Origin of the sequence: Vibrio hepatarius (assembly GCF_011806575.1) — a bacterium.
GTDB classification, from domain to species: domain Bacteria; phylum Pseudomonadota; class Gammaproteobacteria; order Enterobacterales; family Vibrionaceae; genus Vibrio; species Vibrio hepatarius_A.
Genome location: NZ_JAATOO010000012.1, coordinates 57,672 through 139,228 on the forward strand (window position 1 = coordinate 57,672; position 81,557 = coordinate 139,228).

The window sequence follows — 81,557 nt, forward strand, 5'->3', positions numbered from 1 at the left end:
TGGAATTCAGGTCAGCAGCCAAGAAGGTCAAGAAGTATTTAACCTTAACGGCATTCAGACTCAGTCTGGTTACTGCTACAACCTAATCAACGACTTACCAAGCATGAAAGGACTAGTCGATGTTGTTCGCTTAAGCCCATTAGGTGTAGAGACGCTCTCTGAATTGGATAAGTTCCGTGCTAACGAATCGGGCTCACACCCAGAACCGATGGCTAGCCGTCAATGTAACGGCTATTGGCACCAACTCGCGGGCTTAGAAGTCAAAACTCTCTAACCACTAACAGAAAGGGCTCCTAAGAGCCCTTTTTTCATATCACTTTCTTCATATCGTGGCTTGTATCGTTCGCATCTGATAACGCTTTACATCGTTATAAAGCATTACCGCTACTATCACACTCAACGCGATATTCGACAAAGGATAAGCGAGCCAAATACCAGTGACACCATACAGTTTTGGCATGATGTACAAGAACGGCAGCTGGATAAGCATATTACCCATAGTGACAAACATTGCCTTACTGCCACTATTGATCGCTTGGTAATACGCAGCTGTCACTACTAAGAAGCCATCCAGTGCCAACGCAAATAGATGCAACTGAATTCCCGTCACCGTGTAGTCGACTAATTCGTGGCTCTCGGAGTTAAACACCGAGACGAACTGGTAAGGAAACACGTTCAGCAACACGACAAAAATAACACCAAGTGAGATAGACGAAACCATTGCCACTTTGAGTAACTTCTTAATGTTCTCAACGTGTTTCGCGCCGTGGTTATAGCTTGCCAGTGGCTGCATGCCGTTAGCAATGCCTTCAGCAGCAAGGTAATAAACGGTTACGATATACCCCAAGATCGCATACGCACCGATCATCAATTGATCACCATATTCGGTAAACAACCCGTTATGCAATGCCACCATCACCGAACCATAGGCATACATAAAAAAGCTTGAAACACCGATGGTGAAGATCTGCGGAATCGCGGTAAAGCGAAACTCAAAGTCAGCGACTTTCAGACGTAAATTTGCGCGTGGTGAGAAGAAATACGAGATACCAAGCGCGGTCACCGTCATCTGCGCAATTGCCGTCGCAATCGCAGCACCGGTCAATTCCCAATCCAACCAAGCGATAAATACATAGTCTAAAACGATGTTGATTACCGCACCGACCATCATCAGCATAGTGGCCAATTTCGGGCTTTCATCGTTGCGCAGTAGGAATGGCATCGCAATCGATCCAAGGGTAAATACACACCCAGCAATCAGGATATCGAGGTACTGTAAACCAAGCTCAAAAACACGCCCCTGCGCACCCTGCCAGATTAGGAAGTTTTCGGCGAACAGCCATAATGTTATCGCAACAATCGGTGTGATTAGCAGCAGTAACAATAACCCTGTCATCAACACCTGTTTTGCGCCAAGTGCATCTTTTTCACCTTGGCGAATCGACGTCAAAGCCCCCGTACCGACGCCCACCAGCATACCGATCCCGAGGATCGCCCCGATCACTGGCCACGCAACGTTGATGCCTGCCAGACCATCCGCCCCGACGTAACGGCCAATAAAAATACCATCTACGATTTGGTACAACCCGTTGACCAGCATTGCTGCGACAGTCGGGATGGTATAACGCCAAAACTGCTTGTATATGGATATTTGCATACTCACACCAAAAGTTAGCCAGGCTAACTAAATAGATAAATTTTAGTTGTTTAACGACTTTTCCAATAAGTAGACAAGCTGCCTTGCTTCTTCGACATCCAAGTTTCGATTCATTGCTTGCGCAATCGTTCGGTAAACTTCTTGCTCTAAAGATAAATCCTTTATCACTTTTTCTGTCAGGACAACGCGCTTTGAGCGCCCATCCTCCGGACACGAAACCCGCTGAACTAAGCCTTTCTTCTGCAGTCTAGCAACCATGTTAGACGCTGATGGTTTAGTCACTTTCATCTCTTCTGCCAAATCGGTAATGCGAATGCCATCAGAGAAATCTTGGATCACCCGCAAGTAATCGAACTCGTTGAAGCTCAACGACGAAAGTGGATCTTCCTTGGCATAGACGCGCCACGCTATTGCGCAGAAACGCTCTAGCTCGATCAAACTGTTTTCTAGAGTCATAATGATCAACTTAGTTAGCAAGACTAACTATTCTAGCGACAAGATAATAAAAAAGCCACCGCTTGTTGCGGTGGCTTTGAGCATGTCAAATATAACTACTTGGCGGCTTGCTGTTGTTGGCTTTTCGCTCTCGCAAGCTGCTCTTCTTGTACTTGGTTATAGATGCGCGTGAGCTCTAGAAATGCGTATCGATGTTCAACGTATTCATAAACGTTGAAAGAAATCGCTAACTTGTAGAGCGAAATCGCACTGGCAAAATCACCTTCACGCTGGTAACGCTTACCCAAGTAGAAGTAGGCTTCAGTCAGCCTTTGAGCTAACAAGGTGTTATCTCGCGTACCTTGTAGGATCGCTTTGAACGCGTTGGCTTCTGACACTTCACCTAATGAGATCGCGACTAACACCCAACCCCATTGCTCATTGCGTTGTTGATAGCTTGCCATCAGACGCTCGCGCGCTTTGATCGGATCAACTTCTGATTCAATCAAATACAACCACAGAGCACGGAATGGGTCTTCTGGATCCTGCGCGTAGTTCTTTTGCATGTCTTCCATCGCTAAAGGCAGACGGTCACCATAGTACAGGGCAATCGCACGGTTGCGTTCAGCATAAGAATTCGACGGATCAAGCTCAAGCGTGGAACCAAATGCATCATACGCTGCATCGAAATCCCCTACCTGAGTAAAGTGCACACCCAGTAGGTTATAGAGATCAGGTTGAAGTGGGTTAATAGCCAAAGATTGCTTATAATCCAAACGAGCCAAATCACGTAGGCCAACACTATCATAGTAGCTGCCACGTTCGTAAAACATCTTGGCACGAACCTCATTCTTGAGGTCTGGACGTTGTAATAACTGCCCTAGTCGGGCGATTTGTACTTCTTGCTGAACACTCGCTTGCAACGGCACAGCCATCGGCGGGTATAGCCATTCAGCATTGTTACTAGAATTTGAGGCACAGCCAGCGGTCACTAATACAGCAAGACTAAGCGTCGCGGTTTGAAACCATTTCACAGTTCGATACTCCTGTTGCTAAGTCTAGCTTAGCATCATCCGCATATAAAAAAAGGGAGCCAATGGCTCCCTTTATACATGCTTTTAACCTAATAAGCTAATCCACAAAGTGGGCTTACGGTTAAACCATTATGCGTCAGATGCAGGCTTTTCTTCAGCCGCTGCTTCTTCTGTCTTCTCTACCGCTTCTTTCATACTTAGACGAACACGGCCCTGACGGTCAATCTCAAGAACTTTAACTTGAACTTCTTGACCTTCAGCTAGGTAGTCAGACACTTTCTCTACACGCTTGTCAGCGATTTGAGAGATGTGTACCAGACCATCTTTACCTGGAAGAATAGTAACGAATGCACCGAAGTCAGCTAGACGAGCAACTTTACCTGTGTAGATGCGGCCTACTTCAACTTCTGCTGTGATTTCTTCGATACGACGGATTGCTTCTTTCGCAGCTGTACCTTCAGTTGCAGCAATCTTGATTGTACCGTCGTCTTCGATTTCGATAGTGGTACCCGTCTCTTCAGTTAGCGCACGGATAACTGCACCGCCTTTACCGATAACGTCTTTGATCTTCTCTGAGCTGATCTTCATTGTGTGAATACGCGGAGCAAATTCAGAGATATCGTCACGAGCACCAGAGATTGCTTCATCCATTACAGATAGGATGTGCTTGCGTGCGCCTTGAGCTTGGTTAAGCGCAATTTGCATGATCTCTTTAGTGATACCTTCGATCTTGATGTCCATTTGAAGTGCAGTAATACCAGTGTTAGTACCTGCTACTTTAAAGTCCATATCACCTAGGTGGTCTTCGTCACCAAGAATGTCAGAAAGTACAACGAAGTCATCGCCTTCTTTCACAAGGCCCATCGCGATACCCGCAACAGAAGACTTGATTGGCACACCTGCATCCATAAGCGCAAGAGAAGTACCACATACAGAAGCCATTGAAGATGAACCGTTAGATTCAGTGATTTCCGACACAACACGTACTGTGTATGGGAACTCATCCACAGACGGCATCACTGCAGCAATACCGCGCTTCGCCAATTTACCGTGACCGATTTCACGACGCTTAGGAGAACCTACAAAACCAGTCTCGCCCACACAGTATGGAGGGAAGTTGTAGTGTAGTAGGAAGTGATCTTTACGCTCACCAGTCAACTCATCGATGATTTGCGCATCACGCTGAGTACCTAGAGTTGCCGTAACGATAGCCTGAGTTTCACCACGAGTGAATAGCGCGCTGCCGTGTGTACGAGGAAGAACACCAGTGCGAACATCTAGTGCACGAACCATGTCTTTCTCACGACCATCAATACGAGGGTTACCCGCGATAATACGGCTACGTACCACTGTCTTCTCTAGATCATGGAAGATAGTGTGGATTTCTTTTGTATCGGCTTCAGGGTCTTCAGCAAGAAGAACTTCATTTACTTCCGCTGCGATCTCATGGATACGGTCGTAACGAGACATTTTCTCAGTGATTTGGTAAGCCTCAACAAGCTTAGCTTCTGCTAACTCAGCGATCTTAGTTTTAAGCACTGTGTTTTCTGCAGGAGCAACCCAATCCCAAGCAGGAGTTGCAACTTCTGCTTTGAATTCGTTGATTGCTTTAATAGCAACTTGTTGTTGATCATGGCCGTAAACAACCGCTGCTAGCATTTCTTCTTCAGTTAGGTTGTCTGCTTCTGATTCAACCATCAGTACTGCTGACTCTGTACCTGCAACCACAAGATCAAGCTTAGAAGTTTCTAGTTCAGTTTGGCTAGGGTTAAGTACAAGTTGACCATCGATATGACCAACACGTGCCGCACCGATAGGACCGTTGAATGGGATACCAGAGATAGCAAGAGCAGCAGAAGTACCGATCATGGTAACGATATCTGGCTGAACATCTGGGTTTACAGACATTACTGTCGCGATAACCTGAACTTCGTTTTTAAACGCGTCTGGGAATAACGGACGGATTGGGCGGTCGATTAGACGAGCTGTCAGCGTTTCGCCTTCAGATGGACGACCTTCACGCTTAAAGAAACCACCAGGGATTTTACCTGCAGCGTATGTACGCTCTTGGTAGTTAACCGTTAGTGGGAAGAAGTCTTGACCTGCAACGGCTTCTTTTTTACCTACAACAGATACGAATACAGACGTATCATCCATTGTGACCATAACTGCTGCAGTAGCTTGACGTGCAATAACGCCAGTTTCTAGAGTAACCGTGTGATTACCGTACTGGAACGTTTTAACAACTGGTTTTTCGAACATTATTATTCCTTGCTTCTGAGTACACCAATATATCGGCACCCAGAGTGTGTTAATTAACACTCGAAGCATTACGAATCGCGACTAGTGAAAAGAAACTCAACGAAATTTCTTTTTAATAGCCGCGACCTTTTGGTCGACGAGGTGACTGTAATGCAATGAGCTTTTGATGAAAATCCCGACGTTTGGGATTTAGCCGTGCGTATTATAACGGCAAGAATGACATTTGGCTAAATTTAGCCAACAAAAAAGGGGCATAAAGCCCCTTTTTAGACAAACTGCTATGCAGTCGCTGATTAGCGACGTAGGCCTAGACGTTTGATTAGGTCTTGGTAGCGAGCTAGGTTTTTACCTTTTAGGTAATCTAGAAGCTTACGACGACGAGAAACCATACGTAGAAGACCACGACGGCTGTGGTGATCGCCTTTGTGTGCTTTGAAGTGACCTTGTAGGTGGTTGATAGAAGCTGTAAGTAGAGCTACTTGAACTTCTGGTGAACCAGTGTCGCCTTCGCCTTGTGCGTATTCTGCAACGATTGCTGCTTTAGTTTCTGCATTCAGAGACATAATTCTCTCCTAATAAGAGTAGGTTTAAAGTTGTAGCAGCCAATCTCTGATTCAGCCACTACGCGAAGCGCGGATTATATGGGATGAGCAGAGGTTAAGCAATAGGTATTTTCTAGGAACTTGCGTGTTTTCTGGTACACTTAGCGACCTAAAAGAAATACCTAATTGAACAAACAGGATTCACTATGAAAATCGGCATCATTGGTGCAATGGAACAAGAAGTTTCCATCCTTAAACAAGCTATTGAAAACTGCCAAACTGTGACTAAAGCAGGTTGTACTTTCTTCTCTGGTCAACTTAATGGCGTAGACGTAGTTCTGCTTCAATCAGGTATCGGTAAAGTAGCAGCGGCGATTGGTACAACTATCTTATTAGATGAATACCAACCTGATGTTGTGATCAACACGGGCTCTGCTGGCGGTTTCGACTCAAGCTTAAACCTTGGTGATGTCGTGATCTCGACGGAAGTTCGTCACCACGATGCTGATGTAACCGCATTTGGTTACGAAATGGGGCAAATGGCACAACAACCAGCGGCATTCCTAGCAGACGAAAAGCTAATGAACGTTGCCGAGCAAGCACTCGAGCAAATGGACGACAAACACGCAGTACGCGGCCTAATCTGTACTGGCGATGCATTTGTCTGCACTGCTGAGCGTCAAGCGTTTATCCGTACTCACTTCCCTTCGGTTATCGCGGTTGAGATGGAAGCATCAGCTATCGCGCAAACTTGCCACCAATTCAACGTACCGTTTGTTGTGGTTCGCGCAATCTCTGACGTAGCAGACAAAGAGTCTCCAATGAGCTTTGAAGAGTTCTTACCTCTAGCAGCACAAAGCTCGTCAGAAATGGTCTTCAAAATGGTTGAGTTACTTAAGTAAGACGAACGCACATCATGGAAGATTTGTTCAACCTACTCTACTCAAACGGAGCGCTCCTCGTCATGTGGGGCGCTTTATTGTGTCATGTAATTCTGCCCTTCCCTCGTGAAGCTCACCCCGCCATTTTATGGCATAAATTTGCTGAGCTGCTGGCACAAAAAGTCAACACGAACAACAGCTACTCACAAAGCCTTATTTCCGGTTCGTTAGCTTGGCTGTTAATGATGGTGCCGATGGTAATCGTTATCTTCGCGCTTAAACCTCTCGTTTGGCAGCCACAGTTGTTTGAACTGGCGTTTTTGCTCCTTGCCATCGACTGGCGTAACACCGACAAGTTCAGCGCTCAATTTGTTGCGGCGCTTGCACGCGAAGATAAAGAGCAGGCCAAAATGTTGCTGAAACCTGTGGTCAACCGTTCAACGGAATCGCTTTCCCTACTAGGGTTAGGAAAAGCTGGAACCGAGACGTTAATTATGTCCTACGGGCGAAACGTGTTCGGCGTATTATTTTGGTACGCGTTCGGTGGTGGCGTTGCAGCATTTGTCTATCGAATGTCGGTAGAGCTGGCCCGAGCTTGGTCTCCTTCTCGTGTACAGTTTTCACCGTTTGGTATTCCAGCTATTCGCATCGTCGCCTTGCTCGATTTTATCCCATTGCGCCTGTTGGCCTTGATGGTGGCCATTGGCAATAAGTCTCGTGCGGTGATGACATTAATCAAACAACAATCGGCATCGTGGCCATTACCTGGCCCTTCATGGTTGCTGGTATCGGTCGGCGCAAAACTGGAACTATCGTTGGGTGGTCCCGCGATTTACGACGGTAAGAAATCGGTTCGCGCCAAACTTGGTGGACGCATTGCCCCGTCTGCGCTGCATATGGCTCAAGTACAAAAACTGTTGGCTTGGCGCATGTTGGCGTGGATTCTGATCCAAAGCGCACTCATGGCAGCGGTTTATCAAGGGATCTAGATGAAAAAACTGTGTTACCTATTGGTACTGTTGCTGCCATGTATTGTCAGTGCAAAGCCTGTCGAACGCATCGTTAGCTTAGCGCCTCACGCAACGGAAATTGCCTTTGCCGCAGGTCTTGGCGATAAGCTTGTCGCCGTCAGTGAACGCAGCGACTATCCGCCAGAAGCACTTAAGATTGAGAAAGTCGCCAATTATCAAGGCATCAAGATCGAGCGTATTATCGCGCTACAACCCGATCTGATCATCGCTTGGCCGTCAGGCAACCCGATGCGAGAGTTAGATAAGCTCAAGCAGTTCGGTTTTAAGATCTACTACTCTCAAACGTCCTCTTTACAAGATATTGCCCACAATATCGAGCAACTAAGTCAATACGCTGACGATCCATCGATTGGGCAGAATGCGGCCAGAAAATACCGAAATTCCCTCAAAAATCTGAAAAAACGCTACCACACTGACCAACCCGTACGCTATTTTTACCAACTGAGCGAACAGCCAATTATCACGGTTGCGCAAGGTAAGTGGCCAAGCGAAGTGTTTGAATTTTGTGGCGGTGTGAATGTGTTTGAGAAAAGCCCGGCGCCTTATCCGCAAGTCAGTTCAGAACAGGTCATCGTCAACAATCCAGACGTTATCTTTACCTCTGAGCACGCGATTAAAAACGGCAACATGTGGCAAGCGTGGCGTTCGCAGTTGACTGCGGTCGAAAACAACCACGTTTGGCAACTAAACTCAGATTGGATTAACCGCCCGACGCCACGGACTCTAAAGGCGATAGAACAGGTGTGTGATTATCTGGAATCGGCGCGAACAAACGTGAATTAATAACCCTGCCTGCTGGATATCAGCCGGCATTTTACTACTACCTATTTTGTATGAGATTTTACCCACATGGATTCAATGCTGCTCTATAGCATCGACCTTTTTGGTACTGCAATTTTTGCTATTTCCGGCGTGTTACTGGCCGGGCGATTAAAGATGGATCCATTTGGTGTTGCCGTTTTAGGCAGTGTCACTGCGATTGGTGGCGGAACCATTCGCGATATGGCGTTGGGCGCAACGCCGGTATTTTGGATCACCGATACCAACTACTTATGGGTCATATTACTCACCTGCCTTGCGACAATGATCATCATTCGACGTCCGACAAGGCTGCGTTGGTGGATCTTACCGGTTTGCGATGCGATCGGACTGGCGGTGTTTGTCGGTATCGGCGTTGAAAAATCGATGATATTCCAAGATTCAGCGCTAGTGGCGGTCATCATGGGGGTAATCACTGGCTGTGGTGGTGGCATCATTCGTGACGTTTTAGCGCGCGAAGTGCCAATGGTGCTGCGAAGCGAAGTGTACGCGACGGCATGTATTATCGGTGGCGTTTTCCACACGACTGCGCTGGCGATGGGATACGATAATGATACCGCGTTCTTGGCTGGGGTATTTTCGACCTTGTTGATACGCTTAGGTGCAATTCGCTGGCACTTGTCGCTGCCGACATTTGCATTGAATCGCTAAACAAAATCAAACCAATAAAAAAGGTCGCCTAAGCGACCTTTTTTGCCATCATATCGATTACTTTTGTACGCGACGCAATACTTGTTTCAGCGCATCAAAGTCGTTATCTAGCTCTTCTGACAACAGTTCCATCGCTGCGTGTTTCGCTAGCGGTGCTGGCAGCTCAATGTCAGAACCTAAGATATCGTCAACCACTTCTTTGAATTTCGCCGGGTGAGCGGTACATAGGAACAGACCAGTCTCACCTTCTTGAAGCTGTTCTTCCAACACACGGTATGCGATCGCACCGTGCGGTTCACATAGGTAACCTTGGTCAAACAATGATTTCACTGACTCAGCGCTCTGCTGGTCTGAAACCGCACCTTTACCTAATGTTTCTAAGCCCCACTCTTTTACGCGGCATAGCTCTTCGATACGCGGCCAGTTGTTTGGCTGACTCACATCCATCGCGTTAGACGTTGTTGCGACGGTTGGCTTCGGCTCCCACTTACCTGTCTCTAGGTAGCGAGGCACTGTATCGTTCGCGTTAGTTGCGGCAATAAAGCGTTTAATTGGTAGACCAAGCACTTTAGCGAGTAGACCCGCAGTTAGGTTACCGAAGTTACCACTTGGTACTGATACAACGAGATTTTCACGCTCTTGCTTACTCATCTGCGCTGCTGCTTCGAAGTAGTAGCAGATTTGCGCCATCAAACGGCTGATGTTGATCGAGTTAGCCGAGTTCAAGCCGATCTCTTCACGGAGTGCTGCATCGTCGAATGCCTGTTTAACCAGAGCCTGACACGCGTCAAAGTCACCGTTGATCGCCACTGTGTGAATGTTCTTACCTAGCGTACAGAACAATTTTTCCTGTAGTGGGCTGATCTTGCCTTTCGGGTATAGGATCACCACATTGATGTCTTCCATACCGTAGAAAGCGTGTGCAACGGCTGCACCTGTGTCACCAGACGTCGCTGTTAAGATAGTGATTTTACCGCCATCGGAAACCGCGGCTAGCGATTGCGCCATAAAGCGGCCGCCAAAGTCTTTAAACGCAAGCGTTGGACCATGGAACAGCTCTAGCGCATACACGCCATCTTTCACTGATTTAATCGGAGCTGGGAATTGGAACGCCGCATCAACCAGTGAGTTCACTTGGTCTTGCGATAACTCATCACCAATCAACGCAGATAAAATCTTGGTGCTACGAGAAACAAAGTCTTCTGCTAGCAGTGCATCGATATCGTCAAACTTAGGTAGTTCCGATGGAAAAAATAGACCTTGATTACGGCCTAACCCTTGGCGAACGGCTTGGCCAAAGGAAACTTGTTCATCATTTTCTTTTATGTTGTAAAGCTTCATAGCTCACTTCCTGTCACGATCGAGCCTTGTTTGTCTAAACGGCAAACATGGACGAATCCTTGTTCATTTTGTACGTAATTTTGTTCTAGCCAGCGAGCAACTCGCTCAGCGACATCTTTTTCTTTGCAAATGCTAAATAGCGTAGGACCACTTCCTGAGATCCCTGTTGCCAATGCGCCTGCTGTTGCCGCATATTTACGTGCATCAGCGAAGCCAGGTAGCAGTTTCTCACGATATGGTTCTGCGATCACGTCTTTGATCATTTTTGCTGCAAGCTCAGGTTGACCTGAGTGACACGCGTGGATAAAGCCCGCCAAATGACGACCGTGAGCGATGATGTCTTGGCGACGGTATTGAGACGGTAAGATCTCGCGCGCTTCTGCAGTCGAGACTTTGATGCCCGGATACGCCATCACCCAGTACCAGTCGTCAAAACACGGTACTTCTTGGCTGATGATACCCAGCTCTTCCAACATCAACTGCACGCCACCTAAGTAACACGGCGCAACGTTATCGTAATGCACTCCCCCTGAGATTTTGCCTTCCATCTCGCCCATTAACGCGAGCAGTTCTGTCTCATTCAGTGGTTGACCGTGAAAACGGTTCAGAGCGTCAAGAGCCGCAACGATAGAACACGCACTTGAGCCTAAACCTGAACCGATCGGCATGTTTTTCTCTAGTGTCATTTCAAGCGGCCACAAGTCGACGCCTTTCTTATCCAACTCGCGGGCAAACACTAACCAGCAATCGTATACGATGTTTTCTTTTGGGTTGTCCGGCAATTTAGACACAAAGCGGCCTGCGGTTTTGAGACTAAACGGTTCACTGCCAGATTTCACCAGCACACGGTCACCCAACAAAGTACCATCGATTGGGGACACTGCCGCCCCCAACACATCAAAACCTACACTTACGTTACCAATTGACGCTGGGGCATAAACCACCACATCCATACCACTACTCATTTTGTTTATACCCCTAGTTTCCAACCTAATGTACGCATCACATCTGAGAATACCCCAGCAGCCGTTACTTCAGTACCCGCGCCGTAACCACGTAGTACTAGTGGAATTGGCTGGTAGTAGCGGCTGTAGAATGCCAACGCGTTCTCACCATCCTTGATCTTAAACATCGGATCGTTTTCATCCACAGCGGCAATACTCACTCGGCATTGACCATCTGCAATTTCACCCACGTAACGCAATACTTTGCCTTCTTCTGCAGCTAATGCAGACTGCTCTTTAAAGTACGCATCCGCTTGTGGCAAACGCTCCATAAATTCTTCGACGCTACCAGAGTCATCAAAGCCTGGTGGCAATGCTTGGTCAACGATCACGTCTTCAAGCTCTAAGTTCATTCCTGCTTCTCGAGCAAGAATCAGTAGCTTACGAGCCACATCCATACCTGATAGGTCATCACGCGGGTCTGGTTCTGTAAAGCCATTTTCTTTCGCGATGTTGGTTGCTTCACTCAACGTCATGCCTTCATCTAGTTTGCCGAAGATGTACGACAAAGAACCAGAAAGGATACCGCTGAAGCGTTCCAGCTCATCACCTGCAGAGATCAGGTTCTGCAGGTTTTCGATAACCGGGAGACCTGCGCCTACTGTTGTCTCATACATGAGTTTACGACGAGAGCTACGAGCAACATCGCGTAACTGGTGATAGTACGCCATGCTGGCGGTGTTGGCTTTCTTATTTGGCGTTACCACGTGGAAACCCGCGGCAAGAAAATCTGTGTACTGATTGGCGATCGCTTCGCTTGATGTACAGTCCACCAGTACCGGGTTGATAATGTGGTTACGCTGAACCAAAGAAATCAAACGCGCAAGGCTAAACTCTTCGGTGGCGTCTTGCATGCGATCACGCCAGTGCTCCAACGGCAAGCCTTTGCTATCGAGCAGTAGGCCCTTGCTGTTCGCAAGACCACACACGCGCAGCACGATGCCTTTCTCTGCCAGCTTCGCTTGTTGGCGTTCAATTTGGTCCACCAGCTCTCCGCCGACGCCACCGACACCAACAACGAATACGTCAAGGAAGTGTTTAGAGTTAAACAAGTTCTCGTGACACGCTTTGATCGCTTCAGAGATTTTATCTTCTGGGATAACCGCTGAAATTGCGCGCTCAGAAGAACCCTGTGCAATCGCAACGATGTTGACGTTCACTTCTGCTAGAGAAAGGAAGAACTGAGACGCCACACCACGAGAGGTGCGCATACCATCACCGACTAGCGTCACGATTGCGACGTCATCGATGAAGTCGACTGGCTCTAGCAGACCATCTTTCAGTTCAAGCTCAAACGTATCGCTCAGCGCTTTTTGCGCCAGCGCTTTATCTTCAGACTCGATACAGAAACTGATGCTGTACTCTGACGATGACTGAGTGATCAGTACAATCGACACGCCTGCCGACGACATCGCGCCAAATACGCGACTTGCCATGCCGACCATGCCTTTCATACCCGGACCAGAAACGTTCACCATGGTCAGGTTGCTAAGGGTGGTGATGCCTTTGATCGCCAGATTATCTTCACCGGTATCCTGACCGATCAGCGTACCCGCACCTTGTGGGTTAAAGCTGTTTTTGATCAGACATGGAATGTGGAACTGGGCAATCGGAGCGATGGTTTTCGGGTGCAGAACAGAAGCACCAAAGTAAGACAGCTCCATCGCCTCTTGGTAGCTGAGTGATTTCAGCAGACGAGCATCGTCAACTAAACGAGGGTCACAGTTGTATACACCGTCTACGTCTGTCCAGATTTCACAGCAATCAGCACGTAAACACGCTGCTAATACCGCGGCAGAATAGTCAGAACCGTTACGTCCAAGGGTAACCAACTCGCCTTTGTCATTACCCGCAGTGAAGCCCGGCATGATCTTGACGTGCTCTTGAGGAAGCGGATTTTGGCGGAAGTTCTCTGTCGAGATTTCTACATCGACCATCGCTTCTAAATGGTCACCACGTGCAAATAAGTACTCTACTGGGTCAATCAAGCTAGCGGGTTGCCCTTTCGCTTCTAGTACTGCTTTCATCAGTTGGATAGAAACGCGCTCACCCTTGCTGATAATACGTGCATTAACGTTGTTTGGGCACATACCAAGCAAGTTGATGCCGTGAACAAACTGACGCAGTTGGGTTAGAGACGATTTTACCTGATGGTCGTAACCCGCACCGTCGAGGTTTGGTAAGACTTGTTTGATGTCTTGGAATAGGTCGCGAAATGAATCTTCTAGCTCAGCGATTTTGAGTTCGGCGTCACCTGTTTTTAGCGCCGCTTCGATGACGGCAACCAATTTATTTGTTGTTTTTCCTGGAGCTGACAATACGACAGCTACTTCTTCCTGTTGAGCATTATTAGCAATGATATCCGCCGCTCTTAAAAAGCGATCAGCATCAGCTAATGATGATCCTCCAAACTTTAAAACTCGCATCCCTTCCTCCAAATGTCTTTTAAATTGGCATAAAAAAAGGCCTGTATCTTGTCGGATACAGGCCTTCCTTTGAATTTGTTTCGCTTAGCAGCCTGCCCCAACATGTGCGATGTCGGTAATAATAATGGTTGTGGTCATTACTACTAGGCTGTGGTTATTCATAATTTACTTTAAGTGCGTGTATGTGTTTGCTTACCCATACGTTTACCTTATTTCCTGACTACGAGTCAATGAAAAGTTTTTATTTTTCGTTCTTACCATATGTGATTCACATTTAGTTTCGTAACAACATCCATGTATACACTGATTAAAGTATTGGAATCGCACCCGCACAAATTCACCCATAAAATTCAATTAAGAAATTACTACTAGTACATTAGTTTTATGCTTTACTTAGTTCTGCAGTGGGAACACAAATAACAACAAGGAGCGGCACATGAAAAGGATGCTAAGCCTGTTTGCGCTAGTTTTTACTGGCTCGCTATGTGCTGCCGAATTGCCCGCATTACCTTCCCAGCAAGCTCACTCTTCGCACCGCCTATTTCTTTCCAGCGAAAATGACCAACGCGATTTTGATACTTGGAAAGTCGACGGCGGCTACTCTTATAATCTGTTTCGCAACGTAGACTTATACGTCGGGGCTCGACTCAACAACAACGATCAAGAAAACGAAACCGGTTTTCTTAGTGGTGTCAGTTTTCAAGCGTCACCGAGGATTTCGTTTAGCAGCTCCTTGCACTCGTATAGCAATGAAACCGACAACGACCGACGCGAGAAAGTCATTTCGGCAGAAGTCTCAAGCCGAGTGAGATTAACCGAGAATTTGGACTTACATGCCACTCTCGATTATCAAGAGTGGCAACAAGAAGTGGAATTTGGACTGGGTTTTCGCTTTTAATCCCAATCGAGCTTTTCTGTCGACATCAACACACCGTTCCAATCTGCGTAGATGTAATCACCCGGTTGAATCATTTGGTTATGGATAGTCAAAGTGATATTGACATCACCTGCCCCACGTTTTTGTGTTTTAAATGGATTGGTACCCAACGCTTTTACGCCTAATTCCATCTCTGCCATTGCCGCCGCATCACGGATAGCGCCATTTACAATTACCCCTTCCCAATTATTATCGATAGCTAATATTGCCAACTGGTCGCCAAGTAGTGCTTTTTGACAAGAGCCATGACCGTCAACCACAAGAACTTTACCGGTTCCGTCTTGCCCTAGCATTTCACGTACTTTCGAATTATCGTGATAGCAACGGATGGTCACTATCTCGCCATAAAACGCGCTTTTACGTCCATAATTCTGCAAAGGCAAAGCCAAGAGTGTCACTTTATCCTCGTGCTTATCGCAAATATCCGGCGTTATATCGTTCATTTTTCCTCCATGAGATAACAAGTTAATCCTTCACCTACAACGTAGCTGCCACTTTCCAAGCGCTAATTTAGTTTCATTTTCGTCGCAAGAAACCAAAAACAGTTCCTCACTTTCAGCATAATAGACCGCGTTTTGACCAAATTTTCGTCCGAGTTCGACAGCCTTTTGAAGGCTTACTTCAACGGCAAAACTCTCTTCTGCCCAGGAAAATATCTCGTCCCCCACTAGTACATCGACATAGTAATTATGGTCGATATCTTGTCTTAACTGTCGATTATTTCGATTATTTTCTTCATTCGACCGCCAAACACTCGCCGGGTTCCAAGCGGTAATAATGGCAAAACACCTACACTTTACCGGGCTTTGAAAGCGGAAATAAGGTTCAGCGTAAGCCGCCCACAACTGCGCATCAATCTTCATATGGCCTATACTTTTACATTTAACCGCTACTATTAATATTTGTTACATTCTAACTCTTGATATAAATCAACAAAGTGATTGGAATTAACACTTCTACGTTGTTAGCATGCTGTTAACATTATAAAATCCGCCTCAACGACTGATGGAGTAATTGAGGAACGGGTGCCTCAAAGGCAACAAAAAATCCAAGGATGGCGGGCAACCAAAGAAAGTGTAATTTTATGATCTTTGGTTTATTATCAACATCACATTACCTATGTGTTATGTTTTTGCCTAAAATTTATTCCATTAGCACATTTTTTTCACAAGTTTAGGTACCGCCAATGCAAACCCCGCACATTCTTATTGTCGAAGATGAGCAAGTAACTCGTAACACTCTTAAGAGTATTTTTGAAGCAGAGGGATACGCTGTTTTTGAGGCCAGTGACGGTGAAGAGATGCACCAGGTGCTGTCCGATAACCAAGTAAACTTGGTCATTATGGACATTAACCTCCCAGGTAAAAATGGCCTACTACTTGCTCGCGAGCTTCGTGAACAAGCAAACGTAGCGCTCATGTTCTTAACTGGCCGTGACAACGAAGTTGACAAGATCCTAGGTCTTGAAATTGGTGCTGATGATTACATCACAAAACCATTCAACCCTCGTGAGCTAACCATCCGTGCTCGTAACCTACTAAGCCGTTCGATGAACGCAAGTGCGGTAACGGAAGAGAAGCGTAGCGTTGAGAAGTACGAATTCAACGGTTGGGTGCTAGATATCAACAGTCGTTCTCTTGTAAGCCCAAGCGGTGATAGCTACAAGCTTCCACGTTCTGAGTTCCGTGCTCTACTTCACTTCTGTGAAAACCCGGGCAAGATTCAGACTCGTGCTGACCTATTGAAGAAAATGACTGGCCGTGAGCTTAAGCCACACGACCGTACTGTTGACGTAACGATTCGTCGTATCCGTAAACACTTCGAGTCAGTATCTGGTACGCCAGAGATCATCGCGACAATCCACGGTGAAGGTTACCGTTTCTGTGGCGACCTAGAAGACTAGTTTCTTCTATAGATGATTCTAAAAATGGAGCCGATGGGCTCCATTTTTTTATCGCGCTCAAATAAAAACGCCTGCTATCAAGCAGGCGTTTTAACTAAGAATTGGATAAAGACTTAACCTTTGCCGCCTTTAATCGCATCAATGATTTCAGTCGTTGAGCAGCCATCTTCAAAGTTCAGCACTTTAACCTCGCCGCCATTGGCAATCACTTCTTTACCACCAGCAATCTCTTCCGGCTTGTAATCACCACCTTTGACCAACAGATCCGGTAAAACCTCTGAGATCAAGCGCTGAGGCGTATCTTCGCCAAACGGTACCACCCAATCAACCGCACCAAGACCCGCTAGTACCGCCATACGGCGATCCGTTGGGTTGACTGGACGACCAGGTCCTTTAAGACGCTTCACCGACTCATCGGTGTTTACCGCGACGATTAGGCGGTCACCCAATTGCGCAGCATGGTTCAGATAAGACACGTGCCCTGCGTGGAGAATGTCGAAACAACCGTTGGTCATGACCACTTTCTCACCTTTCGCTTGCGCTTTCTTCACCGCTTCGATGAGCTCTTTCTCACCAATCACACCAAAGTCAGTGTCTTGGCTACCGTGTACGGCTTCAGCCAACTCGATGGTCGAAACTGTCGAGGTACCCAGTTTACCAACAACGACACCTGCTGCTGCATTCGCCAGCGCACACGCTTCATCCATTGGTTTGCCCGCCGCAACAGAAGCCGCAAGTACCGAGATAACGGTGTCACCCGCACCAGTCACATCGTAAACTTCTTTCGCTTGAGTCGGTAGGTGGAATGGCTTCTGACCACGGCGAAGCAGCGTCATACCATGCTCACTACGCGTAACAAGCAGCGCTTCAAAGTCAAAATCATCAATCAACTTCAAGCCTTTCTCAACCAGCTCTTGGTCTGATTTCACCTTGCCTACCACCAGCTCAAACTCAGCCATATTTGGCGTCAACAATGTTGCGCCACGGTAGCGTTCGAAATCCGCACCTTTCGGATCGATAAATACAGGTACGTTTGCCGCACGCGCTTTCTGAATAAACAGCTGTACATGTTCGAGTGCGCCTTTGTCGTAGTCTGACAATACCACTGCTTTCACTTTCGGCAGTGATTGTTCCATGCGCTCTAGGATCATGTTTGGGTCAACATTCTCAAACTTGTCTTCAAAGTCGAGACGAATCAGTTGCTGACCACGGCTCATCACACGTAGCTTGGTGATGGTTGGATAGTTGTGCAAGCCCACGAAATTACACTTTACGTTCAAAGAAGTCAGTGTTTCATTCAAGGCTTTAGCTGGTTCATCGATGCCCGTCAAACCTACGATATGCGCGTTACCACCAAGAGAAGCGATGTTCATCGCCACGTTTGCCGCTCCACCTGGACGCTCTTCGTTATTTTCTACTTTGACTACAGGCACTGGCGCTTCTGGTGAAATGCGACCTGTTGGTCCGTACCAGTAACGGTCCAGCATTACGTCACCAATGATCAATACACCTGAATCCTTGTAGTTCGGTAGGATTGGTTTCATCGTCGATCTCCACAATTTAAATCTGCGCTGAGTTTAGCACAGCACTTTTGCGCCCTAAACCCTTCACTATCAGCGCTATGTGATAAAACAGCGCTGATAGTCCATTTCTTGCTTATCCAAGCCATTGCTGCCAAATTTTACTCACCAATTCACGTTCAACAACAAACTTATCCAGCGCGACATCCGCATCAAGATTAAGCAAGTTTCTGTGATGTATTTGGTCTCGCATTTCGGTGTAGGCGTGCGTAATCGCCATCGCTTGTTCTTCGTCCATCACACCTTGTGCAATCATCGACTCGAAGATCCGCACATTGTCACTCCAACGGGTCAGCTTTGGCTTCTCGTGACTGTAACGTAACACCAGATACTGAGCTAAAAACTCAACATCCGTGATCCCACCAGGGTCTTGCTTTAGCATAAAGCGATCGGCTTTTTTGCCGCCTAAATGGTCACGCATCTTAATCCGCATATCGACCACCTCTTGCTTGAGCTTGTTCTCATCGCGCTCTAAGGTCATTACGTTGTGGCGAGTTTGGGCGAAGCTCTGCTGCAATGGTTCGTCGCCGTAAATCATTCTCGCTCGCACCAGCGCTTGATGCTCCCATGTCCAAGCTTCGGTGTGCTGATATTCATCGAACGCTTCCGCCGGGCTCACCAACAACCCTGATGCACCGGATGGGCGTAAACGCGTGTCGACTTCATACAAGATGCCCGATGCGGTACGAGTCGAGAAAATATGAATGATGCGCTGGGCCAAGCGCAGATAAAACTGTCGACCGTCGATCTCTTTTTTACCATCGGTATAAGCGCTAACCGGACAATCGTGCATAAAGACGATATCTAGATCCGAATTATATCCGAGCTCCCAACCGCCGACTTTACCGTAACCAATCACGGCAAAACCTTTACCTTCACGGTCTTTGAGATGGTTAGGTTCGCCGTATTTTTCTGCCATCTGTAGCCAAGCTTGATTGACCACTGACTCAACTATCGCCTCCGCAAGGTAGGTTAAGTGGTCGCTCACTTTCATCACAGGAAGTACGCCCGCAATATCGGCAGCGGCAATGCGCAAAATGCAGATTTGCTTAAACTGGCGCAGCGCTTCCATCTGTTGCTCCATATCGTCTTCAGGGATACGGGCAAGAAAATCGCGCAGCTCAGTTTGATAACTTTCCAGCGGGATAGGATTGTAGAGCTGCTGCGGGTCAATTAGCTCATCAAGCAGGATTGGGTAACGCCCGAGCTGCTCGGAAATCATCGGACTGGCGGTACATAGTCTGACTAGCTGAGTCAACGCCGCAGCGTGCTCATCAAGCAACTCTAAGTAAGTGGTGCGGGTAACAATCTTTTGCAGCAAATGCAGGACTCGAGGCAGGCCAAACTGCGCATCTGGATGAGAGTAAATCGCGGCAAACACTTTTGGCATCAGGCGATTCAATACTTCACGTCCGCGTGGGCCGAGGGTTTTCTTCGCTAAGTCGCGTTTGAACTGAATGATCGTGTTGGCCATCACTTGTGGCTCTTCGGCACCAATGTCTTCGCTTAGCACATGCTCCATGACATCTTGTTTTTCCGCCATGTCCCATAGCTCGTGGAAGTGCTTCGCGACGTCAGAACTTTCTTCTTCGTCATCACCGATCAGACCATTGAACACTTGGTGAACCGCGTCCATGTGCGTGTGTACATCTGCTAGCAAGCCTTGCCAATCGTGATAGCCCATCGCCGTCGCCAATTGTAACTGCTCAACGCTACTCTCGGGCAGAGTCTGGGTTTGCTTGTCAGCCATGGCTTGCAACAGGTTCTCTAAGCGGCGCAAGAATTTATAAGCGTCTCGCAAATGTTGAGTCCCGCCGTCTTCGAGCAAATCGAGTTCTTCAATCGCATCGAGGGTTAGCAATAGACTGCGGTGGCGAAGCCCTGGCTCTCGTCCACCACGGATAAGTTGGAACACTTGTGCGATAAACTCGATTTCACGGATGCCACCTGCGCCAAGCTTGATGTTATTGACCAAGCCACGACGGCGAACTTCACTGCTGATCATCGACTTCATTCGGCGTAGCGATTGAATCGCACTAAAGTCAATGTAGCGACGAAATACAAATGGTCGCAGCATCTGACGCAGCTCTTGATATTCCGGGTACATTTCGCTGCCCATCACGCGTGCTTTGACCATTGCGTAGCGTTCCCAATCACGCCCCTGCTCTTGATAGTAATCTTCCAGTGCAGCGTAACTCATCACCAACGGGCCACTGTCACCAAACGGGCGCAGGCGCATATCGACTCGGTAGCAGAAACCGTCATACGTCTGCTGATCGAGCGCTTTAATGATCCTTTGTCCTAAACGGGTAAAGAATTGCGCGTTGGCAATACTGCGTCTGGTCCCTTGGGTTTCACCGTTTTCTGGGTAAGTGAAAATCAAATCGATATCAGAGGAAAAGTTAAGTTCACCGCCACCTAGTTTTCCCATGCCGATAATCAGCATAGGTTGCGCGTCACCTTGGGCATTACACGGCGTGCCCCATAGTTCGCAACAAGCTTTGTATTGCCACTGATAGGTTTCAAAGATCATCGCTTCAGCCAGTTGAGAAAGATGTTCTAAGCTCTCTTCAAGCGACCAAGTACCGGTAAAGTCACGCCAAGCGATATAGACCATTTCTCGATTACGGAATTGCCTGAGCACGCGATGGCCCGACATTTCGTCGTGGCAATCACTCAACAAAATGGCGAGACGCTTTCGATAAGCACTATGGCGCGATGTCTCTTGCAACATCTCTGGCAACACCTGCAATAAATGTTCATCGGTGTTGAGTACATCGACGACAAACTGACTCAAACCAGCCACATAGTCGAGCTGAGTGAGCAGCGATTCAGGCCAATGTTTGAGTGCATCTGCTGATTGGCGAATGGATTCTAGAGCGGATTGAGAAATAGGGGCGAGGCTTTCTGGCAGTAGCATGAATCTTCCTTGTATAAAGAGACTGGCCGCAATATCAATAGGCGTTTAGGCTAGTTATATCAAAATTGCTGCAATAAAAAACGCCCACTGGATGATAGTGGGCGTTTATTCATGAATATCGCTGTGAATTAGACTTTAAACGAGGTGATTTTCTCATCCAATTCAGTCGCGTTCTGTTGCATGATTTCAGAAGTCTCGAGCAACTCTGTCACCACCGTCACCGAGGCTTCCACCAATTCACGCACGTTGGTGAGGTTCTGGCTCATCTCTTCCGAAACACTGCTCTGTTGACCGGCCGCGGTAGCAATCTGGAAGTTCATATCGTTGATTTGCTTCACTTGCTCAACGATGCCATCCAACTCACTGCCTGCGTTGGTGACTAGCTCTACCCCTTCCGCAGCCTCAACCACACTCTTTTCCATCAAACCAACCGCAGAGTTAGCGCTCGATTGCAGTTGTGTAATCATATCTTGAATTTCGACTGTCGCTTGTTGAGTACGTTGCGCTAGATTACGAACTTCATCCGCCACCACAGCAAAGCCGCGCCCTGCTTCACCCGCACGAGCCGCTTCAATCGCTGCATTTAATGCCAGCAGGTTCGTTTGTTCAGAAATGCCTTGGATGGTACCAACCACGCTGCCGATCGAATCAACGCTCTCTTCAACTTGGTTAACAGCGTGCGCCGACGCGGAAATATCTTGAGACAATTCGCTGATTTTCGTTACTGTACCCTGAATAAAACGCTGACCGGTCACTGCTTGGCCCGATGCGTTCTCGGTAAGCGAAGACGCTTGCTGCGCATGGTCAGCGACGGTTTGTACCGTTGAAGTCATTTCGCTCATTGCCGTCGCAAGCTGATCGATTTCGTTAAACTCTTCCTGGGCAGACTCTTTGGTTTCTGACATGCTTAACGTCATCACTTCCGTCAGGCTTGAAAGCTCTTGCGATGAACTCACCTGCAACTTAATCATGTCTTGCAGTTGCTTACGCGTTTTTTCCAGTTCACGAGCGACATCACCGTATTCATCTTTGCAATCCATGTGAATCGGCACTGAAAGGTCTTTGTCCGCCATCAATTTAATCGCGTCGTTCAGATACTGAGTCTGGCGTAGCATGATGCGCGCGGCAAACAGCAATAAGGTGACAAACATGACGATCAAAAGACCAGTCTGCCAGGCCACTTGAACTAAATAGGCGTCGTAGTGTTGTTGAGCGACTTCGACACTTTCGGTCACTGATAACAGAGAGTCGTAAAAAGTATTCGCATCCCAAAGCTGTTTCGCAATGATCAGCACGGTACTAAACACCATCAGTAACGCCATCTTGGGCACCAGACGTATGTCGGTAATTACGCGCTCCCATGGCTTAAATGCCATTTTGGTCATTGTTCGTTCTCCACTAAGTCTTATATATTGGTTTATAACCGATTCAAAATACGCAACGAATTCGCTCTTACTAACCGTTCCAGCGGCATTTATTAATTATTTCGAGCCTCGTATGAAAAAAGATGATACCAAAGACGACACCAAACCGATGAGCCTACTGTCACTAATCCTGTCATTTATGGCGCTATTTGTGATTTCAGGCTTGTTGTTTTTTCCATTACGACCAGAAACTCGTCAAGTTTTTATCGGCTTAGACTTTATAATCTGTAGTATTTTCATACTACAACTGGGTATAGATCTCATTCGTTCGAGTGATAGAGTGCAATTTATCAAAGTACATTGGATCGACTTCATTGCCAGTATTCCGATGATTGAGCCATTGCGTTATGCCCGTTTAGTGCAAATATTGCGCGTCATTTTTGGTATACATTCCAGCCGAAATCTATATCGTCAGTTGCTCAACAACCGCCGTGAAGCGACATTTGCTTCGATTATTTTCTTATTGGTGATGCTGCTTTTTCTTGGTTCGAGCATGATGTTGTTTATCGAGAGCAAATCGCCTGATGCCAATATTCAAAATGGCGCTGACGCCTTGTGGTGGGCGTTGGTGACCATTTCAACCGTCGGATACGGCGACCATTATCCAGTGACCGATGCGGGTAAAATTTTGGCTGCAGCGCTTATCGTCTGTGGTGTGGGGGTGTTTGGTATGATTTCAGGTTTGGTTACTTCTTTTCTAACCTCTCCGACATCTATGCAGAATGAACGCTCTGAACGCAAAGAACACATGATTCGAGAGCTACTGGATAAACAAGATTTAATCTTGAAGCGTTTAGATGAGCTGGAAAAACGATCTGAGCCAACCAATAAGCGGTAAAAAAGGGAGCGTTATGCTCCCTTTTTAACTCTTTCTAGTCGCGCCAATAAGGCTCGGCTTCGATACATATCACGCGGGTTTGCTCCATCGCATGAAGAATGGAACTCTCCTGACGAGATAGCCAGCGTTCGAGCTGTTCTTTCTCTTCGCCTTCTAGCTTTTCAACCTGTTTATGTAGTGTTTTTAGCTTGAGCAAATCGTCAATGCCATGCAGCAGGTCACTCCAAGGAAGTCGGAAACTCAGTCGCTCATCTGCATCGAAGATGCTGGCAAAGCTCACACCGGTATACAAGTTACGCATCAGGTGATATTGCTGGTCGATATAGTCTTGGCTGGTTAGTGCGCGCTCTGGTGGAAAAACTTCCATCAGCTCTGCCCACGTTCTATCCAGTTGTTCAATCGAGAAATGCTCGATGTTGAGCGCCATTTTCTCGCGCGCTTTTTCGTCGAGGAAAGGCTGCCAGCCGCGAGTCAAGATCCAACGACTTAAATCCAACAATAGTCCGGTGTAGCGAGAAGAATGAATCTGCTCTAGCAGTTCTTCTCGCGTAGGCAGCGACTCTTGCTCTTGTTTCAGCTCGGCGATAAGGAATTTGCGAGCATCCAATTTACGCAGCGCGTGGCCTTTATCGTCGAGTAAGTCTTCGATGTAGTCGTACTGCTTCAACCACTCTAAGCTTTGCTCTAGCCATTTCAGCTCTTGTCGCAAGATAGCACTTGCACGACGAGGCACAACCGAACCGTAGACGGTTAAGATTTGGCGAATAAAACTGACCGAGTTTTTGATTTCATGCAGTGCGTCAATCGACTCTCTTTCGGCATAAATCTGTTCATGGTAATGCCAGTGAGACAACGCGTGCTCTAACGAGTTAATGAAGCAAGACTCAACCGTATCGTTCTTGTCGGTGGCAACCAGCGTCATTTCTTGCACTTCATCGCCTTGGTAGTCCATCGCCAGACGATAACCTTTGGCCGCTTTGCTTAAGTTGCCAAGACGCATACCACCATACTCGGAGAAGCTACGCGCGAGCGTAAATAGAGCATCCGTCTGGCCAGATTTCAGTTCTAGTTCCACCTCACAGATTGGGTCTTCTTTTTCTCCGGCGATCACTTTACCTTGGTCGAACGCTACTTCAACTTGGCTGCCATCGGCCATGCCGATTAGCCATTGTTCACGGGTGAAGTTGGTAGAGAAAAGAGGAGTAAGCTCGTTTTGCAGGGTCTCGATATCTTTGCCGCTTGGCCAGATATCGGTTGGGTGAAGTGTGAGTTCTGGCTCATTGCCAGTATGCTCAGCGTTGTATTCTGGTCTTTGATGAAGCCCGGCAACGACACGTCCTGCTGTTTTCACTGTTTGCACGTAAACATCATCAAATCGGCGGATACGCAAGCCAATGTCGTGCTGGCGCAACCAATTATCGGGAGTATCGAAGTAAGTGTTTCCTAACTCACGACAACTGTGCTGAAGTACCTTTTCCTGAGCAATTTTCTCTCTTAAAATATCTGAAAATTCAGGAGAAACAAAAAACTTCAGTTCTATCTCGGTTTCCATAGTTGTACCTTCCAAAGCAGATAGGAACAGGATATTGCCAATTTTCCTACACGGCAAGAAAGAAATATCGTTGGAATGATGATCTAAAACAGTTTTAATGAGTGATTTAATGCGTTAACATGCGCGCCTTTATAGCCATCGTTCAACATTTCGCCATAGATTGGTGTATGTTATTTTTAGGTTATATTAATTAGGTTGAATGACCATGCCAGTAAATACAATTATGGGGTTATTTGCAAAGTCCCCTATAAAGCCTTTGCAACGCCACGTTGTGTGTGTGAACGAATGTTGCTCTCACTTAATCAACTTCTTTGAAGTCAGTTCAAAGGGTGATTGGGAAAAAGCATCTGAAATTCGTGCGCAAATTTCTCACTTAGAGAAAGAAGCCGACGTTCTAAAGCGCGAAATTCGCCTTAAACTTCCTCGCGGTTTGTTTATGCCTGTAGACCGTAGCGACATGTTGGAGCTACTGACACAGCAAGACAAACTGGCAAACCTAGCAAAAGATATTGCTGGTCGTGTCTACGGCCGTCAATTGACCATTCCTGAACCACTTCAAGAAAACTTTATCGCTTACGTTAAGCGTTGTCTTGACGCCGCTAACCAAGCGCAAAAAGTTATCAATGAACTCGATGAGTTACTGGAGACTGGATTTAAAGGCCGTGAAGTAACACTTGTGGCTGAGATGATCCACCAACTGGATGTAATCGAGGACGACACTGATGCGATGCAAATCCAACTCCGTCAACAACTGATGGCGATTGAGGAAGGTATGAATCCTATCGATGTCATGTTCCTTTACAAAATTTTAGAGTGGGTAGGTGGCATTGCTGATCAGGCGCAACGTGTTGGTGCGCGTCTAGAGCTAATGTTGTCTCGCTCATAAATTTAAGTTAACCAAATAACGAAGAGCATTTTAACTGCACTCCCCTGTTAGGCGATAAATAACTCAAGCGCCGAAGGGGCTTTTTCGTGCCTAATTTGCTCCGCTTGTTATCAACAACTAGGTATTACGATGGATATCCTTGCGAACTACGGCACTGTCCTGATTATTGTTGCAGCTCTTTTTGGCTTTTTGATGGCTATCGGTATCGGCGCGAATGACGTTGCCAATGCGATGGGTACATCAGTAGGTTCAAAAGCGCTAACCGTGAAACAAGCCATCATCATCGCGATGATTTTTGAATTTGCGGGTGCATATCTTGCAGGCGGTGAAGTAACCGACACTATCCGTAAAGGTGTAATCGAAACATCACTATTTGCATCTCAACCTGACGTGCTTGTCTACGGCATGATGTCTGCTCTACTTGCTGCGGGTACGTGGCTATTGCTTGCCTCATACATGGGCTGGCCAGTATCAACAACTCACTCAATCATCGGTGCGATCATCGGTTTTGCGTGTGTGTCTGTGGGTACAGAAGCGGTTGACTGGGGTTCAGTTCAAGGCATCGTTGGTAGCTGGATCATTACTCCAGTTATCTCAGGTTTCTTTGCTTACGTTATCTTTGTCAGCGCACAACGACTGATCTTTGATACTGAAAAACCACTGATTAACGCGAAACGTTTTGTACCTGTGTACATGTTCATCACCACTATGGTTATCGCGCTAGTAACAATCAAGAAAGGCCTAAAACACGTTGGTCTACACCTCAGCAACGGTGAAGCGTGGATGGCTTCTGCAGTGGTATCGGGCATCGTAATGGTGGGTGGTTACTTATACATCCAGAAGAAATTCGCTAGCCGCGAAGACGACCACGGTTTTGCTGGCGTTGAAGGCATCTTTAGCGTGCTGATGGTTATTACTGCTTGTGCGATGGCATTCGCACACGGTTCAAACGATGTAGCCAACGCGATTGGTCCACTTTCTGCGGTCGTATCTACTGTTGAGCACATGGGTGAAATCACAACGAAAAGCACGATTGCGTGGTGGATTCTTCCGCTAGGTGGTTTTGGTATCGTGGTTGGTCTTGCGACACTTGGTCATAAAGTAATGGCAACAGTTGGTACTGGTATCACAGAACTAACGCCTAGCCGTGGTTTCGCTGCTCAGCTAGCAACAGCGTGTACTGTGGTATTGGCATCAGGTACTGGTCTGCCAATTTCAACCACACAAACATTGGTTGGTGCTGTATTAGGTGTTGGTTTCGCACGTGGTATCGCAGCACTGAACCTTGGCGTAGTACGTAACATCGTGGCATCTTGGGTAGTAACGCTACCTGCTGGTGCACTACTTGCGGTGGTATTCTTCTATGCAATTCAGGCGTCATTTGCCTAATCAATACGTCAGTAATTTGTAAGAGCACTGTTAGTATTGACTCAAAACCGCATAAAGGGAGGCTTTGCCTCCCTTCTTTGTTGCAGTGACTCGTGAAAATTCTTACTATTTGGCGTTAGCGAGATATAGACAATAAAACTGTTAAAGGATTTACCGTGAAAAGACTGGTTTGCTTGGTTTTGGCTTCATTGTTTGTCGTCCCGGCTGCATTTGCTCAAGACCGCTACATTGCTGATAAGTTATTTACTTACATGCACTCTGGCCCAAGCGCTCAATATCGTATTATCGGCAGTGTTGACGCCGGCGATAAAGTTAAACTGCTTTCAAGCAATAAAGAGACAGGCTACAGCCAAGTTCAAGATGAGCGAGGCCGTAAAGGCTGGGTTGAAAGCCGCTTCGTAACACGCCAAGAAAGCATGGCAACGCGTTTCCCTCGTCTTGAGAAAGAGCTGGCTGAAACGAAAGACAAGCTTGCAAATGCGCGCGCGATCTCTGACCAAGAGAAAGCTGGTCTAGTCGACTCTCTAGAGACACGTAACCGTCAGATTTCAGAAATGGAAGAAGGTTACAGCGATATGAGTAAAAAGCTGTCCGAAGCACAAGCAGAGGTTCGTAACCTACGTGCAAAATTAGACACGCAAAAAGACGACCTATTGCTGAAGTACTTTATGTACGGTGGTGGTGTCGCGGGTATTGGTTTGCTACTCGGTCTTATCCTACCGCACATTGTGCCGCGCAGACGTCGCTCTCCAAACGGCTGGGCATAAACGCCCCACATCGATATTAAAAAGGTCGTCAGTTGGCGACCTTTTTTTATTTTTATTGCTTAACCTTTCCACTCATACAAAGCTGGGACTTGTATCGTTTCACCGTTGAAACTGATCTGGCAACTCTGCTGCTCTATCTTCACCAAGCGCACGCGATCGGTAATCCAATCACCTTCTATGTATTCGTTACCATTGACCTTCACCCAGCGCTTGCTGGGATTACTGGAATAGACGTGAGTTTCAAAGTTCATCGCAGGCAGCTTACCGCGCCACTTAACCGCGTCATTAGACAAGTTTGACGCACTCACCTCATCAACCGTATCTGACGCTCCTAACGCCGCCTCTACACGTAACGCGAGTTCAGGTGAAAGCTGAGACAAGTCAATATCATTGAACAAAGGCTCTTTGCTGGTTTGGGCGGTCGGTTGCTGCTGTGTAAGTGGCGTTTCTGACGCAGCCACAACTGGCAGTTCTTGGTTTAAGGCGCTTTCCAGTTCATAAGTGGCTTGCAACGTTCTAAAGCTCGGATAGGCTTTAACGTTGTACACAAAGGGCACATCAACGGTAATGGTTTCCGCTTGCTGATTGGCTTTCCAACCGTCGATTTTAGATTGATAGATCTGGAACGTGCTCACCGCACTCGCCACTATTGCCGGTGCGAAGAAGAGAAATATGATTGAGGACTTGCTGACGCGAGGCTGTGTATTCGCTTGCTGAGAAACCGGGTAAGGCGAAGAAAGTGACGCCGCTTGATAGCCTTGCTCTGAGTGCGCTAATGCTTTGAGTACTTTTGACATTAGATTCCCTCCGCCATTTGCAGTGTCGGTGCATCGACTTGAGCGACTTCTTCTAAGCGTTGCAGGGTTTTCTTTCCTGCAATCCCGTCGACTGTCAATCCTTGCCAACGCTGAAACGCTTTAACTTTATCTTTCAGCGCTTGGTCATAGACGTTATTGCCGCTATTCGGCTGCCCGAGTACCTGGGATAATCGGTCATCCAATAAAGCGATAGCTTCTCCGCTCATACCGACTTTGAGAGTCTGTTGCCAGTATCGACGCCAGATTCGATGGTATTCACCGTTCCAAAGCTGGTCTAAGCGTGCCAGTGGCAACTCGATATTCTTATCACCAATCAACAGCTGTGCGACTTGATTATTTAGACGGTACAGCACCGCAAAGCTTTTCACGCCCCCATGCTCTAAAGTCAGCAGTACTGGCGTATTGGCAGCTCTCAAGGTTTGAATATCACCGCTCAACGAATCACAGCTAAATGCGCCTTCGTTCTCCTGTAAGCAAAGCTTATCGAGCATTGAAGGCTTAAATCCCCATACTTTATACAAGTCCCCAATCCCGGCTTCAAAGTCACTCGCTAAAGACAATTGCTGGGCGAGAAACTCAGGGAAGACTTCTTTCTCGATGACCTCCGCAGGTTGCACAGGATAATTCAGCTCGCCCCACTCCGCCATCGCGGGCTCAATCAATCTAGGGGTATAGAGATAGCTGCCCACTGCGAGCAGTGCACCGACAACCGCCGCAGCCGTATAAGTGAGATACACTGGCTTCGCACTGCGTGACTTGACCGGTTGGAAGTTCGCCTGAAAACTCATCACCTCATAACATGCCGCTTGAACACTGGAAAACTTAGGTGGATTCTCACCCAAACCATAAGCGTGCTTCAGCGCGGCATCACACACTAAGTTGATTAAGCGGGGAATGCCAGAGGTTTGCTGAGCGATGAGTTTCAGCGCTTTGGCATTGAATAACTGTTTATCTCCACCAGCCAGTTCGAGTCTGAAGCGGATGTAATTCGCCGTTTCCGATGCTTCGAGGGGCAGGAGGTGATAACGACCCGTAATTCGCTGTGCGAGCTGCCTTAGTTGCGGCATTTTCAATTTGTGCTGCAGCTCAGGTTGACCTATCAACAGCACTTTAAGTAGCTTCTGGCTTTCTGTTTCAAGGTTGGTCAGCAGTCTTAATTGCTCAAGCACTTCAGCGGACAAATGCTGCGCTTCATCAATCACCAATAAGGTCTGAATGCCATTAGCGTGATTTCTGAGGAGAAACTCATGGATGACGTGGTTTAGCTGTTTAAGCGACGAGTCTGCTTGATACTCCAAGCCGAATTCATCGCACATCGCTTCAAGCAACTCTAAATTGGAAAAGGTCGGGTTGAGGATTAATCCTGCATGTACATTGTTGTCCAACGCGCTCAACATGGCGCGCGCGACGGTGGTTTTCCCAGTCCCTACTTCCCCTGTCAACATCGCGAAACCACCACCGTCACCGAGTCCGGCGGTAAGGCGTAAGATCGCTTCCTTGTGTCTTGGACTCTGATAGAGAAAACGAGAGTTAGGTACTATCGAAAACGGCAGCTCTGTGAATCCAAAATGTTGCTTATACATGCATTTCGTCTCTGGGAATTTATAGATAAGGAAAGTACCATTAACAACAATAATAGCCAATTCTAAAGCGATAAATGAGAGCGTGTTAAGTGCAGAGATACCTCGTTGGCGGCGCAGTTCGCGATCAACTGCTAAATATTGAAGTTTATGACAAAGATTGGGTTGTTGTCGGCGCAACTCCGGATGAGCTGATCAAACAAGGCTATGTCGCAGTAGGCAAAGACTTTCCGGTTTTCCTCCACCCAGAAACCAAGCAAGAACACGCGCTGGCAAGAACAGAGCGCAAAGTCGGTGCAGGTTACACCGGTTTCGAATGCTATTTCGCCCCCGATGTAACGCTTGAAGAAGACCTCCAGCGTCGGGACCTGACTATCAACGCGATCGCTCAGCATCCCGACGGCACGTTCATCGATCCCTATAATGGGCAACAAGATCTGGAACATCGCATTCTTCGTCATGTCTCTGAGGCGTTTGTCGAAGACCCACTTCGCGTGCTACGTGTCGCCCGCTTTGCGGCTAAACTTTCGCACCTTGGTTTCCGCGTTGCTGATGAAACGATGGCGTTGATGCGCAGCATCGCTGAGTCTGGTGAACTGGCGCACCTGACCGCAGAACGCGTTTGGCAAGAGTGGCATAAGTCGCTCGCGACGCCAGACCCACAAGTCTTCATTGAAGTTCTCAGAGCATGTGACGCGTTAGCAATCGTGTTACCTGAACTTGACCAACTGTTTGGAGTACCTCAACCAGAGACGTGGCACCCAGAAGTTGATACCGGCGTGCACACTCTTTTAGTTGCCAAACAAGCCGCGCTGCTCAGTGACTCACTCACCGTTCGCTTTGCCGCGCAAGTCCATGACCTAGGTAAAGGCATTACTCCTCAAAGCGAATGGCCAAGCCATAAGATGCATTGTCATACTGGGCTGAAGCTGATTAAAGCGCTGTGCGAACGTGTACGCGTCCCTAACGAGTACCGTGACCTAGCGCTGATGGTATGTGAGCAGCACTCTAACATTCACCGCGCCGCCGAGCTTAGGCCGGAAACCAAACTCAAGATCCTCAACAAATTTGATGTTTGGCGTAAGCCAGAACGGTTAAACGACATCTTGCTGTGCTGTATGGCCGACAGCCGTGGTCGTACTGGGCATGAGGATATTGAGTACCCTCAGAAAGCGATCTTTGAGCGCGCGTATCAGGCGGCGTTATCGGTCGAGGTGCAAACCATCATACAAGAGGGTTTCAAAGGTGCGGCAATACGTGAAGAGATGGAAAAACGACGAATTGATGCGATAACGAAAGCCAACTAGCGTCGCCCGGCGCTCTATCCCGCATACAAAAACACCTCGCCTAAGCGAGGTGTTTTCAAAGCTTAAGTTAATAATTCGCTAAGTTTAAAACCTAGGGAAATTATTGACCTTTTACGTCTTTAAGACCGTTGAAAGGAGCACGCTCACCTAGTGCTTCTTTGATACGGATAAGCTGGTTGCTTTCTTTTAGGTATGGTAGCAACACGGTCAGGACGGCTCAACGCTCTTAAATACCAGCATTGAATACCTGCCTATAAACAAAAACCCCCGCCGTAGCGAGGGTTTTAAAGTTACAAAACCAAGTTTAATTCATTAAGAATTAAGCTTGACCTTTCACTTCTTTAAGACCGTTGAAAGGAGCGCGCTCACCAAGAGCTTCCTCGATACGGATTAGCTGGTTGTACTTAGCAACACGGTCAGAACGGCTCATAGAACCAGTCTTGATTTGACCTGCAGCTGTACCTACCGCTAGGTCAGCGATAGTTGCATCTTCAGTTTCGCCAGAACGGTGAGAGATTACTGCTGTGTAACCTGCGTCTTTAGCCATCTTGATTGCAGCTAGAGTCTCAGTTAGAGAACCGATTTGGTTGAACTTGATAAGGATAGAGTTAGCAACGCCTTTCTCGATACCTTCAGCTAGGATCTTAGTGTTAGTAACGAATAGGTCATCACCTACTAGTTGAAGCTTGTCACCTAGTAGTTCAGTTTGGTGCTTGAAGCCATCCCAATCTGACTCGTCTAGACCATCTTCGATAGAAACGATTGGGAATTGGTTAGCTAGCTCAGCTAGGTAGTGGTTGAACTCTTCAGAAGAGAAAGTCTTACCTTCGCCCTTCATGTTGTAGATGCCAGCTTCTTTGTCGAAGAACTCAGATGCTGCACAGTCCATAGCAAGAGTAACGTCTTTACCTAGTTCGTAACCAGCAGCAGCAACAGCTTCTGCGATAACTTCTAGAGCTTCAGCGTTAGACTTAAGGTTAGGAGCGAAACCACCTTCGTCACCAACTGCAGTGCTGTAGCCTTTAGACTTAAGAACTTTAGCTAGGTTGTGGAATACTTCTGCACCGATACGTAGACCTTCTTTAAGAGTTTTAGCGCCAACTGGTTGGATCATGAACTCTTGGATGTCAACGTTGTTGTCTGCGTGCTCACCACCGTTGATGATGTTCATCATTGGTAGAGGCATAGAGAATTGACCTGGAGTGCCGTTTAGCTCAGCGATGTGCTCGTATAGAGGCATGCCTTTCGCAGCTGCAGCAGCTTTAGCGTTTGCTAGAGAAACTGCTAGGATAGCGTTCGCACCGAACTTAGATTTGTTTTCAGTGCCGTCTAGTTCGATCATTACTGCGTCGATTGCAGCTTGATCTTTAGCGTCTTTACCAACTAGAGCTTCAGCGATTGGACCATTTACTGCTTCAACAGCTTTAAGAACACCTTTACCTAGGAAACGTGCTTTGTCACCGTCACGTAGCTCAAGAGCTTCGCGAGAACCAGTAGAAGCGCCAGATGGAGCTGCCGCCATACCAACGAAACCGCCTTCTAGGTGAACTTCAGCTTCTACAGTTGGGTTACCACGTGAGTCGATGATTTCACGACCTAGAACTTTAACGATCTTAGACATTAATGTTTCCTCTCGTTCAAATATAAATGTCAAATTTAAAAGGCAGCAGCACAACCCTCGCCACTGCCCGTATCCTTTTTACTTCTCGAATTCGCCGCGTGAGTACTGGCCCGCAGCCTTCACGAACCCTGCAAACAATGGATGACCATCGCGAGGTGTCGATGTGAATTCAGGGTGGAACTGAGCCGCAACAAACCATGGGTGAATTGGGTTTTCAATCATTTCCACTAGCTTCTTGTCCGCAGATAGGCCTGACACTTTAAGACCTGCTTTTTCAATTTGCGGACGAAGCACATTGTTCACTTCGTAACGGTGACGGTGACGCTCATGGATCGTAGCGCTACCGTACAGTTCACGTGCTTTAGTCCCTTTCTCAAGGTGACATAGCTGAGAACCAAGACGCATTGTGCCACCTAGGTCAGACTTCTCAGTACGCTCTTCCACGTTACCTGTTTCATCTACCCACTCAGTGATCAAGCCTACTACAGGGAACTTGGTCTCTTTGTTAAATTCTGTTGAATGTGCACCTTCCATACCCGCAACATTACGCGCGTATTCAATAAGGGCAACTTGCATGCCTAGACAGATACCAAGGTAAGGAATGTTGTTCTCACGTGCGTATTTCGCCGCCAGAATCTTGCCTTCAATACCACGGTCACCAAAGCCACCAGGAACCAAGATAGCGTCTAGACCTTTAAACATCTCGTCACCTTTTGACTCAACGTCTTGCGAGTCAACGTACTTGATGTTTACGCTTAGGCGGTTCTTAAGGCCTGCGTGCTTAAGTGCTTCGTTCACTGACTTGTATGCGTCTGGTAGTTCGATGTACTTACCAACCATACCGATAGTCACTTCACCTGTTGGGTTAGCTTCTTCGTAGATAACTTGTTCCCATTCAGACAGGTCTGCTTCTGGTGCTGTGATACCGAAGCGTGAACATACAAGATCATCTAGACCTTGAGCTTTAACTAGTTGAGGGATTTTGTAGATTGAATCTACGTCCTTCATTGAGATAACTGCTTTTTCTGGAACGTTACAGAATAGAGCAATCTTCTTACGCTCGTTCGCTGGGATCATACGATCGCTACGACAAACTAGAATATCTGGCTGGATACCGATAGACAGTAGCTCTTTTACAGAGTGCTGAGTCGGTTTAGTTTTTACTTCGCCCGCTGCCGCTAGGTAAGGAACTAGAGTTAGGTGCATGAACATTGCGCGCTCACGGCCAAGTTCCACTGCTAGCTGACGGATAGCTTCCATGAATGGTAGTGACTCGATATCACCAACCGTACCACCAACTTCAACGATAGCCACATCGTGACCTTCAGAGCCTGCGATTACGCGGTCTTTGATTGAGTTAGTAATATGAGGAATAACCTGAATAGTTGCACCTAGGTAATCACCGCGACGCTCTTTACGAAGTACGTCGGCGTAAACACGACCTGCAGTAAAGTTGTTACGCTTAGTCATCTTGGTACGGATAAAACGCTCGTAGTGACCAAGGTCTAGGTCAGTCTCTGCGCCATCTTCCGTAACGAACACTTCACCGTGCTGAGTTGGGCTCATTGTGCCTGGATCAACGTTGATGTAAGGGTCAAGCTTCATCATAGTCACTTTAAGACCACGAGCTTCTAGAATAGCTGCAAGAGATGCTGCTGCAATACCTTTACCTAGAGAGGATACAACCCCGCCAGTAACAAAAATGTAATTTGTCGTCATGTTTAACCTGAAATTGGTTGAATGAGGGAAATGGAATTCTTCTGGACGGGAGATAAATATACCAGAAGACCCTAACCGCCACAACGTGAAATCTATCACACTGTCTTTTTTTATTTTTTGCTTCAAATCAAAGTGCGTAAAGAGAAAACAAGCGGTGCTTTTATGTTCTGGGTCACATTTGCCCCATAAACGTCATTCTGTATATTTATTCCGCAATTTTACTCTTCCCGTTTTACTTCATCCCAATAATTATCAAGTTGTTGTAGCGAACAATCGGTCAACTCTCGACCTGATTGTGCAACTTTATGCTCTACTTGTTTGAATCTATTCGAGAACTTAATATTTGCTTTACTTAATGCTACCTCAGGGTCTTTACCCAGATGGCGCGCTAGATTCACAGTAGCAAACAACAAATCACCCAACTCCAATTCGATTTTCTGTTCATCGGGACTGACCTGAAGCGCTTCTTCCATCACTTCTTCAACCTCTTCTTGAACTTTCTCGACCACAGGACCTAAAGAGTCCCAATCAAAACCGTACTTGGCACACTTTTTCTGGATTTTTGTAGCACGCGAAAGTGCAGGCAGAGAGTTTGGTATTGAGTCTAGAATACTTTCTTCTGTTTTTCCTACCTTGGCCTTTTCTTTGGCTTTTTCCTCTTCCCAGTTGGCATTGATTTGCTCGTCACTCTCAAACTTAACGTCAGAGAAAACGTGCGGATGGCGACGGGTGAGTTTCTCGTTGACCGTCTCAACCACCTGAGAAAAATCGAACAGGCCTTGTTCCTTAGCCATCTGACTATAAAAAATCACTTGGAACAGTAAGTCACCTAATTCTTCTCTTAAATTTGGCCAGTCTCGGTTTTGAATCGCATCGACCACTTCATAGGTTTCTTCAATCGTATGCGGAACTATCGTGTCGAAGGTCTGTTTGATATCCCAAGGGCATCCACCCTGTGGGTCTCGCAGCTTGGACATGATCTGTTCTAACTGTTCAATTGGATGACTCATCTTTTCTTCCTTTAAAACAAAAAGGCGAGCAGCATCACCACTCGCCTTTCTCATATTTCTAATGCTTCTTGAACTCAGTCACGCGATTTCACGTGGTAACAAAGACGTTAGCCTAAACGCTTCACCGAAATAACATCTTTAATCTGTTCAACGCGCGTGTTGATACGGTTCAACACTTCAACGTTGGTGACCTCTAAATCAAAGTCCATGATAGAGAGCTGCTTACGGTAATCCATACGACTCTTCATGCTGGTAACTTTGATTTTCTCATTGGCAAACAAGGTAGTGATGTCTTTAAGTAGACCACCACGCTCCATGGCTTCAACACGGACGGTCAAGATGTAAGAACCCACAAAACCGCTGCCCCAAACCGTATCAATGATACGTTCTGGTGCGTGGTGACGAAGCTCGTCTAGCTGCTCACAGTCAGCTCGGTGCACCGAAATACCACGACCTTGGGTGATGTAGCCACAAATATCATCGCCTGGGATCGGCTGACAACAACGCGCTAAGTGAGTCATCAGATTATCGACCCCTTCAACCACCACGGCGTCTTTTTTCGGGCGACTTTGTGCGGGGGTTTTATGTCCGGCTTCCTGAAGTTTCTCCAGTGCTTGCTGGTCTTCTTCTTCCGCCGTCGGTTTGTTTACCAACGCGTTGATGTGGTTGATGATCTGGTTGATACGTAGGTCACCACTACCGACACCAACATACAGTTCGTCGGCTGAATTGACGTTGAATCGCTTCAGCGCATATTGCTCTGCGTGTTTGAGTGTCGCACCAATCTTGGCAAGTTCTGTTTCGAGAATCTCACGACCCGCTTCGAGATTCTTCTCACGCGATTGCTTACGGAACCAAGCGTTAATCTTAGCGCGCGCACGACCTGAATGAACAAAGCCCAATGACGGGTTTAGCCAGTCACGTGATGGGTTCGGCTCTTTCGAGGTGATGATTTCCACCTGGTCACCCATATGCAATTTATGGGTAAACGGTACGATACGACCTGCGACCTTGGCACCGATACAACGATGACCAACTTCTGAATGGATATGGTAAGCAAAGTCGAGTGGCGTCGCGCCCATCGGCAAGTCGACGACGTCGCCACGCGGGGTAAAGGCGTAAACTCGGTCATCAAACACTTGGCTACGCACTTCGTCCAGCATCTCTCCGGAGTCCGACATTTCTTCCTGCCAATCAAGCAGTTTACGTAGCCAGGTAATTTTCTCATCGTACCCGCTGCGACCAGCGCCACCTTCTTTGTACTTCCAGTGCGCTGCCACACCCAACTCCGAATCCTCATGCATCTGTTTGGTACGGATTTGGATTTCAATGGTCTTGCCTTCTGGGCCAAGAATCACGGTGTGGATCGATTGGTAACCATTCGGTTTTGGGTTCGCGACGTAATCGTCAAACTCGCTTGGTAAGTGCTTGTACTTGGTATGCACGGTACCAAGCGCCGCGTAACAATCTTGCAGCTTGTCCGCGATAATACGCACCGCACGTACGTCAAACAGCTCATCAAATGCTAAGCCTTTCTTCCGCATCTTACGCCAGATGCTGTAGATGTGTTTTGGTCGGCCACTGACTTCAGCGTTGATGCCAGACTCTCGCATCTCTTTTGACAAGTCATCGACAAAATCTTTGATGTACTGTTCGCGAACGATACGTCGCTCAGACAGCTGTTTGGCGATCTGTTTGTAGGTATCTGGTTGCTGATAACGGAAAGCGTAATCTTCGATTTCCCATTTCAACTGACCGATACCCAAACGGTTGGCGAGTGGCGCGTAGATATTGGCACACTCTTTTGCCGCCGCACGACGTACTTCGTCCGGCGCTTTTTTCACTTCAATTAGATTAGAAATGCGCTCGGCAAGCTTGATGATCACGCAGCGGAAATCGTCCACCATCGCCAGCAACATGCGGCGTACGTTATCAACCTGTGCCGATGCTGCGCTGCCTTCCATGGTCACATTGAGTTGCCCCAACGCTGCCATTTCTTCAACGCCATCAATCAACTTGATGGTTTCTTTACCAAAATCTTCTTCTAATGCTTCTCTTTTGTATGCTCCGGCAGAAACCAGAGGGAAGAGCATCGCTGCGACTAAGGTTGCTTTGTCCATCGACAGCGTGATGAGAATTTCGATCATTTCTCGGCCACGCCATAACAAAAGCGGGCCTTGTTCGTTATCTTTTAAAATGGTTTCGCAGTGGCCGTACACCTCTTTCAGGCGTTTCGCAACTGGCTTATCCTGACCTAAACTGGCAATCCACTTATCTAGCTCAAACTGTTCATCTTGATTCAAATGTGCGCTTCTAACCGCAACCATCGTTTTCGTCCTAGTTCTTTATTTTTATCTTCGACTTATTTCCCTGTAAGACTCGTACAGACGAAATAAGTTTACTCCTTTACAAAAAGTGCCATCGATTCAAGATGACTGGTGTGCGGGAACATGTCCAACATACCTAATTTTTCTAGCTTAAATCCTTGGCTGAGCAAGCTTTGTGAATCTCTGGCTAGAGTAGCAGGATTACAGGAAACATAAACGACTCTCTCCGCTCCAAGTTCAGAAAGTTGATCTACGATGCCGCTCGCCCCTGCCCTCGCCGGATCGAGCAATACTTTATCAAACTTCTCTCCTGCCCAAATCTGACCAGAAAAGTCCTGCTCTAGATTTGCCTGATAAAACTGCGCATTGCTTAGGCCATTTCTCGCTGCATTTGCCGCTGCTTTTTCAACCATCACATCAACGCCTTCAACGCCCACCACGCTCGCCACTTGTTGTGCGATCGGTAAGCTGAAGTTGCCCAAACCACAAAACAAATCCAACACTCGGTCCTGTGAAGAAAGCACCAACCAATCTATCGCTTGCTTAACCATGCTGTTGTTGACTTGCTGGTTCACCTGAATAAAGTTGTTCGGTTCAAAGGCAATTTCAACCCCAGCTTCCAAGTAATAACCAGAATCACCGCAAATAAGGTTCAGTTGGTCATTCTGTGGCATCAGATACAAACTGACTTTATGGCGATTTGAAAACTCAACCAAGGCATTATTATCGTCATCTTTTAGCGCTTTAGAATGACGCAACACAATGATTCGTGTGTTGTCGGCCTTGACCAATTCAACATGGCCTAACGTTTCTTGATGAGAAAAACCAGCTAACAACAGCTGTAATTCCGGCAACAACTCGTCCAATTCTGGCGCTAACACGGGGCAATGGGTTACGTTGACGATCTCTTTGCTGTGCTTTTTACGAAAACCGAACTGCAATTGACGACTCTTTTTATCAAGCAGCAAACTAATGCGCGCACGGCGTCGGTAGCCTCGCTCATCAGCGATAATTGGCGCATCCAGCTCAGCAGTTTGACCAGAGAACTTTTTCATCAATTGGCTCAACGTATGCTGTTTGTACTCACGTTGGTCATCAATCGACAAATGCTGCATATTACAGCCACCACATTGCTGATAATGCGGACAAAACGGCTCAACACGTTGCGTGCTCGCTTTCTGAATTTTGATTAAGTTGGCACGAGAGAACTTACTCTTTGATTCGGTCAGTTGAATCAGCACTTGCTCACCCGGCAGTGCCCCTTCGATAAAGACTGGTTTTTTGTTCTGATAGGCGATACCAGCGCCATGGTGATCGAGTTTTTCTACCTGTACGGACTGATGTTTGGTATTGAGTTGAGTTTTCTTCTTCGGTTGGAAAAAACGCGCCATGCTCTGTGCCTATGTATTAATGCTCTAAATTGCGGTTCAGGCTCTACCTTTTGTACCTGAATCATTGTCTGAGTCGACCGAGTTGATTATGCTTATCGATTCGGCAGTCTCAGCTTATATTGCGACTATTTTCCCATATCCACACCACGATGTTTAGACAATAATGACAAGATATGGCTTACGCGCCCGCGTTATTACTCTTACTCTCGCGCCGACATTAATTATCGGGTTACTTTTAAGCGCGTTTTTCTCGTTTAACCGCTACCACGACTTAGAAACCCAAGTATTCAATTCTGGCCTGAATATTATCGAGCCATTAGCCATCGCCAGTGAAGACGGACTTAAAAAGAATAGTCGAGAATCGGTGCGCCGCATCATCAGCTACGCGCATCGTAAAAACTCTAAATTTGTCCGCAGTATCGCGGTATTTGATTACAACCATGAGCTGTTCGTTACCTCTAACTTCCACCCCAATTTCGAATCGCTAACATTTCCGAAAAATGAACCTATTCCGCTACTGGTCAGTTCGACACTCAAAGACGATACGTTAATTTTACGAGCGCCTGTGGTGGCCGAATCAAGCCTGATTTCAACCTCACGTGGTAAAGAAAACACGCCAGCGCTCGGCTATGTTGCTATAGAGCTCGACTTATCATCACTGCGTTTGCAGCAATACCAAGAAGTGTTCTCGGCATTTTTGGTTTTATTGGTTGGCTTAGGTTTGGCGGCGGTGTTTGCCTATCGATTAATGTACGATGTAACGCGCCCGATTTCACACATGAAGAATATGGTCGACCGTATCCGTCGTGGCCACCTCGATGTACGTATCGAAGGTAAAATGCACGGCGAGCTAGACTCATTGAAAAACGGCATCAACGCGATGGCGGTTTCGTTGTCTGAATACCATGTTGAGATGCAGCACAGTATCGACCAAGCGACATCAGATTTACGCGAGACGTTGGAACAGCTTGAAATCCAGAACGTAGAACTCGATATCGCGAAAAAACGAGCACAAGAGGCGGCGCGCGTTAAATCAGAGTTCCTCGCCAACATGTCACACGAACTTCGCACCCCACTTAATGGCGTGATCGGTTTTACCCGTCAAATGCTGAAAACGCAGTTGACCAATAGCCAAACCGATTACCTACTAACGATTGAAAAATCAGCGAAGAACTTACTGAACATCATCAACGACATTCTTGATTTCTCTAAGCTCGAAGCTGGCAAACTGGCTCTGGAAAACATTCCGTTCGATTTCCAAGAGTCGCTTGAAGAAGTGGTGAGCTTGCAGGCCACCAGCGCTCACGAAAAAGGCCTTGAACTGACCTTGAAGATCGATCCTAAGATTCCACCAGGTCTGGTCGGTGACTCACTGCGTATTCAGCAAGTTCTGACCAACCTTGTCGGTAACTCGATCAAATTTACTGAGCACGGCAACATCGATATAAGCGTCGAGCTACGGTCGCAAAAAGAAGATACTGTCGAGCTGCAATTTATGGTGCGTGATACCGGTATCGGTATCTCCGAGCGTCAACAAGCCCAGTTGTTCCAAGCATTCAGTCAGGCTGATGCGAGTATTTCACGTCGCTATGGCGGTACGGGTCTAGGCTTGGTTATTACCCAGAAACTGGTCAGCCAAATGGGTGGCGAAATCAGCCTAACCAGCCGTCTGCACCAAGGCTCTACCTTCTGGTTTACACTGCGCCTCAGCGCGACCGACATGCCAGTCAGCGAGTTGGTCGATACAGAAAGCCTCAATCAGCGCAGCCTGTTGTTAGTCGAACCAAACATGCAAGCCGCGTCGGTCATACAGCAAATCTTAGTACAGGAAGGGTTAATCGTGACCTACCGATCTTCGCTGCCTGATGACGAAGAAAGTTATGATTACGTGCTACTCAACTTGGCACCAAACAAAGAACACGAAACAGCAGAAGTAGAAAAACGTGTCGAGCAAGCCATGCGCTGCGCGCCGCATGTCGTAGTCGGCACGCCAAGTACCACACTCGCACTCTCGGATCATCTCATCCAGAAATATCCGATTCACTGTATTACTAAGCCACTCTCTCGCAAGCGCTTGTTGCAAACGTTAACCGCTAACCAAGACAGTTTGCCGACACTGCCAAACGTGGTGCAGCAGAGTGAAACCCTACCACTAACCGTTATGGCGGTAGACGACAACCCAGCCAACCTGAAGCTGATCAGCGCACTGCTTCAGGAACGGGTAGAAAAAGTGGTCACCAGCACCAACGGCCTCGACGCGGTCAAACAAGCCAAAGTTCAGGCGTTCGATATCATTTTGATGGATATACAAATGCCGCACATGGACGGGGTGACCGCGTGTGAAGAGATCAAGAAAACCGAGCTGAACGCGAAGACGCCAGTCATCGCAGTAACGGCTCACGCAATGAGCGGTGAGCGCGACCGACTATTGAACGCGGGTATGGACGATTACCTCACAAAACCAATCGAAGAGCACGTGTTGCAACAGGTTTTGGTTCACTGGAGTCCACTGACAGACGAAGAAAAGATTGAAAAGATTGCGCCTTCATATATCGAACCCGAACAAGAAACACCACTACCTGCCTCTCCAGCGACAGCGCAAAATATCAGTATCGACTGGGATGCAGCTCTGAAGCAATCAGCAAATAAAGTCGACCTTGCCAAAGATATGCTGCAGATGTTGGTCGACTTTATCCCAGAAGTAGAAGAGATCGTTGAACAGGCGTTGGAGCAAGGAGACTTTCCTCGCGAAGACCTCATCCACGTGATACACAAGCTGCACGGTAGTAGCTCATACTGCGGCGTACCAACTCTGAAACAGCTATGCGCAACCTTAGAGCAAGCGCTGCGTTCAGGCGCTAGCATTGACGATATCGAACCGGAGATCTTCGAGTTACAAGACGAAATGACCAAAGTCATCGCCACGGCCAAACGCTACTTGTAGGTAGCGCTTAGCCATATAAGGGCAGAGCTAAAATGCTCAGCTACTTGATATTGGTGACATTGTCTTCGGCTTGATAAAACTGGTAGTCGTTTTTGTTGAGTTGTTTCACCGCATACATAGCTTGGTCGGCCTGATGCACCAGTTTCTCAGCATCAATGCCGATAGTTTTTCCAACCGAAATACCGACACTACAGCCGACGCTGAATACACAAGATTGATAAGCAAAAGGAAGATTTGCCAAGCGCACCGCGTCAGAGGCCATGTCTTCGAGCAGCTCTTGATCGGTTTTCTGCAGCGCGAGATAAATGACAAACTCATCACCACCAATACGACCAACCACACCAGGTACATTACTGTCCGCCTGTAAGGTCGAAAAACGCTTGGCGATCTCTTTCAGCACAAAGTCACCGGCAGCGTGACCATAGCTATCATTGATGTCTTTGAACCCATCAAGGTCAACCAATAACAGGGCAATATAGCGACTAGAAGACGCCACTTGTTCGATGTATTTCTCACAGCCCAAACGGTTTTTCAATCCAGTCAGAGTGTCTTGCTCAGCGAGATTACGATAGTACTGCTCCCAGTGTTCAATTTGTGAACGCAAACCACGTTCACGTTCTATCGCATGGCGTGAGTTCTCAATGAAAGTATTAACGCTATTGACCACCACTCCAAGCTCGTTCTCCTGATTGTTCTTGTCGATAGGAATCAAATCCGTATTGCCCGGCGTAGCGGAGTTGAGCGCGTTCGATAGAGACGTCAGTGGCTTACCAATAATGCGTTCAAACACCAATACCAATGCTATTACTGTGACAAAAAACTGCCCTAAGGCAAACGCAACTTGGCTAAATACCTGAGACAATGCTTCCTTTTGAAGCACTGTGTGGTTGTTATGAATATACAAAGTACCTAACGGTTCACCGTCGGTAGGAGAGTATAATCGGTACTGATTTGAATGAGTCCATAAGCTGTTTTCAGTATCGAGCACGTGGTTGGATGAAAACGACACCCCTTCATCACTTTCTAGACGGACCGCGTCGATTTCTTCGTGCAACAACAGCGAAGAGATCACTTCGTCCGCAATCTCTTTGTTATTGACGTAAAGCGCGATCGCTGCCGTATTAGATAATGATAACGCCAGTTTCTGCTCAAGCTCTTTGTGGTTTTTATCTGCTTGAGCAAAACCAACCGTAACCATAATCACTAGCAGACACACTAAGTACATCATCGCCAGAATCGATACGATTTTGAGCAGGCGATTTGATAGCGACTTGGAATTCGGTCTATTCATCTATTTGTAATGCCACCCTAAGCCCTGAGCCTTCTGGTGGCGCTTCTCTCATATAGCCAATGGCTTGTGGGTTATTGGTCAGTTTATCCAACAACTCTTGTCTCGAACCCACCTCTTCAGGTGCACGCATACTGCCGGAAAACTTAAGCTTCGCCCAATAAGCGTTAACTTGGCTAATCCTCATATTTGTGACTTTTTCAAAAAACAATCGCCGGTCTTCTCCAGTGCGGTCCAGTACTTGGTCGACATAAATATCGCCGACACTCTTTCTTCGTCCTAAGTAGACGTCTGCAACCTCGTCCACAGCAGAAACCTGTATCGGGCTTTTTTCATTCACAACCACGTAAATGTCTGCATACGTCGACGTGGTGATAAACAATATTAGGAAGCTAAAATATTTCATACTGCCTCCTAAAAAATAAAGTTCATATTGAGGGTATATACTTGGACATCACGCCCTTTCTCTATCCCTTCTGTTGACGTCGCCCACAACCCGTAGCCGTATGGCTCAATATCGATATGATCGACTTGCGCTTTTAACGCTAAGTTAGGTAGCAGATCCCAGCGCACCCCCAGCGAGTAGGTTTGTTGTTCTATTCGAACCGAGTTAATCCCAAATAACGCCCCAGCCTGTAGAGGTCCTAGTGCTGGGTTCAAAACACTCCAATCACTACTGGACTCATATCTATCATTAGATTGTTTAACTCGTCCATAAATCGCGTAAGGTGTCACTGAACCAAATGTTCTACCCAAGAGCGCATAACCGCCTTCACCTTGTGGAATAGAATCTTGGTCCGCGTAAACTTTGAATAACTCAGACTGAAAACTCCAAACCCCATCGAAGTAAGTCACAGCGGCTTGTAAGTAATTCACTCGCTCGTCTTCCACTACTAAGTAGTCATAAACTTGTTGTGCATCACTACTGATTCCAGGAATGCCTAAGTCGGCAACTCCTTTCACTTGCGTCTGAACATTGGTAATAAAGTCATCGTGATCGACGCTTAAGTTACCCACTCGAGCATATGATAGCTGCCACTGCCAAGCATCCTGGTCTAGCTCTAAGGAGAGACTAAGAAGGTTGTCGAGCTTGGTTTCGTACTCTTGGTCTGATAGGGCTAGCTCACCATCTTCTCTGTTTTGCCCATACTCAAGCGTCGCGCTCCAGTTGAAGTCTGGGTTATTAGAAATGTAACTGATGCCGACACCGTCTAAGTTGTTAAACGGAATACCGCCGTATAATTCTAGAGGTGGGCGAACCCAGAGGTGAGCGTAATCAATCTGGCGGCTATCCGCAGCCGCATAGGCACTGACGCCGATACGACCAGCACGGAAGCTCCAATATTCATTGGGTTCATAGCGGACAAAAGCTAATTCAGTCAACGCATCCAGATCGTGGGAGACATTGTTGTCCAGTAACAGTTGAGCTGTCACTGACCATTGTCTGTTGAAGGCACCATCAAGTTGCAACCCCAGATTGGAATCGCTAAAAAACGAGCCGTTATCGTCAATATCGACCGATTGGGTGATATCTCTTCGGTAAGCTAAATCTTCTTCATTTTCGTAGGCGTAGCCCATAGTTCCAAAACCAGAAGTCGACCACTCCACTGCGTGAATATGACTACTGGATGTAACAAGCCCTAGAAAAAGAACACTGCGCGCAAGCATAACCGTATTGTGTTTAGACATACTGCGGTCCTTAGCAAATACGAATTAATTTATTAGTTGTTATTTAAACTTTTGTATCAAGTATACCAACACTGAGAAAACTGTAATGTGGTTGTTATTAAATTATTGTTCAAAGCATAAAAAAAGCGACTTAAAGTCGCTTATTTTTCAAAAATTACCGTTGCTACTGCGTAATGCCGTTCATCGGATATAGAAAGGTGTATATGCCGAACTTGCTTGTTTCGCGCAATTTCGAGCGCTTTGTTCGATAGCGTTAATTGCGGCGCACCATGTTCATCATTTGTTACACAAAAATCATGAAAGGTGACGCCAAGCGCGATACCGGTACCTAGTGCTTTCGATGCAGCTTCTTTGGCGGCAAAGCGTTTCGCGAGGAAACGCCCTTGCTGCTTCAGACTGTGAAACTTTTCAAACTCCAATTCGGTCAAGATGCGACGAGCAAACGCCTCGCCGGTTCGTGCGAGCGCTTTTTCAACGCGCTCTATCTCGGCAATATCCGTCCCCAACCCGACAATCGCCATAATTATTTACGCGCTTCAACCATGAGAGCTTTCATGTCAGCAACCGCTTTGTGCAAGCCATCAAACACTGCGCGACCAATAATCGAGTGGCCGATATTCAGTTCGTAAATTTCAGGGATGGCTGCGATCGCCGCTACGTTGTGGTACGTCAAGCCATGACCCGCGTTCACCGTGATACCTAAATCCGCTGCGTAGCTTGCACCCGCAGAAATTTTCTTCAGCTCATTCTGTTGCTCAGCTTCGGTTTCTGCATCGGCGTAGTGACCTGTGTGTAGCTCGACAAATGGTGCACCACACGCTTTCGCCGCGTCGATTTGCTCTCGGTCTGCATCGATAAACAGTGATACTTTAATGCCAGCAGCAGTCAGTTTTTGTGTTGCTGCTTTTACTTTCTCTAGCTGACCCACGACATCCAAACCACCTTCAGTTGTCAGTTCTTCGCGCTTCTCTGGTACCAAGCATACATACTCAGGTTGCGTCTTCAGCGCGATCTCGACCATTTCTTCAGTCACCGCCATCTCTAGGTTCATGCGCGTTTGCAGCGTTTCACGTAGAATACGGACGTCTCGATCTAGGATGTGGCGACGGTCTTCACGTAGGTGAATCGTAATACCATCTGCGCCGGCGCGCTCTGCAATTTCAGCGGCGTGTACCGGATCAGGGTACTTAGTTCCGCGTGCGTTACGTAAAGTCGCAATATGGTCGATGTTAACACCTAGGTAAATTGAGCTCATTTTCCAATACTCCGTGCTCGGGGAACCAACGATAGGAACAGTTCCCTGCTTTTTAATGGTTTGCCGCCAAGATACGGCTTTAAGGCTATGCGTGTAAAGCGTTTTGCCGCTTTAAGTTGTTCTTTTGTGGTAAATCGGCGCTCGCTGATCGCAATCAATTCATTACCCACAAATGTCAGGTTATCTCGACGCACCGACGCGATAAAGCCTTTTTGTTCCCGATAGCGATAGGTCATCTCTGGATCAATTGGCTCGCCAGTACCTGCACAATGCAAAAAATCGACACCGTAACCCATTGCTGACAACATCGCGAGTTCAAAGCGTCGCAAGGCGGGCTCTGGGTTGTCACACTGAGCCAGCTCCGTTAGCGCGTGCAGGTAATCGTGGAACAGTGCAGGCATTGGCACTTCAGCCATCAGAACCCGGCCAATCAACTCGTTGACATACATCGCCGAGTAGAGGTTAATCCCACTTAATGGCAAACCAAGACTGATCGGTTCAGCCTGTCGTAGCGTCTTCATCGATCCGTTGCCCGACCATTTCAGCAAAAGTGGCGTAAACGGCTGCAGCGCTCCTTTTAAGTTGGAACGCTTGCTTCGTGCACCTTTAGACATCAGCGTAACTCGGCCGTACTCCTCGCTAAAAACATCTAGGATGAGGCTCGATTCACTATAAGGGCGACGATGTAAAACAAAACAGCGCTGTAAGCCTTCTGAGGACATAGTCTCTGCCAATAGATAAAAAATAAGGAGCCGATCGGCTCCTTATTTGTTGTGATTCGGAGCGAAGCTAACTGCCTCGCGTTCCTTATAAATCGTCAATGTAGCCAAGAGAGCGAAGAGCACGCTCGTCGTCAGCCCAGCCCGATTTCACCTTAACCCAAGTTTCAAGGTAAACCTTACGGCCAAACAATTCTTCCATATCAAGACGCGCTTCGCGACCGATGGTTTTGATCTTCTCGCCACCTTTACCGATCACCATTTTCTTCTGACCAGAGCGCTCAACCAAGATCAATGCGTTGATGTGGAAACCGTCGGTTTCTGGGTTGTAATCAAAGCGCTCAATCTCCACCGTTACAGAGTAAGGCAGTTCTTCACCAGTAAAACGCATCAGTTTTTCACGTACGATTTCTGACGCCATGAAACGCTGAGAGCGGTCGGTCACGTATTCTTCTGGGAAGTGGTGCGTCGCTTTTGGCAAATGGTCACGTACGTGCTTGCGCAGCACATCGATGTTCTTGCCGTGCTTCGCCGAAATTGGCACGACATCGACAAAGTCCATCTTCTTTGACATATCCATCATGTGCAACATGACTTCATTGCGGTCTTGAACGTTATCTACTTTGTTGACACACAGTACGACTGGGAAGTTCGACTTCTGAAGCTTTGTCAGCACCATCTCGTCGTCTTTGGTCCAGTGCGTGCCGTCAACAAGGAAGAATACCAAGTTCACATCACTGAGAGATGAGTTCGCAGCACGGTTCATCAAACGGTTAATCGCACGCTTTTCTTCGATATGAAGTCCTGGCGTATCAACGTAAATCGCTTGGTAATCACCTTCGGTGTCGACACCCATAATGCGGTGACGTGTGGTCTGCGGTTTACGTGAGGTGATCGAAATCTTCTGCCCCAAGATGCGGTTAAGCAGCGTCGATTTACCGACGTTTGGGCGGCCAACAATCGCCACAAAACCACAGTGCTGGTTTTCAGGCGAGCTAGCTGGCTCATTGCTCGATGAGAAAAACGCATCGATATCAAATTCGTTGTTGTCTGTTGAATCAGTCATTGGTCAATTGCTCTAGTGCCAATTCAGCAGCCGCTTGTTCTGCCTTGCGGCGGCTGGTGCCTTTACCAATTACAGGATCTCCAATACCTGCAACTTCACACGCAACAGTAAATTCCTGATTGTGTGCTTCACCTTTAATATTAGTCACTGTGTAAACAGGCAGCGGCTTTCTGCGACCTTGCAAAAACTCTTGAAGGCGAGTTTTCGGGTCTTTCTGAGAAACGCCAGGCTTGATGGCTTCCAAACGCTGTTTATACCAGCTAAGAATGATGCCACGAACAACCTCAATGTCGCTGTCTAGGTAGATAGCGCCAATGATCGCTTCAACTGCGTCGGCAAGAATAGAATCGCGGCGGAAGCCACCACTTTTCAACTCACCTGGACCTAATTTTAAGTGATCTCCTAGTTCGAATTCTCGACCTAGCTCCGCCAATGTATTACCACGCACCAGTGTTGCGCGCATGCGGCTCATGTCCCCTTCATTCACTTTAGGGAAACGATGATAAAGATCGTCAGCAATGACAAAACTTAAAATTGAATCGCCCAGAAACTCAAGACGCTCATTATGTTTACCGTTAGCGCTGCGGTGAGTCAGCGCTAAGTTGATAAGCTCAGCATCATTAAACTGATAGCCGAGCTTTTTCTCTAGTTTTTCGATAGGAGAATTCATGCTCTCTCGATTTGTTTAGTTAATACCACCAATGCGGTTAAAGCGCACACCTGTTGGAATCCAAGACGGTAGCGCACTGTCTGAGCCACGTTCAAATTCGAAGCTGATCCAGATACCTACTGCTTTACCCACCAAGTTTGCCTCTGGTACAAAGCCCCAGTAACGGCTGTCAGCACTGTTATCACGGTTATCACCCATCACAAAATACTGACCTTCAGGTACGACCCATTCGTTTACACCGTTACGTGGTTGATAAGCTTCCACGCGATCGCGGCGTAATGGGTTGACCAAGATTTGGTGACCAACTTCACCTAACTGTTCGTCCAACTGAATCAGTGGAATACCATTTTGGATAAATTGGCTCTCTTCAACATTAGAAAGTTTAACAGGCTTGCAGCTACTCTCGCCCGCGGCCTGAATACAGATTTCTTTCTTGCTGCTGTAATGTACCGTATCGCCTGGCAGACCTACGACACGTTTGATGTAATCAATGTTTGGCTGAGGTGGGTACTTAAATACCACAACGTCACCACGCTCAGGTTTGCCAGTTTCAACCAGTTGCGTGCGCCATACCGGATCTTTTAGGCCGTAGGCGTATTTTTCAACCAGAATAAAGTCCCCAACTAACAGAGTTGGCATCATAGAACCAGAAGGGATCTGAAACGGCTCGTAGATAAAAGAGCGCAACACTAACACGGCTGCAATCACTGGGAAAATAGAAACGCTGTTCTCTACCCACCAAGGTTGCTTGTTCACTTTGTTCAGAGTGGCAACATCAAGACCATTGGTTTGCGCTTCCACTTCGGCAACTTGAGCCTGACGTTTCTTTGCAAAAACCAGCTTCTCTAGAACCCAAACGATACCCGTAACCAAAGTTACGATAACGAGGATCAGTGAAAATGTGTTCGCCATTGACTTCCCTTATCTTAAAAATACGAAAGTGAAAGAGCCGAGACCCTTTCACTTAATGAGTTACCTTATTGAGCCAAACTCAACAAATTAATCTTTACCTACATGAAGAATTGCAAGGAACGCTTCTTGAGGCAGTTCGACGTTACCAATCTGCTTCATACGCTTCTTACCTTCTTTCTGTTTCTTCAGAAGTTTCTTCTTACGGCTCACGTCACCGCCGTAACATTTCGCGATAACGTTCTTACGTAACTGTTTCACGGTAGAACGCGCGATGATGTGGTTACCAATCGCTGCCTGAATCGCAATATCAAACATCTGGCGAGGGATGAACTCTTTCATCTTCTCAACCAACTGACGGCCACGAGTCTGAGATTGGTCTTTGTGCGTAATCATCGCTAGCGCATCAACTGTATCACCGTTCAGAAGTACATCTACGCGAACCATGTTCGACGCTTCAAAACGCTGGAAGTTGTAGTCCAGAGACGCGTAACCACGTGATGTTGACTTGAGACGGTCAAAGAAGTCCAGTACTACCTCTGCCATCGGAATATCGTAAGTCACAGCAACTTGGTTACCGTGATAAACCATATCCACCTGAGTACCACGTTTTTCAACACACAGCGTGATAACGTTACCTAGGTACTCAGACGGCACTAGGATGTTACAACGCGCGATCGGCTCGCGGATTTCTTCGATGTCGTTGACTACAGGTAGTTTAGCTGGGCTATCGACATACAGTAGCTCGCCATCGGTCTTCTCTACTTCGTAGACTACCGTTGGCGCAGTAGTAATTAGGTCTAGGTCGTATTCACGCTCTAAACGCTCTTGGATAATTTCCATGTGCAGCATGCCAAGGAAACCACAACGGAAACCAAAGCCTAGTGCTGCAGAGTTTTCTGGCTCGTAGAATAACGAGGCATCGTTCAGGCTTAGTTTACCTAGCGCGTCACGGAAGTTCTCATAATCGTCAGACGATACCGGGAACAGACCTGCGTAGACCTGAGGTTTTACTTTCTTAAAGCCCGGTAGCGGTGTGTCACTGCCATTTTTCGCTAGTGTCAGCGTATCGCCAACTGGCGCGCCAAGGATATCTTTGATACCACAAACCACCCAACCTACTTCACCAGTACGTAGTACATCGGTATCCACTTGCTTCGGCGTGAAGATACCTAGACGGTCTACCCCCCAAGTTTGGCCTGTGCTCATTACTTTGATCTTGTCGTTTTTCTTCAGAACGCCGTTTTTGATACGTACCAGAGAAACAACACCAAGGTAGTTGTCAAACCATGAGTCGATGATCAGCGCTTGCAGTGGCGCATCTGGGTCACCTTCCGGTGCAGGAATCGCAGATACGATATTTTCTAATACGTCATCCACGCCCAAGCCGGTTTTCGCCGAACAGCGGGTCGCTTCCATCGCATCAATACCTACGATTTCTTCAATTTCTTCCGCCACACGCTCAGGATCAGCGGCTGGTAGGTCGATCTTGTTCAGGATTGGCACAACTTCCAGATCCATTTCGATCGCCGTGTAGCAGTTAGCTAGTGTTTGAGCTTCTACACCCTGACCTGCATCAACCACTAGCAGCGCGCCTTCACAAGCGGCTAATGAACGTGATACTTCGTACGCGAAGTCAACGTGTCCTGGGGTGTCGATGAAGTTAAGCTGATAAGTTTCACCATCTTTTGCGGTGTAGTTTAGTGTCACACTCTGAGATTTGATGGTGATGCCACGTTCACGCTCTAGATCCATAGAGTCAAGAACCTGCGCTGCCATTTCACGGTCGCTTAGACCACCGCAAACTTGGATCAAACGGTCAGATAGGGTCGACTTACCATGGTCGATGTGGGCGATAATCGAAAAGTTACGAATGTGCTTCATGATTTGGGGTGACTAAACTCATTTTTAATAGGGACAATACAACCCACAGATATATTCAATATGGGTATAGAAAAGCCGTCGTTTGACGGCATTTCAATCAAGTTGGCAGATTCTACCCAATTTCTGGGCGCTTCGCACTAGCTAATTGGTTCTCCCAATACCCTAAGCAAAGTAACCTGCTGCGAGGAGAGGCTTTCCTGTTTGGCTGCCATCGCTTTTGCTAAGTAAATTCCTGCTCCGGTAAAGATAGCAGAGCAGAGAATCACCACACCTTCACCGCCACCAAGCCATGGCAGCAATAGCCATTGGCCAAACAGCGCGCCAACGATGAGCGCAAACAGTGGAATAAGGTACACGATAGCCGCTGACTGTAGCAGGCTCTTTTCAGGCAGACCGATCTCCACAACCTGACCTTGTTTAACGATTTTTTTGGTAACTAAATGCCAATGAAGCGACTTTTTACCGATAGCTTTGGACACAACACCCGTACCGCAACTCTTTTGCGACGAACAGCTACTGCAACTGGTTTGTTGATCGCAGCTCAACTCGACTTCATACCCGGTCGCACTTGCTTTTACAGCAGACACGGTCGCCAATGCGGTCATCATGGTGTAGTACTCTGAGCGATCACCACTGACTGCGCAATTCGCTTCGCGGTTGCAGGTGGAATATCACCAACCACTGATACTTCGAGGTTGCCGTTTACCAAGCTGTGCAGTGTACGTCGTCCTTGTCTCACCAATTGACCTTTGAGTGACAAGTTGTCACTGTCAGCCACGTAAACTGAGAAGCTAAACAGGCCATCACTGTACATCTGGCTTTCGACCATACGTTCAGTGTTCGCCATTCGGTAGCGGTTCAAATCTTTAGGCTCGAACCCCTCAGGTATCCACTTCACGCGCCAAAATGACTCTTTGACCTGACCTTTCGGTAAAGAGAGCACTTCAGGAAGTTTAACTTCGTTAAGCGCGCTGAGAATATCCACCACTTGGTCACTCACGCTGTAAGACACCGCGCGAAACTGTTCAAGAATCTCACCATCACGGTCAATCAGATCCGCTCTTAGTGGTAGATTATTTTTTTCATCCACCCACAGTACGTACGAATAACGCAGCCCATCTTTTGGTACTACACGTAATACCTGACAAGCCGAGCCTGCCTCACGTGCACGACCAACCTGAATAAAGTCATAAAACTTGCTCAGGTCATCCACGTTGGTGTTGAGGAATGGAATAACGGGCGCAACCATACTGCCCGACTCTATCGTGAATGGCTCAACCCCTGGTTCGATATAGCTAACCTCTTCGCCACGGCGAATCACTTCACGAATCGGCCCGCTTAAATACACTAAATGCGCGAGCTGTTTATCACCATCTCGCGCATGGCGATAAAGCAAAGGTTCGATACTGTTTTTCTTGATGAGGATGTAAGACAACTCATAATTGAGGTGCTGGCTTGCTTCATTCATTTGATGCAACAAAGCCTCTGCAGGAGCTTGTTGTTCTGCAAAGGCTGGAGCCGCATTCAAACTGAACAGTGTAAGCGCACTGATCAGAAATTTTTTCATTCAACTACCGTTTCTGAATCATCACTGTGGTCAGTAATGCTTTCGCTATTTAAGCGCAGTTGCAATTCGTAATCTTGTAGCATAGCGTTGATGCGACGACGCTGCTCTTGAATGCTAGACGCGTTGAGGTTTTGCTGTTCTTCAACCGACGCGCGCGTCAGGCTTACAGGTTCTGCACTACCCGCAAAAGGAATTGTTTGGAGTACCGGAAGCTGGTCTGCTTGTGGGGCTGCAGGGTCGCTGCCACCGTATTGTTGCACACCTAGGATAACCGCCAGCGAGACACAAGCTGCCACGGCAACTTGCCCAAACTGATTCAACCACGCAGGTAACTGTCGACGAGCCTTAGCTGGAGTCGGTTGTGACTCTTTGCCCCTGAACTCGTCAAGCTCAATCACAGAACTCTGAGAGCTATATGTTGAATGCACAGGCTCACTTTCAAGCGCTAAAGCTACACTTTCAGCGATATTCCACTCCGGTTTTTCCGGTGCTTCGCCTCGCATCACATCACCAATTAAATGGTAATTTTTCCAGGTCTGCTGGCTATCTTGGTCGCGTTCTAATTCATTAATAAGAACCTTATCGACCAACTCTCCATCCATGAGTGCTGAAAGTTTCTCTTTGTTAGCCATTATTTTCACCATAAATGTCACTGGTATTAGCGTTGCAAAAGAGGTTGAATTTTTTTCTCAACCGCTTCACGTGCGCGGAAGATACGCGAACGCACCGTTCCGACAGGGCAATCCATTACTGCCGCAATTTCTTCATAACTCAAACCATCCAGTTCGCGTAGCGTCATTGCGGTTTTTAAATCTTCAGGCAGTGCTTCAATCGCACTGAAAACTACTCGTTTCAATTCATTGGACAACGTTAAGTTCTCAGGGTTCGAAATTTCTTTTAATGCACTACCGGTTTCGTAATATTCAGCTTCTTCAGTATCCACATCCTGGCCTGGAGGTCTGCGACCTTGTGCCACGAGGTGGTTCTTAGCAGTATTAACCGCGATACGATACAACCATGTATAAAAGGCGCTTTCGCCTCGGAAACCAGGAATCGCTCGATACGCTTTAATAAATGCTTCTTGTGCTACGTCTGGCACATCGCCGGGGTTTTTGACGTAGCGAGAGATAAGGTTACAAACCTTGTTTTGGTATCGCATTACCAGTAAGTTAAATGCTTGCTTATCTCCATTCTGAACTCGCTCAATTAATACTTGATCGGTCAGCTGCTCGTTCATTCGAGCGGGTACTCCTATCGTTCTTAGCTCTATATCTTCTCAGATATGAGCATTAATTATGCAAAATGTAGTATTGACACCACTGCTTACTTGAGCACTATTGTGACCTAGCAAAATATAGATAGTTCAAACTTTCTCTAAACTAATTCTTAGTTAGTGATGAGCTAAATACCTTCTGATTCGAATTGTGAGGACGAAGGTCAACAAAAGCAATGCTATTTACAAAGAATTGCAGATAAGCAAGTGTTATTATAGTGAACTGCCTCTGAAGTTTTCAGTAGCGACAGTGGTAAAAATAGATTGGTGAGAGTGGGATCGCTCTTCATTCGACGCACCTAATCCTCCCTGTCCGAAGGGTATATTCCGTGCTTCGAGATAATTTAACTCGGGAATTTAAAAGTTTTATGAACGCAAACCGTGAACATCAATGTGATGTGTTAGTGGTAGGTAGTGGCGCAGCAGGGCTATCGTTGGCGTTACGTGTGGCAAAACACGGCAAAGTCATTGTATTGAGCAAAGGACCTCGCAATGAAGGAGCAACGTTTTACGCTCAAGGCGGTATCGCAGCGGTGTTCGACGAATCAGACAGCATTGAATCGCATGTACAAGATACCCTGATCGCAGGCGGCGGAATCTGTGAGAAAGAAACTGTTGAGTTTATCGCTAAAAACGCCAAGAAGTGCGTGCAATGGCTGATCGACGGTGGTGTTCCATTTGACCGCGAAGAAGATGACGACGACGATGAACATCCGCGTTACCACTTAACGCGCGAAGGCGGACACAGCCATCGACGAATTCTTCACGCCGCAGACGCAACCGGCATGGCGATGCAAACATCGCTGCAAGACAACGCCCACAATCACCCGAATATCACGGTACTTGAGCGCCATAACGCACTGGACTTAATCACTGAAGACAAAATTGGTGGCGACAGTAAAAAGGTTATCGGTGCCTACATATGGAACCGCAACGATGAGCACGTTGAAACTGTGCGTGCGAAATTTGTTGTCCTTGCCACTGGTGGTGCGTCAAAAGTTTACCAGTACACGTCTAACCCAGATGTGTCTTCTGGAGACGGTATTGCTATCGCTTGGCGTGCGGGTTGTCGAGTCGCAAACTTGGAATTCAACCAGTTCCACCCAACCTGCTTGTACCACCCAGAAGCAAGAAACTTCCTATTAACGGAAGCGCTGCGCGGAGAAGGCGCGTATCTGCGTCGCCCTGATGGCAGTCGCTTTATGCCTGACTTTGACGAGCGCGAAGAATTAGCACCACGCGATGTGGTCGCTCGTGCGATTGACTTTGAGATGAAACGCTTGGGTGCAGATTGCATGTACCTAGATATCAGCCATAAACCCGCTGACTTTATAGAGAAGCACTTCCCAACAATCAATATGCGTCTGCTCGACCTTGGCATCGATATGACTAAAGAGCCGATCCCAATTGTCCCTGCCGCGCACTACACCTGTGGTGGCGTGATGGTCGACTTCCAAGGTCAAACTGATTTAGCTCAACTCTATGCGATTGGTGAAGTGAGTTACACCGGTCTGCATGGCGCAAACCGCATGGCATCAAACTCACTGTTAGAGTGCGTGGTTTACGCGTGGGCGGCGTCTAAAGACATCATCAAGAAACTTAACGAGGCGGAACTTCCGCCGAGCTTGCCAGCGTGGGATGAAAGCCAAGTAAGCTGCTCAGATGAAGAAGTCGTGATCCAACACAACTGGCACGAACTGCGCCTGTTTATGTGGGATTACATGGGCATCGTACGTACCGACAAACGCCTAGAGCGCGCGCTACGCCGTATCCAGTTGTTGCAACAAGAAACGCACGAGTACTACAGCAACTTCCGTGTATCCAACAACCTTCTGGAGCTTCGCAACCTACTGCAAGTAGCAGAGTTGATGGTGCGTTGTGCAATGCAACGTAAAGAGAGCCGTGGGCTGCACTACACGCTCGACTATCCAGAGCTGGCAGAAAACAGCGGACCAACCATCTTAGTCCCTGAAAAACTGAAATAAACCAAAAAGGGAGCTCAATGCTCCCTTTTTAACCACACCAATAAATGTCGATAATCGGCTTCTTTAAGACTGTCACGCCAAAGCATCCGACGCCTTCCATCCTTCAATACAAATAGTATCCCGACTTTATCAAGCAGTAGTATTGTCCGGCGAACGGAAAACTCATCGTCATTACAGCGACTTTGGCCAAGGTGGCTTAACTCTAATTCTAATTCACCGACCAGTGGATTGACCCATAAGCCATGCTTAAGATAAGTATTAACGACAAGGTAAATTAACCAAATAGACGGAGCAAGTGGGAAGTCGGAGTGAACAATGAAGAAACAGGCCAATATTGCGCAATGAATATTGACCTGTTTAGATAAATACGAAGGCGTTAAATAAAGCCTAACGCACTTTGCTGAGGTTGTGAGCAACAATCTTATCTACCATTGCAGCATGCCCTAAGTTTTCGCTGCGACCATGACCCATGATCCAAGTAAACAAATCCGGGTCATCACATTCTAGTAGAGAGACAAAGTCACGCTGTTCATTTTCTTGCAACGAGTCAAAACACTCTTCAAAAAAAGGCATGATCACTACATCGAGCTCTAGCATACCTCGACGACACGCCCATTTAATACGCGCTTTTTCTTCCGCGGTGTACATTCTATTTTTTCCTCACCTTATCGGTTGTTTTCGCCCGAGTGTAACAAGCAAAACGCGATACAACTACTAACTCAGTCACACAACCAGGCAATACCAAGTGAGTTGCGAGCTGGCGCCTATAATTGGCTATGAAAAAACAATCTAAATGCCTACAACTCCAAAGGTTGTTTCATAACACGGTTCGGATTTAACATAGCGGTATTGAACATTTAGCAGGTAACTATCATGGATTGGCAAAACAAGTTTGCGCCCCTTTCTCTCTCAACGACAGACGCTCGACCAGAGCTGGCTCTTGCTCACCTTTCATCATGGGGAGCAATCACTATGGTGGGCGATGACAAAAAGTCTTACCTGAGCGGTCAGGTCACCTGTGATGTTGTATCACTGGCTGAAGACAGTTCAACACTTGGCGCACACTGCGATGCAAAAGGTAAAGTGTGGAGTGTGTTCCGCCTATTCCATCACAATGACGGTTATGCCATGTTTCAACCAAAATCAGCGATTGCGGTTGAGTTAGCTGAAATCAAAAAGTATGCGGTGTTTTCGAAAGTAGACATCTGTGAGAGTGACGATGTTGCGCTCGGTCTGATCGGTACTTGTGCAACTCAAGTGGTTGACCAACTCTCCGAATCACAAGGTGACGTGCGAGCAATTAGCGGTGGCACAGCGGTTAAGATCGATGATTCTCGATGGCTACTGTTGCTTAACCCTCAAGCGGCAGAAACCTTAGTAGCTGAAACAAACGCACAATTAATCGACGAGTCACTGTGGACACGTTGTGATATTGAAAACGGCTTACCCGTCTTACCCGCTGAGCAGCAGAATGAACATATCCCACAAGCTCTGAACGTTCAGGCTCTCGGGGGCATTAGCTTTACCAAAGGTTGCTACACCGGCCAAGAAACAGTCGCGCGAGCAAAATACCGAGGCATGAACAAGCGTGCAATGTTTATCGTCTCAGGCAACGCAGAGCAACAACCCACAACTGGTGCAGAGCTAGAGCGAGCAGTTGGTGAAAACTGGCGTGGCGCAGGGCAACTGCTGACTAGTTACCGTTTCAGTGACGGAAAATGCATTGGCCTAGTAGTACTGCCAAACAACCTTGAAGCCGATACACAGCTACGTTTAAAAGACGCACCTGAGTCTCTATGGAAGATCGAGCCATTGCCATACTCACTTGACGATGAGTAAATATTTGGACACCAAAGTCACTCGCTATTTAACCGAGCAGCAAGTGAGCTTTCGCTTGCTGCCTCACCAAACGCCAGCGACGACGATAGAAGATGCCGCCAGGCAGCGGGGTATCCGCACCAGCCAGATGGTCAAATCAATCCTACTGCGCGATATGGGTGATCAATACGCACTCGCCTGTGCACCGGGCGATCAATCGGTTGACCCTAAAAAAGTTCGCGCTCTGTTGGAATGCCGACGCATGACCTGCGTCGACCTGAGTCTTGTTCCTGAGTTGACGGGCTATGAGATTGGCACCGTCACACCGCTATTACTCAAAACACCAATGCCGATAATCTTCGACCACAAGATCCTGCTGGAACAAGAAGTCACCATCAGTAGCGGATCTGTTATGGCAGGAATAGCATTACATCGCGATGATCTGATTCGATTATGCAATCCAACATTTGCTGATATATGTCGATAGCACTGCTACTTTTCGCCCGACAAAGATCACTCTTTTGCATGTTTTAGTGATATTAATCACAATAAACCATTAACAACAACTAAATTATTATTCATTTTAAAAGCATATATAGTCATGGGTGTTTTTTTACTTTATGCTAGCCTCGTTGGTTAAAGTACAAGCAAAGAGCATTGTTGCTTGGGTGGGTAACATCCCACCAAATCCTTCTCCAACAGAAAAGTGAATCCACTGATTGTTTCAGGACATCCACTTTTTGTGTAATGCATCTGTGACTATTCGCCCGCCATTAGCGGGCTTTTTTTTTACCTAAACTTTTCTCTGTCATTTCACCTTATGACAAAAGTTCGTCTACTATTCTTAAAACTGTCATGTAGTTCTGGCCTAATATGCGCTGAGTTGAATCCGGGTAAAGTTTCAACCTCAGAACATAATTGAGGTAGTTATCACATAAAAATGGATATTTAACCAAATATTTGCCCACAACAACACAAATATCCAATTAATTCAAAAATACTGCATATTCCTCCATTGCTATCACACATTTACAGGAGGGATATTTATATAATCTGCAGTGCTTGATAACCAAAAGGATTGATGTATGAGACTGTTTAAGCGCTATACGCCAGGTATGATTGCTAAACATGTAAGTCGATTATTTAAAGGAAGAATTTATATTTACGGCGTTGGTAAATTTGAATTCGATAACGGGAAGCTGATACTTCCAGAGAAAGCAGAGACAAGGCACTTCAGAGCGGTAAAAGAAGTGAACCAGGAGATCATGAAACTCCGCTGCGCGTACGCTTAAGAGTCCGTTGAAAGAATTAAAAAGGGTTGGCATTGCCAACCCTTTGTCATTTAACTCACGGAAATTTTATGCCCTTTAGCGAGATACGGTAGCTCACCTTTTAATCCCAAGGCACGTTTCATAATTTCGTCTTTTGCACCGGGTAATTGACTTACTAACGTCATACCGATACCGCGCACCAGTTTTTTCGCCGGATTATCACCAGAGAACAGGTCTTTGAAGCCTTGCATCGCTGCAATCATCTTTGCGGCTTCCGCTTTACGCCAGCGTTCATAACCACGCAAATTACGCTTAGTACCGATGTCTTCCCCTTGCTGCCACAGTGACAGTACCTCTTGGGCAAGACTCGCTGCGTCTAATAAACCTAGGTTTACCCCTTGTCCCGCCAACGGGTGAATCGTGTGTGCTGCATCGCCAACCAAAGCCACACGCTCAACAGCAAAATCACGCGCGTAACGCATACGCAATGGAAACGCAAAACGCTCCCCAACCACTTCACATAACCCAAGGCGGACATCAAACTCAGCCGTCAGAGATTTATTAAATTCGCTTGGCGACATCGACACCAATTTATCCGCACGATTCGGCTCAGTCGACCAAACGATCGAACTCATGTGGCTATCACCGAGCGGAAGAAACGCCAACGGCCCCTGCGGAGTAAATACTTGTCGCGCAACTTTCTGATGCGGTTCGGCAGTTTTGATGTTCGCAACAACGGCACTGTGCCCGTAGTCCCAATGCGTGAGGGGGATATCTTGCTGTTTGCGAACCCAAGAGTTCGCTCCGTCAGCACCTACGACAAGTTTAGCGGTCAGCGCCTGACCATTATCAAGCGTCAACCAAGCTTCGCTTTCACCAATGGCTAACGTGTTGCACTTGGCTGGCATCAGCAAGGTCACATTGGACTGCTGCTTAACCTGATCAAGCAACGCAAGTTGAATCACTCGGTTTTCAACGATATGACCTAAGTCTGGCTGGGCTAACTTATCCGCATCAAATTCAATACGGGCAAAACTATCTTGTTCCCACACTTCCATCGCAGAGTATGGCGCAGCACGACGTTGCATGATGCCTTGCCAAGCACCAAGATTACGTAAGATGTTCTCACTTGAGCGGCTCAACGCCGATACTCGCACATCTGGCAAGTCCTTTAATTGGTTATCCGGTTCATTGCTTTCGATAACCGCGATACGCAAGTCAGTGTCTTTAAACGCAGCAGCTAGGGCAAGTCCAACCATGCCGCCACCAACGATGGCAATATCTACGCTTTGCATCATTTGAATTCTTTTCCTTTTATATACTGCTATCTTGCAACCAAACCGAGTGTTCTTGCCAATAACGGCGCCTTGAGCAGCGGCAAGTTATCCATCGCCGCCAAGCCTAAGTTACGTCCAATACGCAATGTCAGATAGTCATTGGAGAACACGTGAACTAAGGTCGAAGTGAGAGTGATCGTCGCTTCACGATCGGATTCCCGTCGCTGTTTGAAACGGCTTAATACACCATACGACCCTGGGTCTTGAGTGGATTGCGCAATCTCTTCCGCCAAAGTCGCCACATCGCGTATCCCAAGGTTGAAGCCTTGCCCCGCAATTGGGTGGAGCGTTTGTGCCGCATTGCCAACAATCGCAAAGCGGTGAGACGTATTTTGTTTGCGGTAACGAAGTAGCAGAGGGTAACTGGCACGTTGTCCGACTTTCTCTAACGCACCGAGTCGCCAACCAAATGCATCTTGTAGACGAACGAGGAATGCTTCGTCATCTAGCGCCATCACTTGTTTAGCATCTTGCGGTTTGAGACACCACACCAACGACATTCGCCCTTCACTCATTGGTAAAAGAGCCACAGGGCCCGAGTCGGTAAAGCGCTCAAACGCTCGCCCTTGGTGTGCTTGTTGAGTGGTGATATTGGCGATCAGCGCGACTTGCTCAAAATCGTGCTCAAGTAAGTCCAAACCAATTTGCTGGCAGCAGGTGGAAATGGCCCCATCAGCGGCGACCAGTAACTGGCTTTGCAAGGTTTCGCCACTATCGAGCGTCACGCTAACACTCTCTTGCTGGCGTTCAACTGCTTGTACTGAGGCCGGACACAAGAGTTCGATATCGTCGCTTTGCTCAATAAGGTGATGATAAATATTGCCGACATCGGCGAGCTCGACCACGTAACCAAGCGCGTCAACGCCGACTTCTTCTGTGGTAATTTCGGTCATCCCTGCATGAGAACGGTCTGAAACATGAATATGTTTAATCGGTGTGGCGACTTGCGCTATCTCTTGCCATAGCTGCAACGATTTTAGAATATTAACCGTGCCGTGAGAAAGCGCGATAGAACGCGAGTCAAATCCGGGATGCGCTTGATGGTCAACCTTGAATGGCTCGACCACCGCAATCGCAAGGGGCTTGTCAGACAGTTTATTGATGGCCAGTGCTAGCGTCATTCCCGCCATCGCACCACCAGCAATCACAACATCAAACTGCTTCATCAGAGTACCTAATTAGTGGATAGTCGGAGCCTTTTCTTGCACTGGCTTTTGGCCAAACTCTGCATGAATGGTCAGGACGCACGCTTTGACGTGTTCAATCACCTGCTCAAGCAAGATCGCTTGCTCTTGCATGTCATCGTCTTCATCAATGCCAAGTTTTGAGATTTCCTCAAGGTCAGCAAGCGCTTCTTTTACATCTGCTGAAGCCCCCTTCACTTGTGCACCAACTAATCCAAGACCAGAAATATAGTGGTTCACCCACTCAGCCAGTCCGTCTGCCATATCGAATAAGCTCGCACTGGCCTCTTCATCTGGTAGCAACATCGAAACGTCCATGCCTGAACCCGTAAGCTCTTTCATCGTCGCGTCCAATGTTGTTTCAGCAAGCTTAAGTGATTGCATCGGCCACCCCATACCATCATTGGTGTAGTCGAATAGCATCGGCTGCCAGCTCTTGTCGGTAAGACTTAAGCCACCGCTTAACATGCCTGTCAGCAAGCCATGAAGCTCGGCAGGGTTCATCGCAATACCCGCGTTTTGCAGCTCTGTCGCTAATGTTAGGTAGTCAGGTAGATGGGATTCGCTCATGGAGAGACCTAAAAATTGCAAAATAAAGTCAATCGTACCACTTACCAAGGAATGCGGAAACGAGCGATTCGGCAATTATGGGTAGCTTTTACACAATTTGTCCAATTACTGTGTTATTACCGTATAGTTGAATGTGAAAAGCTTGAATCTTAACAGGGCTTTTTCTATAGTTTCCTCCTCGGCGACTAACTGCAGAGTCGCCCCAAGTAACGCGTACAGAGTCGATATGAGTAATCAAGCGGTTGAAGTAGAAGTTTTAGGTAGAACCACACGGGTAAACTGCCCAGCAGGACAAGAAGAGTCACTGTTGCGAGCGGCTGAGCGCCTTGATGAGAGCTTAAAAGATTTGGCTGCAAAAACGAAAATAACCAACGAAGTACAGTTGTTGACTTTTGTTGCACTTAACTTTTGTCATGAGCTAGAGAGCCGTGATAGTTTAAAAGCAGAGCAACAAAACGCGTTAACTGAGCGAATGGAGCTGCTCAGCGCATCACTGGGTGATGCACTAAGTAAAGTAAAGCTAGGACAGCAATAACTTTTACAGCAAAACAAGAATTTACCCTGGAGTGTACGTGAGGGGATTACGTCCCTGAGCCGATAAGCAATACCCAAGGGTTAGTACTTGATAGCTATTGAGCAAGCTCGGCTCGTACCGAGAAGCCTACGGTTATCTCTGCTGATCCGCCTTGAACCAGCTGGTTCAAGGGTCAATAATCTCCAACGGCACTCTGGGGTATTCCCTCTATACCCCACCATCAATGGGTATATTCTATGATTCTCTCTCGCCAAGATTTTCGCCAACACATCCGTGAAAAACGCAATCAACTGCACAGTGATGTTCAGTTTCAAGCCAGTATGGAGCTTGTTACTCAATGCGCGCAACTTAACGAGTTTCAAACCGCCCAGCACATTGCCTTGTACTTGTCCGCCGATGGTGAGCTGATTACCACACCTCTTATCGAGTGGTTGTGGAGTCAAGGGAAGCACACCTACCTTCCGGTCATTCATCCGTTTTCAAAGGGACACTTGCTGTTTCTCCACTACGATGAACATACGCCAATGGTGTTAAATCGCTACTCCATCGCTGAACCCAAACTCGACCAAACCCAAATCCTACCAGTGCAACAACTCGACCTGATTTGTACACCTTTGGTGGCCTTTGATTCTACTGGCCACAGGCTTGGTATGGGCGGCGGTTACTATGACCGAACTTTAGAACCATGGTTTAAAACCGGCCGTGGTCCGAAACCAATTGGCCTAGCCCATGACTGCCAACAGGTTGAAAAGTTGCCGATCGAATCTTGGGACGTACCATTACCTAAAATAGTGACACCAAGCCGAATCTGGGATTGGGAATAAGCGGTGATTGATCATATAATCGCGCCGCAAACGTTAATCTAACCGCATTTTAGGAGATGGGCATGACTCAAGATGAGATGAAGAAAGAAGCTGGCTGGGCAGCACTTAAATATGTAGAAAAAGACAGCATTGTTGGTGTTGGCACTGGTTCTACCGTAAATCACTTCATCGATGCACTGGGTACTATCAAAGATGACATTAAGGGTGCGGTTTCAAGCTCTGAAGCGTCGACTGAAAAACTCAAAGGTCTGGGTATCGAAGTTTTTGATTGCAACGACGTGGCGAAACTCGACATCTACGTTGATGGCGCTGACGAAATCAACGCAGACCGCGAGATGATCAAAGGCGGCGGCGCGGCACTGACTCGCGAGAAAATCGTTGCGGCTATCTCTGACAAATTCATCTGTATTGTAGACGACACCAAAGCGGTTGACGTACTAGGCGCATTCCCACTGCCTGTAGAAGTAATCCCAATGGCTCGTTCATACGTGGCACGCGAGTTGGTTAAACTTGGCGGAGATCCAGCATACCGTGAAGGTGTAGTTACAGATAACGGCAACGTGATCCTAGATGTGCACAACATGCAAATCACTAACCCGAAAGACATGGAAAACAAAATCAACGCGATCGCTGGTGTAGTGACGGTTGGTTTGTTTGCGCATCGTGGTGCTGACGTAGTCATTACCGGCACTCCTGAAGGCGCTAAAATCGAAGATTAATTAGCTCCAATCCAGTTATTTGACGACAAATGGCACCAAGCGGTGCCATTTTCTTTTTCCTCTATAAAAATTATTGCTTATTACGTAATTTTCTTACCCAAAACATCTTTTTTTTGTTAACTTAGATTACAGAAGACGCTCAGGAAAACGTTTGCGTAACATCAATTCATACAAAAATGTTATCCATTTACAATGTGCGCCAGTTAAGCCCCACTTTCCCATTTTAAGGATGATGATAATGGCCAAAGTTTCACTGGAAAAAGACAAAATTAAGATACTCCTTCTAGAAGGTCTTCACCCATCTTCTGTTGAAGTACTCCAGGCCGCAGGTTACACCAATATTGAATATCACAAAGGCTCCTTGCCTGAAGATGAGCTACTTGAAGCCGTCAAAGACGCTCACTTTATCGGTATTCGTTCTCGTACAAACCTATCCCAAGAAGTGATCGATGCTGCTGAAAAGCTGGTTGCTATCGGCTGTTTCTGTATCGGTACGAACCAGGTAAACCTTAGCGCGGCAGCGGTACGCGGTATTCCAGTGTTTAACGCACCATTCTCCAACACTCGTAGTGTTGCTGAGCTGGTTCTTGGTCAGGTGCTACTGCTGCTACGTGGTATTCCTGAGAAAAATGCGCTTGCGCATCGTGGTATCTGGAAGAAGAGTGCCGATAACTCTTACGAAGCGCGTGGTAAACGCCTAGGTATTATCGGTTACGGTCACATCGGTACTCAGCTTGGTATCATCGCGGAAAACTTAGGTATGCGCGTGTACTATTACGATATCGAAAACAAGCTATCGCTAGGTAACGCAACGCAAGTTCACACCATGACAGAACTACTGAACAAGTGTGATGTAATTTCGCTTCACGTGCCAGAAACGCCAGAAACCAAGAACATGATGGGCGTGGAAGAGTTTGCTCGCATGAAGCCGGGCTCAATCTTTATCAACGCTGCGCGTGGTACTGTGGTTGATATCGAAGCACTATGTCACTCACTAGAATCTGGCCATCTTGCCGGTGCGGCAATTGACGTATTCCCGGTTGAACCTAAGACCAACGCAGACCCGTTTGAGTCTCCACTGACTAAGTTTGACAACGTTATCCTGACCCCACACGTCGGTGGTTCAACTCAGGAAGCGCAAGAAAACATCGGCGTTGAAGTCGCAGGCAAACTGGCTAAGTACTCAGATAACGGTTCAACACTATCAAGTGTCAACTTCCCAGAGGTTTCACTGCCGGAGCATCGTGAATGCTCTCGCCTACTGCACATTCACAGAAACCGTCCGGGTATCCTGACGCAGATTAACACCATCTTCGCTGAAGACGGGATCAACATCGCAGGTCAGTATCTACAAACTAACGCAGAGATCGGCTACGTTGTTATCGACGTAGAGTCGTCGCGTTCAGAAGAAGCACTAGAGAAACTGAAGAAAATCGAAGGCACGGTACGTGCACGTATCCTTCACTAAGCTCGATGCTAAGATCAAAAAAAACCACCGTTTCGACGGTGGTTTTTTTTATGACTGAATAACGAAAAATCACTTAAGGTTTTAGAGCTCGCTCACCACGAGCAATGCCCACGACACCGCTTCGTGCCACTTCGATAACTTCCGTGATTTCCGAAAGTGCCTGAATGAAAGCATCAAGTTTTTCACTGTTTCCCGCTAGCTGCACTGTGTACTGTGAAGCGGTGACATCGACGATCTGCCCCCGGAAAATATCCGCTGTTCGCTTCACTTCTGCACGGGCAAAGCCGCTCGCTTTGACCTTCACCATCATCAGCTCGCGCTCGATGTGTTCAAACTCAGTCACTTCCTGAACTTTCAGAATATCAATCAGTTTGTTGAGTTGTTTCTGAATCTGCTCTAACTGCATGTTGTCAGAAATGGTCGTTAGGTTAAGGCGCGACAAGGTCGCATCATCAGTCGGTGATACCGTCAAAGACTCGATATTGTAGCCACGTTGAGAGAATAGACCCACAACTCGAGACAATGCGCCCGGCTGGTTTTCCATTAGTAGCGAAATAATGTGTCTCATATTAAGTTCTCTCCGTTTTGCTTAGCCACATCTTGTCCATACCCTCGCCTTTGATCTGCATTGGGTAAACGTGCTCAGTTTCATCGACGTTAATATCCACAAACACCAAGCGATCTTTCATGTCCAATGCCTGTTTAAGGCCTGACTCTAATTGATCTGGCGTTTCAATGCGGATACCAACGTGTCCGTAAGCTTCTGCGATTGCAGCAAAATCAGGAACAGAACTCATGTATGAGTTTGAATGGCGACCTTGGTAAATAATGTCCTGCCATTGTTTTACCATACCAAGGAAACGGTTGTTCAGGTTGATGATCTTCACCGGGATATCGTACTGCATCGCAGTCGATAGCTCTTGGATATTCATCTGGATACTGCCATCACCGGTCACAACCACGACTTCTTCATTCGGTTTGGCGAACTTAACGCCCATCCCCGCTGGCAAACCAAAACCCATCGTACCTAGACCACCAGAGTTGATCCAACGACGAGATTTACTGAATGGGTAGTACAGAGCGGCAAACATTTGGTGCTGACCAACATCTGACGCGACGTAAGCTTCACCATTAGTGAGTTTGTGCAGCGTTTCAATCACCTGCTGAGGCTTAATACGCTCTGGCGATGTTTCGTAAGACAGACACTGACGGTCACGCCATACTTGAATATCTTGCCACCAACCGTCTAACGCTTCGCTATCATTGACTGCTCCTTGCTCTTCAAGCAGTGTCACCATGCTTTCTAATACTTTCTCCGCAGAGCCTACGATAGGCAGATCCGCTTTAACGTTCTTAGAGATCGACGATGGATCAATATCAATATGCATCACTTTCGCGTTTGGGCAGTACTTTTCTAGGTTGTTGGTTGTACGGTCATCAAAACGTACCCCAACACCAAAGATCAGGTCAGCGTTGTGCATCGCCATATTGGCTTCGTAAGTACCGTGCATGCCAAGCATACCGAGTGAATTTTTGTGTGTGCCTGGAAATGCGCCCAGTCCCATCAGCGTACTCACTACCGGAAGGTTTAGGGCTTCCGCAAGCTTTAACAAGTATTCGTCGGCTTGAGAGATAACCGCACCACCGCCCACATAAAGCACTGGCTTTTTCGCCTCAAGTAACGCCTTCAAGCCTTTCTTGATCTGACCTTTGTGGCCTGTTGTGGTTGGCTTGTAAGAACGCATTGAAATGCTTTCAGGATATTCGTATGGCAGTTTGATCTGCGGGTTCATCACGTCTTTAGGCAAGTCAATCACAACTGGACCTGGTCGGCCAGTCGTCGCGATGTAAAACGCCTTTTTAACGGTTTCTGGAATATCTTCAGCTTTCTTCACCAAGAAACTGTGTTTCACCACAGGGCGAGATACACCCACGATGTCACACTCTTGGAAAGCATCATTACCGATAAGGTTGTTAGGCACGTTGCCGGAAATAACAATCATTGGAATGGAGTCCATGTACGCGGTAGCAATACCTGTGATGGTATTCGTCGCACCAGGACCAGAACAAACAAGTACCACACCCGGCTTCCCTGTTGCACGAGCATAACCGTCCGCCATGTGCGTCGCAGCTTGCTCGTGTCGAACGAGAACGTGTTTGATGTTTTCTGTTTTTGCGTGGAGCGCATCGTAGATATCTAAAACGGAACCGCCTGGGTATCCGAAGATCTGTTCAACGCCTTCTTCGATCAGAGATTGCACTACCATCTCTGCACCGGACAACATTGCTGCCATATTTTTCTCCTTACCAGTGTGCCAATTCGTAAGGTCAACGCATTGGTCTGGTTTTACATAGTCTAGGGCTTATTCGTAGCCTAATTCGAAATATTTCCAGTTTTCGGCTATGTCTTACTTTGTCGTAACAAAAAGTAAGTTAACGAAACCAATGTAACGTTTTATTATCAGAGGGTCTAATGAGATTTTCGTCTCAATTTAAACAAGATGCTAAGGATAACCAAAATGCAAGGCATGACGACTACAAAAAGACTTACATTTAGTGCATTTGGGAATGGTTGATTTTAAATTCAGAATATAATTTTATTAAAGCAGCTCAATTAGGCGCCAATTGAGCCAAGTAACGTATTGTTAGCACAATAAAAAATCCCCCTACTTTGGTACTAGACAAAGAGGAGGATTTTTGAACAATCGAAAATCTAAGCGAATGAAAAGTTACTTCTTATCGCCTTTCTCACTGTACATTTCTTCGATTTCGTCCTGATATTTATCATTAATTACCTTACGGCGTAGTTTTTGTGTCGGCGTTAACTCGCCTTCATCCATCGAGAAAGCCTTTGGTAACAATTTAAAACGCTTCACTTGTTCAAACTTCGCCAGCTCTTTTTGCAGGTCATTCACGCGTTTTTCCAACATCTCGACAACTTGGTGATGTTTAATCAACTCAACTCGGTCGTGATATTTGATGTTCAGCTCTTTCGCGTACTCTTCTAAGCTGTCAAAACACGGCACAATCAAAGCAGAGACAAACTTACGCGTATCGGCGATCACCGCGATTTGTTCGATAAAATGGTCTTTACCGATCGCACCTTCGATCATCTGTGGCGCGATGTACTTACCACCCGAGGTTTTCATCAGTTCTTTGATGCGGTCGGTAATAAACAGGTTACCGTGCTCATCGATATGGCCTGCATCACCAGTTTTCAGGAAACCGTGTTCGTCGAAAGTCTTTTCGGTTTCTTCCGGCATCTTGTAATAACCGCGCATCACCATCGGACCACGAACTAAAATCTCGTTGTTTTCGCCAATTTTGACTTGAGCGCCCGGCATCGACATGCCAATGGAATCTGGGTCAAAGCGTTTATCGTCCCAACAAGAAACCGTCGCCGTCGTTTCTGTCATGCCGTACCCCAGCTTGACGTTGATCCCTATAGCGTGGAAGAAACGACCAATGGTTTCGTCGAGTTTCGCCCCACCACACGGCATAAAGTTGATACGACCGCCAAGCAGTGCGCGCAGCTTAGACAGCACGATTTTATCCGCCAATTGGTAGGCTTTTTTCAACGCAAACGAAGGCTTACGTCCTTCTTGATGACATACCGCCATTTTTGCGCCCATATTCACCGCCCAAGTAAACATCACTTTGCGCATCAACGGCGCACGGGCAACTTTTTCATGGATAGCAGAGAAAATCTTCTCGTAGAAACGCGGCACCGCACACATTACGGTCGGACGAACTTCGCCCAGTGCATCACGCACCTGCATGGTGTCTTGTAAGTAGCAGTTGGTCGCGCCTTTATACAGCACGTAGAAAGTCCAAGCGCGTTCGAATACATGCGAAAGTGGCAAGAAACACAGCGAGACGTCGTCTTGAGACAGGCTCAGTCTTTGGTCATGTCCTTCTAACTGAGAGCCGATGTTTGTGTAATCAAGCATCACACCTTTTGGTTGACCGGTTGTGCCTGAGGTGTAGATCAGCGTCAGCAAGTCATCGAAGTTCGCATCAGCAAGACGCTGTTCGAGCTCGGTTTGGTATTGGCTGTCACCTTGGGCGATGAAGTGTTTCCAAGAAACGACAAACGAGTGGTCGCCTAGGTCAACATCAGCGTCCATAACGACGATCAACTCAAGTTGTTCACATTGGTCAAAAATAGCGATGGCTGCATCAAGCTGAGCTTGTTCACCAACAAACAACACACGAACGTCCGCGTTTTGCAGGATGTAGGCAGATTGCGCGGCAGTGTTAGTTGGATAGATAGGTACCGTTACGGCGCGCAGTTGTAGCGCAGCAAAGTCAGCGACTGTCCACTGCGGCATATTGTTTGAGAAAATCCCGATCTTATCCTGAACTCGCAGACCTTGAGCCAGTAAAGCAAGCGACAGGGCGTCTACTTGCTGACCAAACTGCTTCCAAGTAATGCCGTTCCACATATTGCCCACTTTGTGTTTCAGAGCAATACGATCACCGCCTTTAGCAATCTGTTCACGTATTTTTTTAACGATATGAAAATCTAAGTTGGTCATCTTTTCTACCTTTAGCTTACACCTGTAAGCTTTTGAGCGCACAAGTGTACATTTCAGATGCTAAAAGGCAACTGACGCTTATCAAAGTTATCAATTAAATAGTAAAAAACCTTGAATGACGTAGCGTCACTCAAGGTTTTCAACGATATTTTTAGCTCAGTTATGCGGTAGCAACAACTTCACCACACACCACCATTAGGCAATCGCGCAACCAGATGTGGCCTTTGTCTTTTTCATTCGATTCATGCCAGCTTAGGTAGCCGCTGATTTTGCCGTTTTCAAATGGGAAGTTAAGCACTTGCAGTTGCTCTTTGTTCGCCGCATTTTCTACCATCCAACGCGGTGCAATTGTCACTAAGTCAGATTGACCAACAACATACAGCAAGTTGCTAAGGCTCGCGCCTTCATAGTAAGCCTGTACATCCAAATCGCGGTACGCTTGCTCTGAGAAACTGCGCTGACCATGAACGCGTGACAATTTCGCGTGGCGTTCGTTACGTAGCCGTTCAGGCGTCACTTCACCTTGAATGCGAGGGTGCGTTTTTGCTGCTACAACGACGAGTTCGTCTTGGAAGATTTCGGTACTAGAGAAACCTTGCTCATCAAAACGAGAATAATCGATAACAAAATCCACTTCTTGGTAGCGCATACGTTCTGCCAACTGACGGTCAAACTCAGCGTCTAGGTGCAGTTGAACATTTGGCGCTTGAGCGTGAATATTCGACATGATCTGTGGAGCAAAACGCATGTCGCATGGGCTGCAAATTGCCAGCTTAAAGCGACGGCTCGAAGATTCAGGAGAGAAGATTGAACTAGGCAGTTCATTGCGGATAAGTTGCAACGCTTGGCGAACAGGACCAAACAGTTGACGAGCGCGTTGAGTCGGTTGGATACCACGTCCTTGACGCATGAAGAGTTCATCGTTGAACATCACTTTCAAGCGCGCGACGGCATTACTTACTGCTGGCTGAGACATGCCTAAGTTGTGTGCCGCACGTGTAATGTTTTGTTCTTGCATTACCGCATCAAACACAGTCAAAAGATTTAAATCTACGCCGCGCAGAATGCTTTCCATACGAAAGTTGGCAATCGTGCTCATCGACTCTTTTTTATCGTTCATGTATCAAGCCTCTTAAATGTTTCAGCAAAGCTGAAATGCATGGAATTTCAAAGATTAGAAAACCTGCAGTGATAGTATTTGTTTGCCGGATGATTTACGGCGAGCCATTACTATCAGCGAATCAATCAATAAGAGGCAACTCGATTGATAAATAATCAGTACTTTTTATAGGAACTATAGGAATAGTATTACAAATCAGCCATATAGGGAGATTATAAAAAGATCTAAAGACGCTTTTTTTAGTCGATTAAGAAGTTATGAATAGTTCACACCAGTTACATAAGTAGGACTTTTCTTATGGGTGTAAGAAATAACTTTCTAGATAACCTAAAAGTCTCGTCAATTATTTCATCATTATTTTGACGTAGTACGATAGTTTACTCTCATATATTGGTGACATAACTGGGGAAGTCGACCCTGTCCCACAAGCGAGTCGTAAGCTCTGTTTGGTTACCCCAATTCCCCTGTTGCAACCAGTCGACTATCGCCTCAGCGACATTCGGATAATTGACGCTTTCTGCTTGGGCTTCATCCAACCAGCAGCGCAGAATGGATGCATCCAACATATCCATACACGTGGCTAAGCCAAGGTCTTCCAGAGTTGCCACATTGCTTAACTGTTCAAATTGTCCTGACAACGGTTTGAGTAATAATTTCTTCCCGAGCGTGAGCGCTTCCGACGGCAGCTCAAAACCACCATTGGCGATCACTCCACAGCAGCGATGCAGGTGATACTGGAAGCCTTCAAAGCTCAGCGGTAGAAACTGCACATTTTCCACCAACTCATCTTCGATGATTTCTGGGTGGTAACAAATGAAGCGCTGGCTGGCAAAGCGAAACAACAGTTCTGAAATATCGTTAAGGTTTTCAAATGGCAGATAGACTAAAACGAAATCTTCGCTGCCTAGGTGTTTATTCGGAGTATGGACAATCGGTGGCAAGATAGGTTGGTCAAAATGATACCAGTGCAAGCCGATTCGATGCTGTGCCGGTGCAAAATGTTCGATGATTTTTTTATCCAGCCAGCTGGCGCCTTTCAGTGGCACAGAATAACGGAACGCATTTTGGTGGCTGATGCTGATCGAAGGAACGCCTTGTCTTTTCGCTGCCCATGCAGAAACAGGTTCAAAGTCATTGAGCACCAAATCGTATTGGCTCAAGTCCAACTCGGAAACTTCTTGCCAAAAGTTGAGCACGTTATTGTTTAAGCACGTTTTCAGATAGCTGACTTGTCCGTTGTGGCTGACAAACGTCAAACCTCGGCGCGTTTGATACTGGCCGAACTCTTCCATTGAAAAGTATTTCTTTTCATCTCGCCCTGAAAACAGGAAGTCAGCGTGAATGCCGCGACTCTTCAGTGTATGACACATCGCTCTAGCACGTGCGATGTGCCCATTCCCCGTCCCCTGAACTCCGTAGAAAATCTTCATCAATTACGCTCCAGCCAACACCGTCAACGCGATTTGCGCACAGCCAAGACCGAGCAAAGCACCAAGTACTACGTCTGTTAAGAAGTGCACCCCAAGTAAAATTCGAGATGCTCCTATAAGCGTGGCCCATACGAAGGCAAAAGTATCCAGTTCCGGATAGAAAAAGCTCAACAGCGTCGCGATAAGAAATGCTGCGGCAGTATGCCCCGACGGCAAACTGTAACGGTCTGAAGGAGTGATAAATGAAGTGACTAGTTCTGACAATTCTTGAGGCCGACGGCGTTTAAACGCGTTTTTAGCCATCCAGTAGAGTGGCAGTTCAATCGTGAATGCCAATAATCCCACCAGCAAAAACATGAGCCCGCGCTCACCGTCCATCCACCATGCTAATCCGCCCAGTACCGCGTATAAGTGGCCATCACCCGTATGTGAAATGGCTTTACTCAATCTTGATAGCGGGTAAGAAAAGCGGTGCTGTAAACAGAACAATGAAAATGCCAAATCCAATTTGGCGATAGGTTCGATAGTACGCATTATCAACTCCCAACTCGGTCGCTTTTGCAATCAAGTTATAAGAGAACAATGACAAATCCATTAAGCTTTATGGGTATTACCGTGACAATCGAATCCGTCGCACCAAAACGTCTTGACGTGGTGATGAGCCGCCTAATCACCGACAGCAACCAGAGCAAAAATCGGGCGTCTATCGGCATCCCTAAGCTCACAATACACTCACTTTCGGCTCTCGGGTTGTCTGCCTTCAAGTGTACATTGGCATCAACCCGGCGGGTTTGCAGCAGGTCTGAGCAGACTTTGCTTGCTGGTGATTGGGTTACTTACGCCCAAGATGTACCAAATAGCATTAGAGCTCAGACGAGACCGGGGACGGTTAAGTGGTTTCCTTAGTAAAACCATCACAAGACATTGTTTTAAAAGGAAACGAACGCGATTTATTGCAACAAGCGTGATTTACTCATCTTACCCGTTAGGAAAAAAATCAATCGATTTCAACTTTTACGGTTGACGCGCCCCAGAGAGTGCGGTACTAATTTGTTAACTCGAATTTGTGGTTTATTTAACACCTAGATAGGTTTGTATAACAATGACAATTAATTTTTCTATCCTGCTGAGCCTCCTCCTTATCGTGAAATCATCGCGCGGGTAGGCTGTGGAAGAAAAATAACCACAACAAGAATTGCAAAAACCCGCATCCAGATGCGGGTTTTTTTATATCTAAATACCGGAAGTAAACGATTAACTGATGCTGATTGCATCAAAATCAAATAAGGAAGCACACATGAACGATCAGGTCATTATTTTCGACACCACATTGCGTGATGGCGAACAGGCGTTGTCAGCAAGTTTGACAGTTAAAGAGAAACTGCAGATTGCCTATGCGCTTGAAAGGCTCGGCGTTGATGTTATCGAAGCAGGTTTCCCTATCTCTTCTCCAGGTGATTTCGAATCCGTACAAACCATCGCTAAAAGTATTAAAAACAGTCGTGTTTGTGCCCTTTCGCGTGCCGTTGCGAAAGACATCGATGCTGCCGCTGAAGCGTTGAAAGTTGCTGACCAGTTCCGTATTCACACCTTTTTGGCAACCTCAACGATCCACGTTAAAGATAAACTGCGCCGTAGCTACGACGACGTGGTTGAAATGGCAGTAAACGCGGTGAAACATGCGCGTAACTATACAGACGACGTTGAGTTCTCGTGTGAAGATGCTGGCCGTACGCCAATCGACAATCTATGCCGTATGGTCGAAGCAGCGATTAACGCAGGTGCCACTACAGTTAATATTCCAGATACTGTTGGCTACACCGTACCAAGCGAATTTGGCGGTATTATCCAAACGCTGTTCAACCGAGTGCCAAACATTGATAAAGCGGTCATTTCTGTGCACTGCCATGACGACTTAGGTATGTCAGTCGCCAACTCGATCGCTGCCGTTCAAGCAGGTGCTCGTCAGATCGAAGGCACGATCAACGGTATCGGTGAGCGCGCCGGTAACTGTTCGCTAGAAGAGATCGCAATGATCATCAAGACTCGCCAAGAGTTCTTGGGCGTACATACTGGCATCAAGCACGAAGAGATCCACCGTACCAGTAAGTTGGTGAGCCAACTATGTAATATGCCGATCCAAAGCAACAAAGCGATCGTCGGCGCGAACGCATTTAGCCACTCTTCAGGTATCCACCAAGACGGTATGTTGAAGAACAAGAGTACTTACGAAATCATGACGCCTGAGTCGATTGGTTTGAAGAACCAAGCGCTAAACCTAACCAGCCGTTCTGGTCGCGCTGCGGTGAAGAGCCATATGGACTCAATGGGCTACAAAGAAGAAGAGTACAACCTAGACGCACTGTACACCGACTTCTTGAAACTGGCTGACCGTAAAGGACAAGTGTTCGATTACGATCTAGAAGCCTTGATGCACTTCTCTAACCTTCGTGAAGAAGACGATTACTACAAACTGAACTACCTAAGCGTTCAATCTGGTAGCGTGATGGCAACGACCAGTATCAAGATCCAATGTGGTGACGAAGAGAAATGTGAAGCAGCCGTCGGTAATGGTCCAGTCGATGCGTTGTACCAATGTATCTATCGAGTGACGGGTTATGATATTGTGTTAGACAAGTTTGACCTAACCGCGAAAGGTGAAGGTGAAGACGGTCTTGGCCAAGCAGATATCATTGCGAACTACAAAGGTCGCAAATACCACGGTACCGGTATTTCAACCGATATCGTCGAGGCTTCAGGTCAGGCACTACTGCACGTAATCAACAGCATCCATCGTGCAGACCAGATTGCAGAAATAAAACAAAAGAAAGTTGCAACAGTATAAGACAGACTCCAGGGACGAGAGTCGTCCCTGGAAATCTAAATAATTAGAGTGAAGGAAAACATGACAGACAAAACGTATAAAATTGCCGTTCTTCCAGGTGACGGCATTGGCCCAGAAGTAATGGAACAAGCACATAAAGTGCTGGATGCGATTCAAACTAAACACGGTATCTCTTTCGAGCGCGAGCAACACGATGTTGGTGGTATCGCGATTGACAACCATGGTTGCCCGTTGCCAGAAAGTACAGTGAAAGCGTGTGAAGAAGCTGACGCGGTACTATTCGGCTCAGTTGGCGGCCCAAAATGGGAACACCTACCACCGAATGACCAACCAGAACGTGGTGCACTACTTCCGTTACGCAAATACTTCCAACTATTCTGTAACCTACGTCCAGCTCAAATCCATACTGGGCTAGAAGCATTTTCTCCTCTGCGCGCAGATATTTCTCAGCGCGGTTTCGATATCGTTGTGGTTCGTGAGCTAACTGGTGGCATCTACTTCGGCCAACCTAAAGGTCGTGAAGGCGAAGGCGCGAACGAAAAAGCGTTTGATACTGAGGTTTATCACCGCTTTGAAATCGAACGCATCGCGAAAATCGCTTTCGAATCAGCGCGTCTACGCAGCAAGAAAGTGTGCTCTATCGACAAAGCGAACGTTCTACAAAGCTCGATTCTATGGCGCGAAGTGGTTGAAGAGATCGCTAAAGATTACCCTGATGTCGAGCTATCTCATATGTACATCGATAACGCGACAATGCAGCTTATCAAAGACCCTTCACAGTTTGACGTAATGCTGTGTTCAAACATCTTCGGTGACATCATTTCTGATGAATGCGCCATGATCACTGGCTCTATGGGTATGCTCCCTTCCGCAAGTCTTAACGAAAGCAAGTTTGGTTTATACGAACCTGCAGGCGGCAGTGCACCGGACATCGCTGGTAAAAACATCGCTAACCCGGTCGCACAAATCCTATCGGCAGCACTAATGTTGCGTTACAGCCTAGGCGAAGAAGCGGCAGCGCAAGATATCGAATCTTCGGTATCTAAAGCACTGTCAGCTGGAGAGTTGACTGCTGATCTAGCCGGAGACAAACCAGCATTATCGACGTCAGAAATGGGCGATAAGATCGCTGAGTACATCTTGAACTCATAATTACCGAATACATAAACACAACAGATTAAAGTCGTCATTATAAATACAACCCCAATGACAGAGGTACTTCCTCTAAGTCATTGGTGCTGCGGCAAGGCATCGATATCAAGCAGCTTGGGAGTTTAGTCCGCTAAATGACCAAGCTGATTGATAGAAGCAAACACAGTTGCAGTGACAAGGACGACGAGGAAGAGCAATGGGTAAAACATTATATGAAAAAGTCTACGACGCACACGTTGCCGTAGCAGCCGAAGGGGAAAACCCGGTCTTATACATCGACCGTCACTTAGTGCATGAAGTGACCTCTCCTCAAGCGTTCGATGGTCTGCGTGAAAAAGGCCGTAAAGTGCGTCAGGTGAGCAAGACTTTTGCCACTATGGACCACAACGTTTCGACTACAACGAAAGACATCAACGCCTCTGGTGAAATGGCACGTATCCAAATGGAAACGCTGTCTAAGAACTGTGAAGAGTTTGGCGTCACTCTCTACGACATCAACCACAAATACCAAGGTATCGTCCACGTTATGGGCCCTGAGCTCGGGATCACCCTTCCTGGTATGACAATCGTTTGTGGCGATTCACACACGGCGACTCATGGTGCTTTCGGCTCACTGGCGTTCGGTATCGGTACATCAGAAGTTGAGCACGTTTTGGCGACTCAAACGCTAAAACAAGCTCGCGCGAAAACCATGAAGATCGAAATCAAAGGTAAAGTGGCTCCGGGAATTACGGCAAAAGACATCGTACTAGCGATCATCGGTGAAACTACGGCTGCGGGCGGCACTGGTTACGTGGTTGAGTTCTGTGGTGAAGCCATCCGCGATCTTTCAATGGAAGGTCGTATGACAGTATGTAACATGGCGATCGAATTAGGTGCTAAAGCAGGTCTAATCGCACCAGATGAAACAACATTCGAATACATCAAAGATCGCAAATTCTCACCAAAAGGTGCGGATTTTGATGCAGCAGTAGAATACTGGAAAACACTAAAAACTGACGATGACGCTGAATTTGATGCGGTTGTAACATTGAACGCAGCAGACATTAAACCTCAGGTCACTTGGGGGACTAACCCAGGTCAGGTGATCTCAGTCGATGCTCCAATTCCTTCTCCAGAGAGCTTTGCAGATCCTATCGAGAAAGCGTCGGCAGAAAAAGCTTTGGCTTACATGGGTCTAGAAGCAGGCAAATCTCTATCGGATTACCCAGTCGACAAAGTGTTTGTTGGTTCGTGCACTAACTCGCGTATCGAAGACATGCGCGCTGCGGCAGCTGTCGCGAAAGGCCGCAAAGTTGCGGCTCACGTTCAAGCTCTGATTGTTCCAGGTTCTGAGCAAGTTAAAGCGCAAGCGGAAGCGGAAGGCCTAGACGTTATCTTTAAAGAAGCAGGATTTGAGTGGCGCCTACCAGGCTGCTCGATGTGCTTGGCGATGAACAACGACCGTTTAGGTCCAGGAGAACGCTGTGCATCGACTTCAAACCGTAACTTTGAAGGACGCCAAGGCCGTGATGGCCGTACGCACTTGGTAAGCCCTGCGATGGCTGCAGCCGCTGCAATTGCTGGCCACTTTGTTGATATTCGTGAGTTGGACTAAGGAGAAACTAACATGTCAGGTTTTAAACAACACACAGGCTTGGTAGTTCCTCTAGACGCTGCAAACGTCGATACCGATGCGATCATTCCAAAGCAATTTCTACAAAAGGTTTCTCGCCTTGGCTTTGGTAAACACCTATTCCATGATTGGCGTTTCCTAGATGATGGTGGCGAACAACCGAATCCCGACTTTGTCTTGAATGCTCCACGTTATAAAGGCGCGTCTATTTTACTTGCTCGTGAAAACTTCGGTTGTGGCTCTTCTCGCGAACACGCACCTTGGGCTCTGGCGGATTACGGCATTAAAGCGATGATCGCACCAAGTTTTGCCGACATTTTTTATGGCAACTCAATCAACAACCAAATGGTACCAGTACGCTTAACTGAGCAAGAAGTCGATGAGATCTTCCAGTTTGTTGAAGCGAACGAAGGTGCGCAGGTTGAAGTTGACCTTGAAGCCATGAAAGTGCGAGCAAACGGTAAAGAGTACTCGTTTGAAATCGATGAGTTCCGTCGTCATTGTTTGCTAAATGGTTTAGACAATATCGGCTTAACACTTCAGCACGAAGACAAGATTGCTGAGTTCGAAAATAAGATTCCTGCTTTCTTACAGTAAGCAATTTAATTCGAAGAAAGGTTGGCTAAGGCCAGCCTTTTTTATTTGAAACAAATCTTTAATTGATTCGGTCTTATCTACATCTATCTATTATGAATCTTACGAACATGAAAGCACTGTTACTACTTACCCTGTCTTTATTCTCATTGAGTACATTCGCTGCCCCTAAGTCCGAATTGTGGCAATATTGGAATACCTCTAACGAGGGTACTATCATCAAGGTCAATCACCAAAAATGGCAAGCGATATTGGATAAATACCTTGTTAGTGAGGGAGAAAACACGCTATTTCGCTACCGCAGTGTTTCTTCGTCTGATAAGCAAAACCTGAAGGACTATATTCGAGAGCTTTCTTCCATCGACCCACTTCAACTCACCAAAGCGCAGCAGTATGCTTACTGGGTTAACCTATATAACTCGCTCACGGTAGATTTGATCCTAGATGCATATCCAGTTCAATCCATTACCAAACTTGGTGGGCTATTTAGCTTTGGACCGTGGGAAGAAGAGGTAGTGGTAATAAACAATAAAAAGCTCACCTTAAATGACATTGAACACCGAATTTTAAGACCGATTTGGCAAGATCCAAGAACCCATTACGCCGTGAACTGTGCAAGCTTAGGTTGTCCGAACCTACAATCTCAGGCTTTCACCGCTACTAATAGCGAGCAATTGCTAGAACAAGCCGCCAACTCATTCATCAATAGTGACAAAGGCGTAAAAGTCACTGGTAAGCAAGTTCGCCTATCTTCGATCTACGAATGGTTTGCTACAGACTTCGGTTCTCAATCCGATCTAATCAATCATCTAGCTCAATACCGTCCTGAGCTAAGTTCTCTCAAAGGTGGCTTTGAGTATGATTACGATTGGACTCTGAATGAGAAAAGATAGCTAAGTCTAAAAGTAGCGCTAAGAAAGTCATTAAAACAGACATAAGCCTAAGTCTTTCGACTTGGGCTTTTTTATATGTATTCTAATAGCGGGTATGACTGAGCGGCAGGGAGATATCACAGAATACTCAACACAGACAAAAACCTCTGTGCTTCCACTGAGGGTGGGGAAGTGATTGGAATTACATACGACTGAAACCCTACTTCCTCGAAAAAACTATGCGGCATAAACGACAAAAGCCTAGTCTTTCGACTAGGCTTTCTAAGAAGTGGCGGAGCGGACGGGACTCGAACCCGCGACCCCCGGCGTGACAGGCCGGTATTCTAACCAACTGAACTACCGC

At 47.0% G+C, this 81,557-nt stretch carries 74 protein-coding genes, 1 other RNA gene and 1 other annotated feature (1 of these 76 only partly in view); of the genes, 28 read left to right on the forward strand and 47 right to left on the reverse strand.

What is annotated here, in order from left to right; all coding sequences use genetic code 11:
- Positions 1 to 274 carry the end of a U32 family peptidase gene (locus tag HCZ42_RS11400; RefSeq protein ID WP_167420814.1) on the forward strand. Its footprint begins 605 nt before the window's first position, so 274 of the gene's 879 nt are visible here — the last part of the coding sequence; its start codon lies off the left edge, out of view; its stop codon occupies positions 272 to 274.
- Positions 275 to 322: 48 nt separating this feature from the next.
- Here the strand turns inward: HCZ42_RS11400 and HCZ42_RS11405 are convergent, their stop codons facing one another.
- From HCZ42_RS11405 to rpsO, 5 genes are all read right to left on the reverse strand, one after another.
- The gene (locus tag HCZ42_RS11405) at positions 323 to 1,657 is read right to left on the reverse strand and encodes an MATE family efflux transporter (protein ID WP_167420815.1); all 1,335 of its coding nucleotides are present in this window, start codon (positions 1,655 to 1,657) and stop codon (positions 323 to 325) included.
- 42 nt (positions 1,658 to 1,699) lie between these two features.
- Positions 1,700 to 2,113 carry a MarR family winged helix-turn-helix transcriptional regulator gene (locus HCZ42_RS11410; RefSeq protein WP_167420816.1) on the reverse strand — a complete coding sequence of 138 codons (414 nt, stop codon included), beginning with the start codon at positions 2,111 to 2,113 and terminating at the stop codon, positions 1,700 to 1,702.
- Positions 2,114 to 2,208: 95 nt separating this feature from the next.
- Positions 2,209 to 3,126, reverse strand: coding sequence for a lipoprotein NlpI (nlpI, locus tag HCZ42_RS11415; protein WP_167420817.1), 918 nt, complete (start codon positions 3,124 to 3,126; stop codon positions 2,209 to 2,211).
- Positions 3,127 to 3,255: 129 nt separating this feature from the next.
- Entirely contained in the window at positions 3,256 to 5,388 is a 2,133-nt protein-coding gene (gene pnp, locus HCZ42_RS11420) for a polyribonucleotide nucleotidyltransferase (protein ID WP_167420818.1), read from the reverse strand.
- 293 nt (positions 5,389 to 5,681) lie between these two features.
- Positions 5,682 to 5,951 carry a 30S ribosomal protein S15 gene (rpsO, locus tag HCZ42_RS11425; RefSeq protein WP_005380094.1) on the reverse strand — a complete coding sequence of 90 codons (270 nt, stop codon included), beginning with the start codon at positions 5,949 to 5,951 and terminating at the stop codon, positions 5,682 to 5,684.
- Between the two features lie 185 nt (positions 5,952 to 6,136).
- On the opposite strand from rpsO, the gene mtnN reads away from it, so the two are divergent.
- From mtnN to HCZ42_RS11445, 4 genes are all read left to right on the forward strand, one after another.
- Entirely contained in the window at positions 6,137 to 6,832 is a 696-nt protein-coding gene (mtnN, locus tag HCZ42_RS11430; RefSeq protein ID WP_167420819.1) for a 5'-methylthioadenosine/S-adenosylhomocysteine nucleosidase, read from the forward strand.
- 14 nt (positions 6,833 to 6,846) lie between these two features.
- A complete protein-coding gene (locus tag HCZ42_RS11435; RefSeq protein WP_167420820.1) occupies positions 6,847 to 7,800 on the forward strand; it encodes a cobalamin biosynthesis family protein in 954 nt (317 codons plus the stop codon).
- Positions 7,801 to 8,625 carry a vitamin B12 ABC transporter substrate-binding protein BtuF gene (gene btuF, locus HCZ42_RS11440; protein WP_167420821.1) on the forward strand — a complete coding sequence of 275 codons (825 nt, stop codon included), beginning with the start codon at positions 7,801 to 7,803 and terminating at the stop codon, positions 8,623 to 8,625.
- Positions 8,626 to 8,691: 66 nt separating this feature from the next.
- On the forward strand, positions 8,692 to 9,312 hold the full coding sequence (locus HCZ42_RS11445) for a TRIC cation channel family protein (RefSeq protein WP_167420822.1): 621 nt from the start codon (positions 8,692 to 8,694) through the stop codon (positions 9,310 to 9,312).
- A gap of 57 nt (positions 9,313 to 9,369) precedes the next feature.
- Here HCZ42_RS11445 and thrC read toward each other — a convergent pair whose 3' ends face one another.
- The 4 genes from thrC to thrL form a co-directional block, all read right to left on the reverse strand.
- Positions 9,370 to 10,653: a threonine synthase gene (gene thrC / locus HCZ42_RS11450; RefSeq protein WP_167420823.1), complete on the reverse strand. Its 1,284-nt coding sequence runs from the start codon at positions 10,651 to 10,653 to the stop codon at positions 9,370 to 9,372.
- Positions 10,650 to 11,606, reverse strand: coding sequence for a homoserine kinase (gene thrB / locus HCZ42_RS11455; RefSeq protein ID WP_167420880.1), 957 nt, complete (start codon positions 11,604 to 11,606; stop codon positions 10,650 to 10,652). Before thrB ends, thrC begins: the two co-directional genes overlap by 4 nt.
- A gap of 17 nt (positions 11,607 to 11,623) precedes the next feature.
- On the reverse strand, positions 11,624 to 14,083 hold the full coding sequence (gene thrA / locus HCZ42_RS11460) for a bifunctional aspartate kinase/homoserine dehydrogenase I (RefSeq protein ID WP_167420824.1): 2,460 nt from the start codon (positions 14,081 to 14,083) through the stop codon (positions 11,624 to 11,626).
- Between the two features lie 30 nt (positions 14,084 to 14,113).
- Positions 14,114 to 14,236 (reverse strand) — a sequence feature (Thr leader region).
- Entirely contained in the window at positions 14,168 to 14,245 is a 78-nt protein-coding gene (gene thrL / locus HCZ42_RS11465) for a thr operon leader peptide (protein ID WP_167420881.1), read from the reverse strand. Its footprint overlaps the feature before it by 69 nt.
- Before the next feature lie 274 nt (positions 14,246 to 14,519).
- Here thrL and HCZ42_RS11470 point away from each other — a divergent pair, with 274 nt between their 5' ends.
- On the forward strand, positions 14,520 to 14,981 hold the full coding sequence (locus tag HCZ42_RS11470; RefSeq protein WP_167420825.1) for a hypothetical protein: 462 nt from the start codon (positions 14,520 to 14,522) through the stop codon (positions 14,979 to 14,981).
- Here the strand turns inward: HCZ42_RS11470 and HCZ42_RS11475 are convergent.
- A complete protein-coding gene (locus HCZ42_RS11475) occupies positions 14,978 to 15,463 on the reverse strand; it encodes a putative 4-hydroxy-4-methyl-2-oxoglutarate aldolase (protein ID WP_167420826.1) in 486 nt (161 codons plus the stop codon). The two genes, HCZ42_RS11470 and HCZ42_RS11475, sit on opposite strands and share 4 nt — an antisense overlap.
- Before the next feature lie 30 nt (positions 15,464 to 15,493).
- The gene (locus tag HCZ42_RS11480) at positions 15,494 to 15,883 is read right to left on the reverse strand and encodes a DUF3293 domain-containing protein (protein ID WP_167420827.1); all 390 of its coding nucleotides are present in this window, start codon (positions 15,881 to 15,883) and stop codon (positions 15,494 to 15,496) included.
- A gap of 323 nt (positions 15,884 to 16,206) precedes the next feature.
- Here HCZ42_RS11480 and arcA point away from each other — a divergent pair, with 323 nt between their 5' ends.
- Positions 16,207 to 16,923, forward strand: a complete 717-nt coding sequence (gene arcA, locus HCZ42_RS11485; RefSeq protein WP_053409030.1) for a two-component system response regulator ArcA — start codon at positions 16,207 to 16,209, stop codon at positions 16,921 to 16,923.
- 113 nt (positions 16,924 to 17,036) lie between these two features.
- Here the strand turns inward: arcA and hldE are convergent, their stop codons facing one another.
- The 3 genes from hldE to HCZ42_RS11500 all read right to left on the reverse strand — a co-directional run bounded on the left by hldE (position 17,037) and on the right by HCZ42_RS11500 (position 22,808).
- Positions 17,037 to 18,467, reverse strand: coding sequence for a bifunctional D-glycero-beta-D-manno-heptose-7-phosphate kinase/D-glycero-beta-D-manno-heptose 1-phosphate adenylyltransferase HldE (hldE, locus tag HCZ42_RS11490; RefSeq protein WP_167420828.1), 1,431 nt, complete (start codon positions 18,465 to 18,467; stop codon positions 17,037 to 17,039).
- 112 nt (positions 18,468 to 18,579) lie between these two features.
- The gene (glnE, locus tag HCZ42_RS11495) at positions 18,580 to 21,423 is read right to left on the reverse strand and encodes a bifunctional [glutamate--ammonia ligase]-adenylyl-L-tyrosine phosphorylase/[glutamate--ammonia-ligase] adenylyltransferase (protein WP_167420829.1); all 2,844 of its coding nucleotides are present in this window, start codon (positions 21,421 to 21,423) and stop codon (positions 18,580 to 18,582) included.
- A 128-nt stretch (positions 21,424 to 21,551) separates the two neighbouring features.
- Positions 21,552 to 22,808, reverse strand: a complete 1,257-nt coding sequence (locus HCZ42_RS11500; protein WP_167420830.1) for a methyl-accepting chemotaxis protein — start codon at positions 22,806 to 22,808, stop codon at positions 21,552 to 21,554.
- Positions 22,809 to 22,920: 112 nt separating this feature from the next.
- Here HCZ42_RS11500 and HCZ42_RS11505 point away from each other — a divergent pair, with 112 nt between their 5' ends.
- Positions 22,921 to 23,685 (forward strand): potassium channel family protein, encoded by a 765-nt coding sequence (locus HCZ42_RS11505; RefSeq protein WP_167420831.1) that lies wholly within the window; start codon positions 22,921 to 22,923, stop codon positions 23,683 to 23,685.
- 34 nt (positions 23,686 to 23,719) lie between these two features.
- Here HCZ42_RS11505 and HCZ42_RS11510 read toward each other — a convergent pair whose 3' ends face one another.
- Complete coding sequence (locus tag HCZ42_RS11510; protein WP_167420832.1) at positions 23,720 to 25,237, reverse strand: CYTH and CHAD domain-containing protein; 1,518 nt, start codon at positions 25,235 to 25,237, stop codon at positions 23,720 to 23,722.
- 205 nt (positions 25,238 to 25,442) lie between these two features.
- Here HCZ42_RS11510 and HCZ42_RS11515 point away from each other — a divergent pair, with 205 nt between their 5' ends.
- The 3 genes from HCZ42_RS11515 to HCZ42_RS11525 all read left to right on the forward strand — a co-directional run bounded on the left by HCZ42_RS11515 (position 25,443) and on the right by HCZ42_RS11525 (position 28,279).
- Positions 25,443 to 26,123 carry a TIGR00153 family protein gene (locus HCZ42_RS11515; RefSeq protein ID WP_167420833.1) on the forward strand — a complete coding sequence of 227 codons (681 nt, stop codon included), beginning with the start codon at positions 25,443 to 25,445 and terminating at the stop codon, positions 26,121 to 26,123.
- Positions 26,124 to 26,252: 129 nt separating this feature from the next.
- Positions 26,253 to 27,512, forward strand: coding sequence for an inorganic phosphate transporter (locus tag HCZ42_RS11520; RefSeq protein ID WP_167420834.1), 1,260 nt, complete (start codon positions 26,253 to 26,255; stop codon positions 27,510 to 27,512).
- A 155-nt stretch (positions 27,513 to 27,667) separates the two neighbouring features.
- Positions 27,668 to 28,279, forward strand: coding sequence for a TIGR04211 family SH3 domain-containing protein (locus HCZ42_RS11525; RefSeq protein WP_167420835.1), 612 nt, complete (start codon positions 27,668 to 27,670; stop codon positions 28,277 to 28,279).
- A gap of 59 nt (positions 28,280 to 28,338) precedes the next feature.
- On the opposite strand, the gene HCZ42_RS11530 is transcribed toward HCZ42_RS11525, so the two are convergent.
- Positions 28,339 to 29,076 (reverse strand): general secretion pathway protein GspB, encoded by a 738-nt coding sequence (locus HCZ42_RS11530; RefSeq protein WP_167420836.1) that lies wholly within the window; start codon positions 29,074 to 29,076, stop codon positions 28,339 to 28,341.
- Positions 29,076 to 30,680, reverse strand: coding sequence for an ExeA family protein (locus tag HCZ42_RS11535; protein WP_167420837.1), 1,605 nt, complete (start codon positions 30,678 to 30,680; stop codon positions 29,076 to 29,078). Before HCZ42_RS11535 ends, HCZ42_RS11530 begins: the two co-directional genes overlap by 1 nt.
- 89 nt (positions 30,681 to 30,769) lie before the next feature.
- On the opposite strand from HCZ42_RS11535, the gene HCZ42_RS11540 reads away from it, so the two are divergent.
- On the forward strand, positions 30,770 to 31,984 hold the full coding sequence (locus HCZ42_RS11540) for a multifunctional CCA addition/repair protein (protein ID WP_167420838.1): 1,215 nt from the start codon (positions 30,770 to 30,772) through the stop codon (positions 31,982 to 31,984).
- A gap of 319 nt (positions 31,985 to 32,303) precedes the next feature.
- Here HCZ42_RS11540 and eno read toward each other — a convergent pair whose 3' ends face one another.
- The 5 genes from eno to rlmD all read right to left on the reverse strand — a co-directional run bounded on the left by eno (position 32,304) and on the right by rlmD (position 40,052).
- The gene (eno, locus tag HCZ42_RS11545; protein ID WP_167420839.1) at positions 32,304 to 33,605 is read right to left on the reverse strand and encodes a phosphopyruvate hydratase; all 1,302 of its coding nucleotides are present in this window, start codon (positions 33,603 to 33,605) and stop codon (positions 32,304 to 32,306) included.
- Between the two features lie 78 nt (positions 33,606 to 33,683).
- Entirely contained in the window at positions 33,684 to 35,324 is a 1,641-nt protein-coding gene (locus HCZ42_RS11550; RefSeq protein ID WP_167420840.1) for a CTP synthase, read from the reverse strand.
- A 218-nt stretch (positions 35,325 to 35,542) separates the two neighbouring features.
- Positions 35,543 to 36,334, reverse strand: a complete 792-nt coding sequence (gene mazG, locus HCZ42_RS11555) for a nucleoside triphosphate pyrophosphohydrolase (protein WP_167420841.1) — start codon at positions 36,332 to 36,334, stop codon at positions 35,543 to 35,545.
- Between the two features lie 107 nt (positions 36,335 to 36,441).
- On the reverse strand, positions 36,442 to 38,661 hold the full coding sequence (gene relA / locus HCZ42_RS11560; protein WP_167420842.1) for a GTP diphosphokinase: 2,220 nt from the start codon (positions 38,659 to 38,661) through the stop codon (positions 36,442 to 36,444).
- Between the two features lie 71 nt (positions 38,662 to 38,732).
- Positions 38,733 to 40,052 carry a 23S rRNA (uracil(1939)-C(5))-methyltransferase RlmD gene (gene rlmD / locus HCZ42_RS11565; RefSeq protein WP_167420843.1) on the reverse strand — a complete coding sequence of 440 codons (1,320 nt, stop codon included), beginning with the start codon at positions 40,050 to 40,052 and terminating at the stop codon, positions 38,733 to 38,735.
- Positions 40,053 to 40,215: 163 nt separating this feature from the next.
- Here rlmD and barA point away from each other — a divergent pair, with 163 nt between their 5' ends.
- Positions 40,216 to 42,996, forward strand: coding sequence for a two-component sensor histidine kinase BarA (gene barA / locus HCZ42_RS11570; RefSeq protein ID WP_167420844.1), 2,781 nt, complete (start codon positions 40,216 to 40,218; stop codon positions 42,994 to 42,996).
- Positions 42,997 to 43,036: 40 nt separating this feature from the next.
- Here the strand turns inward: barA and HCZ42_RS11575 are convergent, their stop codons facing one another.
- The 14 genes from HCZ42_RS11575 to rpoE all read right to left on the reverse strand — a co-directional run bounded on the left by HCZ42_RS11575 (position 43,037) and on the right by rpoE (position 55,280).
- Complete coding sequence (locus HCZ42_RS11575) at positions 43,037 to 44,287, reverse strand: GGDEF domain-containing protein (protein WP_167420845.1); 1,251 nt, start codon at positions 44,285 to 44,287, stop codon at positions 43,037 to 43,039.
- The gene (locus tag HCZ42_RS11580) at positions 44,280 to 44,690 is read right to left on the reverse strand and encodes a hypothetical protein (protein ID WP_167420846.1); all 411 of its coding nucleotides are present in this window, start codon (positions 44,688 to 44,690) and stop codon (positions 44,280 to 44,282) included. The genes HCZ42_RS11575 and HCZ42_RS11580 overlap by 8 nt, the downstream gene beginning before the upstream one ends.
- Positions 44,691 to 44,698: 8 nt before the next feature.
- Positions 44,699 to 45,973, reverse strand: coding sequence for an OprO/OprP family phosphate-selective porin (locus HCZ42_RS11585; protein WP_254868948.1), 1,275 nt, complete (start codon positions 45,971 to 45,973; stop codon positions 44,699 to 44,701).
- A 140-nt stretch (positions 45,974 to 46,113) separates the two neighbouring features.
- Entirely contained in the window at positions 46,114 to 46,494 is a 381-nt protein-coding gene (acpS, locus tag HCZ42_RS11590; RefSeq protein ID WP_167420847.1) for a holo-ACP synthase, read from the reverse strand.
- A gap of 2 nt (positions 46,495 to 46,496) precedes the next feature.
- On the reverse strand, positions 46,497 to 47,228 hold the full coding sequence (gene pdxJ, locus HCZ42_RS11595; protein WP_167420848.1) for a pyridoxine 5'-phosphate synthase: 732 nt from the start codon (positions 47,226 to 47,228) through the stop codon (positions 46,497 to 46,499).
- Complete coding sequence (gene recO, locus HCZ42_RS11600) at positions 47,225 to 47,950, reverse strand: DNA repair protein RecO (protein WP_053409053.1); 726 nt, start codon at positions 47,948 to 47,950, stop codon at positions 47,225 to 47,227. The genes pdxJ and recO overlap by 4 nt, the downstream gene beginning before the upstream one ends.
- An 85-nt stretch (positions 47,951 to 48,035) precedes the next feature.
- The gene (gene era / locus HCZ42_RS11605; protein ID WP_167420849.1) at positions 48,036 to 49,013 is read right to left on the reverse strand and encodes a GTPase Era; all 978 of its coding nucleotides are present in this window, start codon (positions 49,011 to 49,013) and stop codon (positions 48,036 to 48,038) included.
- The gene (gene rnc / locus HCZ42_RS11610; protein WP_053409055.1) at positions 49,006 to 49,683 is read right to left on the reverse strand and encodes a ribonuclease III; all 678 of its coding nucleotides are present in this window, start codon (positions 49,681 to 49,683) and stop codon (positions 49,006 to 49,008) included. Before rnc ends, era begins: the two co-directional genes overlap by 8 nt.
- Before the next feature lie 15 nt (positions 49,684 to 49,698).
- Positions 49,699 to 50,595 carry a signal peptidase I gene (lepB, locus tag HCZ42_RS11615; protein WP_167420850.1) on the reverse strand — a complete coding sequence of 299 codons (897 nt, stop codon included), beginning with the start codon at positions 50,593 to 50,595 and terminating at the stop codon, positions 49,699 to 49,701.
- Positions 50,596 to 50,682: 87 nt separating this feature from the next.
- Positions 50,683 to 52,476, reverse strand: coding sequence for a translation elongation factor 4 (gene lepA, locus HCZ42_RS11620; RefSeq protein WP_167420851.1), 1,794 nt, complete (start codon positions 52,474 to 52,476; stop codon positions 50,683 to 50,685).
- Between the two features lie 137 nt (positions 52,477 to 52,613).
- Entirely contained in the window at positions 52,614 to 53,084 is a 471-nt protein-coding gene (locus tag HCZ42_RS11625) for a SoxR reducing system RseC family protein (protein ID WP_167420852.1), read from the reverse strand.
- The gene (gene rseB / locus HCZ42_RS11630) at positions 53,081 to 54,043 is read right to left on the reverse strand and encodes a sigma-E factor regulatory protein RseB (RefSeq protein WP_167420853.1); all 963 of its coding nucleotides are present in this window, start codon (positions 54,041 to 54,043) and stop codon (positions 53,081 to 53,083) included. The genes HCZ42_RS11625 and rseB overlap by 4 nt, the downstream gene beginning before the upstream one ends.
- Positions 54,040 to 54,675 (reverse strand): RseA family anti-sigma factor, encoded by a 636-nt coding sequence (locus HCZ42_RS11635; protein WP_167420854.1) that lies wholly within the window; start codon positions 54,673 to 54,675, stop codon positions 54,040 to 54,042. Before HCZ42_RS11635 ends, rseB begins: the two co-directional genes overlap by 4 nt.
- A 26-nt stretch (positions 54,676 to 54,701) precedes the next feature.
- Complete coding sequence (gene rpoE / locus HCZ42_RS11640) at positions 54,702 to 55,280, reverse strand: RNA polymerase sigma factor RpoE (RefSeq protein WP_053409061.1); 579 nt, start codon at positions 55,278 to 55,280, stop codon at positions 54,702 to 54,704.
- A gap of 404 nt (positions 55,281 to 55,684) precedes the next feature.
- On the opposite strand from rpoE, the gene nadB reads away from it, so the two are divergent.
- Entirely contained in the window at positions 55,685 to 57,301 is a 1,617-nt protein-coding gene (gene nadB / locus HCZ42_RS11645) for an L-aspartate oxidase (RefSeq protein WP_167420855.1), read from the forward strand.
- Positions 57,302 to 57,315: 14 nt separating this feature from the next.
- Here nadB and HCZ42_RS22105 read toward each other — a convergent pair whose 3' ends face one another.
- Both HCZ42_RS22105 and HCZ42_RS11650 read right to left on the reverse strand, forming a co-directional pair.
- Positions 57,316 to 57,720: a protein YgfX gene (locus HCZ42_RS22105; RefSeq protein ID WP_368484185.1), complete on the reverse strand. Its 405-nt coding sequence runs from the start codon at positions 57,718 to 57,720 to the stop codon at positions 57,316 to 57,318.
- Positions 57,689 to 57,949, reverse strand: coding sequence for a succinate dehydrogenase assembly factor 2 (locus HCZ42_RS11650; RefSeq protein WP_167420856.1), 261 nt, complete (start codon positions 57,947 to 57,949; stop codon positions 57,689 to 57,691). The genes HCZ42_RS22105 and HCZ42_RS11650 overlap by 32 nt, the downstream gene beginning before the upstream one ends.
- A gap of 225 nt (positions 57,950 to 58,174) precedes the next feature.
- On the opposite strand from HCZ42_RS11650, the gene ygfZ reads away from it, so the two are divergent.
- The 3 genes from ygfZ (at position 58,175) to HCZ42_RS11665 (ending at position 60,411) form a co-directional block, all read left to right on the forward strand.
- On the forward strand, positions 58,175 to 59,140 hold the full coding sequence (ygfZ, locus tag HCZ42_RS11655; RefSeq protein ID WP_167420857.1) for a tRNA-modifying protein YgfZ: 966 nt from the start codon (positions 58,175 to 58,177) through the stop codon (positions 59,138 to 59,140).
- On the forward strand, positions 59,133 to 59,606 hold the full coding sequence (locus HCZ42_RS11660; protein ID WP_167420858.1) for an aminoacyl-tRNA deacylase: 474 nt from the start codon (positions 59,133 to 59,135) through the stop codon (positions 59,604 to 59,606). Before ygfZ ends, HCZ42_RS11660 begins: the two co-directional genes overlap by 8 nt.
- Before the next feature lie 598 nt (positions 59,607 to 60,204).
- Positions 60,205 to 60,411 carry a DUF1107 domain-containing protein gene (locus HCZ42_RS11665; RefSeq protein ID WP_053409067.1) on the forward strand — a complete coding sequence of 69 codons (207 nt, stop codon included), beginning with the start codon at positions 60,205 to 60,207 and terminating at the stop codon, positions 60,409 to 60,411.
- 50 nt (positions 60,412 to 60,461) lie between these two features.
- On the opposite strand, the gene HCZ42_RS11670 is transcribed toward HCZ42_RS11665, so the two are convergent.
- From HCZ42_RS11670 to HCZ42_RS11680, 3 genes are read right to left on the reverse strand one after another with little or no spacing between them, the layout of a single operon-like run.
- Entirely contained in the window at positions 60,462 to 61,688 is a 1,227-nt protein-coding gene (locus tag HCZ42_RS11670; protein ID WP_167420859.1) for an FAD-dependent 2-octaprenylphenol hydroxylase, read from the reverse strand.
- 26 nt (positions 61,689 to 61,714) lie between these two features.
- The gene (gene ubiH / locus HCZ42_RS11675; RefSeq protein ID WP_167420860.1) at positions 61,715 to 62,893 is read right to left on the reverse strand and encodes a 2-octaprenyl-6-methoxyphenyl hydroxylase; all 1,179 of its coding nucleotides are present in this window, start codon (positions 62,891 to 62,893) and stop codon (positions 61,715 to 61,717) included.
- Between the two features lie 12 nt (positions 62,894 to 62,905).
- Positions 62,906 to 63,481: a YecA/YgfB family protein gene (locus HCZ42_RS11680; RefSeq protein WP_167420861.1), complete on the reverse strand. Its 576-nt coding sequence runs from the start codon at positions 63,479 to 63,481 to the stop codon at positions 62,906 to 62,908.
- A gap of 226 nt (positions 63,482 to 63,707) precedes the next feature.
- Here HCZ42_RS11680 and HCZ42_RS11685 point away from each other — a divergent pair, with 226 nt between their 5' ends.
- The 5 genes from HCZ42_RS11685 (at position 63,708) to serA (ending at position 67,027) form a co-directional block, all read left to right on the forward strand.
- The gene (locus HCZ42_RS11685; protein ID WP_167420862.1) at positions 63,708 to 64,016 is read left to right on the forward strand and encodes a cell division protein ZapA; all 309 of its coding nucleotides are present in this window, start codon (positions 63,708 to 63,710) and stop codon (positions 64,014 to 64,016) included.
- Between the two features lie 20 nt (positions 64,017 to 64,036).
- Positions 64,037 to 64,220, forward strand: a non-coding RNA gene (ssrS, locus tag HCZ42_RS11690) — 6S RNA.
- Between the two features lie 32 nt (positions 64,221 to 64,252).
- Positions 64,253 to 64,840 carry a 5-formyltetrahydrofolate cyclo-ligase gene (locus HCZ42_RS11695; RefSeq protein WP_167420863.1) on the forward strand — a complete coding sequence of 196 codons (588 nt, stop codon included), beginning with the start codon at positions 64,253 to 64,255 and terminating at the stop codon, positions 64,838 to 64,840.
- Positions 64,841 to 64,902: 62 nt separating this feature from the next.
- On the forward strand, positions 64,903 to 65,559 hold the full coding sequence (gene rpiA / locus HCZ42_RS11700) for a ribose-5-phosphate isomerase RpiA (protein WP_167420864.1): 657 nt from the start codon (positions 64,903 to 64,905) through the stop codon (positions 65,557 to 65,559).
- 238 nt (positions 65,560 to 65,797) lie between these two features.
- Positions 65,798 to 67,027: a phosphoglycerate dehydrogenase gene (gene serA, locus HCZ42_RS11705; protein WP_167420865.1), complete on the forward strand. Its 1,230-nt coding sequence runs from the start codon at positions 65,798 to 65,800 to the stop codon at positions 67,025 to 67,027.
- Between the two features lie 73 nt (positions 67,028 to 67,100).
- On the opposite strand, the gene ilvN is transcribed toward serA, so the two are convergent.
- From ilvN to HCZ42_RS11735, 6 genes are all read right to left on the reverse strand, one after another.
- Entirely contained in the window at positions 67,101 to 67,595 is a 495-nt protein-coding gene (gene ilvN / locus HCZ42_RS11710) for an acetolactate synthase small subunit (protein WP_167420866.1), read from the reverse strand.
- 1 nt (position 67,596) lies between these two features.
- Positions 67,597 to 69,321, reverse strand: coding sequence for an acetolactate synthase 3 large subunit (locus tag HCZ42_RS11715; protein WP_167420867.1), 1,725 nt, complete (start codon positions 69,319 to 69,321; stop codon positions 67,597 to 67,599).
- Between the two features lie 435 nt (positions 69,322 to 69,756).
- A complete protein-coding gene (locus tag HCZ42_RS11720; protein WP_167420868.1) occupies positions 69,757 to 71,565 on the reverse strand; it encodes an AMP-dependent synthetase/ligase in 1,809 nt (602 codons plus the stop codon).
- A 160-nt stretch (positions 71,566 to 71,725) separates the two neighbouring features.
- Entirely contained in the window at positions 71,726 to 72,685 is a 960-nt protein-coding gene (leuO, locus tag HCZ42_RS11725) for a transcriptional regulator LeuO (RefSeq protein ID WP_167420869.1), read from the reverse strand.
- Between the two features lie 383 nt (positions 72,686 to 73,068).
- On the reverse strand, positions 73,069 to 74,115 hold the full coding sequence (locus tag HCZ42_RS11730) for an MJ1255/VC2487 family glycosyltransferase (protein WP_167420870.1): 1,047 nt from the start codon (positions 74,113 to 74,115) through the stop codon (positions 73,069 to 73,071).
- 3 nt (positions 74,116 to 74,118) lie between these two features.
- Entirely contained in the window at positions 74,119 to 74,649 is a 531-nt protein-coding gene (locus HCZ42_RS11735) for a phosphatase PAP2 family protein (protein WP_167420871.1), read from the reverse strand.
- Between the two features lie 48 nt (positions 74,650 to 74,697).
- Between HCZ42_RS11735 and HCZ42_RS11740 the strand changes: the two genes are divergently transcribed.
- The 6 genes from HCZ42_RS11740 to HCZ42_RS11765 all read left to right on the forward strand — a co-directional run bounded on the left by HCZ42_RS11740 (position 74,698) and on the right by HCZ42_RS11765 (position 81,214).
- Positions 74,698 to 75,021: a hypothetical protein gene (locus HCZ42_RS11740; protein ID WP_167420872.1), complete on the forward strand. Its 324-nt coding sequence runs from the start codon at positions 74,698 to 74,700 to the stop codon at positions 75,019 to 75,021.
- A gap of 391 nt (positions 75,022 to 75,412) precedes the next feature.
- Complete coding sequence (gene leuA / locus HCZ42_RS11745; RefSeq protein ID WP_167420873.1) at positions 75,413 to 76,960, forward strand: 2-isopropylmalate synthase; 1,548 nt, start codon at positions 75,413 to 75,415, stop codon at positions 76,958 to 76,960.
- A gap of 60 nt (positions 76,961 to 77,020) precedes the next feature.
- A complete protein-coding gene (gene leuB / locus HCZ42_RS11750) occupies positions 77,021 to 78,112 on the forward strand; it encodes a 3-isopropylmalate dehydrogenase (RefSeq protein ID WP_167420874.1) in 1,092 nt (363 codons plus the stop codon).
- A 196-nt stretch (positions 78,113 to 78,308) separates the two neighbouring features.
- The gene (gene leuC, locus HCZ42_RS11755) at positions 78,309 to 79,709 is read left to right on the forward strand and encodes a 3-isopropylmalate dehydratase large subunit (RefSeq protein WP_167420875.1); all 1,401 of its coding nucleotides are present in this window, start codon (positions 78,309 to 78,311) and stop codon (positions 79,707 to 79,709) included.
- Positions 79,710 to 79,721: 12 nt separating this feature from the next.
- A complete protein-coding gene (leuD, locus tag HCZ42_RS11760) occupies positions 79,722 to 80,324 on the forward strand; it encodes a 3-isopropylmalate dehydratase small subunit (RefSeq protein ID WP_167420876.1) in 603 nt (200 codons plus the stop codon).
- A gap of 107 nt (positions 80,325 to 80,431) precedes the next feature.
- Positions 80,432 to 81,214 carry a DUF547 domain-containing protein gene (locus tag HCZ42_RS11765; RefSeq protein ID WP_167420877.1) on the forward strand — a complete coding sequence of 261 codons (783 nt, stop codon included), beginning with the start codon at positions 80,432 to 80,434 and terminating at the stop codon, positions 81,212 to 81,214.
- The last annotated feature ends 343 nt before the right edge of the window (positions 81,215 to 81,557 follow it).

Bases quoted from the DNA above. Each gene is read 5' to 3' on its own strand.
- rpiA (WP_167420864.1), top strand. From the start codon at position 64,903: ATGACTCAAGATGAGATGAAGAAAGAAGCTGGCTGGGCAGCACTTAAA.
- HCZ42_RS11515 (WP_167420833.1), top strand. From the start codon at position 25,443: ATGCCAGTAAATACAATTATGGGGTTATTTGCAAAGTCCCCTATAAAG.
- rpsO (WP_005380094.1), bottom strand. From the start codon at position 5,951: ATGTCTCTGAATGCAGAAACTAAAGCAGCAATCGTTGCAGAATACGCA.
- recO (WP_053409053.1), bottom strand. From the start codon at position 47,950: ATGTCCTCAGAAGGCTTACAGCGCTGTTTTGTTTTACATCGTCGCCCT.
- nadB (WP_167420855.1), top strand. From the start codon at position 55,685: ATGAACGCAAACCGTGAACATCAATGTGATGTGTTAGTGGTAGGTAGT.
- HCZ42_RS11740 (WP_167420872.1), top strand. From the start codon at position 74,698: ATGACAAATCCATTAAGCTTTATGGGTATTACCGTGACAATCGAATCC.
- HCZ42_RS11530 (WP_167420836.1), bottom strand. From the start codon at position 29,076: ATGTCAAAAGTACTCAAAGCATTAGCGCACTCAGAGCAAGGCTATCAA.
- HCZ42_RS11720 (WP_167420868.1), bottom strand. From the start codon at position 71,565: ATGACCAACTTAGATTTTCATATCGTTAAAAAAATACGTGAACAGATT.
- HCZ42_RS11510 (WP_167420832.1), bottom strand. From the start codon at position 25,237: ATGGAAACCGAGATAGAACTGAAGTTTTTTGTTTCTCCTGAATTTTCA.
- HCZ42_RS11480 (WP_167420827.1), bottom strand. From the start codon at position 15,883: ATGAAGATTGATGCGCAGTTGTGGGCGGCTTACGCTGAACCTTATTTC.
- barA (WP_167420844.1), top strand. From the start codon at position 40,216: ATGACAAGATATGGCTTACGCGCCCGCGTTATTACTCTTACTCTCGCG.
- HCZ42_RS11580 (WP_167420846.1), bottom strand. From the start codon at position 44,690: ATGAAATATTTTAGCTTCCTAATATTGTTTATCACCACGTCGACGTAT.
- HCZ42_RS11445 (WP_167420822.1), top strand. From the start codon at position 8,692: ATGGATTCAATGCTGCTCTATAGCATCGACCTTTTTGGTACTGCAATT.
- thrC (WP_167420823.1), bottom strand. From the start codon at position 10,653: ATGAAGCTTTACAACATAAAAGAAAATGATGAACAAGTTTCCTTTGGC.
- leuA (WP_167420873.1), top strand. From the start codon at position 75,413: ATGAACGATCAGGTCATTATTTTCGACACCACATTGCGTGATGGCGAA.
- HCZ42_RS11435 (WP_167420820.1), top strand. From the start codon at position 6,847: ATGGAAGATTTGTTCAACCTACTCTACTCAAACGGAGCGCTCCTCGTC.
- ubiH (WP_167420860.1), bottom strand. From the start codon at position 62,893: ATGAAGCAGTTTGATGTTGTGATTGCTGGTGGTGCGATGGCGGGAATG.
- thrL (WP_167420881.1), bottom strand. From the start codon at position 14,245: ATGAATAACCACAGCCTAGTAGTAATGACCACAACCATTATTATTACC.
- lepB (WP_167420850.1), bottom strand. From the start codon at position 50,595: ATGGCGAACACATTTTCACTGATCCTCGTTATCGTAACTTTGGTTACG.
- glnE (WP_167420829.1), bottom strand. From the start codon at position 21,423: ATGCTACTGCCAGAAAGCCTCGCCCCTATTTCTCAATCCGCTCTAGAA.
- eno (WP_167420839.1), bottom strand. From the start codon at position 33,605: ATGTCTAAGATCGTTAAAGTTCTAGGTCGTGAAATCATCGACTCACGT.
- rpoE (WP_053409061.1), bottom strand. From the start codon at position 55,280: ATGAACGAGCAGCTGACCGATCAAGTATTAATTGAGCGAGTTCAGAAT.
- acpS (WP_167420847.1), bottom strand. From the start codon at position 46,494: ATGGCGATTGTCGGGTTGGGGACGGATATTGCCGAGATAGAGCGCGTT.
- HCZ42_RS11625 (WP_167420852.1), bottom strand. From the start codon at position 53,084: ATGATGACCGCATTGGCGACCGTGTCTGCTGTAAAAGCAAGTGCGACC.
- mtnN (WP_167420819.1), top strand. From the start codon at position 6,137: ATGAAAATCGGCATCATTGGTGCAATGGAACAAGAAGTTTCCATCCTT.
- HCZ42_RS11695 (WP_167420863.1), top strand. From the start codon at position 64,253: ATGATTCTCTCTCGCCAAGATTTTCGCCAACACATCCGTGAAAAACGC.
- lepA (WP_167420851.1), bottom strand. From the start codon at position 52,476: ATGAAGCACATTCGTAACTTTTCGATTATCGCCCACATCGACCATGGT.
- ygfZ (WP_167420857.1), top strand. From the start codon at position 58,175: ATGGATTGGCAAAACAAGTTTGCGCCCCTTTCTCTCTCAACGACAGAC.
- HCZ42_RS11550 (WP_167420840.1), bottom strand. From the start codon at position 35,324: ATGACGACAAATTACATTTTTGTTACTGGCGGGGTTGTATCCTCTCTA.
- HCZ42_RS11585 (WP_254868948.1), bottom strand. From the start codon at position 45,973: ATGTCTAAACACAATACGGTTATGCTTGCGCGCAGTGTTCTTTTTCTA.
- hldE (WP_167420828.1), bottom strand. From the start codon at position 18,467: ATGAAACCAATCCTACCGAACTACAAGGATTCAGGTGTATTGATCATT.
- HCZ42_RS11475 (WP_167420826.1), bottom strand. From the start codon at position 15,463: ATGAACGATATAACGCCGGATATTTGCGATAAGCACGAGGATAAAGTG.
- HCZ42_RS11670 (WP_167420859.1), bottom strand. From the start codon at position 61,688: ATGATGCAAAGCGTAGATATTGCCATCGTTGGTGGCGGCATGGTTGGA.
- HCZ42_RS11575 (WP_167420845.1), bottom strand. From the start codon at position 44,287: ATGAATAGACCGAATTCCAAGTCGCTATCAAATCGCCTGCTCAAAATC.
- HCZ42_RS11735 (WP_167420871.1), bottom strand. From the start codon at position 74,649: ATGCGTACTATCGAACCTATCGCCAAATTGGATTTGGCATTTTCATTG.
- pdxJ (WP_167420848.1), bottom strand. From the start codon at position 47,228: ATGAGCTCAATTTACCTAGGTGTTAACATCGACCATATTGCGACTTTA.
- leuC (WP_167420875.1), top strand. From the start codon at position 78,309: ATGGGTAAAACATTATATGAAAAAGTCTACGACGCACACGTTGCCGTA.
- HCZ42_RS11500 (WP_167420830.1), bottom strand. From the start codon at position 22,808: ATGACCAAAATGGCATTTAAGCCATGGGAGCGCGTAATTACCGACATA.
- leuO (WP_167420869.1), bottom strand. From the start codon at position 72,685: ATGAACGATAAAAAAGAGTCGATGAGCACGATTGCCAACTTTCGTATG.
- arcA (WP_053409030.1), top strand. From the start codon at position 16,207: ATGCAAACCCCGCACATTCTTATTGTCGAAGATGAGCAAGTAACTCGT.
- leuB (WP_167420874.1), top strand. From the start codon at position 77,021: ATGACAGACAAAACGTATAAAATTGCCGTTCTTCCAGGTGACGGCATT.
- HCZ42_RS11665 (WP_053409067.1), top strand. From the start codon at position 60,205: ATGAGACTGTTTAAGCGCTATACGCCAGGTATGATTGCTAAACATGTA.
- ilvN (WP_167420866.1), bottom strand. From the start codon at position 67,595: ATGAGACACATTATTTCGCTACTAATGGAAAACCAGCCGGGCGCATTG.
- HCZ42_RS11405 (WP_167420815.1), bottom strand. From the start codon at position 1,657: ATGCAAATATCCATATACAAGCAGTTTTGGCGTTATACCATCCCGACT.
- HCZ42_RS11680 (WP_167420861.1), bottom strand. From the start codon at position 63,481: ATGAGCGAATCCCATCTACCTGACTACCTAACATTAGCGACAGAGCTG.
- thrB (WP_167420880.1), bottom strand. From the start codon at position 11,606: ATGGATGTGGTGGTTTATGCCCCAGCGTCAATTGGTAACGTAAGTGTA.
- rseB (WP_167420853.1), bottom strand. From the start codon at position 54,043: ATGAAAAAATTTCTGATCAGTGCGCTTACACTGTTCAGTTTGAATGCG.
- HCZ42_RS11520 (WP_167420834.1), top strand. From the start codon at position 26,253: ATGGATATCCTTGCGAACTACGGCACTGTCCTGATTATTGTTGCAGCT.
- HCZ42_RS11470 (WP_167420825.1), top strand. From the start codon at position 14,520: ATGAAAAGGATGCTAAGCCTGTTTGCGCTAGTTTTTACTGGCTCGCTA.
- era (WP_167420849.1), bottom strand. From the start codon at position 49,013: ATGACTGATTCAACAGACAACAACGAATTTGATATCGATGCGTTTTTC.
- HCZ42_RS11765 (WP_167420877.1), top strand. From the start codon at position 80,432: ATGAAAGCACTGTTACTACTTACCCTGTCTTTATTCTCATTGAGTACA.
- HCZ42_RS11730 (WP_167420870.1), bottom strand. From the start codon at position 74,115: ATGAAGATTTTCTACGGAGTTCAGGGGACGGGGAATGGGCACATCGCA.
- HCZ42_RS11535 (WP_167420837.1), bottom strand. From the start codon at position 30,680: ATGTATAAGCAACATTTTGGATTCACAGAGCTGCCGTTTTCGATAGTA.
- mazG (WP_167420841.1), bottom strand. From the start codon at position 36,334: ATGAGTCATCCAATTGAACAGTTAGAACAGATCATGTCCAAGCTGCGA.
- HCZ42_RS11505 (WP_167420831.1), top strand. From the start codon at position 22,921: ATGAAAAAAGATGATACCAAAGACGACACCAAACCGATGAGCCTACTG.
- HCZ42_RS11685 (WP_167420862.1), top strand. From the start codon at position 63,708: ATGAGTAATCAAGCGGTTGAAGTAGAAGTTTTAGGTAGAACCACACGG.
- HCZ42_RS11410 (WP_167420816.1), bottom strand. From the start codon at position 2,113: ATGACTCTAGAAAACAGTTTGATCGAGCTAGAGCGTTTCTGCGCAATA.
- rnc (WP_053409055.1), bottom strand. From the start codon at position 49,683: ATGAATTCTCCTATCGAAAAACTAGAGAAAAAGCTCGGCTATCAGTTT.
- btuF (WP_167420821.1), top strand. From the start codon at position 7,801: ATGAAAAAACTGTGTTACCTATTGGTACTGTTGCTGCCATGTATTGTC.
- HCZ42_RS11715 (WP_167420867.1), bottom strand. From the start codon at position 69,321: ATGGCAGCAATGTTGTCCGGTGCAGAGATGGTAGTGCAATCTCTGATC.
- rlmD (WP_167420843.1), bottom strand. From the start codon at position 40,052: ATGGCGCGTTTTTTCCAACCGAAGAAGAAAACTCAACTCAATACCAAA.
- HCZ42_RS11635 (WP_167420854.1), bottom strand. From the start codon at position 54,675: ATGGCTAACAAAGAGAAACTTTCAGCACTCATGGATGGAGAGTTGGTC.
- relA (WP_167420842.1), bottom strand. From the start codon at position 38,661: ATGGTTGCGGTTAGAAGCGCACATTTGAATCAAGATGAACAGTTTGAG.
- serA (WP_167420865.1), top strand. From the start codon at position 65,798: ATGGCCAAAGTTTCACTGGAAAAAGACAAAATTAAGATACTCCTTCTA.
- HCZ42_RS11650 (WP_167420856.1), bottom strand. From the start codon at position 57,949: ATGTACACCGCGGAAGAAAAAGCGCGTATTAAATGGGCGTGTCGTCGA.
- leuD (WP_167420876.1), top strand. From the start codon at position 79,722: ATGTCAGGTTTTAAACAACACACAGGCTTGGTAGTTCCTCTAGACGCT.
- thrA (WP_167420824.1), bottom strand. From the start codon at position 14,083: ATGCGAGTTTTAAAGTTTGGAGGATCATCATTAGCTGATGCTGATCGC.
- HCZ42_RS11660 (WP_167420858.1), top strand. From the start codon at position 59,133: ATGAGTAAATATTTGGACACCAAAGTCACTCGCTATTTAACCGAGCAG.
- pnp (WP_167420818.1), bottom strand. From the start codon at position 5,388: ATGTTCGAAAAACCAGTTGTTAAAACGTTCCAGTACGGTAATCACACG.